The organism is Pseudomonas sp. FW300-N2A2 (genome assembly GCF_017351735.1).
Lineage (GTDB): Bacteria > Pseudomonadota > Gammaproteobacteria > Pseudomonadales > Pseudomonadaceae > Aquipseudomonas > Aquipseudomonas migulae.
Map to the genome: position 1 here is coordinate 1 of NZ_JACNDU010000019.1, position 105,597 is coordinate 105,597.

Consider the following 105,597-nt stretch of genomic DNA (forward strand, 5'->3'; position numbering starts at 1 on the left):
AGCGCTTGGTTACTTGGCGCTTTTCCAAGTGACTCGCCGTAAGGGCGAAACCGCCAGCCGCCGTCACCGCAGCAACGGATCTGCCCCCCATCCACCCCCTATGAAGCCGAACGCACAGCACCTTGCGACACACCAGTCGGCTGCAACTTGAACACATAAAACAACACCGTCAGCAGCACCAGAAACGCCGGCCCCACATACAGCGCCACCCGAGTGTCCGGGAAGTACGCCATCAACCCAACCACCAACACCAAAAACGCCAGTGCCAGATACGAACTCACCGGGTACAACCACATCTTGTATTTCAACCCGGCCCGCTCGCTGGCGCTCAGACCTTTGCGAAACTTGAGCTGAGCCAGCAGGATCATCACCCAGGTCCAGATCGCGCCGAAAGTAGCAATGGCCGTCACCCAAACGAAGACTTTTTCCGGCACCAGGTAATTAAGCAGCACCCCCAGCAACAAGGCGAAAATCGACAGCAACAGCGCGCGACGCGGCACCCCGTTGTTCGACGTCTTGGCAAAACCGGCCGGGGCCTGACCATTCTGCGCCAGGCTATAGAGCATGCGCCCCGTACTGAAAATGCCGCCATTGCAGGACGACAGTGCAGCAGTGATCACCACGAAGTTGATGATGCCAGCGGCGGTCTTGATGCCCAGACGCTCAAAGGTCATCACAAACGGACTGCCCTGGGTGCCGATGTCATTCCACGGGTAGATCGACAGAATCACAAACAGCGCGCCGACGTAGAACAGCAGAATCCGCCAGAACACCGAGCCGATCGCGTTTGGAATGGTCTTCTGCGGGTTCTTCGCTTCACCGGCGGTCAGGCCGATCATCTCGACGCCGAGGTAGGCGAACATCACCATTTGCAGGGACATCAACACACCTTGCACGCCGTTCGGCATGAAGCCGCCGTGAGCCCAGAGATTGGAAATCCCCAACGCCACGCCGTCGTTGCCGAAACCGAATGCGATCACGCCGACGCCGCCGATCACCATCGCAATGATGGTGACGATCTTGATCAGGGCGAACCAGAATTCGAATTCACCGAAGGCTTTTACTGCGATCAGGTTGATCGAGCCCATGCTGACCAACGCGGCAAGTGCCCAGATCCAGCGCGGGACCTCGGGAAACCAGACGCCCATGTACACCGCCACTGCGGTGATTTCCGCGACACAAGTCACCAGCCACAGGAACCAATAGTTCCAGCCAGTCAGGAAGCCCGCCAACGGGCCAAGGTAGTCTTGGGCATAACGGCTGAAGGAGCCGGCGACCGGGTTGTGCACAGCCATTTCGCCGAGGGCGCGCATGATCACCAGGATCGCCAGACCGCCGATGATGTAGGACAGCATGATGGCTGGGCCAGCCATTTCGATGGCCTTGGCCGAACCGAGAAACAGACCGACACCGATACAGGCACCGAGTGCCATCAAGCGAATATGCCGTTCGCCGAGTTCGCGTTTAAGCGGGCCGCCCTGAGCGGTCTCGCCGTGGGGCAGGTGATTGCCGACTGGCATAGGGGTACAACCTCGTCTTGTTATTGGATATGACCACCGAGTGTCGAAGCGCTGACCGATAAGCCATTGCTTGCCTGAAACCGGACCTGCTTCGTGGGCAGAACCGTCCTGCAGGGCAAAACCCTCCAAGATCAGCGGGACGTGCAGTCTAAAAAGCTTCCAGCAGGATATTTCACTCTACAACCCACAATATTCAGCGAGAACTCTCGGCAAAAGCGCGGTTTTTGGAGGTGCATTACCTGACTTTTGTAGGAATTTTTACCGCTAAAGCGGCGCGGAGTATTGCACAGCATTGGTGCATCGTCATGCCCCTACCTAGGCAGCATTTACTCGGCGATGGCTCTAGTACGGCACTCCTGTAGGAGCTGGCTTGCTGGCGATGGCGTCCATGAAATCGCCATCGCCAGCAAGCCGGCTCCTACGGATCGGGGGCGCTGTCCAAAATGTCAGGGTCACCTCCCCCCCTGTAGGAGCTGGCTTACCGGCGATGGCGTCCATGAAATCGCCATCGCCAGCAAGCCGGCTCCTACGGATCGGGGCGCGATTCAAAATATCGGGCTCACCTCCCCCCTGTAGGAGCCGGCTTGCTGGCGATGGCGACCGTGAAACCGCCATCGCCAACAAGCCAGCCCCCTGCAAAAAGAACATTCGCTCATCCCTCGTCATGGTGAATATTCGATATCCGGGTGTTCACAATTTTTTCACCGGCAGCATCCACCGTCTAAGCTTCAAACAAGTCCGATCAATCTGCGTGAATGGATCAGTCGACTATGGGCGCGTTATGGCAAACCGATACGAGTAAAACTGTGGTCCCGACTGAACGTGTGGATGAAGCGCCTATCCCCGAAAAACCCCGTCGTAGTCGTACCAAACACGGGTGGAAGGCGTTTTGGTTGCTGGTGTTGATTATCCTGATTGCTCTGGGGTTGGCCGCTGCCAGGGAAATGCGTACCTCGAAGTTCCAATCCCGGGAAGCCAGCAAATATGCCGCTACCCTGAGTTACGAACTGAAGCCAGGCCCAAGCGACTCCATTCGCTATCCAGGGGCCGGTCCTTTTGACTTGCGTCTGGGCTACAGCTCTCTGGGTGAATTCCTGCCGCGTCTGATCAAGCGCGACTACGTCGTTGCGGCACAGACCCGCTTTTCCCAACCGTTGATGGACTACACCGACAAAGGCTTTTTCGTGCCCTATGCGGAAAAGATCCAGGCAGGATTGTCGATCACCGATTGCCATGCGGCGCCGCTGTATCAGTACAAATACCCGCAGCAGCTCTATTCAAGCTTTGACGCGATTCCGCCGGTGGTGGTCAGCAGTTTGCTGTTCATCGAAAACCGCTTCCTGCTCGATCCTCGTCAGCCCCGGGCCAACCCCGCCGTGGATTGGCCACGCTTCGGCATGGCGGCGTGGTCGCAGGTCGCCAAAATGCTGCACATGCCTGGCCAATCGGCGGGCGGCAGTACCCTCGCGACGCAACTCGAGAAGTATCGACACTCGCCCGACGGCTTGACCGTGTCCGGCGGGGAAAAAATCCGCCAGATGATTTCCGCCAGCGTTCGTGCCTATCAAGCGGGGCCGGAAACGCTTGCGGCGCGCCAGAACGTGGTGCGTGATTACCTCAACAGCGTGCCCCTGTCCGCCGTGCCCGGCCACGGGGAAGTGCACGGCATGGCCGAAGGTTTGCGTGTCTGGTACGGCGCCGATTTCAACAAGGCCAACGAACGGCTGGCCAGTACCGACACGGATCCAAAGGCCATGGCGGAAAAAGGCCTGGCCCTGCGTGAAATGCTGTCGTTGATGATTGCCCAGCGCCGCCCTTCCCACTACCTGACCAAGGGCCGCGATGAGCTGGCCGACCTCACCGACAGCCACATTCGCCTGTTGGCGCAAAACTTTGTGATCGACACACCGTTCGCCGCCGCCGCATTGGCCAGCAAAGTGACCTATCGCGACTGGCAGACCCAGCCGACCATTCAACCGATCGAAACCAACAAAGGCATCAGCGTGGCGCGCAGTCGCCTGGGCGGGTTGCTCAATCGTCCGCTGTACGACCTCGATCGCCTGGATCTCTCGGCCACCAGTACCCTGCAAGGCGAACTGCAAACCCAGGTCACCGAGTACCTCAAGCACTTGGCCGACCCGGCGTTTGCAACGCAGATCGGTTTGATGGGCGAACGCCTGCTCACCCCCACCAGCACCACGCAAGTGCGCTACAGCTTCACGCTGTTCGAACTGACCCCGGACGGTTCGCGGGTGCGCGTGCAAACCGACAGCACCGATCAGCCATTCGATATCAACGAAGGCAGCAAACTGGAATTGGGCTCCACCGCGAAAATGCGGGTACTGACGACTTATCTGCAAATCATTGCCGAGCTGCACGACAAGTACGCCGAAATGACCATCCCGGAACTGAAGAAAGTCGACGTCCCGGATCAGGATCGCCTGAGCCGCTGGGCTGTCGATTACCTGATCGAGAACAAGGACCACAACCTGTCGGCCATGCTCAGCGCCGCGCTGGACCGCAAATACTCGGCCAGCCCCGGCGAAGCCTTTTTTACCGGCGGCGGGCTGCATACCTTCGTCAACTTCCGCAAGGAAGACAACGGTCGCATACCGACCTTGCGCGATGCCCTGCGCGAATCGATCAACCTGCCGTTCATTCGGCTGATGCGCGATCTGGTGCGCTACACCACCTATTCCGGCCCGAACAACAGCGCTGCACTGCTCGGGGACGACCGCGATCCCCGGCGTCAGGAATACCTGGCCGAGTTCGCCGACCGCGAGGGCACTTCGTTCCTGCTGAAGTTCTGGAAGCGCTACAAAAACAAGGACACCCAGGCACGGCTCGAAACCTTCCTCGACAGCATGCGCCCGACCCCGATTCGCATGGCTGCGGTGCATCGCTACCTGTTGCCGCAAGCCAGTCAGGAGAGCTTCAACACCTTCGTGCGCTCGCACCTCTCAGGCGCCAAGCTCACCGAGAAACTCACCGACGAACGCCTGCAACGGCTTTACGAAAATTACAGCCCAGGCATCTACGATTTGCCGGACCAGGGCTTCATCGCCAAGGTTCACCCGCTGGAATTGTGGCTGATCGGTTATTTGTTGAATCATCCTGACGCCAAGTGGAGCGAAATCGTCAAGGCCAGCCAGTTTGAACGCCAGGAAGTCTATAGCTGGCTATTCAAAAGCAAGCATAAGGGTGCCCGTGATGGCCGCATCCGCACCATGCTGGAGATCGAGGCCTTCCTCGACATTCACGCGCGCTGGCAGAAAGTCGGCTATCCGTTCGATCACCTGGTGCCCTCGCTGGCCACCGCCATCGGCAGTTCCGGCGACCGACCTGCCGCGTTGGCGGAGTTGATCGGCACCATCCTCAACGACGGCGTGCGCATGCCGACGCTGCGTATCGACAGCCTGCATTTCGCGGCGAATACGCCCTATGAAACCAAGCTGATCAACGACCCGGATGTGGGTAAACGGGTGATGCCGTCCGAAGTGGCCACGGCCATGCGCGAGGCCTTGTCGCACGTGGTGGACGCGGGTACGGCCAAACGTGTTTCCGGCAGTTTCATCACCCCCGATGGCAAGCCGCTGGCCATGGGCGGCAAGACCGGGACCGGTGACAACCGCATCGAAGCCATTGGTTCCGGTGGGCGAATCTTGAGTTCGAAGTCGATCAACCGCACGGCCACCTTTGTGTTTTATATCGGTGATAGCCACTTCGGTACGTTGACCGCATTCGTACCCGGTCGCACGGCCGAAGCCTTCAAGTTCACCTCGGCCCTGCCGGTGCAAGTGCTCAAGGGCATGGCACCGATTCTCACGCCGTATCTGCAACCGGGCACGCATACGCAATGCCTGCCCGTGGAGGTCGCACGACGCTGAAAAACGATGGTGGTAATTAATTATTTTCGGCATTGAAAATTCCAATGCTTTGCCGGGAAGAACGCTATTCAAGCAGCGGGAATTCAGACTTTTACTTTGAACCTCGGGCGTTAGGCTGGTCACTCCACTTAATGCTCAAGGTTTATTGAAAGCATGACTGACTTACACGGACGTATATCAGCGCTACCGTCACCCGTGGCCGACGACAATAAAGGTCACCATTACGCGTTCATCAAGAACCGTATCCACCCCGTTTTCAAAGGCGCTTCAGTGCGACGGGCTCATGAACTGAGCCGCACACAAACGGCTTCAGGACATTGGGTCCGAAGCGTCACAGACTTCGACCATGCGCCGTTACAAAAAGCCAATCTTGACCTCTGGTCCGCGCAGAATGCAGTCGACCGGTTCATGGATGAAGTGCAGGACGTTTACGCGTTCGCCAAACCGTTACTCACCGACGCACTGCAAAAAAAATTCAACGTCGATGTCGATGTCACCCGCACGTTCCTGCATCTGTACTTACCCAAAGCACGCCCGTGGTATGTCTTCGACGTCTCCGGCGGTGTTGTTACCCGGACCGTCTCATTGCTGGACGCCGCCCTGCACAACTTCGCACGTCACGAAACCTGCGAACCGGACTCGGTCTTCATCAGCCAGCCCGACGCACGCGGGCACTTCGACGTCCTGCCGATCAAACGCAAAATGTCCATTGCCCAGTTCCAGAACCTCTGCCGCGAACTGGACATCGGCGCGCGCTACACGAAATACCTCGAAGAACAGTTGCTGCCCAGTGACGGCCTCGCCCGAGGTTTATTGAAGTTAAAAATCGTCGAGAGCGAGAAAGCCGCGTTCAAAGCCGCCGCCCAATTGGCTGTTCTGAAGGGCGACATCGACGCCGAGGCCAGTGACCTGATCCTGAAAATGCTTGATGGCCAGCGCAACCTCACCCGTAAAGGCCGGGTGATGCAATTTGCCGAACTGTCGATTCTCGACAGCCCGCTGAGCGCAATCGTGTTGATCACACCCAGGCCGGAACAACACATCCGTGAGGTGACGCCGGTGATTGTTTACGTCCCCCAGGACCCTGAGCACCCACTGAAAGAGTACCCCTCGACCGTCGCGTTCATGAATGAACTGACGCGCCAGCTGCGCGACAACAACGTCGTTTCATCCACCGGCATGACCTACCAGCAGTACTTCAGTCGGTTCGTCGATCAATCGGAGCGCGGGCATTTTTTCGGCGGGCTGCAGCAACGTCTGTTCGAGGTGAAATGGCATCAGAAAGCGCCGCTGGAGCAGGGCCCGAGCTGGCGGGAAGTGCCCGTCGACAAACCCAATCTGCATTTCAAGGCGGCACCGATACCAGGCGAACTCTGGGAATACCTCTTCCAGCAGAAGCTCAATAAAGTGCTGAATGACGCCCGACACATTGCCGTGTCCACCGCCGATAGCGATAGCAATGCCCGATGGGCCTGGTGGGAAAACTTCAAGAAAATAGTCTCGGACATCTTCAACGTCGCGCTGATGGTCGTCACGCCGTTCGTTCCGGGGCTGGGTGAATTGATGATGGTCTACACGGCGTATCAGATGGCCAGTGACGTCATCGAAGGCATCCTGGATATGACCATGGGGCTGTGGACTGAAGCTGCCGAACACATCATCGGCGTAGTGACTGACGTCATTCAGTTGGTAGCGTTCGCCGCCGGGGTGAAGATCGGCAACGTTGCGCGCCTGAAGCTTTCGCCGCTGATCGAAGGCATGAAACCGGTGGCTCTGCCCAATGGCGAACCACGGCTTTGGCATCCCGATCTCAAGCCTTATGAGAGGCCGGATGTAAAACTGCCCGCTAAAGCGAAACCTGACGCATTGGGTCTCCATGCCCACGAAGGCCAGGACATTTTGCCGCTGGATGACAAACACTATGCCGTGCAAAAAGATCCGCAAACCGGCAACTACCGCGTCAAGCACCCGCATCGCGACAACGCCTATTTACCCGGGTTGAAACATAACGGCCAGGGCGCCTGGACCCACGAAGCCGAGAACCCGCGAGCGTGGCAGCGCCCGACATTGATGCGTCGCCTCGGCCATTCCGTGGACGGCTTCAGCGACGCAGAACTGGACCATGTGCGCATCGCCAGCGGCACCGACGACGCTGCGCTGCGCCGGATGTACGTCGACAACACGACCCCGCCACCGCTACTGGACGACAGCCTCACACGCTTGAAAATCCAGCACCGGACACGTGAGACCATTGAACGGATTCGAACCGGTCAACCTCTGGACCCTGCCTCCTGGTGGTTTGAATCCCTGGCGACTTACCTGGACGGCTGGCCTGTGGATAAAGCCCTGAAGGTTTACGAAGACGCCGACATGACCGGGCGCTTTCGCCAGTACGGCAATGCCGAGGCGAGCGAGGCGCAGACACTGTCCACCAGCCAGTCGCAGCTCATGAGCGAACAGTTTGCGCCGAGGCTTGTCGAGTTTCTCAGTGAAGAAGAGCTGCAAGCGATGCTCGGTCGGTCAACCGCCAAAAGTGAACAGGTGCAAGCCCTGCGCAATCGACTGGCGGACGAAGCCAATCGATTGAACGCAGACATCGTCAATCAGCTTTACCAAGGTGCAGAAGCGTCCGACGACCCGCAGGTCCGACTCATTCGCCAGACATTCCCCGAGCTGCCGACCCGCGCGGCACAGACGCTGCTGAACAGTTCCGACGCGGCCGACCTCACGCGCATGACCCAGGAACGACGCCTGCCGTTGAGCCTAAAGAGCCGCGCCCGTGAAGCCGCCTTCGAAGCCCGGACCAACCATGCGTACGAGGGCTTTCATGACGGCGCGCAGTGGGTGGCGCAAACCGAAAGCCTGGTGCTGAATGCGCTCAGGATTCATACCGACACCTTCGCGCAATTGCGTATCGAGGTGCGTGAAGGCAACGATGCCGGACCACTGCGCGGCAGCGTGGGGGCACATGATGCGACGACGGTGCGGGTGCTGGTCAAGGACGACGCCAACCGGTTCGAAGTCTGGGACGCCGACAACCACAAACTGCACGACGCCGCTGATTTTTTCGAAGCCGTGCTCACGGCGTTGCCGAATAACAAACAGGCGCAGTTGGGTTATCGACCAGGCCAGGGGGCGTTTTTCAGGCAATGGGTCATGGCCAGGACCGATACTCCGGCCGAACGCCGCACCGCACTCGCCGCCCCGCCGATCCGCCCGATGGCGAACCACGAAGACATGATGCTGTTGCGCGGTCCCGGCTTCTCCATCACTGCCGCCACGCTCACCGAACGGGTGCAGGATGTGTACCCGCACTTCAACGAACGAGAGGTCGCTACCTTCGTTCGATCCCTGGGTTCGCCAGAGCAAGGACGTCAGACGCTGACGAGGCTGGATCGAGAGCTCGATGACCTGCGCGTGATACTCAATCGGTGGCAATACCAGCGGCCGGAGACATGGGGGCCTGATCGACAAGGGTTCGTACGCGGTGGCGGACAGCACATTGCCGAACGGCTCATCGATTGTTTCAAAAGAAAATCCACCGTTTTCGGTGAGCGCAGTACCACGGTCGACGGCGGTTATGCGCTGGACCTGTCCGTAGAGTTCGATGTACCCGACCTCGAACGCTGGTGGAAGGAACTGCCGCCGGATATCAAACATTACGTCGATCAGATCAGCACCTTGAATCTGGATCGCACCCACTTTTCCGAAACCTCTTCCGGCCTGTTGGGCGAATTCCCACACCTTCGTCAACTGAGCGCCCGCAACTGCGGGTTGACGCGACTTCCCGAGACCATCGGCAAGATGCACCACCTGCGGACGTTGCGGCTGATGAACAATGACATCACGTTGACGCCGTCGGCCGTCGAGCAACTGCGAAACCTGACTCACCTGGAAACCATCAGGCTCGATGACAACACGCGGCTGGGCAATCTTCCGAACGTCGGACGCATGCCCAAACTGAGAATCCTGAGTTTGAGCAACACAGGGGCAACCACCTGGCCCGATGGCCTGTTCGGGCCCTTCAGCAAACGTCGACCACGGGGCTTCTATCTGGATTTGCAGGAGAACCCGATCAGCGTCATTCCAACGGTCGTGCCAGGCTCGGAGGAGGCCTTCCTCGTGGCGCGGACCCGCTTGTTTCCAAAGAGTCTTTCGCAGGAAAACCAGATCACGTTCAAAGCCTATCGGCGTTCGGTCGGCATTGCTCCCGACCAGCCCTATGTCGATGCGGCCGCCAACACCATGCACCAATGGCCGACGAAGGACGACTCTGTCTGGTGGAGTCCCGAGGTCGGAGGGCTGGGTACTTTCCGCGAGGACGCCTGGCACGATCTGATGACCGAGCCTGGCTCCGAAGATTTCTTTGCCTTGATCCAGAAACAGACACTCTCCGCCGATTACCGCGCCGGCGGTGAATTGCGCCAACAACTCAGCAGCCGTGTCTGGCGCATGGTCGAGGCCATCGACCTGGACACTCCGTTACGCAACGAACTGTTCGAAATGGCCAAGGCGCCCACCACCTGCGCCGATGCCGGGGCCCAAGTGTTCAACCACATGGGCATCAAGGTGCTCGCCTCCGAAGCCTACGCCTTGTCGACGTCCAACGCCGTCCTCGAAAACAAACTGGTGAACCTGGCAAAAGGTGCCGCTCGCCTCGCCCGCGTGGATGACATCGCCCGTGCGGATTTCGGCGGCCGTGAAGGCAATCCCGATGAGGTGGAGGTTTACCTCGCCTACGAAACCGGCCTGGCTCAACGCCTCGGCTTGCCGTGGCAATCGGAGTCGATGCTGCATCGCCCCTTGGCCCGCGTGAGCGCCAAAACCCTCGACACCGCCTTCGATACGGTGATGTCGATGGAGGCCGGCGACGGTTTGATCAACGACATGCTCGAACAGCCGTTCTGGGAGAAATACTTGCGTGACACCTACCCGAACGAGTTCAGGCGCAATACCCGGCTGTACGAAACCAAGAGTGACTTGCTGGATGAGTTGCGCGAAGCTCAGTACGCCTGGGCCCGCTCCAAAAACCAACAGATTGCACAACGACGTGTGCTCAAGCAGCGCCTGCAAGACCTCGCCCGCCGCCTGGATGTCGATGACAGTGTGGTGCTCACCGATGAAGACATGAGTGATGAGGTCTACTTCCGACTGCTACAAGACATGGGCTACGAAGAAAAAGAGCTGAGCAGAAAGCTGACCCGCGCAGCATTGCAAAAAGCCGCAGGGCAATAATCGGGAAACCCTGATGCATCGGGTGATGCATCAGGGTTCAAGCCTTAACCCACTTCGGAATCCCAGATCACCGTGACAAGGCCGGAGTAGGATCGGCCGACACCGGGTTTGAGCATTTCGCCGACTTCGTCTTGGGCAATCTCGAAGTGCAACGCTCCCGGCTTGCGATCGACATAAAAGCGTGGCTGGAACAACTCGGTGCCACTGCCGTCGCGCCGCAACGGCCGGCGATTGACCGGTTGCGCGGCGGCATCCACCAGGCCACTGGGCAGGGTCACGCTGACGTCGAGCGGCACGGTATGTCCTGAAACCGGGTCGCGCACCGAACAACGGTTGCCATCCAGGCTGTACTGGCAATCGAGGTTCATCTTGAAACGGCTCGACGATGACACATTGAATGTCTGATCCCGGAACAGCCGTGTCGGCTTGCGCCCCTGTGTCAGCCAGGCTTGCCAGCCACCCTGCGGGACCAATTCGACGCGATTGCCGCCCGGTGGAATCTCCACTTTGAGCGCATGTTCGACACTTAGAGTGAAATTAAGGCTTATCAAATCGTCATCAGGCAACATGATATCGCCCATATCAAAATCGCCAAGAGGACCCACGACATAATTCAAAACACCCCTGTAAGTTCCCGTCGACATCTGCAAGGGATTGGGCGTTGCCAGCTCGTATGAAAAGCTCATATTTTCATAGGCAAAACCATAGTCTTGCGTTATCGGCAACTGAGCTTGCTTCGAACAAACACCTCCATCCGCCGGGATCCTCCAGAAAAAAGCGAAATAATAGGAGTTGCCGTAGCTCGTTCCGCCCTTGACACAGGGTGGCGACGGCCATCCCCAGTGGTCGATCCAGGTGCTAGAGTCAAGAGGTGTCTTGATTGTATAGGCCGCCCCGATTCCGCTGAAACGCATTCTGACCGTCGCAGACTCACCCGTTTCATCATGAATGACCGTCGTGTCCTTCCATGAGGACGGAAGCCGAAACATAGGCCCCTGGCGTTCTTCGTGCAAAGCCTGAATGGGCGCTACAGCCCTGAACCGGATCGGCACCCCAATACTGAAGACACCAGGCCCACAGTACGTTGGGTGCTCCTTGCAATGACCGCCTTGCGGTGTGGTGTTCTCGAAGGCGTTGCGCATGGGGTTTGCCGGATCAGGTCGAAACACGGCACTCATTTCCAGGGTGACTGCGAAAGCCGAACCCGTAGCTCCAACAATCAAGCTCACCAGGGCAAACAAGATTAACGATCGCAATCGTTTGGATGATTTCATCAATACGAACTCCACCGTCCCATTAGAACCATGCCAGCACTTTCCCGGCATAAACATACGAAAACATCTGCTGCGACAAAACCAAACATCTATGCCCCCGGCAACACTGCGTTGAAAAGCAAGTTGACGCTGCCGAAATAACTGCCCGGCTTATAAACCCCATCGACAGGCGGCACCGGCGCGATCTCCAGCAACACACGTTTACCCGGCGCGGCCTCGCTCATCGACACCACCTCGCTACTCTCCAGTTCGCTCAGCAACTTGCCGTTGAACAGCACGCGCAATCCAATGTCGTCGGCCGCGGTCCCGTTGGACAGGTAAGGCCGGCCCTCAAGCCGGGCTTCGATGGCGCCGGCTTCATTCTTCACATCGAAATACTTGCGCAAGCCGCCCAAGGTCGAGGTCGCCAGATTCCAAGGCAACTGCTGTTCGCGGTGAATCCAGCCGGGGTCTGCGGGAATGACGTAGAACGCCTGGTTCGGAATCGTCACGAACACGTCGAAGTGGTGCACTTCGCGGGCAGCAAACGCTGAATGGCAGGCCATTGCCGACACCATCAGAACCATCAGTTTTCTGAACATGGTCATCAGCCCTTCACATCGAGTTTCTTGCTGCTCTCGCCTTCAACCAGTGTGAAGCGATACTCGCGACCGGCCTGTTTTTCGAACTGAAAACTGCGGCCCGCGAGGATGTGATGCTTGGTGGTCGGCATACACTCCTGCTCGTTCTTGACCGCGCAATCCTTGAATTCATCGATCACCACCACGGTGTTGCCGTCGTTGCGGATGCGGTAATCCTTCGCGCCGTTCTCGATCATGCTGGCGTAACGCGTGTCCTTGGGCCGGACGAAAAACACCGCGCCATACCCGGCCAGCACCGTGACCCCGGCGGACAGGGTTTTCTTGTATTCCTCACGCTCTTCACCGGAGACCGCGAACTCGTCTTCTTTCTCCGGCACCACCGGCACGAAACGCACGCGGAAATAACGCTCGCGGTCGCGCTCGCCCATGTACAACAACCGGGTGCCTTGCATGCCACTGGCAGGCACAATCAGCCGCGCCGGGCTGGCCATCAAGCCGTCCCGGGCGCTGCCGTCGGCACTGGATTTGAGCGGTACTTCCTGCGACTTTCCGTCAGCGTCGTAAAGGATTTCCAGGATGTTGACCTTGACGAAAGCGGTGCTGTCGCCGCCATTGAAGACACGTTTCAAATAGGTACTTTTATCACCGTCCAGGTAGTCGTAAACCGTGCCGATATTGATGCTCGGCCCGGCGTGTGCCGTCTGCGTGAACAAACAAAAACCAATCAGTGCCAACCGACGTTTCATCGTCATTTACCTCGTAGATAAAGTGCGTATTGCCGGGCATCAGCCTGCCGTCGGCGTCCCTGTCGCTGCGTCAGCCAACGTATCCGGGGTGCAACGCAGGTCGCCGATCATCAGCACATTGTTTTCCGTGCGGCCGCGGCTCGGGTCGAGTCGGAACTGGCACAGCAACTGGTTGCCGTGGCGCACTTCCAGGGTCGGTGAACCGGCGTTCATTTCCATGGAGAAGAAGCCGTCCACTTCACTCACTCCGCGACTGGCGTGGTTGATGATGTGATGGCCCTTGAGCGGGCTGCCCTGGTAGTCCACCAGGCGACCGAGCACGGTGAGGGTTTTCATCACGCGAACCTGGCGATACTCGACGCCGCCCTTGTTCAGGTGATAGCTGGAACGGGCCGGCTGGATGGTCGCGGCCGGCACGTGATTGCCCTCGAAATCGAAACTGACCGAGCTGCTTTTGTAGGCGGTGATCGGCACGAAATTGCGCCCCGGCCTGAGCACCGCGCTGCCACCGCTCAAATCGTCGGCGCGCAGGGCGATGTCATCGATGTCCGATTCGACATCGATGATCATGCCGGCACCGTTGCGGTGGTATTGGCTGGTCACGACCATTTTTTGCCCGCCGACGGCGACAGTGCTGTCGAGGTTCAGACCACCGGTAAAGTCGTTGTTGAATGAGGAGCGCTGGATAAAACCGTCAGCGTTGACCCGCTCCGATTGCATCGTCGCCATCGCGTTCATACCGATGCCATAGGTGTCGGTAATGGCTGTGGCGGAAACGCTTTGCAGCAGGTGATCCTGCAAGTCTTTGCGGTAGGTGACCGAGGCATTGTTATCGCGCCCGCCGTCGCGATCGGTGCGGGTGCCGATGCTGCCGGAGATCTGTTCGCCCGGCCCGCCCAGGGCGATGTTGACGCTCAGGTCGACGCCACGATTGCGGTCATTGCCCGAGCTGAAACTGCCAGGCCTGTCGAACAGCGACAAGCGCCAGTTGGCGTCGCTGCCGAACAATTGGCTGCGCTGGCTCCAGCCCAGATCCACGCCGACGCCTTCGGTGTTGCCCTCGCTGTGGGACACCCTGGCATTGACCGAACTTTTGCTGGTGAGCCGATGGTTCAGCGACAACGACGAGTTGCTGGTCTGGCCGATAAACACGTTGCGCTGTCGTACTCGCGTGCCGTCCGGCAGCGTGTCGTAGAGCCGGGTCGTGTCGAGCCAACTGCGGTTGTGGCTGGCGACGATGCTGCCGCTGCCGTAGGAATAAAGCCCCTGCACGTCGAAACCGGTGCCGTGGTCCTCGGTCTTGTAGACGTTGGCATAGACGCTGGCATTGTTGACGACGGCCCAATCGACCGAGGTGCCATATTGCAGGCTGTCACGCACCTGTCGACCTGACAGGCCGAGGATGACTCGCGGGTGCAGCAGAAAGTTGAAGGCGGCACCGGCCGTCATGTCGCCGTCGTTCTGATCGTCCCAGTTGCTGAGAAATTTGGATTCACGCCCGGCGAACAGGTTGTAGCGCCATTGCTCGTCGTGGTTGCGCCAATTGTTCGGTTTGTAGACCAGTTCCTGGGTGCTGGAGGTGATCTGGCCGTCTTCGATCAGGCGCACTTCCACTTCATAGATGCCGCCGGGCAACGGCCGCGTGTCGAGAGTTTGCAGGCCGGCGGGCATCGCCTGCGTATTGATCAGCAAACCGTCGCGGTAGATCTCCACCGAGCCCTGGCGATTGGCGGTGACGTAGATCGGGTAGACCGCCGGTGTCGGCTGGTTGATGGCCAGGCTGTCGGAGCTGCCGTACATCACGCCCAGCGCCGTGTCGGGACTCGCGCCGAAGGAACGCGGCTGGCGAGTCAGCCCTTCGGAGGTGGGGGTGAAATAGCCCAGGCGCACAAAGCTGCCTTCCAGTTCACGCTGGGTATAGAGCTCATGCACGGCGTGATAGGTCTGGTTATCCACACCGCCCAGTCGCGACAGTTGCAGGTTCACCGCTTGAGTCCAGTTGCCGAGGCTGCTGCTGGCTTCAAGACCATAGCGCCCGCCGAGGTCCTGGTTTTGCCCGCCGTTGAGGTTCAACTGGTTGCGCACGATCAAGCCGGTGCTGCCGCCTTCGGGCTGGTTGTAATAACGCTGGACCTGATCGTCGCGCTCGGCGTTTTCCGTGAGGATCGACACCAGCGAGTTTTCCAGGCTGTAGTGCACGGCCAATAGCCGCTCGGGACATTTCGCCTCGCAGTTGCCCAGCACCACGCCTTGCTTCAAATAGCTAGACCAGGTGTCGCGTTCACTGGCTTTGATCGTGCTATCGCTGACATCGGTAAAGTCAACGAGGGTGATGCGGTCGTCGCGGGTCAACACGACCATCGCCTCCCCCAGAAATTGTTGATCAAGTTCCACGCGCACCGCCAACGGTACATCGAAGAAGTGTTCTTCGAATTCGCTCGGCAAACCCTTTGCCTGCGCCAGCAAACTTCGAGGTGTGTGACCGTTATCCGCTGGCGCGGCCAGGGCAGTTGCGCAAAAACACAAGGCAAGCGCCGTCGCGATGGGAGTCATCGGGAACATGAAAGAAATACTCTGTGGATAAAGACGGTGAAACCCGATCGACAGGGACTACGGCCCTATCGATCGGTGAGCGTTATCAAGCAAGAACTTGCTGACAGAACGCTGTCATTCAGATGCGCGGAATGGCATCAAACATGACGACGGGGTTGGCGGTGTAAATACCCACCTGATTGTTGCCCGGCTTTTCTGCAGTAATAACCAGGTCGGCGCGCATGCCACCGTTGGACTCGACGTCGCCGACCACTTCCTTCGAATCGGCAGTCAGTACGGTGCCGTTGAAGGTGTAGGTCAGCGGAATGTTCAAGCTCGCATTACCGTTGAACAGCGGCGTCGGGCCGCCGACGACGTATGCGCCCACCGAGCCGTTGGTGTGCTGGATATCGTAGGTGCCACGGACCTCCGACAGGGTGCCGGCGCCAATTTGGTACTGCATTCTTTCGTCTTTACCGAAGTTCAGGTCCACGGGTTGAGCGTGAAACACTTTGCTCGGGATTTCCGCAGTGATGTTGATGGAGGTGCGCGATTCATCCGCAGCGAACGCCATCGAAGCACTCAGGGCCAGGAGGGTCATCGGAACGGCGATTGCAAACTTCTTGAACATTGTTTAGTACCTGTCTTTTTCAAAGGATTGGTCCGTGGAAAGCGTGAATCGTCCCTATTGCCGGTTTAAATAGTGGCAATTTGGCTCAACTTTCGACGAGGAGAATGATCGGCCAATTACTTGAGAAAGTAAGTACGCAACTTCCGAAGAACATGTAGTAACAACCGCCCACGACCCAGTAGAAAAAACCCGAAAAATCAATAATTAAACCGTTCACCCGACAGAAACATACTACAAACAGTTTTAACAAAAAAAGCACACAGTCAAACTAAATACAGTCTCTGTAAGACAAAGACTACTTAGGTCTAATTATTAATAACCACTCTCTGTTAGTTACGCATAATTAGATCAAACACTCTAAAACAGCAAGCTGCAAAACGCCTTTTTCCCGCCCCGCACTGAAATCCGCCACGACGCCCTTCGGCGACGACCGTTGGTCCCTTTCGCTTGCCCTCTCGATAAGATATATCTTAAGTTGTATCTAAACACGACAGAGAGAAGGAAAAATGAGAGACCATCATTCCCCCCACCGCGAACACGGTGACGGCCGCGACGGCTTCGAGAAACGCCCCGGCCGCGAACGCGGCGGTCGCGGCCCACGGGTGTTTGCCCCCGGCGATCTGAAATTGCTGCTGCTCGCGCTCATTGCCGAACAGCCCTGCCACGGCTACGACTTGATCCGCCAGATCGAAGGCATGTTCGACGGCGCCTACAGCCCCAGCCCCGGCGTGATCTACCCGACCCTGACCTTTCTGGAAGAAAGCGAAATGATCCAGGGCGATGCCGAAGGCGGAAAAAAACGCTACAGCGTGACCGACGCCGGTCGTCTGTCTTTAAGTGAGCAAGCGGTTGCACTGGACGGTGTGCGGATGCGCATCGATGTCAGCAAGCGCTCATTGCGCGGCCATGACCGTCCGCCCGAGATCCACGAAGCGGTGCATAACCTGCGTCACGCGTTGCAACTGCACCACGGTCGCTGGAGCGCAGAAGAAATCATTCGGGTCGCCGCCCTGCTCAACAACACAGCCAAAGCCATCGTCGACGGCCCCTTGGTTCAACCCGCTCAGGAGAAAGCTGAATGACTGAAGTGATCGAGCACACCATTCACCGCGTGATGCATGAAATCAAACGCCGTCGCCTGCAAGTGTTGCGCGTGGTTGACCTGACCCCGCGCATGCGCCGGATTACCCTGGGTGGGCCTGAGCTGGCAGGTTTCATCAGCCTCGGCACAGACGACCACGTCAAACTGCTGTTCCCGCAGAACGCGGCAGAACAAGCGGCGCTGGAGACCCTGGTGCTCGGTGCCGGCAAGGACAACGGCCCGATGCCGGCGATGCGCGACTACACGCCGCGTCGCTACGACCTCGACACGCTGGAACTGGACATCGACTTTGTGTTGCACGGCGACGGCCCTGCTTCGACCTGGGCGGAACAGGCCAAACCGGGACAGTTCCTGCACATTGGCGGGCCACGGGGATCGATGATCGTGCCGGACATGTTCGACAGCTATTTGCTGATTGGTGACGAGACGGCAATCCCCGCGATTGCGCGACGGCTGGAGGGTTTGGCGGCCAATCGCCAGGCACTGGTGATCATTGAAGTGGAGAACGGCGCGGAACAGCAAAAGCTCGAAAGCCCGGCGCACGTCAATGTGATCTGGGTGTTGCGCGAAGGTGGCAAGAACAACTTGCTGACCACCGTGAAACAGCTGCAAGTGCCCAGCGGCAATCTATACGCGTGGGTGGCGACCGAGACCAAAGTGTCGCGGCAGATTCGTCGGGTGCTGCTGGACGAGCACGGGCTGAACGAGCAGTTCGTCAAAGCCGTCGGCTACTGGCGCCTGGACGACAGCGACGAGGAATAAACACAGACCTTGTAGGAGCCGGCTTGCCGGCGATGGGGCCCTTGAATCTTGTATCAATCTCGAGGCCGCCATCGCCGGCAAACGGAACGCCGCCCGGCCGCTCCTACAGGTCCGTGTGACTCAGCCGCCACCGATCCAGCGCGATCACCAACAACGCAATCACCACAAACCCCGCCAACAATCCGCCTGCATTCACAAACACCTGTGGATAACCCAGCTTGTCGACATCAATGAACGGATAGGGATAAACCGCCAGCAGATGCCCGCGCAGCAGCGCATACGCGAAGTACAGCAACGGGTAAATCACCCACAACGCAATGTGCCGCAGACGCAGGGTGCCTTTGGGCACACACAACCACCACCAGGCCAGAAACAGCAACGGCATGACGTCGTGCATCAGCTCATCGGCCAGCCATTGCCAGCCGTCGGGATGCCACAGATGACGCAACAGAATGTTGTAGGCGAGGCCGACCACGGCGATGCTCACGGCAATCCCGCCACTCACCCACGGCAGCAAAAACCAGCGTCGCGCAGCCGACTCGCGGGACGTCAGCGCGCAGGTCAGCACTGTCGCCACCAGCGTGTTGCTGAGCACGGTGAAGTAGCTGAAAAAACTCACCAGCCCGCCCAGCAGACTGGCGCCCAGCGTCCAGCGCGAATAGAAAATCAGGTACAGCTGAATGCTCAATCCCGCCCAGCCGAGGACAGCAGCCACGGCCACAAAACGACGGCGCACGGCAGGTTGCATGATCATGTTCAGAGCGGTCGCTTGGTACGCATCAACTTGACGTACAAGCGTTCGACCTTCTCCCGCGCCCACGGGGTCTTGCGCAGGAAGGTCAGGCTCGACTTGATGCTCGGATCACTCTTGAAGCAGCGGATATCGATGCGCTCGGCCAGCCCCGACCATTCGTAATGTTCAACCAGCGCGTTGAGGATCTGCTCCAGTGTCACGCCATGCAGCGGGTTGTTGTTCTGTTCGGTCATGCCGGGCCTTCGAGCGATAGATGAATTGGAAGCCGCGCACCTTAGCCGAGGGCCGCCTTGGGGGAAAGGCGTCTGTGCGCTATCTGTTGAATGTAGGCGAAACGGAACAAAACATTTGAATGGGATCACGCAATCCCTTGTAGGAGCGGCCGGGCGGCGTTCCGTTTGCCAGCGATGGGGCCATTGAATCTCGCATAGAACGTGAGACCGCCATCGCCGGCAAGCCGGCTCCTACAGGGTGTTGTGGTGTGCTGACTGTTACCGAATCAACAAAAATTCATCTCGGCAAAAGGCCTTTCTCTATTTGTAACAGAACATTATCCTTACGCCCGAACCTGCTGAAACGCTTCCGCTAACCGCTTCGCCCCTCACTCCCCAGAAAAAGATCAAGAATTCCCTCTCTATGCCTTATGTTCAATTTTTGCGAGACAGCGCTGTCTGCACGCCTGTTTCCCAGCGAAAAGCCCTTAACCTGATCAGCGGATTCACCGCGCTGGGCCTCGCCACCTGCGTTCAGGCCGCCCCGGCCTTCGATAGCGAATCGCCGTGGATGCTCGGCGACTGGAACGGCACGCGCACCGAACTTTCGGAAAAAGGCTACGACTTCAAAGTCGATTACACCGGTGAAATGGGCAGCAATCTGCACGGCGGCTACGACCACGATCGCACCGCGCGCTACAGCGATCAGTTCGGCCTCGGCACGCATCTCGATCTGCAGAAGATCCTCGGTTGGGACGACGCTGAATTTCAGCTGACCATCACCGAGCGTAACGGCAACAACATCAGCAACGACCGGATCAACGATCCGCGGGTCGGCGGTTTCACTTCAGCGCAGGAAGTCTGGGGTCGCGGGCAAACCTGGCGCCTGACGCAGATGTGGTATCAGCAGAAATTCTTCGATCAGAAGCTCGACATCAAGGTCGGCCGTTTCGGCGAAGGCGAAGATTTCAACAGTTTCCCCTGCGACTTCCAGAACCTGGCGTTCTGCGGCTCCCAGGTCGGTAACTGGGTCGGGGGCATCTGGTACAACTGGCCGGTCAGCCAGTGGGCGATGCGGGTCAAGTATCACCTGACGCCAGAGCTGTACGCGCAGGTCGGCGCGTATGAGCAGAACCCGTCGAACCTCGATCGCGGCAACGGTTTCAAGCTCAGCGGCAGCGGCACCCAAGGCGCAATTTTGCCGGTGGAGCTGGTGTGGACGCCGAAGCTCAACGGCCTGCCGGGCGAATACCGCGCCGGTTACTACTACAGCAACGCCAACGCTACCGATGCCTACAAGGACAGCAATGGCCAGCCCGCCGCCCTGAGTGGTGAGGCCTACCGCAGCGCGTCGAGCAAACACGGCGTCTGGCTGGGTGTGCAGCAGCAGATCACCAGCCGCGCCAGCGACAACTCCCGTGGCCTGAGCGTGTTCGCCAACGGCACGATGCACGACAAGAAGACCAACGCCATCGACAACTATGTCCAGGCGGGCGTCGTCTACAAAGGCTTGTTCGATGCGCGCGCCAAGGACGACATCGGTTTCGCCCTCGCCCGTGTTCACGTCAACCCGGCCTATCGCAAAAACGCCGAGGCAAGCAATCAGGCCCACGCGGTCTCCGACTTCGACGATCCGTCCTTCCTGCCGCCGCAGGACACCGAATACAGCGCCGAACTCTATTACGGCGTGCACGTCACCAACTGGCTGACCGTGCGCCCGAATCTGCAATACATCCGCCACCCCGGTGGCGTGGACAAGGTCGATGACGCGCTGATTGGCGGGATCAAGATCCAGTCGCAGTTCTAACAAACACCGCAAAACCCTTGTAGGAGCCGGCTTGCCGGCGATGGCGGTGTATCAGCCAAACAGATGTCGACTGACACACCGCTATCGCCGGCAAGCCGGCTCCTACAGGGACCGCATTAACAGTTCCAGTTTTTATATGAACCATGCCCGCGCCAGATCGTCATCTACAGTGAACTTGCGCGGGACTACTTGAAACGTCACGGAGAACCACACTATGAGCACTGATGGTGCTTTGAGTCGAAGCCGTCTATTGCCGACCCTGCTCGGCATTCTGCTTCTGCTAATGGGCCTGGCCATGCTGGCCGGGGGGATCAAGCTGAGCATGCTCGGCGGCTCGCTGTATTACCTGCTGGCCGGTATCGGCCTGGCGCTGACCGGCGTGCTGCTGATTCTCGCTCGCCGCGCAGCCTTGGGCCTGTACGCGCTGGTGCTGTTCGCCAGTACCGTTTGGGCCTTGTGGGAAGTCGGCCTCGACTGGTGGCAACTGGTGCCGCGTCTGGCAATGTTGTTCGCGCTGGGCATCGTCATGTTGCTGCCGTGGTTCCGTCGTCCGCTGCTGCGCGAAGGCGCTGCACCGAAAGGCACCGGCGCACTGAGCGTGGCCGTGGTGCTCGCGGGCGTGACCGCACTGGCCAGCCAATTCACCAACCCCGGTGAAATCAAAGGCCAACTGGACCGCGACAGCGTACCGGGCATGACCAACACCGCCCCGGCCATGCCCGACGGTGACTGGAACTCCTACGGCCGCAGCGCTCACGGTGACCGTTACTCGCCGCTGGCGCAGATCACCCCGCAGAACGTCAACAAGCTCGTTCCGGCCTGGACCTACCGCACCGGCGACCTGCCGGGGCCGAACGATCCGGGTGAAACCACCGCTGAAAACACTCCGCTGAAAGCCAACGGCATGCTCTATGTGTGTACGCCGCACAGCCAAGTGATCGCACTGGACCCGGACACCGGCAAGGAAATCTGGCGTTTCGATCCGAAGCTCTCCACGCAAAACGCGGCGAACTTCAAGGGTTGGGCGCACATGACCTGCCGTGGCGTGACGTATCACGATGACGCGGCTTACGCCTCCGAGCAGAGCCCGACCGGCAGCGCCAGCGCGCCTGTCGCCAGCGTTTGCCCACGCCGTATCTTCCTGCCGACCGCCGACACCCGCCTGATCGCCCTGAACGCCGACACCGGCAAGATGTGCGAAGACTTCGGCGACAAAGGCCAGGTCGACCTGCGCGCCAACATCGGTGGTTTCACCGCCGGCGGTTACTACTCCACCTCGCCTCCAGCGGTCACCAAGGATCTGGTGGTGATTGGCGGCCACGTCACCGACAACGTCTCCACCGACGAGCCGAGCGGCGTGATCCGCGCGTTCGACGTGCACACCGGCAAACTGGTGTGGAACTGGGACAGCGGCAATCCGGACGACACCACGCCGATTGCCGAAGGCAAGGTCTACACCCGCAACTCGCCGAACATGTGGTCCATGTTCGCCGTCGATGAAAAACTCGGCATGCTGTACCTGCCGATGGGCAACCAGACGCCGGATCAGTTCGGTGGCGCTCGCACCCCGGAATCGGAACTGCACGCCGCCGGCCTGACCGCCCTCGACATCGGCACCGGCAAAGTGCGCTGGCACTTCCAGTTCACCCACCATGACCTGTGGGACATGGACGTCGGTGGCCAGCCAACCCTGATGGACCTGAAAACCGCAGACGGCGTGAAGCCGGCGGTACTCGCGTCCACCAAGCAAGGCAGCATCTACGTACTGGACCGCAGCACCGGCCAGGCGATTGTGCCGATCAACGAAGTGCCGGTTCCGCAAGGCGCTGTCGAAGGTGATCACACCTCGCCGACCCAACCGAAATCCGACCTCAACCTCATGCCGCCGCCGCTGCAAGAGCGCGACATGTGGGGCGTGACGCCGTTCGACCAACTGATCTGCCGGATCGACTTTAAATCCATGCGCTACGACGGCCCGTTCACCCCGCCGTCGCTGCAGGGTTCGATCGTGTATCCAGGCAACTTCGGCGTGTTCGACTGGGGCGGCATCTCGGTTGACCCGGTGCGTCAGATCGCTTTCGTGAACCCGAGCTACATGGCGTTCAAATCGAAACTGATCCCGGCCGCCGAAATCGCAGCCCAAGGCCCGCGTAAAAGCGAAACCGAAGGCGTGCAGCCCAACAAAGGCGCGCCGTACGGCGTAGTCCTCGAAGCATTGCTGTCGCCAATGGGCCTGCCGTGCCAGGCGCCGGCATGGGGTTATGTAGCGGCGATCGACCTGACCACCGCCAAAGTCCTGTGGAAACACAAGAACGGCACCGTGCGCGACAGCTCGCCGGTTCCGATCCCGCTGAGCATGGGCGTGCCTAGCCTGGGCGGCACCTTCACCACCGCCGGTGGCGTTGGCTTCCTGAGCGGCACCCTCGACCAGTACCTGCGTGCCTACGACGTGAAAAACGGCAAGCAACTGTGGGAAGGTCGCCTGCCTGCGGGCGCGCAAACCACCCCGATGACCTACACCGGCAAGGACGGCAAGCAATACGTGCTCGTCGTGGCGGGCGGTCATGGATCGCTGGGCACCAAGCAAGGTGACTATGTGATTGCGTACAAACTGTCCGAATAAGTTTTAGCGGCAGTTAAAGCAAAGGCGACTCCCGTGAGGGGGTCGCCTTTTTTTGTGATCCCTTGTAGGAGCCGGCTTGCCGGCGATGGCGGTTCAACATTCAACGTTGATGTCGGCTGACAGGACGCTATCGCTGGCAAGCCAGCTCCTACAGGGTTTGCATGTTGATCTATAAATTTGTGGGCAACAAAAAACCCGCCGTAGCGGGTTTTTCATTACAGCGGTCAGCGGATCAGAAATCCTCCAGCCGCCACACTTCATAAGCCGGTGTCTCGTAGGGATGGCTCTGTTTCAAAGCCGCCACCACCGAACGGATCAACTCATCCGCCACCACCAGCTCAACTTTCCATTCCTCAACCTGTTCGACCTGCCCTGCTTCGCCAATGAACGGCTGACTGCCCTCCATTGGACGAAACTGACCCAGGCCCAACACCTGCCATGCGCAGTGCTCGTAAGCACCGATTCGCCCGCCACCGGCAGCGAACACAGCGCTTTTGACCACTTCGACATGACTGGTCGGAACAAAGAAGCTGAGCTTGTACACGGCGCTTAGTTCACCCACACGCGAGCGTTACGGAACATGCGCATCCATGGCGCGTCTTCGTTCCAGTCTTCCGAACGCCACGAGTTCTGCACGGCGCGGAACACACGTTCCGGGTGCGGCATCATGATCGTCACGCGACCGTCGCGGCTGGTCAAACCGGTGATCCCGCGCGGCGAGCCGTTCGGGTTGGCCGGGTACTTCTCGGTGACCTTGCCATGGTTGTCGACGAAACGCATCGCCACGCAACCCGACAGATCGGCTTCCAGCAACGCTTCTTCACTGGAGAACTCGGCATGACCTTCACCGTGTGCGATGGCGATCGGCATGCGCGAACCGGCCATGCCTTGCAGGAAGATCGAGTTCGACTCCTGGACCTGAACCATCGCCACACGGGCTTCGAACTGCTCGGAACGGTTACGCACGAAGTGCGGCCAGAACTCGCTGCCCGGAATCAGCTCGTGCAGGTTGGACATCATCTGGCAACCGTTGCACACGCCAAGGGTGAAGCTGTCGCTACGTTCGAAGAAACCCTGGAACGCATCACGGGCGCGGCTGTTGAACAGCGCAGACTTGGCCCAGCCTTCACCGGCGCCCAGTACGTCGCCGTAGGAGAAGCCGCCGCAAGCGACCATGCCCTTGAAGTCGTTCAGGTCGACACGGCCGGCCAGAATGTCGCTCATGTGCACGTCGATCGCGTTGAAACCGGCGCGGTCAAACGCGGCCGCCATTTCCACCTGACCGTTGACGCCCTGCTCACGCAGCACGGCAACCTGTGGGCGGATGTTTTTCTTGATGTAAGGCGCGGCGACGTCCTGGTTGACGTCGTAGCTCAGCTTGACGCTCAGGCCCGGGTTGTCTTCTTCCAGCAGCACGTCGAACTCTTGCTCGGCGCAGTCGGCGTTATCACGCAGACGCTGGATCTGGTAGCTGGTTTCAGCCCATGTACGCTGCAGCAGACGACGCTGACCTTCGAACACGGTTTCGCCGTTGAAGGTGATGCTGATCTCGCCGTTGTTCATCGGCTGACCGATCACCGACACGCACTCGCCCAGACCGGCAGCGCTGAACTGCGCGAGGATGTCCGGAGTCGCGTCCTGGCGAACCTGGATCACGGCGCCCAGTTCTTCGTTGAACAGGATCGCGGCGATGTCGGCGGAGGTTTCCGCCAGACCGTCGAGGTTCAGGCTCAGGCCGCAGTGACCGGCGAAGGCCATTTCCACGGCGCTGGTCAGCAGACCACCGTCGGAACGGTCGTGGTAGGCCAGCAGGTGACCGTCGGCGTTCAGGCCCTGGATCACCGCGAAGAAGGCTTTCAGGTCTTCGGCATCATCGACGTCCGGCGCTTGCGAGCCGAGCTTGCCGTGAACCTGGGCCAGGATCGAGGCGCCCATGCGGTTCTGGCCACGGCCCAGATCGATCAGGATCAGGTCGGTGGTGCCCTTGTCCATGCGCAGTTCCGGGGTCAGGGTCTGACGGATGTCAGCCACTGGCGCGAAACCGGTCACGATCAGGGACATTGGCGAGGTGACGGTCTTGTCTTCGCCGTTGTCGCTCCAGCGCGTGGCCATGGACATGGAGTCCTTGCCCACCGGAATGGTGATGCCCAGCTCAGGGCACAGTTCCATGCCGACCGCTTTCACGGTGTCGTACAGACGCGCGTCTTCACCCGGGTGACCGGCAGCGGACATCCAGTTCGCCGACAGCTTGATGTCGGAGATCTTGTTGATGCGCGAAGCGGCGATGTTGGTCAGGGTTTCGCCGATGGCCATGCGGCCCGACGCCGGAGCGTCCAGCAGAGCCAGCGGAGTGCGCTCGCCCATGGCCATGGCTTCACCGGTGTAGACGTCGAAGCTGGTGGCGGTGACGGCAACGTCGGCCACCGGAACCTGCCACGGGCCGACCATTTGGTCACGGGCCACGAGGCCGGTGATGGTGCGGTCGCCGATGGTGATCAGGAAGCTTTTGCTCGCCACGGCCGGGTGGTGCAGAACGCGCTCGACGCAGTCTGCAATCTCCAGCGTCGACGGATCGAAATCGTCGCCCAGCTCGTTTTCACGAACGGCCGAACGGTGCATGCGCGGGGCTTTGCCCAGCAGCACTTCCAGTGGCATGTCCACCGGGCTGTTGCCGAAGTGGCTGTCGGTGACGGTCAGTTGCGGCTCGGCAGTGGCTTCGCCGACCACGGCGAACGGGCAACGCTCGCGCTCGCAGATCGCCTGGAAGCGTTCGAAGTCAGCCGGGCCGACGGCCAGAACGTAGCGTTCCTGGGATTCGTTACTCCAGATTTCGTGCGGGGCCATGCCCGGCTCGTCGTTTGGAATGTTGCGCAGTTCGAAGCGGCCACCACGGTTGCCGTCGTTGACCAGTTCCGGGAAGGCGTTGGACAGACCGCCCGCACCCACGTCGTGGATGAAGCTGATCGGGTTCTTGTCACCCAGTTGCCAGCAACGGTCGATGACTTCCTGGCAGCGGCGTTCCATCTCAGGGTTTTCGCGCTGAACCGAAGCGAAGTCCAGGTCAGCCGAGCTGGTGCCGGTGGCCATGGAGGAAGCAGCGCCGCCGCCCAGACCGATCAACATCGCCGGGCCGCCGAGCACGATCAGCTTGGAGCCGACGGTGATCTCGCCTTTCTGTACGTGTTCGGCACGGATGTTACCCATGCCGCCGGCCAGCATGATCGGCTTGTGGTAACCGCGAACTTCGTCGCCACGCGGGGTGGTGATCGATTGTTCGAAGGTACGGAAGTAACCGGTCAGGGCCGGACGACCAAATTCGTTGTTGAACGCGGCGCCACCCAGTGGGCCTTCGATCATGATGTCCAGCGCGGTGACGATGCGCTCAGGCTTGCCGTACGGCACTTCCCACGGCTGTTCGAAGCCAGGGATCTGCAGGTTCGACACGGTGAAACCGGTCAGGCCGGCCTTTGGCTTGGCGCCACGACCGGTAGCGCCTTCGTCGCGGATCTCGCCACCGGAACCGGTGGACGCACCCGGGAACGGGGCAATCGCGGTCGGGTGGTTGTGCGTTTCGACTTTCATCAAAATGTGCACCGGTTCCTGCACCGCGCCGTACTGGCGGGTTTCAGGGTCCGGGAAGAAACGGCCGGCGACATTACCGACGATCACCGAAGCGTTGTCCTTATAAGCGGACAGAACGCCTTCGCTGTGCATCTGGTAAGTGTTCTTGATCATGCCGAACAGGCTTTTTTCCTGGCTCTGACCGTCGATGTCCCAACTGGCGTTGAAGATCTTGTGACGGCAGTGCTCGGAGTTCGCCTGGGCGAACATCATCAGTTCGATGTCGTGCGGGTTGCGCTTCAAGCCGAGGAAGGCGTTGACCAGGTAGTCGATCTCGTCTTCGGCCAGGGCCAGGCCCAGCTCGGTGTTGGCTTTTTCCAGCGCGGCGCGGCCGCCACCCAACACGTCGATCGCGGTCAGCGGCTTCGGTTCGGCGTGGCTGAACAGGCCGGCGGCCTGTTCAAGGTTGGCGAGGACGATCTGGGTCATGCGGTCATGCAGCACATCGGAGATCAGCTGCGCTTCGGCGTCGCTGAACTGGCCGGCGACGTAGAACGCGATACCGCGCTCCAGGCGCTGGATCTTGCTCAGGCCGCAATTGCGAGCGATGTCGCTGGCCTTGCTGGACCACGGCGAGATGGTGCCGAAACGCGGCAACACCAGGAACAGGCGACCGGTCGGTTCTTGAACCGGTACGCTTGGACCGTACTTCAGAAGGCGCGCGAGCACCTGCTGTTCGTCGCCGGTCAGGACGCCGGTAACTTCGGCGAAGTGAGCGAATTCAGCATACAAGCCGCTGACAGCCGAAACCTTGTGGCTCAGTTGCTCAAGGAGTTTGCTGTGGCGAAAGGCAGAAAGGGCAGGAGCGCCGCGCAGGATCAACATCTTCGGGACAGCCTCGGGAAGGGGTGTGCTTTGAGGCCGTGCATTCTAGCCTAAACCGCCCGCGACATCACCCGAAACGGTACGGGCGGCGTCACCCGGACGTCGGGCCGGGTATCCGGGGCTGAAACAACGGCCGGCCAGGTGTTATTTTTTGTGTCACAAAAAGCCATTCGAGCCCATTCCTGCGGGCTCCAGAGCGGTTTTTCGCTCTCTAGCAGACAAGGCCTTCGCTGTCGAGATATGGCGCTCGTGGTCCTTTGCGTATACTGCGCAGATGTTTTCCCCAACGGCTTTGCGTCCGCGGTACGCCAAATGGCTGATCGCAACCGGACTCTTCCTGATGCTCAGTGGCTGTGTTGATAAACCCAACACGCTGGAGCGCGTAAAGGAGGATGGCGTGCTGCGGGTGGTTACCCGAAACAGCCCCGCTACCTACTTCCAGGATCGCAACGGTGAAACCGGCTTCGAATACGAGCTGGTGAAGCGCTTCGCCGACGATCTGGGGGTCGAACTCAAAATCGAAACCGCCGACAACCTTGACGACCTGTACAGCCAGGTGGGCAAGCCCAACGGTCCGGTGATCGCTGCGGCCGGCCTGGTCAGCAGCGAAGCGCGCAAACAGCAGGTGCGGTTTTCCCACTCTTATCTGGAAGTCACCCCGCAGATCATCTATCGCAACGGCCAGTCGCGGCCGACCGATGCAAAGGATCTGGTGGGCAAGAAGATCATGGTGCTCAAGGGCAGCACCCACGCCGGGCAACTGGCGGAGTTGAAACAGAAGTTTCCCGGCATTGAATACGAAGAGTCCGACGCGGTTGAAGTCGTCGACCTGCTGCGCATGGTCGACGAAGGCCAGATTGACCTGACCCTGGTCGACTCCAACGAAGTGGCGATGAACCAGGTCTACTTCACCAATATCCGGGTCGCCTTCGACCTTGGTGACGCCAGCGACCAGAGCTGGGCCGTGGCCGCCGGCGACGACAACAGCCTGCTCAACGAGATCAACGCCTACCTCGACAAGGTGAAGAAGAACGGCACGCTGCAACGCCTGAAGGACCGCTATTACGGGCACGTCGACGTACTCGGCTACATGGGAGCCACCACCTTCGCCCAGCATTTGCAGCAACGACTGCCCAAGTACGAGCAACACTTCAAGACCTACGCCAAGAAAGAGAAGGTCGACTGGCGCCTGCTGGCGGCGGTCGGTTACCAGGAATCCCTGTGGCAAGCGGCCGTCACGTCGAAGACCGGCGTGCGCGGCCTGATGATGCTGACCCAGAACACCGCGCAAGCCATGGGCGTGTCCAATCGCCTCGATCCGAAGCAAAGCATCATGGGCGGCGCCAAGTACCTGGCCTACATGAAGGAACAGCTGGATGAGTCGATCCAGGAACCGGACCGTACCTGGTTTGCGCTGGCGGCCTACAACGTCGGCAGCGGTCACCTGGATGACGCGCGCAAACTGGCGGCCAAGGAAGGGCTGAACCCGGACAAGTGGCTGGACGTGAAGAAAATCCTGCCGCGCCTGTCCGAGAAAAAGTGGTACAGCAAAACCCGTTACGGCTACGCCCGCGGCGGCGAGCCGGTGCATTTCGTGGCGAACATCCGTCGCTACTACGACATCCTGACCTGGGTGACGCAGCCTCAGCTGGAAGGCAATCAGGTGGCCGAAGGCAATCTGCATGTGCCGGGGGTCGACAAGTCCAAGCCGAGCCAGGAAACCCCGCAGCTTTAGATTTGTGTTGCTTTTGAGGACGCCTTCGCGGGCAAGCCTCGCTCCTACAGGTCCGTGTTGTGCCGCAATTTTGCGTATGGCACCGCCCCTGTAGGAGCGAGGCTTGCCCGCGAAGGCAGCACCTCCGTCTTAGCCCTTCAACGCTGCGGCCAGGATCAACGCCTTCATTTCAGACACCGCCGACTTGAACCCGACAAACAACGCATGCGCCACCAGCGCATGGCCGATGTTCAGTTCGTTGATGCCCTTGATCGCCGCGACCGCTTCGACGTTGTGATAGTGCAAACCGTGACCGGCGTTGACGATCAAACCCTGCGCCAGACCAAATGCCACGCCATCGGCCACGCGCTTGAGCTCTTCAGCCACGTCGGTTGGTGTCTCGGCATCGGCATAACGACCGGTGTGCAATTCAATCGCCGGAGCACCGACACGACGGGACGCTTCGATCTGCCGCTCGTCCGCATCGATGAACAGCGACACTTCGCAACCGATCTTCGCCAGGCGATCCACTGCTGCCTTGATCCGCGCTTCCTGCCCCGCTACGTCCAGACCGCCTTCGGTGGTCAGTTCCTGGCGGGTTTCCGGCACCAGGCAAATGTGCGCCGGGCGGATGCGCTCGGCGAACACCATCATTTCTTCGGTGACGCCCATTTCGAAGTTCATGCGGGTTTGCAGCACATCCTTGAGCACCAGCACGTCACGTTCCTGAATGTGCCGACGGTCTTCGCGAAGGTGCACGGTGATGCCGTCAGCGCCCGCCTCTTCGGCGTCCAGTGCGGCCTTGACCGGATCGGGATAGCGAGTGCCCCGGGCCTGGCGCAGGGTGGCAACGTGGTCGATGTTCACGCCAAGAAGAATGCGATTGCTGGTGGTCACGGAAGCGCTCCTGAATTTAAAGATTCGGCGCACAGCATACACGGGGCAACAAGGTCTGTTGATCCTTGGTGGGAGCGAAGATCAAGACCCTACGGCTTTCGAAACAACTCTCGGGAAACCAGGGGACGACCGCCCAGGTGAACGGCCAATGCCTGGCGCATCAAACGCTTGGCGGCGGACAACGCGCCGGGGGCCGACCAGTCGGCGTCGGCCATGGCCAGCAGTTCGGTGCCGTTGAACAGACCGGGTTGCAGCAGGTAGACCCGCTCCAGGCCGGCATCCACCTGTAGACGATACAGACCATCCGGCGCGACGGGTTCGCCGTGGATGTCGGTGTTCAGCGCGAAGCCGTAACCGAGATCGTCGAGCAAGCGCCATTCGAAGGAACGCAGCAGCGGCTCCAGCGGGCGGCCTTCGGCCAGCGCAAGCAAAGTCGCGGCGTAGTGATCGAAGACAGCGGGATGGGGATCTTCTGATGGCAACAGGCGAATCAGTAGCTCATTGAGGTAAAGCCCGCTGAACAGCGCCTCACCGATGAGCCATGTCGACGTACCGGCACTTTCCATGCGCCCGACATTCTTCAACTCGCCACGCCCCCGGAACTCGACTTCCAGCGGCACGAACGGCCGCGCCAACGTCCCGGCCTTGCCCCGCGCACTGCGCAACACCGCCCGCAGCCGACCTTGCGGCGTGAGGAAATCCACCAGTGCGCTGTTTTCGCGGTAGGCGCGGGAGTGGAGGACGTAGGCGGGTTGGCCGATGGGCTGGGACATGGTGCTCTCAATGACGGATCGCGATTTTACTAACACCCCAAAACCACTGTGGGAGCGAGCCTGCTCGCGATGAGGGACTGACATACAACAAAATTGTTGACTGACAGACCGCTATCGCGAGCAGGCTCGCTCCCACAGTTTTATCACCTGGGCTCAGGTTTACAGGTCGCCGTAACCCAGCGAACGCAATGCGCGCTCATCGTCGGACCAGCCGCCTTTCACTTTGACCCAAAGGTTGAGCATGATCTTGGAGTCGAACAGCAGCTCCATGTCCTTGCGCGCCTCGGTGCCGATGCGCTTGATGCGCTCGCCCTTGTCGCCAATGATGATTTTCTTCTGGCCGTCACGTTCGACGAGGATCAACGCATGAATGTGCAGGGTTTTCCCCTGCTGCTTGAACTCTTCGATTTCCACGGTGATCTGGTATGGCAGCTCGGCGCCCAGCTGACGCATGATTTTCTCACGCACCAGTTCAGCGGCGAGGAAGCGGCTGCTGCGGTCGGTGATCTGGTCTTCCGGGAAGAAGTGATCGTTTTCCGGCAGGTGCTCGGCGATCACTCGCTCCAGCGTGTCGAGGTTATGCCCGTGCTGGGCCGAGATCGGCATGATCTGCGCGTTCGGCAGCTGTTCCTGCAACCAGGTCAGGTGCGGCATCAGCTCGGCTTTGTCTTCGATGCGGTCGGTCTTGTTCAACGCCACGATCAGCGGGCCGGTCACGTACTGGACGCGCTCGAGCACCATCTGGTCTTCGTCGGTCCACTTGGTGCGATCCACCACGAAGATCACCACGTCGACGTCTTTCAACGCCGCCGAAGCGGTCTTGTTCATGTAGCGGTTCAAGGCCTTTTCGCCGCCCTTGTGCATGCCCGGGGTGTCGACGTAGATCGCCTGGACGGCGCCTTCGGTCTTGATGCCCAGCATGTTGTGGCGGGTGGTCTGAGGCTTGCGCGAAGTGATCGCCAGCTTCTGGCCGAGGATGTGGTTCAGCAGCGTGGACTTGCCCACGTTGGGACGGCCGACGATGGCAACATAGCCACAGCGTGTTGCGGTTGAATCAGTCATTGCCATTCTCCACACCCAGGGCTATCAGTGCTGCGGCGGCCGCTACCTGTTCGGCAATACGACGACTCACACCCTGACCTCGGCTTTTTTCATTCAGTAAGGTGATTTCGCATTCGACGAAGAACGTCCGGCAATGCGGCTCACCCTGGATATCCACCACTTCGTAACGCGGCAGCTCACAACCACGGGACTGCAGGAATTCCTGCAGGCGGGTTTTTGGATCTTTGTTGGTGTCGACCAGTGTCAGGCCTTCGAACTCGCCGGCCAGCCAGGCCAGCACGCGCTCGCGCGCCACGTCCATGCCGGCGTCCAAGTAGATCGCACCGATCAGCGCTTCCAGGGCATCGGCCAGAATCGACTCGCGACGGAAACCGCCGCTTTTCAACTCGCCGGAACCCAGACGCAAGTAATCGCCCAGATCGAAACCGCGGGCCAGTACAGCCAGAGTCTCACCTTTCACCAGACGTGCGCGCAAACGCGACAACTGGCCTTCGCGGGCCAGCGGGAAGCGATCGAACAGCGCCTCGCCAGCGACGAAGTTGAGGATGGCATCACCGAGGAATTCCAGGCGTTCGTTGTTGCGCCCGGCAAAGCTGCGGTGAGTCAGGGCCAGGACCATCAGTTCCTGATCCTTGAAGGTGTAGCCGAGCTGACGCTCTAGACGGCTTAAGGAGACGCTCACGGTTTACCCACGCTGAGTTCGTGGCTGGATTCCACCGCCATCGCCGTGGTGCGGCGCAGGCTTGGGACAATTAACGCTGTGTTCAAAAATTACGTCCTGAATATCATTGTTTTCATGCGTCTGGCGCCGATTGTGGCAGTTCCAGAAATGCATTCGGCGCTGTGTTCAACAGCGCCGTGTGTGATTACTTGATCAGGCCAACCCGCGAGAAATTCGGCAGGTGACTGAGTTTGGGTTCCGGCCAGCTCATCCAGACTGCGAAGGCCTTGCCGACGATATTCTTGTCGGGAACCATGCCCAGCAGATCCTTGGGAATAGTCGGATCATCCCAGTAACGACTGTCGTTCGAGTTGTCGCGGTTGTCGCCCATCATGAAGTAGTGCCCGGCAGGCACGGTCCACGTATGGTCAGGCGATGCGCGATAACGGCTCATTTCCTTGCGGATAAGGTGCTCGGCGGCGCCGAGTTTTTCCTTGTAGAGCTCGGCGCTGCCCAGCGTGCCCGGCTCGGAGCCGACCAGTTGCTCGGCAATCGACTCGCCGTTGACGAACAGGCGCTTGTCGGCGGTGTAGCGAACCTGGTCACCCGGCAGGCCGACCACACGCTTGATGTAGTTGACGTTCGGATCACTCGGGTAACGGAACACCATCACATCGCCGCGCTGCGGATCACCGACATCGATGACTTTCTTGTCGATCACCGGCAGGCGGATCCCGTAGGAAAACTTGCTCACCAGAATGAAGTCGCCGACATCCAGCGTCGGTTTCATCGAGCCGGAAGGAATCTGGAACGGCTCCACCAGGAACGAACGCAGGACCAGCACGATGAACAACACCGGGAAGAACGACTTGCCGTATTCGACCAGCAGCGGCTCTTTGTTCAGCTTCTCGACCACCACCACATCCGGCTGGCTGACGCTGCCCTGATAGGAGGCGATGGCGGCACGCCGACGCGGCGCCAGGAAAACCAGATCAAGCAACGCCAACAGGCCGCAGACGAACACGGCGATGACCAGCAACAGCGGGAAATTTAGTGACATAGGACCTAACTATCCAACCTGAGCACTGCAAGGAAGGCTTCTTGTGGAATTTCCACGTTGCCGACTTGCTTCATGCGTTTCTTACCGGCCTTTTGCTTTTCCAGCAGCTTTTTCTTACGGCTGACGTCACCACCGTAGCATTTGGCCAATACGTTCTTTCTGAGTGCCTTGACGGTTGTCCGCGCCACAATCTGACCGCCAATGGCGGCCTGGATTGCCACGTCGAACATCTGCCGTGGAATCAGTTCTTTCATCTTCTCGGTCAACTGGCGACCTTTGTAGTTCGCATTGTCACGGTGCACGATCAGCGCCAGGGCGTCGACTTTGTCACCGTTGATCAACACATCCAGTTTCACCAGATTAGCCGATTGATAACGATCGAAATGGTAATCCAGCGAAGCATAGCCACGGCTGGTGGATTTCAGACGGTCGAAGAAGTCCAGGACCACTTCGTTCATCGGCAAATCGTAGGTCACCTGAACCTGAGTACCGAGGAACAGCATGTCGTGCTGCACGCCACGCTTCTCGATGCACAGGGTAATAACGTTGCCCAGGTGTTCTTGCGGCACAAGAATGTTGGCCCGCACGATCGGCTCGCGCATGTCTTCGATCGTGGACAGGTCCGGAAGCTTCGACGGGTTATCGACGTAGATCGTTTCACCGGTTTTCAGCAACAGCTCGAAAATTACCGTCGGCGCCGTGGTGATCAGGTCCAGGTCGTACTCGCGCTCCAGGCGCTCCTGGATGATTTCCATGTGCAGCATGCCGAGGAACCCGCAACGGAAGCCGAAGCCCAGGGCGTCGGAGCTTTCCGGGGTGTACTGCAGCGACGAGTCGTTGAGCGTGAGCTTTTGCAGGGCTTCACGGAAATCTTCGAAGTCGTCGGAGCTGACCGGGAACAGACCGGCGTACACCTGCGGTTGAATGCGTTTGAAACCTGGCAGCACGTCAACGTCGGGGGTGGAGCTCAAGGTCAGGGTGTCGCCCACTGGCGCACCGTGAATGTCCTTGATGCTCGCGATAATGAAGCCCACTTCACCGGCCTTCAGGTCGGCAGTAGGGGTGTGTTTCGGGTTGAATACACCGACGCTGTCCACCAGGTGGATCTTGCCGGTGGACTTGACCAGGATCTTGTCGCCCTTCTTCACACGACCGTGGCGCACGCGCACCAGGGACACAACGCCCAGGTAGTTGTCGAACCAGGAGTCGATGATCAACGCTTGCAGCGGATCATCGTAGTTGCCGGTCGGCGCCGGAATGGTGGTGACCAGGCGCTCCAGCACTTCATCGACGCCCAGACCGGTCTTGGCACTGCAAGTGACCGCGTCGGTGGCATCGATGCCGATGATTTTTTCGATTTCTTCCTTGACGCGGTCCGGATCGGCCTGTGGCAGGTCGATCTTGTTCAGGACCGGCATGACTTCCAGGCCCTGCTCGATCGCCGTGTAGCAGTTGGCAACCGACTGCGCTTCCACGCCCTGACCGGCATCGACCACCAGCAAGGCACCTTCACAGGCCGCCAGCGACCGGCTGACTTCGTAGGTGAAGTCAACGTGGCCCGGGGTGTCAATGAAGTTCAGCTGGTACTTGATGCCATCGCGAGCGGTGTAATAGAGGGTGACGCTATGGGCCTTGATGGTGATCCCGCGTTCACGTTCCAGGTCCATGGAGTCCAGCACCTGGGCTTCCATTTCGCGCTCGGCAAGGCCGCCGCACATCTGGATGAAGCGATCGGCCAGCGTCGACTTGCCATGGTCAATGTGGGCGATGATGGAGAAATTGCGGATATGACTCAAATCACTCACGGATCAACACTCAAAAAGGCTGCAGGCATGGCCCGCCGAAAAATAGCCGGGAATTGTACCTGATCCACGGCGCAAGCGTCACGTTCGCAGGTCAGACGGCACCTACAAAAAACGCCCCGGTCTTGCGACAGGGGCGTTTTTGAAGGCTTTTGTAGGAACCGGCTTGCTGGCGATACGGGCGTCGCGGTAGGTCTGGATGACCGCGGTGATGCGCTATCGCCAGCAAGCCGGCTCCTACAGGTTCGTGTGTTTCAACCGGCTCGGCGCAGGAGGTAGACACCTGCCAGGGCACACACACCCGCCGGCACCAGCACCGCAAACAGCGGCGAGAACCCGAACACCAGGCTCGAAGGCCCCAGCAGGTCCTGGACGATGCGGAAGGTGAAGCCCACCAGCACGCCGGTGAATACCCGCTGACCGAGGGTAACCGAGCGCAGCGGACCGAAGATGAAGGAGATCGCCATCAGTACCAGGGCGGCAGTGACCAGAGGCTGCAACACCTTGACCCAAAATGCCAGCCAGTAACGGCCATTGTTCAACCCCTGATCCGCCAGGTAGTGGATGTAACTCCACAGGCCGGTGATCGACAGCGAATCCGGCGACATCACCACGGTGCTCAGCAGTTGCGGGCTCAGCGCCACGTTCCAGCGCTCGACCGGGGCCGTGACCACTTCGGTGCTCTTGTCATGGAACAGCGTGGTCGTGACATCGCTCAACTGCCAGTGATCCTGGTCGAATTTCGCGCGTTTGGCGAAGCTCGAGGACAGCATGTGCCGCTGATCGTCGAAGCGATAGCGGGTCACGCCGTACAGCACGCCGTTGGGTTGTACCGAGTTGACGTGGATGAACTCCTCGCCCTGACGGTGCCACAGGCCATGCTTGGCGCTTTGCGCATCACCACTGCCTTGAGCCAGCGAGCGGTTGGCCTGCGCGGTGCTTTCGGTCGCCGGCGCGATGTACTCGCCAATCAACACGCCCACCACCATCAGGATCAGCATCGGCTTCATGACGGCCCAGACGATCCGGCCGATCGACACGCCCGCAGCGCGCATGATGGTCAGCTCGCTGTGGCTGGCCAGACTGCCGAGGCCGATCAGGCAGCCGATCAGTGCTGCCATCGGCAACATGTCGTAAAGACGGCGCGGCGCGGTCAGCAGGACGTAACTCAAGACATCGACCAGGGTGTAGGTATCGCTGACTTCACCCATCTCGTCGATGAAAGCGAACAGCGTGGCCAGGCCGAGAATAATCCCCAGTACCGCCAGGATCGCGATAAAGACGCTGCTACCGATGTAGCGATCGAGCTTAACCACGGGCCACCTCCAGCGCGCTGCGGCGACTCGCCCGCTTCAACTGCCAGGGTTCCCAATAGAGCAAGCCAAGGCCGATGGCCAGGAAGATTGCGTGAACCCACCACAAGCCCAGCGCGGGCGGGATCTTGCCCTTTTCGAGGGCGCCGCGAGCGGCAATCAGGATGCTCAGGTAAGCCATATAAAGAAGAATCGCCGGCAGCAGCTTGAGGAAACGGCCCTGGCGCGGATTGACCCGCGACAGCGGCACCGCCATCAGGGTCACGATGAAGACCAGCAAGGGCAAGGACAGGCGCCATTGCAACTCGGTGCGCGAACGCAGGTCATCACTGCCGAGCAACGAACTGGTGGGCATTGCATCACGGTCGGTGACTTCGTCGCTGACGTCCGGTTTAGGCAGCAACACGCCGTACTCTTCGTACTTGATCGCACGATAGTCGGCCTGCCCCGGGTTACCGTCGTAGCGATAACCGTTGTCGAGAATCAGGTAGCGGTTGCCGTCGGGGCGGATTTCCTGACGGCCCTTCTCGGCCACCAGCACGGAAATCCCGCGATCCTTCTTGTCCGACGAGACGTTCTTTTGCGAAATGAACACGCCGCCGAGGTGGATGCGGTCATCCGACAGGGTTTCGGTGTAGGTCACCCGGGTGCCGTCACGCAGGGCCTGGAAGCGGCCCGGCTCGAGGGTATCGAACTCGGTCAGCGCATCTTGTTTGTTCAGCAGCAACTGAAACTGATTGGCCCCTTGTGGCGCCAGGCTCAGGCTCAACCATGCCACCACCAGTGCCACCAGGGTGGCCGGAAACAGGGTCATGGTGAACAGGCGCTGCTGGCTCATGCCCGTGGCGGAGAGCACGGTCATTTCACTTTCAAGGTACAGGCGACCGTAGGCCAGCAGGATCCCGAGGAACAGGCCCAGCGGCAGGATCAGTTGCAGAAAGCCTGGCAGGCGAAAGCCCATGATCAGGAACAGCGAGCCCGGATCCAGAAGGCCAGCCGCCGCCTGGGCGAGGTATTTGATGAAGCGTCCGCTCATGATGATGACCAGCAGCACGGCACTGACGGCGCTCAAGGTCAACAGGACTTCGCGGGATAGGTAACGGAAGACGATCAAACCAGACACTCCAGGGTTGTCAGGCTAAGGCGGCCAAACAAGCAAACGTATCAGGCAGCCCGCAAGACAGAGCTGCCGAAAAAAGTTGGCGCATTATCCTGTGATTGGACGCGCCTGTCACTGCGCATGGTTACGCAGGCGGCCAAAGCGCAGAAGATCGTACAACCGAGGGTTGTCAGGCGCCGGTAGCGAGGTTCAAACTGCGGCCTTTGTCGCAAGCCGTGACTTGCGTCTTTCACTCTATAAATAAGCAGGCTCGAACGTCTGTCGTCGAGCACTTGCGTGTTGACCCATCATTCAGGGACCCGGACATGGAACTGGTTGTAAAAAGCGTTAACCCAGAAACGTTGAAAACCGCCACCCTGGTAGTCGCCGTCGGCGAAGGCCGCAAGCTCGGCGCCGTTGCCAAACAACTCGACGAACTGAGCGGTGGCGCCATCAGCGCAGTGCTCAAGCGCGGCGACCTGGCCGGCAAGGTTGGCCAGAGCCTGTTGCTGCACAGCCTGCCGAACCTGAAAGCCGAGCGCGTGTTGCTGGTCGGCGTGGGCAAGGACGAAGAACTGGGTGACCGCCCGTTCCGTAAAATCATCGCCGGCATCCTCAACACCCTGAAAGGCCTGGGCGGCAGCGATGCTGTGCTGGCGCTGGACGAAGTGATCGTCAAGGGTCGCGACAGCTATGGCAAAACCCGCCTGCTGGCCGAAACCCTGGTGGACGGCGAATACACCTTCGATCAGTTCAAGAGCCAGAAAGCCGAACCTCGCGCCCTGAAGAAAGTCACCCTGGTGACCATCAAGGCGGCCCAGGCTGAAGTCGAGCGCGCCGTGGCCCACGCCACCGCGATCGCCAACGGCATGGCGTTCACCCGCAACCTGGGCAACCTGCCGCCGAACATCTGCCACCCGACGTTCCTCGGCGAGCAAGCGAAAAACCTCGGTAAAGAATTCAAAAGCCTGAAAGTCGAAGTCCTTGATGAGAAGAAAATCAAGGAACTGGGTATGGGCTCGTTCTACGCCGTCGGCCAGGGCAGCGCCCAGCCACCGCGCCTGATCGTCATGCAATACAACGGCGGCAAGAAATCCGAGAAGCCGTACGCCCTGGTCGGCAAAGGCATCACCTTCGACACCGGCGGCATCAGCCTGAAGCCGGGCGCCGGCATGGATGAAATGAAGTACGACATGGGCGGCGCCGCCAGCGTCTTCGGCACCCTGCGCGCCGTGCTCGAACTGAAGCTGCCGATCAATCTGGTGTGCATCCTCGCCTGCGCCGAGAACATGCCGAGCGGCAACGCTTCGCGTCCGGGCGACATCGTCACCACCATGAGCGGCCAGACCGTGGAAATCCTCAACACCGACGCCGAAGGCCGTCTGGTGCTGTGCGATGCCCTGACCTACTCCGAGCGCTTCAAGCCACAAGCCGTGATCGACATCGCAACCCTGACCGGCGCTTGCGTCGTTGCATTGGGTGCGCACACCTCCGGCCTGCTGGGCAACAACGACGAACTGATCGGCCAACTGCTGAGCGCCGGCCAATCGGCTGACGACCGCGCCTGGCAACTGCCGTTGTTCGACGAGTATCAAGAGCAGCTGGACAGCCCGTTCGCCGACATCGCCAACATTGGCGGCCCGAAAGCCGGCACCATCACCGCTGCCTGCTTCCTGTCGCGCTTCACCAAGAACCTGAACTGGGCGCACCTGGACATCGCCGGCACCGCCTGGACCAGCGGCGGCAAGGACAAGGGCGCCACTGGCCGTCCGGTTCCATTGCTGACCCAGTACCTGCTGGACCGCGCCAAAGCCTGAAACCGATGACCTCGGGCGGCGTTGCTTTCGGGCGACGTCGCCTGGGGCTCAGGAACCGCAATGACCAAAGTCGACTTTTATATCCTGCCCAGCGCCGACCCTTCGGCACGGCTGGATTTCGCCTGCAAGCTCACCGATAAAGCCTGGCGCATGGGCCATCGCATCTACCTGCATTGCAGCGATGCCGCCCAGCGTGACGATCTCGATGCGCGCCTGTGGGCCTTCAAGGGCGAAAGCTTCGTGCCCCACGGCCCCGCCGAAAGCGAGCCGGACGGTTTGATTGTGCTGGGTCTTGGCGATGACTGCGGTCAACATCAGGATTTGCTGGTCAACCTCGACCTGAAAGTCCCGGCCTTTGCCAACAAATTCGCCCGGGTGGCGGAAGTGGTGGTGGAGGATCCGGCGATACGCACGGCTGCGCGGGAGAGTTTCCGTTTCTACCGCGAACAGGGCTATCCTCTGCAAGATCACCGTTTACAGCGACTCTGAGCATTCCGATGGACACTCCAAAACCGCTGCAAAAGTCCGCGCACCTGCTGGACGACCTTGAGTCGATCCGCCAATTGCTCGGCGATGACAACCTGCAACCACCGCTGCTGACCGACACTGTCGACGATGGAGAGCAGGAACAGATTCCGATGTTGTTCGACACGGTCAGCGCCAGTCAGCCCACCGTCGCACCGACGCCAGTCGCCGCTGCCGCGCAACCGGCACCCGCTGCCAAAGGTCCAGACGACCTGCTGCACCTGGACAGCGAACTGCGCGCCGCCGCGCAACTGATCATGCAAGACGTGATCGACGACTTCGCCCCGCACATCGAAACCGAAATCAAACGCCGCCTCAGCGCGCGCCTTGAGCGGTTGCTAAGCCAGTACAACGACTGAACCCAACACAAATCCCCTGTGGGAGCGGGCTTGCTCGCGAAGGCGTCGTATCAGTCAGCACAAATGTTGAATGTCAGACCGCTTTCGCGAGCAAGCCCGCTCCCACATTGGTTTCGTGCCGTTTTTGATACTGCGCCCTGTCCGCCCCCGCTCGCCCTGCGCCCCATGCCCCGCTATACTCGTCGGCTTTTCCTGAATTAATGCCAATAGGGTCCCGCCGCGCATGGATAAGACCTACCAGCCGCACGCCATTGAAACTTCCTGGTACAACACCTGGGAGTCTGAGAATTACTTCGCCCCGCAAGGCGCGGGCGAGTCCTACACCATCATGATCCCGCCGCCGAACGTCACCGGCAGCCTGCACATGGGTCACGGCTTCAACAACGCGATCATGGACGCCCTGATCCGTTTCCGCCGCATGCAGGGTCGCAACACCCTGTGGCAGCCGGGCACCGACCACGCCGGTATCGCCACGCAAATGCTGGTGGAACGCCAACTCGAAGCCCAGGGCCAGAATCGCCACGACCTGGGCCGTGAAAAATTCCTCGAGAAAGTCTGGGAATGGAAGGATCAGTCCGGCGGCAACATCAGCCGTCAGATCCGCCGTCTCGGCTCGTCCGTGGACTGGGGCCGCGAGCGCTTCACCATGGACGACGGTCTCTCGGAAGCGGTGAAAGAAGCGTTCGTGCGCCTGCACGAAGACGGCCTGATCTATCGCGGCAAGCGTCTGGTCAACTGGGACACCAAGTTGCACACGGCGATTTCCGACCTCGAAGTGGAAAACCACGACGAGAAAGGTTTCCTGTGGAACCTGAAATACCCGCTGGCCGACGGCGCCAAGACCGCTGAAGGCAATGATTACCTGATCGTCGCGACCACTCGCCCGGAAACCATGCTCGGCGACGCCGCCGTCGCGGTTAACCCGAACGATGAACGCTACAAAGCCCTGATCGGCAAATTTGTCGAGCTGCCGCTGGTTGGCCGCCGCATCCCGATCATCGCCGACGATTACTGCGACCCTGAATTCGGCACCGGTTGCGTGAAAATCACCCCGGCCCACGATTTCAACGACTACGAAGTCGGCAAGCGCCACAACCTGCCGCTGCTGAACATCTTCGACAAGAACGCCGCCGTACTGCCGGCCTGCCAGGTGTTCAACCTCGACGGCACGCTGAACGAAAGCATCGACGGCAAGATCCCGGCTGAATACGTCGGCCTCGACCGCTTTGAAGCGCGCAAACAAATCGTTGCTGCGTTCGACGCCGCCGACCTGTTGGTCAGCGTCAACGATCACGCACTGAAAGTGCCGAAAGGCGACCGTTCCGGCACCATCATCGAGCCGTGGCTGACCGACCAGTGGTACGTGTCCACCAAACCTTTGGCTGAACCGGCGATTGCCGCTGTTGAAGACGGCCGTATCCAGTTCGTGCCTAAACAGTACGAAAACATGTACTTCTCGTGGATGCGCGACATCCAGGATTGGTGCATCAGCCGTCAACTGTGGTGGGGCCACCGGATTCCGGCCTGGTACGACGAGTCGGGCAAAGTCTACGTCGGTCGCGACGAAGCCGAAGTGCGTGCCAAGCACAACCTCGGTCCGGACGTTGCACTGCAACAGGACAACGACGTTCTCGACACCTGGTTCAGTTCGGGCCTGTGGACATTCTCGACGCTCGGCTGGCCTGAGCAGACCGAATTCCTGAAGAAATTCCACTCCACCGACGTGTTGGTGACTGGCTTCGACATCATTTTCTTCTGGGTTGCCCGGATGATCATGCTCACCATGCACCTGGTGAAAAACGAAGACGGCACGCCGCAGGTTCCGTTCAAGACCGTTTACGTTCACGGTCTGGTGCGAGACGGCCAGGGCCAGAAAATGTCCAAGTCCAAGGGCAACGTCCTGGACCCGCTGGACATCATCGACGGTATCGAGCTGGAAGACCTGGTGCAGAAACGCACCTCCGGCATGATGCAGCCGAAACTGGCGAAGAAGATCGAGAAGCAGACCCGCGATGAGTTCGCCGACGGCATCGCCAGCTACGGCACCGACGCCCTGCGCTTCACCTTCTGCTCGCTGGCGTCCACCGGTCGCGACATCAAGTTCGACATGGGCCGCGTCGAAGGCTATCGCAACTTCTGCAACAAGATCTGGAACGCCGCGCGCTACGTGCTGGACAAGGGCGAAGACTGCGGCCAGAACGGCGAAGCCTACGAACTGTCGCTGGCGGATCGCTGGATCATCTCGCAGCTGCAACGCACCGAAGCCGAAGTGACCCGTCAACTCGACCAGTTCCGCTTCGACCTCGCGGCACAAGCCTTGTACGAGTTCATCTGGAACCAGTATTGCGACTGGTACCTGGAACTGTCCAAGCCTGTGCTGTGGGACGAAAACGCACCGGTCGAGCGCCAGCGCGGCACCCGTCGCACGCTGGTGCGCGTACTGGAAGTCGCGTTGCGCCTGGCGCACCCGTTCATGCCGTTCATCACCGAAGAAATCTGGCAGCGCATCGCGCCGCTGGCCGGTATCGAAGGCAAGACGATCATGCTGCAACCTTGGCCAGTGGCCAATGAAGAGCGCATCGATCCGGCGGCCGAGAACGACATCGAGTGGCTCAAGGAACTGATGCTCGGCACGCGCAATATCCGTGGCGAGATGAACATCGGCCCGGGCAAGCCGCTGAACATTTTCCTGAAAAACGTCAGCGCCGAAGATCAGCGTCGTCTCACCGAGAACGAAGCCCTGTTGAAGAAACTGGCGCGTCTCGAATCGATCACCGTGTTGGCTGCCGGCGAAGAAGCACCGCTGTCCGCCACCGCGCTGGTGGGTGAGATGGAAGTGCTGGTGCCGATGGCCGGCCTGATCGACAAGGACGCCGAACTGGCCCGTCTGGACAAGGAAATCCTGCGTCTGCAGGGCGAAGTCCAGCGCGTGGGCGGCAAGCTGTCCAACGCAGGTTTCGTCGACAAGGCTCCGGCCGAAGTCATCGAGAAGGAACGCGCCAAGCTGGCTGAAGCCGAACAGGCTTTGGGCAAACTGGCCGAGCAGCATGCGCGGATTGCCAGCCTGTAACGGCAGATCGCAATGAAAAAGGGAGGCCCGCAACGGCCTCCCTTTTTTATGCCCGCCACTTTCTACTCATACATCCCCCCTGTGGGAGCGAGCCTGCTCGCGATGGCGGACTACCAGCCGGCAAATTTATTGGATTAAATGGCCTCATCGCGAGCAGGCTCGCTCCCACAGGAGATTTGTGTTGGTTTTGCAATTGGGTTCAAAACGGCTGGATGTGGGACAATACCCGCCAATTTCAGCCATACCCGAATCGACAACGCCCATGACCGCCCCCCGCACACCCCGCCCTGCGCGCAAGAAGCCTGACCCCGCCACCCCGGCCAAAGCCGTGGAACCGCGTGAAAAGGCCAGCTTGCACCCGCGCAACCGCCATCAGGGTCGTTACGACTTCCCGGCGCTGATCAAAACCACGCCGGAACTGGCGAAGTTCGTGATCATCAACCCGTACGGCAAGGAAAGCATCGACTTCGCCAGCCCGGACGCGGTGCGGGTGTTCAACCGGGCGCTGCTGAAATCGTTCTATGGCATCGCCCATTGGGACATTCCGGCCGATTACCTCTGCCCGCCGGTGCCGGGCCGTGCTGACTACGTGCACTTCCTGGCCGACCTGCTGGCCAGCGTCAATGACGGCGAAATCCCGCGTGGCGCGCCGGTCAAGGTGCTCGACATCGGCATGGGCGCCAACTGCGTCTACCCGCTGATCGGCTACAGCGACTACCGCTGGCACTTCCTCGGTTCGGAAATCGACCCGACGGCCGTGGCCGCCGCCAAAGCCATCGTCCAGTCCAACGGCCTGAACAAGGCCATCCAGCTGCGCCAGCAGACCAATCCCAAGCACATTCTGCTGGGCTTGCTCGAACCCGGCGAACGCTTCGACCTGACCATGTGCAACCCGCCGTTCCACGCTTCGATGGACGAAGCGACCAAAGGCAGCGAGCGCAAATGGCGCGCCCTGGGCCGCGCCGACCCGAAACGCAAACTGCCGGTGCTGAACTTCGGCGGTCAGTCGGCCGAATTGTGGTGCGAAGGTGGCGAAGCCCGTTTTGTGACGCAGCTGATTGCCGAAAGCGCGCACTTTCAGCACAAAGTGCTGTGGTTCAGCACCCTGGTCTCGAAAGCCTCGAACCTGCCGGCGATTGAGACGGCGCTGAAAAAGGCCGGGGTTCTGGAAAGCCAGGTCGTGGAAATGTCCCAGGGCCAGAAGCAAAGCCGCTTCGTTGCGTGGACTTTCCAGACCAAATCCGAGCAGCAGGTCTGGCGGCGCGAGCGTTGGGTTAAAAAAAGCTGAGTAACTGACCAACGGAGATCAACTATAGGAGCGAGCCTGCTCGCGATGGCGGTATGTCAGTGACAATAATATTGCCTGACGCACCGCAATCGCGAGCAGGCTCACTCCCACATTGGTTTTGCGGTGTTTGCGAGCCCAACGCCAAATCACAGGCACAAAAAAACCGTGCCCGGATCACTCCGGAGCACGGTTTTTTTTACTGCGTCTTACTTGTTAACAGCGTCGGTCAGGCCTTTGGCCACAACCAGCTTGATAACTTTCTTGGCAGCGATTTCGATGGCAGCGCCAGTCGAAGGGTTACGGCCGGTACGGGCAGGACGCTCAGTCACTTTCAGCTTGCCGATACCTGGCAGAGTGATTTCGCCGCCGTTTTCCAGCTGATCGGCAACGATTTGGCCCAGTTGGTCCAGAGCGTTACGCGCGGTGGTTTTTGGCGCGTCGATAGCTTCAGCGATGTCGGCGATCAGTTGGTCTTTAGTAAGAGCCATGTAGTGTTCCTTCCCTATCAAATTCATATGGATTGCAGAGTGCAGTGTCAGCCATCGAGCCCGATCTTCTGGATCTGGCACCCTCGGCCAATAACCACGGGATCGGGGTTATAGATACCGAAATCAGGGTTTGGTTCGACCTGACAAATGCTGAATGCACGCTTAACGCAGTGACTTCGCGTAAGACCGGGCAAAACTAGCACAGAGACGGGGAAATATCCGCCTCTAGCTACCCATTTGGTCAGCTTTATTGCTCTAAAACAGGAAAAAACTGCATAAGGGCCGTCGGTCGGCTACGAATTGCCCTTCGCACCACGCCAAAACCAGCGGTTGCGGTACACTTGGCACTTTTTTGGGAGCCTGCCCTGCTCTCTCCAACCAGCCGTATCAAACAGCCGAGAAGCCCATGCCGATCCGTCATTGCATCGTCCACCTGATCGACAAAAAACCCGACGGCACGCCCGCAGTTCTCCACGCTCGCGACTCTGAACTGGCCGAGTCGAGCGCCATCGAGAACATGCTTGCCGACCTCAACGAGAGCTACAACGCCAAACAAGGCAAGGCCTGGGGTTTCTTCCATGCCGAATCCGGGGCGCACCCGTTCAGCGGCTGGCTGAAGGAATACCTCGACGGCGGTAAGGACTTCACGGCGTTCAGCCGCGTGGCGGTGGAACACCTGCAGAAGCTGATGGAAGAGTCGAACCTCTCCGTGGGCGGCCACGTGCTGTTTGCGCATTACCAGCAGGGCATGACCGATTACCTGGCGATCGCGCTGCTGCACCACAGTGAAGGCGTTGCCGTGACCGATCAGCTGGACGTGACCCCGTCCCGCCACCTCGATCTGGGCCAGTTGCACCTGGCGGCGCGAATCAACGTCTCCGAGTGGCAGAACAACAAACAGTCCAAGCAGTACATTTCGTTCATCAAAGGCAAGAACGGCAAAAAGGTTTCGGAGTATTTCCGCGACTTCATCGGCTGCCAGGAAGGCGTCGACGGCCCGGGCGAAACACGCACGCTGCTCAAGGCGTTCAGCGACTTCGTGGAAAGCGAAGATTTGCCGGAAGAGTCCGCCCGCGAAAAAACCAAGACCCTGGTGGATTACGCCAGCAGCCAGGCAAAAATGGGCGAGCCCATGGGCCTGGAAGAACTCTCCGAACTGATCGACGAAGAGCGTCCGAAAGCCTTTTACGATCACATTCGCAACAAGGACTACGGGCTTTCGCCAGAGATCCCGGCGGACAAACGCACCCTGAACCAGTTCCGCCGCTTCACCGGTCGCGCCGAAGGTCTGTCGATCAGCTTCGAAGCGCACCTGCTGGGCTCGAAGATCGAGTACGACGAAGAAGCCGGCACGCTGATCATCAAAGGCCTGCCGACTCAGCTGACTGACCAGCTCAAGCGACGCAACTGATGCTGGGCAGCGTGCTGAAGAAATTCCTGCTGATCCTGCTGGTGGTCGTGGTTTATCAGAACTGGGGCAAGATCGAGCGGGTGTTCAACCCCTCGCAGGTGGTGTCGGAACAGACTCAGGCCAAGGCTAACGTCGTGCTCTACGCCACCGAGTGGTGTGGTTACTGCAAACTGACCCGGCGCTTTCTTGATCAGAAAGGCATTCCGTACAAGGAATTCGATATCGAGAAGGACGCCGAGGCGCGCAAGGCTTATGAAGCGTTGGGTGGCGGCGGGATTCCGATCATCGACGTCAACGGAACGCTGATTCGCGGGTATGACCCGGATACCATCCTCGCGGCCTTGAAGTAACTCTCCGGCCCCACACCCCCTTGTAGGAGCCGGCTTGCCGGCGATAGCGTCCGTTCAGTCGATGAATAGGTTGACAGAACCACCGCCATCGCCGGCAAGCCGGCTCCTACAGGGGATTGCGTAGTTGTCCGGAAACCAAGCAGGACCGGTCAGCGTTTTTCAATACGAAACCCGAACCGCGGAAAGTGCACATGCACCACCCCGCCACGCTCGTCTTCACGGCGCAGAATCAATTCCTCACGCCCGGCAAACAGCAACTCCCCGGCCACCGGATCAACACCGTAATCGGTCGCCGTGATAACCACCTGCTGACCCGCCTCAAACCCGTTCGGCTCTTCGAACTGCTCATCCGGCAACGCGGCAGGCGTGGCATTACGCGCCACCGCCAGCGCCTCCTCGGATGTCATCTCGCTGAACGCACCATGCCCAAAGCCCAAGACCCGTGCATGCCACGCGGCAACCGCCGGGTACGCATCGACCAGCGGTGCAGTCACCGGTGTCGCTTTCAGGAACCACAGCGAATGAGCCAGGGCGAAGTCGGCAATCGACGGTTCACCGAACAGGAAGTCGCCCTGCTCGCGCTGCAGCTGTTGCTCCAGGCGTGCCATGATCGTCGGCCATTGATGCCGCGCCTGTTCGGCCGACAACTTTGTCGCACTGCCACCGCTGAAAAAACTGGCGCGATCGGCGAGGAACGCCTTGATTGCTTCCGGCGGCAAATGGCCGAAACGCACCGCGACCGACGCAGGCTGAAACACCAGGCTTACGGCATGCTGGAACACCACCGAATCCGCCCATGCAGCGAACGTCGCGGCGATCATTTCCTGACCTTCCGGGAAGAACGCCGGCAAGGCTTTTTCCTGCTCCAGTCGACGGGCGATCAGCGACGTGTCGCAATAAATATCCGCACCAATCTGCAACACCGGCGTCTTGCGATAGCCACCGGTCAAAGCCGTCAGATCGGGTTTTGGCATCACCGGCGAGATCTTCACCGAGCGCCAGGACAGGCCCTTGAAGCCCAGCAGCAGGCGGGCTTTTTCGGCAAAAGGGGACGTCGGGTAATGATGAAGAATCAACTCGGACATGCTCGGCTCCGCCGCACGGATCAGGAATCTGCAGCTTAGCGCGCAATCCGCGAGCAGCCTACAGATCTGCCTGATGGGAACTGATCAATCAGATTGATAAGCCCGCAGCAAAGGTCGCCACCAGACATTCCTTGGCGCTTTTCTTGAGTTTTTTGATCAGCCGTTCCTGGCGCAGCGCTTCGCTTTTGTCGCGGCAGACTTCGGTGTAGACCAAGGCCACCGCCGGGCTGGAAAGGAAGAACCGCGCGCCTTTGCCGCTCTGGTGAGTGGCGAAGCGGCGGGCGGGATCGTCGCTGATCCCGCAGTAGAGCGAACCGTTGGCCGCGCGAACGAGGTAGACGAACCAGGGTTTGCTGACGGGCAGCGTCGGTTCGGCGGCAATGGCGGCGGGTTCGCTCGGCGTGTTCACGTGACGATCAGGGCTTGAAAGAAAACAAGCCGCGATCTTATCAGCGACTGGCCTGAAATGCCTTCAGCCCCTTCAAGGCCTGAGCACGAACGGCGTTTCTCACCAGTGGCGTCCAGCCCAGCAGCAGGCCCTTGAACCCCAGCGCCTGACGCGACCAGGTCCACAGATCAAAACGGTCGTGATGCTCGCAGATCTTGCCGTCGCGAAACACAAAACGCGCCTGAATGTCGTTGACCACGGTATTGCCGGTCTGGCTGAACAGGTACGTCGCCACCCAATGCGCGCCGCCGCTGCGATCATCACTGCGCACGTTATCGAAAGTCAGGGAAAAATCCTTGGCCCGGGTGGTGAGCATGCGCCACATGTCGCCCGCATCGCGCCCGCGCAATTCGCCAAATGCCGGATCACTGAACACCACGTCGTCGGTGTAGCAGGCGCTCATGGCCTCGGCATCCAGGCGCTGGAAGGCCTCATAGAATCGGGTGATCAAGGCGTTGTGGGCATCACTCATGGGCAAGCTCCCTGGTTTGAAAATGGGTTTCGCAGAATTGCCTGCACGATAGTCAACTAATGTTCGAAACACTACCGGCATTCGTGGCGGGAATACCCCCAGGTGTGCCGAAGCCTAATCCACCATGCCACTCTCACGGGCATACGCAAACAGGTCCACATCCGTGGAAATGCCCAGTCGCTGCATGGCCATGTTTTTCTGTTTGCTGATGGTCGAAACGCTGCGTTTGAAGTAGCCGGCGATTTCACTGACGGTCATTCCGCTGGCGAGCATTCCCACCACCTCGTGCTCTTTTGCCGACAGTGCAGCTCCGCAGACTCCCGGCACAGGCAGAATAAAATCAATGAAAAGAACTTTCACAAATGAATCATTACTTCGCTGTCCTTGCGACAACCTTGCTCATCAGCACCACCCAACACAGCTTCGCGGCGTCCACCGTTGACCTGACCGTCAAAGGCACCCTCACCCCGCTCGCCTGCACACCGATGCTGTCCAACAACGGCCTCGTCGACTACGGAAAAATCTCCCGGCAGGACCTCAGCGTCGACAAACGCACGCGACTGCGCGACCAGACCCTCGACCTCAACATTCAGTGCAATGCACCCGCGCGTTTTGCCCTGCTGATGCGCGACAACCGCGACGGCTCGGCAATCGTCAACAGTGAGATTTACTACGGCCTGAACCACGACCACAGCCACAATAAAATCAGCTTGTATTCACTGAACTTCGATCCGGCCAGCACCGTGGTGGACGACCTGATGCAGGTCTATCGAACCGATTCCACCACGGGCGGCAAGGCCTGGAGTTCGTCGAACAGCCAGGCCATTCCGATTGGCGCCCGAAGTTATCTCGGATTCACTGACATTGCCGGGAGCAGCGCCGGCCCGATTGCCATCCGCACACTGACAAGCCGGGTGACGGTAGAAACGGTCATCGCGCCCACCTCCGAGCTGGACCTCAGCGCTGAGGTGCAGCTCGACGGTTCGGCAACGCTGGACGTTGTTTACCTGTAGTCAGACCTTTTCGCTGACCACCTGCACGTACAGCGAACGCCCGGCACCGAGGCCGGCAAGGATGGCGCCGAGGCCGATCACAGCGAAGATCCAGCCCACGGCATTCCAGCCGCCGGTCCAGTCATGCACGATGCCGACCGCGAACGGCCCCATGGACGCCAGGGTGTAACCGAAGCCCTGGGCCATGCTCGACAGGTTGGCCGCCACGTGCGAATCCCGCGAGCGCAAGACGATCAGCGTCAACGCCAGGCTGAACGTTCCGCCCTGCCCCAGGCCGAGCAGGATCGCCCAGCCCCACAGGCCTTCGATGGGTGCATAAAGGCAACCGAACAGACCGCCGAGGGTCAGCGCCATGACGATGACGATCGCCAGGCGCTGATCCTTGCCGCGCGTCGCCAGCCACGGTGCGGCCAGCGAACTGGCGAGTTGAACGATCACCGAACCCGACAGCACCAGGCCGGCCTGGGTTGGCGTCAGGCCGCGACCGATCAGGATCGATGGCAACCAGCCGAACACGATGTACGCCAAGGACGATTGCAGGCCCATGTACAAGGTCACTTGCCAGGCCAACGGGTCACGCAACAGACCGCGTACCCGGTAAGCCACGTTGTGCGCGCCATGTTTCTGACCGACTTGCGGCAACCAGAACATCGCCGCCACCAGCGCAGGAATCACCCAGAAGCCAAGTCCCAACGCCCAGCTTTTGTCGAAGTGTTCGCTCAACGGCACGGTCGCGCCCGCCGCCATCGCCGCCCCCAGGCACAGGGCCATGGTGTAGACGCCGGTCATGGTCCCGGCGTGTTTGGCGAAGTCGCGTTTGACGATGCCTGGCAGCAAAACGCCGATCACGCCGATGCTCGCGCCGGCCAGCACGCTGCCGCCAAACAGGCCGATTTCACCGAACGAACTGCGCAGAATGATCCCGCCGGCCAATGTCAGAAGGATGCCCAACACCACGCGCTCAGCGCCGAAACGTCGCGCCAGAATCGGCGCCAACGGCGCAAAAAGACCGAGGCACAGCACTGGCAACGTCGTCAGCAAACCGGCCTGCGCCGCCGACAGGCCCAAGCTTTTCGAGACCTCGCTGAGCATCGGCGCCATGCTCGACAGCGCCGGACGCAAGTTCAGCGCGACCAGAATCAGCCCCAGCAACAACAGCCACGGGCGACGCAGGATTGGCTGACTTTGCTGGACCTGTTCGTCATCGGCCTCGGCGTCGATCAGCAGCTCTTCGAGCTCCGCCGTGCGTTTGGCTTCGGTGATCGTGCTGTGGCTGCTGGACATGGCGTTCTCGGTTTCAAGGTTCATTGATCAACTGCCTCGACAAGGCTTTCGCGCGTTCCGGGTCGCGTTGCTCGACGGCATCGAGCAGTTCGATATGCAGGTCGAACACTTCCTGGCGGCGTGGCGTGATGCTCAAGGTCTGGCGCAGTTGTGCACCGACGACGCTGGAGAAATAGCGATACAACTCGCTGAGGGTGGGGTTGTGCGCGGCGTCAACCAGACGACGGTGAAACACCAGGTCGCAGGCGATGTAGCTGTCGAGATCGCCGTGGTAGTGATCGCCGCTGACGTTGAGCGCTTCGCGCAAGGCCACGAGGTCTTCGTCGGTCCTGCGCAGCGCGGCAAGGCCGATGGCCTCGACTTCAAGGATGTGCCGGGTTTCCCTGGCCTGCTCAAGCGAGCAGCGCGACAACGCTTTCAGGGTGTCCAGCGGATCGATCACCGCCCGCAGATAGCTGCCGTCGCCCTGGCGGATTTCAATCAAACCGGAAAACGCCAACACGCGCATGGCTTCGCGGACAGTGTTGCGGCTGATGCCCAATTCGGCAGACAGCTCAGGCTCGGTGGGCAGGCGCTGACCGACAGACCAGACGCCTTCGGTGATACGCAGGCGCAACTGGTCCAGAGCCTGATCAACCAGGGAACGTTTAATGAGTGGAGACATGTCTGACATAAGATTCGCCCTTTCATCCAATCATAGGATGAATTTTCTGACATGTTAGTCAGCATCGCCCCACAGGGCAAACGGTTTACACAAACCCTGTAGGAGCCGGCTTGCCGGCGATACGGTCCGACATCCCACCTGGATGTCACCTGACCCACCGCTATCGCCGGCAAGCCGGCTCCTACAATTGCGCGCCCGGCTCGCCATCTCGTGCATCGCGCAAACCCTGTAGGAGCCGGCTTGCCGGCGATTCGGTCTGGCATCCCACATGGATGTCGCCTGACCCACCGCCATCGCCGGCAAGCCGGCTCCTACAATTCCGCGCCCGGCTCGCCATTTCGCACACGACACACCCCCTGTAGGAGCCGGCTTGCTGGCGATTCGGTCTGACATCCAACATGGACGTCGCCTGACCCACCGCTATCGCCGGCAAGCCGGCTCCTACAATTCCGCGTCCGGCTCGTTATTTCGCACGCGACACAAACCCTGTAGGAGCCGGCTTGCTGGCGATTCGGTCTGGCATCCCACATGGATGTCGCCCGAACCACCGCTATCGCCGGCAAGCCGGCTCCTACAATTCCGCGTTCGGCTCGCCATCTCGCACACGACACACCCCCTGTAGGAGCCGGCTTGCCGGCGATTCGGTCTGACATCCCACATGGATGTCGCCTGACCCACCGCTATCGCCGGCAAGCCGGCTCCTACAATTCCGCGTCCGGCTCGTTATTTCGCACGCGACACAAACCCTGTAGGAGCCGGCTTGCTGGCGATTTGGTCTGGCATCCCACATGGATGTTGCCCGAACCACCGCCATCGCCAGCAAGCCGGCTCCTACAATTCCGCGCCCGGCTCGCCATCTCGTGCATTGCGCAAACCCTGTAGGAGCCGGCTTGCTGGCGATTCGGTCTGACATCCAACATGGACGTCGCCTGACCCTCCGCCATCGCCGGCAAGCCGGCTCCTACAGGGATCGAGGTGTGTTTTTTCGGGCAAAAAAAACCCGGAACAGCGTCCGGGTTTTTTTCACTGCCTGGCTTCGATCAATGCAGGATCTGGCTCAGGAACAGTTTGGTGCGTTCGTTCTGCGGATTGTCGAAGAAGTCGTTTGGCGCGGCCTGTTCAACGATTTCGCCCTTGTCCATGAAGATCACGCGGTTGGCCACGGTGCGGGCGAAGCCCATTTCGTGGGTCACGCAGAGCATGGTCATGCCGTCTTCGGCCAGACCGATCATGGTGTCCAGCACCTCTTTCACCATTTCCGGGTCAAGGGCCGAAGTCGGTTCGTCGAACAGCATGATTTTCGGTTTCATGCACAGCGCGCGGGCAATCGCCACACGCTGCTGCTGACCGCCGGACAGTTGCCCCGGGAATTTATGCGCCTGCTCCGGAATGCGTACGCGTTCCAGGTAATGCATGGCGATTTCTTCGGCCTGGCGCTTGGGCATCTTGCGCACCCACATCGGCGCCAGGGTGCAGTTCTGCAGGATGGTCAGGTGCGGGAACAGGTTGAAGTGCTGGAACACCATGCCGACTTCACGGCGGACCGTTTCGATCTGCTTGAGGTCGTTGGTCAACTCCACGCCATCGACCACGATGCGGCCCTGCTGGTGTTCTTCCAGGCGGTTGAGGCAGCGAATGGTCGTCGACTTACCGGAACCCGACGGGCCGCACAGGACGATACGCTCGCCCTGTTTAACGTTCAGGTTGATGTCTTTCAATACGTGGAACTGGCCGTACCACTTGTTCACGCCCTGCATCTGAATAATGCCTTCAGGGCTCACAGGCTTTTTGATTGCTTCGCTCATTACAGAACTCCTAACGCTTGTGGCCAGTGTCGAGCTTGCGTTCCAGATGCATGGAATAGCGCGACATACCAAAACAGAAAATCCAGAACACCAGGGCCGCGAACACATAGCCTTCAGTGGCCATGCCCAACCATTTCGGGTCGGCGGCGGCTTGTTTGACGCTGTTGAGCAAGTCGAACAGGCCGATGATGATCACCAGGCTCGTGTCCTTGAACAGCGCAATGAAGGTGTTGACGATGCCAGGGATTACCAGCTTCAGGGCTTGCGGCAAAATCACCAGGCCCATGCTGCGCCAGTAACCGAGGCCCATCGCCGCAGCCGCTTCGTACTGACCTTTTGGAATCGCTTGCAGACCGCCGCGCACCACTTCAGCCACATAGGCCGACTGGAACAGGATCACGCCGATCAGCGCCCGCAGCAGTTTGTCGAAGTTCATGCCTTCAGGCAGGAACAACGGCAGCATCACCGAGGACATGAACAGCACCGTGATCAACGGCACGCCGCGCCAGAATTCGATGAAGGTCACGCAGACCACGCGAATCGCCGGCATGTTCGAACGACGGCCCAGCGCCAGCACAATGCCCAGCGGCAACGCACCGGCAATACCGACAGTGGCGATCACCAGGGTCAGCATCAGGCCGCCCCATTGGCTGGTCGCCACTTGGGTCAGACCGAAAACGCCACCATGCAACAGGCACCAGGCAATGATCGGGTACAGCACCAGGAAGCTCAGGCCATACACGGCTTTACGGTGAAAGCGCGAGATGAACAGTGGCGCCACGCCGATCACCGCCAGCCACACGGTCAGGTCCACGCGCCAGCGCAGGTCCATCGGGTAGTAGCCGTACATGAACTGGCCAAAACGCTGCTGAATGAACACCCAGCAGGCGCCTTCCTTGGTGCAGTCGGCACGGGTGGTGCCGACCCAGTTGGCGTCGATGATTGCCCATTCCAGGATCGGCGGGACAATCAGGTAAATCAGATAGAACGCAAACAGGGTCAGCAGGGTGTTGAGCCAGCTGGAGAACATGTTTGCGCGCATCCATGCGACCACACCGATGCTACTGCTCGGTGGAGGCATGTCAGGCTTGAAAGTATGAGTACTCATGCGCTTTTCCTTACCGCTCGATCAGCGCAATGCGCTTGTTGTACCAGTTCATCAGCAGGGAAATGCTGATACTGATCGCCAGGTACACGCTCATGGTGATGGCAATTACCTCGATCGCCTGCCCGGTCTGGTTCAGCACCGTACCGGCAAACAACGAGACCATCTCCGGATAACCGATACCGGCCGCCAGCGAAGAGTTTTTCGCCAGGTTCAGGTATTGGCTTGTCAGCGGCGGAATGATCACGCGCAGTGCTTGCGGGATGATCACTTTGCGCAGGGTCGGACCGTTACGCAGACCCAGCGAGTGCGCCGCTTCGGTCTGGCCGTGGCTGACCGACTTGATACCCGAACGCACGATCTCGGCGATGAACGCCGCGGTGTACACGGTCAGGGCCAGGGTCAGTGCCAGCAGTTCCGGGATCAGCACCCAGCCACCGACAAAGTTGAAGCCTTGCAGCTTGGGCATTTCCCAGTGCACGGGTGCACCGAAGATCAACGCGCACAGCGCCGGGATCGCAAAGAACAGCGCCAGGCCAACCCAGAACTTGTGGAACGGCACACCGGTCGCTTCGAAGCGTTTGGTGGCCCAGCGGCTCATCAGCACGATCGCGACAATGGCCACGACGATGCTGATCACAAACGGCCAGAAACCGTCCGCCATCAACGCGGCCGGCATGTTCAGGCCGCGGCTGCTGACGAAGAAGGTGTCGCCGAAGTTATGACTGTTGCGTGGCCCCGGCATGGTCAGGAACACCGCGAAGTACCAGAACAGGATTTGCAGCAGCGGCGGAATGTTGCGGAAGACTTCCACATAAACAGTCGCCAGCTTGCTGATGATCCAGTTCTTCGACAGCCGTGACACGCCGACGATGAACCCGAGGATCGTCGCCAGGATCACGCCGATGAAGGTCACCAGCAGCGTGTTGAGCAGGCCGATGACAAACACCCGGGCATAACTGTCCGATTCGGTGTAGTCGATCAAGTGTTGAGCGATGCCGAAACCGGCACTGCGCTCCAGAAAGTCGAAACCGGAGGTAATGCCCCGGTGTTGAAGGTTGGTCTGCGTGTTGTCGAACAGGTACCAGCCCATCGAGACCACCGCCACAATGGTGATGATCTGAAATAGCCACGCACGCACTTTGGGATCGCTGAGGCTGAGCCTCTGCTTTGGTGCGCCGATTGAATTTTGCATGAAGTGCCCCGGATGTAATGGAACAGAACATCACCCGGTGGTTGGCCCACCGGGTGATAGAACCATCAGCGCACTGGTGGTGCGTATTGAATGCCGCCGTTGTTCCACAGAGCGTTCAGCCCGCGGTCGATGGCCAGCGGAGTGTCCTTGCCGAGGTTTTTCTCGAACACTTCACCGTAGTTACCGACTTGCTTGACGATCTGCACGACCCAGTCTTTCTTCACTTTCAGGTCTTTGCCGTATTCACCGTCGGTACCCAGCAGACGAGCGACGTCCGGGTTCTTGGTGCCTTTGGCTTCAGCTTCGACGTTTTTCGAAGTGATGCCGGCTTCTTCAGCGTTGAGCATGGCGTAGCCAGTCCAGCGCACGATGGCCAGCCACTCGTCGTCGCCATTACGTACGACCGGGCCCAGAGGCTCCTTGGAGATGGTTTCCGGCAGAACGGTGTAGTCGTTCGGGGTCGCCAGCTTGCTGCGTTGTGCGTAGAGCTGGGATTTGTCGGAGGTCAGCACGTCGCAACGACCGGATTCCAGCGACTTGGCGCTTTCATCGGAGGTGTCGAAAGTGATTGGGGTGTATTTCAGACCGTTGCCGCGGAAGTAGTCGGAAACGTTCAGCTCGGTGGTGGTACCGGCTTGAATGCAGATGGTGGCGCCGTCGAGCTCTTTGGCGCTTTTCACGCCCAGAGTCTTGCTGTTTACCAGGAAACCGATGCCGTCGTAGTAAGTGATGAAACCAGGGAATTTCAGACCCATGCCCGAATCACGGGAGCTGGTCATGGTGGTGTTGCGCGACAGGATGTCGATTTCGCCAGACTGCAGCGCGGTGAAGCGCTCTTTGGCGTTCAACTGACTGAACTTGACCTTGGTCGCGTCGCCGAAGACGGCAGCGGCCACAGCGCGGCAGTAGTCAGCATCGATACCGACGATCTTGCCATTCGCGTCCGGAACCGAGAAACCAGGCAGGCCATCGCTGACGCCGCACTGTACGAAACCTTTCTTCTGCACTGCATCCAGGGTTGCACCCGCCTGAGCGAACCCGCTGACACCGAGTACTGCGGCTGCAGACACGATAGCCAGGGTGGATTTCAACATCTTCATTCAAACCTCCAGTTTTGCTCTTGTTGTGTCGGAGCTTGAGTCCAGTCGCACCCTTATGAGGCGTAGTCGACCCGTGTTGGTTTTTTTTGGGGTCAACCGACGTAGGACCTGCGCTATGAGTCTAGTAGGAGAAAATCCAAATCATGGACCACTCACTTCTCACCAATCGGCCGAACGGGCTGTAGCCCTTTCACGTTCGCGAAGCCCGTAGCGGCCACTGGCGAACATCCATCACCGGATTTTTTGCTATCCCACCACGAACAATGGCCTGATAGTGTTACCGACAGGCGTGGGATTTTTCGTACAGGCTTCCTATAGCAAAGCCCGTACCAGACCGCTCGCCAAAGCGTTTAAGGGACAGGTCAATAGCAAAACTTGTAGCCTTGCGACATCTTCTTAACGGATCAACCAGACGCGCACTCATCTCTCGCACTCAATGAGAGCGCACGCACACAATTGGAGCAGCCATGACCGAGCCCTTGATTCTTGAACCCGTCAAGCCCGCAGACGCCTGCGTTATCTGGCTGCACGGGCTGGGCGCCGACCGTTACGACTTCCTGCCGGTGGCCGAAGCGTTACAGGAAACCCTGCTGAGCACTCGCTTCGTTCTCCCTCAGGCACCGACCTGCGCCGTCACCATCAATGGTGGCTACGAGATGCCGAGCTGGTACGACATATTGGCCATGAGCCCTGCACGCGCGATCAACCGCGAGCAGCTGGAAGCGTCGTCGGACCGGATCATCAACTTGATCGAAGTACAGCGAGCCGGCGGAATAGACGCTTCGCGAATTTTCCTGGCAGGTTTTTCCCAAGGCGGCGCCGTGGTGTTCCACACCGCATTTCTGAAATGGCAGGGGCCGCTGGGTGGCGTACTTGCCCTCTCTACTTATGCACCGACCTTCAGCGAAGGACTGGAGCTTTCGGCCAGCCAACAGCGGATTCCGGTGTTGTCGTTGCACGGTCAGTACGATGACGTGGTGCAAAACTCGATGGGACGGACCGCCTACGAGTATTTAAAGCAGCATGGTGTCACCGTGACATGGCAGGAATACCCAATGGGTCACGAAGTGTTACCCGAGGAGATTCGCGACATCGGCACCTGGCTCGGCGAGCGCTTGCGTTAACGGCTCAGCTGAAAAACAGCCCATTGATCCATCCCCCTACGCCGCGCCCGATTCTTGCATTACACTGGCCGCCGTATATTCCTTAACCAATTGATGAGATGACCGTGCTCAAAGCACTCAAGAAAATGTTCGGTAAAAGCGAGACTGAGCAGCTCGCGCCAGTCTCCAGCGCTCCGTCTCACAGCCCCAGCCACCGCACCGACGGTAATCAGCCTGGCCGGACCGCCCCCGTAGCGGCACCGAAACAAGAGCCTGTGGCGACACCGGCCGTCCAGCCTGTTGAAGCGGCGGCTGCCGAGCAACCACGCAGCGAAGCGCCGAAGCCCGCCAAACCGCGTCGTGAACCCAAGCCAAAAGCGCCGGTCATCCCCTGGAAACTCGAAGACTTCGTCGTCGAACCCCAGGAAGGCAAAACCCGATTCCACGATTTCAAACTTGCCCCGGAACTGATGCACGCCATCCAGGACCTCGGCTTCCCGTATTGCACGCCGATCCAGGCTCAGGTGCTGGGCTTCACCCTCGCGGGCAAAGACGCCATCGGTCGCGCCCAGACCGGCACCGGCAAAACCGCCGCGTTCCTGATTTCGATCATCACCCAGTTGCTGCAAACCCCGCCGCCGAAAGAGCGCTACATGGGTGAGCCTCGGGCGCTGATCATCGCGCCGACCCGTGAACTGGTGGTGCAGATCGCCAAGGACGCCGCCGACCTGACCAAGTACACCGGCCTCAACGTCATGACGTTTGTCGGCGGCATGGACTTCGACAAGCAGCTCAAGCACCTCGAAGCGCGTCATTGCGACATCCTCGTCGCCACCCCGGGCCGCCTGCTCGACTTCAACCAGCGCGGCGACGTGCATCTGGACATGGTCGAAGTGATGGTCCTGGACGAAGCCGACCGCATGCTCGACATGGGTTTCATTCCGCAAGTGCGTCAGATCATTCGCCAGACGCCGCCGAAGAACGAGCGCCAGACGTTGCTGTTCTCCGCGACCTTCACCGATGACGTGATGAACCTCGCCAAGCAATGGACCACCGACCCGTCGATCGTCGAGATCGAAGCGCAGAACGTGGCCAGCGAAAACGTCGAGCAGCACATCTACGCGGTGGCCGGTGCCGACAAATACAAACTGCTCTACAACCTGGTCAACGACAACGGTTGGGAGCGGGTGATGGTCTTCGCCAACCGCAAGGATGAAGTGCGGCGCATCGAAGAACGCCTGGTGCGTGACGGCGTCAACGCCGCGCAATTGTCTGGCGATGTGCCGCAGCACAAGCGCATCAAGACCCTGGAAGGCTTCCGCGAAGGCAAGATCCGCGTGTTGGTAGCCACCGACGTGGCCGGGCGCGGCATTCACATCGACGGCATCAGCCACGTGATCAACTTCACCCTGCCGGAAGTCCCGGACGACTACGTGCACCGTATCGGTCGTACCGGCCGTGCCGGCGCTGATGGCGTGTCCATCAGTTTTGCCGGTGAAGACGACTCCTACCAGCTACCGTCCATCGAGGCGCTGCTGGGTCGCAAAATCAGCTGCGAAACGCCACCGACGCATCTATTGCGGGCGGTTGAGCGCAAGCGTCCGTAATAGCGGGTCGCAATAAAAGAAGCGCAGCCGGCAACGGACTGCGCTTTTTTTTCGCTCGTCGTTTTTTTTCAACAGGAGCTTGCCCATCAGAACTAAAAGTCCATAATGGACAAATTAGTTTACCTGCCATTCCCGGAGCCGACCATGCCCAGCACGCCCTATGTGATCACCCAACCCCAGGCCCGCGAACTGCTGGCACAGGTCGACGTTCCGCAGATCCTGCGCAAGCTGTTCCGCGATCTGGCCGCCGGGCAAGCGGTACAACCGGCGCAACAACTGGTGGAATTTCCCAAGGGCGCCGGCGATTTCATCAACTACCTGGGCGTGCTGGCCGAAGACGGGGTGTACGGAGTCAAGACCTCGCCTTACATCGTCCGCGAACAAGGCCCATTGGTGACCGCATGGACGTTGCTGATGTCGATGCAGACCGGCGAGCCGCTGCTGTTGTGCGACGCCGGCGAACTGACCACCGCGCGCACCGCCGCGACAACCGCGGTGGCGGTCGACGCCCTCGCCCCGCTGAATGCAAACCGCCTGGCGATCATCGGCAGTGGCAAGGTTGCGCTGGCGCATCTGCATTACGTCAAAGGCCTGCGCGACTGGCAGAGCATCAACCTCTACTCGCCGGGCTTGAGCGAACTGGGTGCTGAAGCGCTGGCGCAACTCAGAGCTCTCGACCCACGGCTGAACCTCGTCGATACACGCGAAGTCGCGGTTCAGGACGCCGACGTGATCATGCTGTGCACGTCGTCCGCCGGCCCGGTGATCGACCCTTCCAGCCTGACCAAACCGGCATTGATCACGTCCATCAGCACCAATGCCCCACGCGCCCATGAAGTGCCGCCGCAGAGCCTCAATGACATGCAGGTGTTCTGCGACTATCGTCTGACCACGCCGGGCTCGGCGGGTGAAATGCTGATTGCCGGCGAACAGCACGGCTGGGACGCAAGCGCCATCGTCGGCGACCTGCCGGGCTTGATCAGCGAAAAAGTCCAGCGCCCCGGGTATGACCGTCACGTGTTCTTCCGCTCCATCGGCCTGGGCCTGGAAGACATCGCACTGGCCAATGCCATCTACCGCCTGAAACCCTGACACCACCCCCTGTAGGAGCGAGGCTTGCCCGCGAAGGCGGTGTGTCATTAAACATATATTGAGAATGACACACCGCCTTTGCGGGCAAGCCTCGCTCCTACAGGGGGCACCGACACTATTGGCATTTGCGCTCGACAGGAGACATTCATGAGCCAGGCAGACTTCATCATCATCGGCGGCGGGATCGCCGGCGCTTCCACCGGTTTCTGGCTGTCGCAGCACGCCCGAGTGATCGTGCTCGAACGCGAATCCCATCCGGCCTACCACTCCACCGGACGCTCGGCGGCGCTATTCACCGCCGCTTACGGCACACCGCAGGTCCGGGCGCTGACCCAGGCCAGTCGCGATTTCTTCGACGCCCCGCCTGCCGGCTTCTGCGAACATCCGCTGCTGACCCCGCGCGGCGAAATGACCGTGGACTTCACCGGCGACCCGGCCGAACTGAACAACCAATACCTGAGCGCCAAAGCCACGGTGCCGGAGATGCAACTGCTCAGCGCCGACGAGGCCTGCGCGCGCCTGCCAATCCTGCGCCGGGAAAAAGTCCACGGTGCGATCTACGATCCGACCGCCAGCGACATCGACACCGACGCCTTGCACCAGGGTTACCTGCGTGGCATCCGACGCAATAAAAGTGAAGTGCATACCGACACTGAAGTCCTGAGCCTGACCCGCGACGGCGATGGTGTGTGGCAGGTTCAAACCAACGGCCAGACCTTCAGCGCCCCGGTCATCATCAACGCTGCCGGCGCCTGGGCCGACAAGATCGGCGAACTGGCCGGCGCGAAGCCGCTGGGCCTGCAACCGAAGCGCCGTGCAGCATTCATCTTCGCCGGGCCGGAAGGCGCGGACATCCACCATTGGCCGATGCTGGTCAGCCTCGACGAGTCGTTCTACATGAAGCCGGACGCCGGCATGTTCCTCGGCTCGCCAGCCAACGCCGACCCGGTTGAACCACACGACGTGCAGCCCGAAGAACTGGACATCGCCATGGGCATCTACCAGATCGAAGAAGCCACCACCCTGACCATCCGCCGCCCGACCCGCACCTGGGCCGGCCTGCGCAGCTTCGTCGCCGATGGCGATTTGCTGTCCGGTTTCGATCTGCAGGTGCCGGGGCTGTTCTGGGTTGCGGCGCAAGGCGGTTACGGCATCCAGACCTCGCCCGCCATGGGCCAGGCCAGCGCCGCGCTGGTACGCGGTGAAGCACTGCCCGAGCAACTCAAGCGTTTTGGCCTGGACGCCGGGATGCTGTCCCCTGCTCGCCTGGGCTGACCGGCGTCCTCAGGTGACGTGTCGACACGATTACGGCAAACTTCCAGCGCCCTTTTTGCAGGGCGCTGACGCTGCCTGGAGCTCCATTGTATGAACGCACCTGTAAAAGACCCGGCCCTGGACAACTTCCGCGCGATCGCCGATGCCATCGCCACGTTGTTCTTCCCCCACGCCGAGGTGGTGCTGCACGATCTGCGCACACAGAAAGTCGACTACATCGCCAACAACCTGTCGAAACGGGAAGTGGGTGACGACTCGGCGCTGGAAGACATGCTCAGCGATGACATCAGCGAACGAAACATCGGGCCGTACGAAAAGTTGAACTGGGATGGTCAGAAAATTCGCAGCTTGAGCAGCGTGCTGCGCGACAGCGACGGTCATCCGCTGGCGGTGCTGTGCATCAACCTGAATATTTCGCTGTTCGAAAACGCCAAGGCCGCGCTGGACCTGTTCCTGTCGCCGAGCAAGCTGATTCCGCAACCGGACTCACTGTTCCGCGATGATTGGCAGGAGCGCATCAATACCTTCCTTCACGGCTGGCTGCGCGAACGTCAACTGAGCCTGAACCTGCTGACCCGCGACCACAAACGCGAACTGGTACTGGCCCTGCACGCCGAAGGCGCCTTCAAAGGCAAAAGCGCCTCGAACTATGTGGCCAACGTGCTGAACATGGGACGGGCGACGGTGTACAAACACCTGAAGGAATTGAAAGGCTGAAACACCCCGGATTACCAGCGACACACGCCCTGTAGGAGCACGGCTTGCCTGCGATGGTGTCTTCAAAATCGCCATCGCCGGCAAGCCAGCTCCTACAAGGTTCTGCGCAAACCACACGATGTTGAGCCCCCCCCAAAAACCTGTAGGAGCCAGCTTGCTGGCGATGGCGATTTTGAAGACACCATCGCCGGCAAGCCGGCTCCTACAAGGTTCTGCGCAAACCACACGATGTTGAGCCCCCCCAAAAACCTGTAGGAGCCAGCTTGCTGGCGATAGCGATCTTGAAGACGCCATCGCCGGCAAGCCAGCTCCTACAAGGTTCTGCGCCAGTCACACAACTCTGATGCGTCCCCAAATCTGTAGGAGCCGGCTTGCTGGCGAAAGCGATCTTGAGGACGCCTTCGCAGGCAAGCCTTGCTCCTACGGGTTTTGTGTTTATTCCAACGCCGAAGCCGGGCCGAAGAACTCGTAGCGGCTTTGCTTCTCCGGTACACCCAAGGCTTTCAGGTGACGCTTCACCGCCGCCATGAAGCCTTTAGGCCCCAGGAAGTACGCATCCAGATCGCGTTGTTGCGGCAACCACTCACCCAGTTGCTCCTGACTCAACAACCCGACCTTGTGCGCCGCCGGGCTCACGCCGTCATCTTCGTCGTAGCAGTAGAAACGCTTGAGTTGCGGGTGACGCTCAGCCAATCCATCAATCCAGTCACGGAACGCGTGAACGCTGCCATTGCGTGCGCAGTGGATAAAATGCACCGGCCGCTTGGTTTCCAGTGCCGCTTCGAGCATGGCCAGGGTCGGGGTAATACCAACGCCGCCGCTGATCAGCACCAACGGTTTATCGCTGTCGCTCAGGGTGAATTCGCCCGATGGCGGGAACAGCTGAATGCTGGCGCCTACGTGCAGTTGATCATGCAAATGGTTCGAGGCACGGCCACCGTGTTCACGCTTGACGCTGATGCGGTACTGGCCTTTGTTCGCCAGGGCTGACAGCGAATAGTTACGACGAATCTCTTCGCCATCGAGGATCAGTTTCATGCCGATGTACTGGCCGGGTTCAGCCGCGAGGATCGGACCTTTGTCTGCCGGTTCGAAGTAGAACGAGATGATTTCCGCGCTTTCCTCGACCTTGGCCGCAACGATGAACTCCCGCGCACCGCGCCAGCCGCCCGGGGCCTGTTCTTTCTGGTCGTAGATGCTGGTTTCAGCGCCGATCAGGATTTCGGCCAGTTGACCGTACGCCGCGCCCCAGGCACTCATCACTTCCGGCGTGGCAATCTCTTCACCCAACACTTCGGAAATCGCACGCAACAGGCAGGTGCCGACAATCGGGTAGTGTTCCGGGAGAATTTGCAGCGCCACGTGCTTGTTGATGATTTTGGCCACCAGGTCGCCCAATTGGTCGAGCTGATCGATGTGGCGCGCATACATCAACACGCCGTTGGCCAGGGCGCGAGGTTGATCACCGGTGGCCTGGTGCGCCTGGTTGAACAGCGGGCGGACTTCCGGGTATTCGGAGAGCATCATGCGGTAAAAATGCGTGATCAATGCTTCGCCGCCGCTTTCCAGCAACGGTACAGTGGATTTGACGATTGCACGGTCTTGAACGCTAAGCATAAGGTGACTCCTGAACGACTTGGTTTTCTAACTGACTGCCCTATGCTTATCAGTTTCCGTGCCAGTTATTTAATCGTTATAAATCAATAAGTTAAAAACATTCTGGTCATAACGACACCCCCTGCCTTATAGTCATACCGACTACATGGAGTCACTATGACTGCAAAATCCTTGCTCACCACACTGCTTCCCCTGGTCTCGGACCTGTCCCGCGAACTCCCCGAGGGCGAGCGCTATCGGCGCCTGCTCGAAGCCATGCGCGCCTTGCTTCCCTGCGACGCCGCTGCGCTGCTGCGCCTTGATGGCGAGTGGCTGGTGCCGCTGGCCGTCGACGGCTTGAGCACCGACACCCTCGGCCGACGCTTCAAGGTCAGCGAACACCCGCGCTTCGAAGCCCTGCTCAGTAGCCCCGGCCCGACCCGTTTCGCCGCCGACAGCGACATGCCCGATCCTTATGACGGACTGGTCGATGGCCTCGACGATCACCTTGAAGTCCATGACTGCATGGGTTGCCCGCTGTTTATCGACGAACGTCCGTGGGGTTTGTTGACCCTCGACGCCCTCGACCCGGAACGCTTGGAACCGATCGAACTGGACGCCCTGCAAGCCTTCGCCAGCCTTGCCGCCGCCACGGTCAATGCCGCCGAGCGCATCGAACGGCTGGCCAATCGTGTCGAAGACGAGCATCAACGCGCCGAGGTGTACCGACAGGCCAGCGGCCAGCAGAACCGCGAAATGATCGGTCAGAGCAAGGCCCACAAACGCTTGGTCGAAGAGATCAGCCTGGTCGGCGGCAGTGACCTGACCGTGTTGATCACCGGCGAAACCGGGGTCGGCAAGGAACTGGTGGCACAGGCGATTCACGCCGCCTCGCCCCGGGCCGACAAGCCGATCATCAGCCTCAACTGCGCCGCGCTGCCGGATACGCTGGTGGAAAGCGAACTGTTCGGCCATGTGCGCGGCGCCTTCACCGGGGCAACCAGCGACCGTCGCGGCAAATTCGAACTGGCCAATGGCGGCACGCTGTTTCTCGATGAAGTCGGCGAACTGTCGCTGACGGTGCAGGCCAAATTGCTGCGCGTGCTGCAAAGCGGTCAATTGCAGCGACTGGGTTCGGACAAGGAACATCAAGTCGATGTGCGACTCATCGCCGCGACCAATCGCGACCTGGCCGAAGAAGTGCGCAGTGGCCGTTATCGTGCCGACTTCTACCACCGGTTGAGCGTTTACCCGCTATTGGTGCCGGCCCTGCGGGATCGCGGGCGGGATGTGTTGCTGCTCAGCGGCTTCTTCCTGGAGCAGAACCGTTCGCGCATGGGCCTCAACAGCTTGCGCCTGAACAGCGATGCCCAGGCGTCGCTGCTCGCGTATGACTGGCCAGGTAACGTGCGAGAGCTGGAGCACTTGATTGGGCGCAGCGCGTTGAAAGCGCTGGGTAACTGCAGGGAACGGCCGAAGATTCTCAGCTTGAGTGCGGCGGATCTGGATTTACCCAGCGGCAGCGTTGAGGTAACGCCCGAGTCGCCGACCGCGACTCCAGTGACGCTGGTGTCAGGGGATTTGCGCGAGGCGACTGAAAGTTATCAGCGGCAATTGATCAGCGCGTGCCTGGATCGGCACCACAATAACTGGGCGAGCGCGGCGCGTGAGCTAGGCTTGGATCGGGCGAATCTCGGAAGAATGGCCAAAAGACTGGGCATGAAGTGAGCGCTTTTGTAGGAGCCGGCTTGCTGGCGATGGCATCACCGCGGTTTGTCTGACGGACCGCAGCGATGCCATCGCCAGCAAGCCGGCTCCTACAGGTGGGGACAGCATTTTCCTGTACATCGGCATTTAGCCTAAAGCCTGCCCCCATCAAGTCGATAACCCGGCATCGATAGCTTTTGGCGACTTCCATTCGCCCATCACCTTTTTCCACAGAAGGTTTTTATGTCCTCCACCAAAGCCCGCGCAGATTCACTTTCGCTTCTGCTGTTTACCTTGCGCAGCGGCAAGTTGATGGCGATCAACCTGCTCAAGGTCAGTGAAATCATCCCCTGCCCGCCGCTGACCAAGCTGCCGGAGTCGCATCCTCACGTCAAAGGCATCGCCACCCTGCGCGGCGCGTCGTTGTCAGTGATCGACCTGAGCCGTGCGATCGGCGAGCGGCCGCTGGAAGACCCGAACGGCGGCTGCCTGATCGTCACCGACGTCAGCCGCTCCAAACAGGGCCTGCACGTTCAGGCGGTGAGCAAGATCGTCCACTGCCTGACCACCGACATCCGTCCTCCGCCCTTCGGCTCCGGCGGTGTGCGCTCGTACATCACTGGCGTGACCTCGGTCGACGGTACGCTGGTGCAGGTGCTGGACATCGAAAAGGTCATCCACGGCATCGCCCCGGCGCAGATCGAAACGGCCCCGACCGAACTGAGCATGGAAGACGCGGAAGTACTCGGCAACGCACGCATTCTGGTGGTCGACGACAGCCAGGTGGCCCTGCAGCAATCGGTGCACACCCTGCGCAACCTCGGCCTGCAATGCCATACCGCGCGCAGTGCCAAGGAAGCCATCGATTGCCTGCTGGACCTGCAAGGCACCGCCCAGCAGATCAACCTGATTGTTTCAGACATCGAAATGTCAGAGATGGACGGCTACGCCTTCACCCGCACCCTGCGCGAAACCCCGGATTTTGCGCACCTGTATGTACTGCTGCACACCTCGCTGGACAGCGCGATGAACAGCGAAAAAGCGCGTCTGGCCGGCGCCAACGCGGTGCTGACCAAGTTCTCTTCGCCGGACCTGACCAAGTGCCTGATCGAAGCGGCCAAGGCGGTCGCCGAACAAGGTCACTGAGTTGGCCGAGGCTTTTTGTTTTCTGATGCGGCGCAATCTGGCGGAGGTTGTGCCCGCAATCACCTGGCCCCAGGGCATTGTCCTGCACGAATATCGTCCAGAACTGGCAGAAGCCGTTCATCGTTTGATGGAGCTGGGTTATCTGGACGGTGGCGGTCGCGTGCCGGCATTGGATATCTGGCAACAGCGGTTTGAGACTGACCCTGAATACGATCCCTCCCTGTGCTTCATTGCGCAGGATGCCGACGGTATCGTGGGTGTATGCCAGTGCTGGACCAGCGCCTACATCAAGAATCTGGTTGTGCACCCGCGAGCCCAGGGTCGGGGTTTGGGCCGGGCGTTGTTGTTGAATGCATTCCACGTGTTTCAGCAGCGTCGCGAAGGTTTTGTGGATTTGAAGGTATTGGAAGACAACCTTCGGGCGCAGCGGTTGTATGAAAGTGCCGGGATGACTGTGGTCCGCCGGGAGCCGGTTCCGGCCTGATACATCGCCTTCGCGGGCAAGCCTCGCTCCTACATTGTGATCACCGTACCTGTAGGAGCGAGGCTTGCCCGCGAAAGGGCCGACACATTCAACCTCATCCCATCAGGCATACTCGCCCCACCCATGCCCAAGGATGCCTGACCCATGAAAGCCACCACCCTCACCTTCCTCTGCCTCACCGCCCTCGCCACCCAAACCCACGCCTCCAGCCCAGACGCCTGGGCCGCTTTCGACAAAGCCATGCTCGCCAGTTGCATCAAGGCCAGCGGCCTGACGGACGCTTCCCCCGTCGGCAAAGCCGCACAGTTCGATGACCGTGTCGACTACACCGCCGTGCTCCTGCAAGGCCGCTACCCGCAAAAACACATGAAAGGCCAGCAAGGCACCGAGCTGTGCCTCTACAACAAAAAAAGCAAAACCGCCTACGTGACCGAATGGGACTCCATCCGCCTACCCGCCAAATCCCGGTAAATGGCGCATAACTTGCTTCGTCGCTGACTTCTGCGGTGGCATTCTGTCGCCATTTCGGGCCCTGACAAGCGACTGATCCTTCGATGAATACAACGTTTTCCTGCGTAGGTTGCGGCAAATGCTGCAATGACCATCACGTCCCCCTGACCCTGGCCGAAGCCCGGATGTGGGCGGCCGACGGCGGTCAGGTGATCGTGCTGGTGGAAGGCTTCCTCGGTAATGGCCTCGGCCTGCCGATGCAGCAACGCGAACATGCCGAGCGCCGCTCGGTGGTGGTTCAAAGCGGCGACTGCGAGGCCTACGTGGCCATCACGTTTGCGGCGTACAACGTCGGTCCCTGCCGGAATCTTGACGAAGACAACCTCTGCCGCATCTACGAACGCCGGCCGCTGGTGTGCCGCATCTATCCGATGGAAATCAATCCGCACATCCCCCTCAACCCGGCGATCAAGGAATGCCCGCCGGAATCGTGGGAAAAAGGCCCGGATCTGATCATTGGCGGTGAATTGGTCGATCACGAGCTCGCAGGACTCATCCAGCGTTCCCGTCAGGCGGATCGCGACGATATCCGCACCAAAGATGCGATTTGCGCCTCACTGGGGATTCGGACCACGGCCCTCAAGGGCGATGGATTCACTGCGTATCTGCCGGACATGAGCGCGTTCGCCACGGTCATCGATCAGGTGGCGCAACAGCCGCTGACAGGATCGGACAGTGACTGGCAGTTCCACGTATCGGGTGACGACATCGCCGGGCAAGTGCTGGCGGCGGGTGCGCACGTGGCCACCGAGGCGCCGCTCAACTATGCCTTCATTTCGTTGCGCGCGGCTTAACGGCGGGCTCGCCAAAACTCTTGCGCCAACAACCGCAAGTCCCCCGCCAGCCCCGCCACATCGGTGGAATTCGCCTGGCTTTGCTGCCCCTCACTGACCGTGACCTCGCAGGCTGAGCGAATGCTGATGATGTTGCGGTTGATGTCTTCGCTGACGCTGCTCTGCTCTTCCACCGCCGAAGCGATCTGCAGGCTCATTTGCGTGATCTGATTGACCCGCCGACTGATCGCGTCCAGCGAATCGGCGGCGCGTCGGGCCTGTTCGACGCTGTTGTCCACCTGTTCACTGCTTTGTTGCATCACCACCACCGCGTCCCGCGTGCCGTTTTGCAGGGTGCTGATCATGCGCTGAATCTCGTTGGTCGATTGCTGGGTACGCTGGGCCAGGCCACGGACTTCATCGGCCACCACCGCGAAACCGCGCCCGGCATCCCCGGCACGCGCCGCTTCGATGGCCGCGTTGAGGGCCAGCAGATTGGTTTGCTCGGCGATGCTGCGAATCACATCCAGCACACCGGTAATCTCGCTGCTGTGCCCCTCCAGTTGATGAATCACCTCGGTGGCGCGCGCCAGCTCCTCGGCCAGACGCAGCACCGCATGGCGACTTTCACTCACCAATTGATGACCTTCACGGGTTTCGTTGCCGGCCAGGTCAGCCGCCTGGGACGCCTGCTGCGCATGACCGGCAACCTCGGCCACGCTGGCAGACATCTGGTGAATCGCCGCCGCCACCTGATCGGTTTCAGCCTGCTGGGCCAGCGTGCTGTTATGACTGCCTTGCAGGTGTTCAACCAGTTCAGCCGCGTGCCCGGCCAGGCGCTGCGACGCATCGCCGATGCGCCCTACCACCGCGCCGATCTGCGCTTCGAGCATCTGGAAGGCAAACTCGATCTGGCCGAACTGATCGCGGCGACCGGTGTAAACGGCCTGGCTCAACGGGTTGTCGGCAATCTGCCGGGCGCGTTCGGTCAACGCTTTCAGCGGACGCAACATGAATCCGGTTCCGACCGCTGCCAAACCACTGCCCACGACAAACGCCAGTACGCCGAAAACGGCTGACGAAGGGTTCAGCCACGCTTCGATGCCCACCACGCAGGCCAATGTCGCGCTGAACAGCGCCGTCACCTTGAGACCCGGACCGAGCACCGGCAGCCGCTGCCACAGTGATGTACGACCACTGCGAAGCTGTGCGTAGGCTTTTTCCGCGGCTTCGATCTGCCGCACCGAGGGTTTGGTCCGGACCGACTGATACTCCACGGCTTTACCGTTCTGCGTCACCGGCGTGGCATACGCGCTCACCCAATAGTGATCGCCATTCTTGCAGCGATTTTTCACCAGCCCCATCCATGAGCGGCCGCTTTTAAGGGTCTGCCACATATGCGCGAAAGCCGCCGCCGGCATGTCCGGGTGGCGCAGCAAGTTGTGCGTCGAGCCCAGCAACTCCTCACGGCTGTAACCGCAGATGTTGATGAAGTCGTCGTTGGCGTAGGTGATCGCGCTGGTCAGATCAGTGGTCGAGAGGATATTCGCATCAGCCGCAACGTCGACATTACGGCCGGTCACCGGGAGGTTGATCTTCATGGAAAGCGCGCTCGTTGGATGGAAAGAGTCGGCAGGGCTGCTGACTCTAAGCGCACTGATTCCACAAACGTTGATCTGGCTCAGGATATGAGCACTTAGCCATCACCGCGATTGAAAACCGCGGTCGATGGCCAATGGCGGGGGGGGCGTTAAAACTCAGCGTTTACCCATCGAACGACGGGTGCCGGGAGGCGCTGCGCCGGGGGTCTTGGTGTGGCCGTTCTTGGCGCCGTTCTTGTACCAGGGCTGGCTGGCGGTTTTCGCGGCGGCCAGTTCACCCGGTTTGAACGGGAACTTGAACGCCGGGATCGCGGCTTTGGTTTCGCTGTCTGCGCTGGAGTCGACGCTGTCTGGCAGGTCTGCCTGGTCGTCGCTCAAAGCGTCGGCAACCGGCGGTTGTGTCGGGGAAGTCATGAAAGCTCCGGGTGATGCAAAAGAGTCGGGCCCGGTCAGCGAGCCGCGAAAGGCGGCAGTATACCTTCACACGATCCCTGTAGGAGCGAGCCTGCTCGCGAAAAACTGCCAAGCGGCGCATTCATTCAGACAACCCGCGTTATCGTTGACGTCCATCGTCGGAACGCCGCCCGCAGCAAGCCGGCTCCTACAGGGGTTCACCGTGCCCATTGTAGGAGCCGGCTTGCTGGCGATGAGGCCAGAACAGACAACACAAACTCCAAACTGACAGCGCCGTCAGTTAGCAGTCACCTTCCTGACCGGCGAACAGGTTTATAAAGGAAGGTATAACCCTGACAAAATTCCGTCCTCCCAGCCCCGGCGCCCCACTCGCATGCGAATTCAGAAAAAACCCGCCCTGCTCGCCGCCCTCCTGATTGTCCTGGCAGCGCTGGGCGTGTGGTACGCCACCAAACCGGCCACGGCCAGACTCGCCGCGCCCACGGCGATCCCGGTTCGAGTGGTCAACGTCGCCGAAAAAGACGTTCCTCGTTACGTCAGCGGCATCGGCTCGGTGCTGTCCCTGCACAGCGTCGTGGTACGTCCGCAGATCGACGGCATCCTCACCAGAATCCTGGTCAAGGAAGGTCAATTGGTGAACAAGGGTGATTTGCTCGCCACCATCGATGATCGCTCGATCCGTGCCAGCCTGGATCAGGCCCGCGCACAGCTCGGCGAAAGCCAGGCGCAGCTGCAAGTGGCACTGGTCAACCTCAAGCGTTACAAACTGCTGAGCGTCGACGACGGCGTATCCAAACAGACTTACGACCAGCAACAAGCGCTGGTCAACCAGCTCAAAGCCACCGCCCAAGGCAATCAGGCGTCGATTGACGCCGCTCAGGTGCAGCTTTCCTACACACATATTCGCTCCCCGGTCAGCGGTCGCGTGGGGATTCGTACGGTGGACGAAGGCAACTTCCTGCGCATGACCGACACCCAAGGCTTGTTCACGGTGACGCAGATCGACCCGATTGCCGTGGAGTTTTCCCTGCCACAGCAAATGCTGCCAACCCTGCAAGGCCTGATCAACGATCCGGAACACGCCCAGGTGAAGGCCTACATCGGTGCCGACACCGACGGCGAAACCGGCAACCTGCTGGGCGAGGGCCACCTGACCCTGATCGACAACCAGATCAACGCCAACACCGGGACCATCCGCGCCAAGGCCGAATTCAACAACCCTGGGCAGAAGCTGTGGCCGGGCCTGCTGGTAACGGTAAAAATTCAGACAGCGCTGGAAAAGGATGCGCTGGTGGTGCCGCCCACCGTCGTACAACGTGGCCTCGATCAACACTTTGTGTACCGGGTCAAGGGTGACAAGGTTGAAACCGTCCAGGTGCAGATGGTCTATCAAGGCAGCGGCCAGGACATCATCAAAGGCGTGAAACCGGGCGACGTGCTGGTCAGCGACGGTCAGTCGCGCCTCAAGCCCGGTTCGACGGTCCAGGTGCTGACTGACCCCGCGCAAATGGTGCAAACGGAGTCGAAACCATGAAGGGCCACGGCTCGGTTTCTGCGTGGTGCATCGATCATCCGGTGGCGACGATCCTGCTGACGTTTGCCCTGGTATTGCTCGGCGTCATTGCGTTCCCACGGTTGCCCATCGCGCCGCTGCCGGAAGCCGAATTCCCGACCATCCAGGTGGCCGCGCAACTGCCCGGCGCCAGTCCGGAAACCATGGCTTCCTCGGTGGCCACGCCGCTTGAAGTGCAATTCAGCGCCATTCCCGGCGTGACCCAGATGACCTCGAGCAGCGCCCTCGGCTCGACCAACCTGACCCTGCAATTCACCCTCGACAAAAGCATCGACACCGCCGCGCAGGAAGTGCAGGCCGCGATCAACACCGCCGCCGGCAAACTGCCCAAGGACATGCCGAACCTTCCGACCTGGCGCAAGGTCAACCCGGCCGACAGCCCGGTGCTGATTCTCAGCATCAACTCGACCCTGATGCCCGGCCCCGAACTCAGCGATCTGGTGGAAACCCTGCTGTCGCGTCAGATCAGCCAGATCGACGGTGTAGGCCAGATCAACATCACCGGCCAGCAACGGCCGGCGATTCGCGTTCAAGCCTCGGCAGACAAACTGGCCGCCATCGGCCTGACGCTGGCGGACATTCGTCTGGCGATCCAAAACACCAGCCTCAACCTGGCCAAAGGTGCGTTGTACGGTGAATCGAGCATCTCGACGCTGTCGACCAACGATCAGTTGTTCCACCCCGAGGAATACAGCCAACTCATCGTTTCCTACAAGGACGGTGCACCGGTTCACTTGAAAGATGTCGCCAAAGTCGTCAACGGTTCGGAAGATGCCTACGTGCAAGCCTGGGCCGGGGACAAGCCCGGGGTGAACCTGGTGATTTCCCGGCAACCGGGCGCCAACATCGTCGAGACCGTGGACCGCATTCAGGCCGCCCTGCCCGCTCTCGAAGCGATGCTGCCGGCGTCGGTGCAGGTCAAAGTGCTGGTTGACCGGACCCAGACCATCCGCGCCTCGTTGCATGAGGTGGAAGTCACCCTGCTGATCGCGATCATGCTGGTGGTGGCGGTGATGGCGCTGTTCCTGCGTCAGTGGTCGGCGACGCTGATCGTGTCGGCGGTGCTGGGTGTTTCGCTGGTCGCCAGTTTTGCCCTGATGTACGTCATGGGCTTCAGCCTGAACAACCTGACGCTGGTGGCGATCGTGGTGGCCGTGGGGTTTGTGGTCGACGATGCGATTGTCGTGGTGGAGAACATTCACCGACACCTGGAGGCCGGCGACGGCATGCGCGAGGCGGCGATCAAAGGCGCCGGCGAGATTGGTTTTACCGTGGTCTCGATCAGTTTTTCGCTGGTGGCGGCGTTCATTCCGCTGCTGTTCATGGGCGGCGTGGTCGGGCGGCTGTTCAAGGAGTTCGCCCTGACGGCCACGTCTACGATCATGATTTCAGTGGTGGTGTCGCTGACGTTGGCGCCGACCCTCGCCGCGCTGTTCATGCGTGCGCCAGTGCATCACGCCCACAGCAAAAAAACCTTTGGCGAACGCTTGCTGGCCGGCTACGAAAAGCTCCTGCGCCGTGCCCTCGCCCATCAGAAATTGATGATCGGGGTGTTCGGCATGTCCCTGGCCCTGGCCATCGCCGGCTACATCTTCATTCCGAAGGGTTTCTTCCCGGTGCAGGACACCGGTTTTGTCCTCGGCACCACCGAAGCCGCCGCCGATATTTCCTACGGCGACATGGTGAAAAAACACCTGGCGATGGCGGAAATCGTCGCGGCAGATCCAGCAGTCGCGGCGTTTTCCCACTCCGTCGGTGTGTCGGGCAGTAACCAGACCATCGCCAACGGCCGCTTCTGGATTTCCCTGAAAAAACGCAGCGAGCGCGACGTCTCGGCCAGCCAGTTCATCGACCGCATCCGTCCGCAACTGATGAAAGTCCCGGGCATCGTGCTGTACCTGCGTGCCGGCCAGGACATCAACCTCAGCTCCGGCCCGAGCCGCGCGCAGTACCAATACGTGCTCAAGAGCAACGACGGCGCGACCCTCAGCACCTGGACCCAGCGCCTGACCGAAAAACTGCGCGCCAACCCGGCGTTCCGCGACATTTCCAATGACCTGCAACTGGGCGGCAGCATCACCCACATCAGCATCGACCGCAGCGCCGCCGCGCGTTTCGGCCTGACCGCCAGCGATGTCGACGAAGCGCTGTACGATGCGTTCGGTCAGCGGCAGATCAACGAGTTCCAGACCCAGATCAACCAGTACAACGTGATCCTGGAACTGGACACCAGGCAACGCGGCAAGTCCGAAAGCCTCAACTATTTCTACCTGCGCTCGCCGCTCAGTGGGGAAATGGTGCCGCTGTCGGCGCTGGCGAAATTCGATGCGCCGACGGTTGGCCCGTTGTCGATCGCCCATGACGGGATGTTCCCGGCCGCCAACCTGTCGTTCAACCTGGCGCCCGGCGTGGCGCTTGGCGATGCGGTGATCATGCTCAACCAGGCCAAGGCCGAGATCGGCATGCCGGCCGCCATGAGCGGCAACTTCCAGGGCGCGGCCCAGGCGTTCCAGAGTTCGCTGGCCAGCCAGCCGTGGCTGATTCTGGCGGCGCTGGTGGCGGTGTACATCATTCTCGGCGTGCTCTATGAGAGCTTCGTCCACCCGTTGACCATCATCTCGACGCTGCCATCGGCGGGGCTCGGGGCGGTGATCATGCTGTGGATTTGCGGCCAGGATTTTTCGATCATGGCGCTGATCGGGCTGGTGCTGCTGATCGGCATCGTGAAGAAGAACGGCATCCTGATGATCGACTTCGCCCTCGACGCCCAACGCAACCGTGGCCTGCCGCCGGAAGAGGCGATTTTCCAGGCCTGCATCACGCGGTTCCGGCCGATCATCATGACCACCCTCGCCGCCCTGCTCGGCGCGCTGCCGCTGATGCTCGGCTACGGCACCGGCGCCGAACTGCGCCAGCCGTTGGGGATCGCGGTCGTCGGCGGCTTGCTGGTGAGCCAGGCGCTGACGCTGTTCACCACTCCGGTCATATACTTGTGGCTTGAGCGGCTTTTCCATCGGCCCAAACCCGCACCGATGCCGGTGCTGGCGACCACAGACTGAGGCGGGGTCATGCGCGTTCTGATTATCGAAGACGAGGAAAAAACCGCGGACTATTTGCACCGCGGCCTGACGGAACAGGGTTACACCGTGGACCTGGCGCGGGACGGCGTTGAAGGCCTGCACCTGGCGCTGGAAAGCGACTACGCGGTGATCGTCCTCGACGTGATGTTGCCGGGCCTCGACGGCTTCGGCGTACTGCGTGCCTTACGTGCGCGCAAGCAAACCCCGGTGATCATGCTCACCGCCCGCGAGCGTGTCGAAGACCGCATCAAAGGCCTGCGCGACGGCGCCGACGATTACCTCGGCAAACCGTTTTCCTTCCTCGAACTGGTGGCGCGCCTGCAAGCACTGACCCGGCGCAGCGGCGGCCATGAACCGGTGCAAGTGAGCATCGCCGACCTGTGGATAGATTTGATCAGCCGCAAGGCCACCCGCGCCGGCACGCGTCTGGACCTGACCGCCAAGGAGTTCTCGCTGCTCAGCGTGCTGGCCCGCCGGCAAGGGGAAATTCTCTCGAAAACGGCGATTGCGGAAATGGTCTGGGACATCAATTTCGACAGCGACGCCAACGTCGTCGAAGTCGCGATCAAACGCCTGCGCGCCAAACTCGACGGGCCGTTCGACGAGAAACTGCTGCACACGATCCGTGGCATGGGTTATGTGCTGGAGAGCCGTGGTGTCCAGTAATTCGATTGCCCTGCGCCTCAGTGGAATGTTCACGCTGGTGGCGCTTTTGGTGTTTCTGCTGATCGGCTGGGCGCTCTATCAGCAGGTCGACAAAGGCCTGGGTTTGCTGCCCGAAGCCGAGCTGGACGCACGTTACAGCGTGCTCGAATCCACCGTCGGCCGTTACGGCACGCCCGAGCATTGGGTGAAGATCAACAACAAGCTCAAGCTGCTCGGCGAAGAAGACAAACGCATCAGTTTCTGGATCACCAGCGGCGATCCGCACTACGAATATGGCAACCCGACGCCGCAGATCCGCGCCTTCGCTGAAGGCCCGCTGGGCATGCGCGATTTGCAGCTGCCGGGCCAGCCTTATCCAATGAAAGTGCTGGTCAGCCAGTTCCCGGCCAAGGATCAACGCCCGCCGCTGCGCTTCATGATCGGCATCGACACCGAGACGTTTTTTCAAACCCAGCATCATCTGCTGATTGCGCTGATCAGCCTGGCGATTGTCGGCGTGCTGCTGGCTTCAGCACTCGGTTATTGGGTGGCGCGGATCGGACTCAAGCCGTTGATCAAGTTGTCTCAGGAAGCTCAGCGCCTGGCGCCGCCGTTGCGTTCCGGGCGTTTGCGCTTATCGTCGTTGCCGCCGGAGCTCAATCAGTTCGTCAACTCGTTCAACTCCACCCTGGAACGGGTCGAACAGGCTTACTCGCGGCTTGAGTCGTTCAATGCCGACGTCGCTCATGAGCTGCGCTCACCGCTGACCAATCTGATTGGTCAGACCCAGGTTGCGCTGACGCGCGGGCGTTCGGCGGAACACTATTTCGAAGTGCTGCAATCGAATCTTGAGGAGCTTGAGCGACTGCGTTCGATCATCAACGACATGCTGTTCCTCGCCAGTGCGGATCAGGGCAGCAAGGCGACCAAACTGACGTCTACCTCGCTGGCGGATGAAGTGGCGACGACGCTGGAGTATCTGGATTTCATTCTTGAAGACGCGCAGGTTCAAGTGCAGGTCAGTGGCGATGCGCAGGTACGGATCGAGATCGCGCATCTGCGTCGGGCGCTGATCAACTTGCTGAGCAACGCGGTGCAACACACCGAGCCTGGGCAGGTGATTCAGGTGCAGATCGACGTCGAGGACCATCAAGTCAGCATCGGCGTGGCAAACCCCGGTGCACCGATTGCCAACGAACATCTGCCGCGATTGTTCGAGCGCTTCTACCGGGTCGATGCGTCGCGCAGCAACAGTGGCAACAACCACGGCCTGGGGCTGGCGATCGTCAAGGCGATTGCGTTGATGCACGGCGGGGATGTGTTTGTGCGCAGTGACCACGGCATGAATACCTTCGGCATTCACCTTCCCGTCTGACAGACCTGAAAATCTCGCCCCACGCCCCCCCTGTAGGAGCTGGCTTGCCAGCGATGGCGTCTTCGAAAACAGCGAAAAACTGAAGACCTATCGCCAGCAAGCTGGCTCCTACAGACGGCGATCTTTGCTTATCCCGCAACAGTCCTTTATTGAATTGGCTCTGTTTCCCATCGGCCAGGATCCTTATCTTTGCGCCACCAAACAGCACTTGCCAAGCAAGAAGGTTTTAAAGATGTCCAACACTATGGGTATTGCCAGCGCTTTCGTTTTGTCCTCTTTGTTCCTCTCCCCATTCGCCATGGCTGAAGAGTCGCAGTCCTTCGTCGCACACAATGCAGCGCGCGCTGCAGCGTTTGAAGAACATCAGAGCGAAATGACGGCCAAGGCGCAGGGCGCTGCGCAAACCCCTCAAGCGTCGACCATTCAGGCCCAGCCACGGGTCGAGAAAGATAGCTGATCGCTCACATCGCTCTATTTCCCTCGACACTTTTCGTCGGCTCTTCCTGTTGAAAAGTTGTCTTCAAAGCCGCTGCTATCAGCGGCTTTTTTTTGTTGTGGTTCAAATGCTGTCCGGTTCGTCTTCCCTGACAAGAAACATCCCGCACTTCAAAACAATGAAGTGTTCAGTAGACCCAAGGAGCTGTACCGCTAGTGCGTTTTCCTCAAAGATTCAATCCGTTGTTCATTGCAATCGCCGTAACGATGCCGATCAACGCCAAGGCCGCCGACCAAGAAGGTTTTGTCGAAGGTTCGAGCCTCAACCTCAATGCCCGCAACTACTACATGAACCGCAACCGCCTGCAGCAGGCGGACGACAACGTTGAATGGGGCCAGGGTTTCCTGGGGGTCTTCGAATCGGGTTTTACCGAAGGCACCGTCGGTTTCGGTCTGGATGCCCACGCCATGCTCGGGCTCAAGCTCGACGGCGGTGGCGGCACCGATAATTCGAGCATCCTGCCGATCAGTGACGGCAACGGCAAAGCGCCGGGGTCGTTTTCGACGGCGGGTGGCACGCTGAAAATGCGCGCCTTCGATACCGAGCTGAAGGCCGGTGACCTGTTTCTCGCCAACCCGGTGATCGCCGGCGGCGAGACGCGCATGCTGCCGCAGACCTTTCGCGGCGTCAGCTTGACCAATCACAGCTTCGACGGCTTTCTGATCGAAGGTGGCCAGGCGAGTTTCACCAAGCCCTACAACCAAAGCGGTCATACGCGCATCGGCACGTCCTATGGCAGCCTCGCCGAGGGCGACGAAAGCCAGCACCTGAACTGGGCCGGCGTAGCCTGGAGCGGCCTGCCGGGGTTGACCAGCAGCCTTTACGCCGCCGAACTCAAGGACATCTGGAACCAGTATTACTACGACCTGGATTACACCTACGCGCTGAACGAACTGATCAGTCTCAATCCGGGCCTGCACGTTTATCACACGCAGGACACCGGCGATGCGCTGCTGGGCAACATCGACAACAACACTTACAGCCTGCATTTCACCGTCGGCGTGGGCAATCACAGCGTCACCGCCGCGTACCAGCGGGTCAACGGCAACACGCCGTTCGACTACATCAGCCAGGGCGACAGCATTTTTCTCGACAACTCCCAGCAGTATTCCGACTTCAATGGCCCGAATGAACGCTCGTGGAAACTCAAGTACGCCTACGACTTTATCGGACTCGGCCTACCCGGCCTGACCTCGGCGGTGTCTTACTCTCGGGGCGAGCTGGACCTGACCAAAGCCGATCCAGACAGCCGCGGCTACGCCTCGTGGTACAGCGCCGACGGCAAAAATGCCAAGCACTGGGAGCGTGACATTGATCTGAAGTACGTGGTCCAGGGCGGCAAGACCAAGGACCTGGCGGTGCGCCTGCAATGGGCCACCAACCGTGGGGGCAACGGTTATGGCGCGCTGGATCAGGACACTGATGAATACCGGCTGATCGTCGACTACCCGCTGAATGTCTTCTAAGCTTCGCTAAGCAAAAGGCCAGCATCTTTTGCTGGCCTTTTTTTTATCCGGCCTTTATACAAGCCCTCTGGACGCGACCGGTTTCTGGGACTCTGCCCGACTCTTGTAAAAAACTTTCATAACACCTTATTTGCAGAAGCCAGAACCATGAGTGTGAGCAGTGTGAAATCTCAAGATCCGATCGGGTCGACACGATCGGAGCGACTTCTGATTCTCGGCAGTGTGCTGTTGGTGATTGCGATACTCAGCATCGTGACGTTTCTGCTGATCCGTGAGCGCGCCAACGCCGAATTGTCCGCCGCTCGCGCCGCCAACAACATCGTGCAATTGATCGACGCCGACGTGCTGCGCAATGTCGAACTCTATGATATTTCCCTGCTGGGCTTGATCGCCGCCTCCCAGCGAGAGGATCTCAAGAGCGTATCTCCAGCCATTCGCCATATGGCCTATTTCGACCGCGCCACTGCCGCGCCGTACAAGGGCAATATTTTGTTGCTCGACAACAAGGGCGACGTGATCGCCGACTCGGCTTCGGTGGAGCCCAGGCAAGGCAACTACGCCGATCGCGAATACTTTCAATCTCACGTGAACAACCCGGACCCGGGCATGTTCATCAGCCCCCCCTTTAGAGCCAGGTCGCCCGAACAGGATTGGCGTATCAGTTTCAGTCGGCGGCTGAGCGGCTCCCAGGGTGAGTTTCTGGGAGTAGCCGAAGCCGCCATGCGCTTGAGTTACTTCGATCAGTTGTTCAACAGTTTGAGCATCGGCCGCGATAGCACGGTCAATCTGATCAGCAAGAATGGGATTCTCCTGGCCCAACAACCACGCCTGGCCGAAGAGCTGATTGGCAAGGATTTCAGTAATCGCCCCAATTTCCAGCGCATCGTCAAAGAAGGCAATGGCAGCTTCACCAGCATGTCCGATCGATACCGTGACAAGCGTCTGTACACCTTTTCCAAGGTCGGAAATTTGCCACTGATCGTCATCGTTGCGCTGTCCAGTGATGAAGTTTTTGCGGCCTGGAAGCGCACGGCAGTGGTGGTCAGCTCTGCAACCGTAGCCTTGTGCGTAAGCCTGCTGTGGCTGACGTGGTTGCTACGCCGTGAGTTGCGCCGGCGTCACAACGCCGAACACGAGCTGGCACAACTGGCCGCCACCGATGCCTTGACCGGCGTAGCCAACCGCCGAACGCTCGATCAAACCCTGCGCCATGAGTGGTTTCGCGCGCAACGCTCCGGCAAACCGCTGTCGGTGTTGATGATCGATGCCGACCACTTCAAAGCGTTCAACGATCAACATGGCCATCAGGCGGGTGACGATGCGCTGCGCGCACTGGCCAAGGTGATCGCCGAGAATGTGCGGCGACCGACGGACCTGGTCGCCCGCTACGGGGGGGAGGAGTTCTCGGTGGTGCTGGCGGAAACGGACAGCGCAGGCGCGCGGCAAATTGCTGAACACATTCGATCTGCGGTGGAACAACTGCCGTTTGTGGCGGGCGTGGAATCGCCGATTACTGTCAGTATCGGCATCAGTACCTGGACTTCGAGCACCGATACCAGCCTTGAACAGTTGCTGTTTGCGGCGGACAAAGCGCTGTATCAGGCCAAGGAAAGTGGGCGCAATCGGGTGGTGGCTACGGAGTGAGATTTGCGGTGTGATGGCTGGCCCCATCGCCGGCAAGCCGGCTCCTACAGGTTATGCGGCGGTCATTCCCTTTGTAGGAGCCGGCTTGCCGGCGATGGGGGCAGAACAAACACCACACGACTTTCTGGCAGGCATAAAAAAAGGCCACCCGAAGGCAGCCTTTAAAAACTAGAGAGGTTTTTACTTACACCGCCGCAACCGGACGCATGTAAGAGATCGGTGCAGTGCTGGCGTCTTCGAAAGTCACGACTTCCCAAGCATCTGGCTGCTCAATCAACTTGCGCAGCAGCTGGTTGTTCAATGCATGTCCGGACTTGAAGCCCTTGAACTCACCAATCAGGCTATTGCCCAGCAGGTAGAGGTCACCAATTGCATCGAGGATCTTGTGCTTCACGAATTCGTCTTCATAGCGAAGGCCGTCTTCGTTCAGTACACCATCCGCGTCGACCACAATAGCGTTTTCAACGCTGCCGCCGAGTGCGAGGTTGTGCTTGCGCAGGTACTCGATATCACTCATGAAACCAAAGGTACGGGCGCGGCTGACTTCTTTTACGAACGAAGTGCTGGAAAAATCCACGCTTGCACTTTGTGTGCGGTTACGGAAAACCGGGTGATCGAAATCGATCTCGAAACTCACCTTGAAGCCTTCGAAAGGGACGAAAGTGGCGCGCTTGTCGCCGTCTTCCACTGTCACTTCCCGCAGGATCCGGATGAACTTCTTGGCTGCGTCCTGTTCTTCCAGGCCGGCCGATTGAATCAGGAAAACGAAAGGTCCAGCGCTACCATCCATGATCGGGACTTCGGACGCGGAGAGCTCGACGTAGGCGTTATCGATGCCCAGGCCGGCCATGGCCGAGAGCAAGTGCTCAACCGTGTCCACTTTCACGTCACCGTTAACCAGCGTCGTCGACATAGTTGTCTCGCCGACGTTGGCAGCACGAGCCGGGATCTCGACCACTGGATCGAGGTCGGCACGGCGAAAGACGATTCCGGTGTCGATCGGTGCAGGCTTGAGGGTCAGGTATACCTTCTCCCCGGAGTGCAGACCTACACCGGTGGCACGGATAATATTTTTCAGTGTGCGTTGTTTAATCATGGCTTGGGCCGCTTCAGCGCAAATTGCGAACTGGTATCAACAAAGGCTGGCGATGATAGCAGACCAGACCTTTGCTGAACACCAATCACCTTCATAGCCCTGATACATTCCATTAATCGGCCTGACGACGCAGGAAAGCCGGGATGTCCAGGTAGTCCAGATCATCTTGCGGATTCATCTTCGCGGCAGTCGCAGCACCGGCCTGAGCCTGGTTGCGCATGACGGTCGGACGGTCCAGGTCACGGTAGTTCACCGCTGGAGCTTCCTGACGAGCGGGAGCCGATTGTTGCGGTTGCGGCGCCATGGAAGTGTGAACGGTATTGTCGATGACCTTCACAGGCTTCTCGATTTTCGCGCCCAGACCGGTGGCAACGACTGTTACGTGCAGCTCGTCGCGCATGTCCGGATCGATAACGGTACCGACCTTGACCATCGCGTGCTCGGAAGCGAAGGCTTCGATGATGCTACCCACGTCGGAGTACTCACCCAGGGACAGGTCAGGACCGGCGGTGATGTTCACCAGGATGCCGCGTGCACCTTGCAGGTTCACGTCTTCCAGCAGCGGGTTGCGAATGGCCGCTTCGGTAGCTTCGCGTGCACGGTTCGGACCGCTGGCGCAGCCAGTGCCCATCATCGCCATGCCCATTTCACTCATCACGGTACGAACGTCGGCAAAGTCGACGTTGATCATGCCCGGACGCTTGATGATGTCGGAGATACCGCGAACGGCACCGGCCAGTACATCGTCTGCCTTGGCGAAAGCCGACAGCAGGCTGGCGTCTTTACCGAGGATGGTCAGCAGCTTCTCGTTGGGAATGGTGATCAACGAGTCGACGCTTTCCGACAGCAGGCGGATGCCTTCGTCGGCCAGTTGCATACGCTTGCGGCCTTCGAACGGGAACGGACGGGTCACCACCGCAACGGTGAGGATCCCCATTTCCTTGGCCACTTCAGCAATGATCGGCGCAGCACCGGTACCGGTACCGCCGCCCATGCCGGTGGTGATGAACACCATGTTGGTGCCCTGCAGGACTTCGGCAATGCGCTCGCGATCTTCGAGAGCGGCCTGACGACCTACTTCAGGGTTGGCGCCGGCGCCGAGACCTTTGGTCACGCTGGTGCCCAGTTGCAGGATGGTCCGCGCACTGATGCTCTTCAGCGCCTGGGCATCAGTGTTGGCGCAGATGAATTCAACGCCTTCAATGTTGCTCTTGACCATGTGATTGACAGCGTTGCCGCCGCCTCCGCCAACACCGATAACCTTAATGACCGGGCTTGCGGGGATGTTGTCTACGAGTTCGAACATTTTCCCTCTCCTTTGATTCTCTAGTTTTTTCGCCTACTGCCTGTATCTACAACGGTGCTGCGGTAATTCTTCAGAAGTTGCCTTGTACCCAGCTCTTGATGCGATCGAGCAAGGCGGCTTTCGGTTCGTCATTGCTGTAGCTGTCGCGACTGCTGATGCCCGAGAACGAAATCCCGTCGGACTGCTTCTGCAGGCCGTACATCAACAGGCCGACGCCGGTGGAATAAATCGGGTTGCGCACCACGTCGTCGAGCCCCTTCACGCCATGCGGCACGCCCAGGCGGACCGGCATGTGGAAAATCTCTTCGGCCAGTTCGACCGCGCCTTCCATCTTCGACGTACCACCGGTCAGCACGATGCCGGCCGGGATCAGGTCTTCGTAGCCGCTGCGACGCAGTTCGGCCTGGATCAGCGTGAACAGCTCGTCGTAACGCGGCTCGACCACTTCGGCCAGGGCCTGGCGGGACAGCTCGCGCGGTGGACGGTCGCCAACGCTCGGGACCTTGATGGTTTCACCGGCACCGGCCAGCTTGGCCAGGGCGCAGGCGTAGCGAATCTTGATTTCTTCGGCGTACTGGGTCGGGGTGCGCAACGCCATGGCGATGTCGTTGGTCACCTGATCGCCCGCAATCGGGATCACAGCGGTGTGACGGATCGCGCCTTCGGTGAAGATCGCGATGTCGGTGGTGCCACCGCCGATGTCCACCAGGCACACGCCCAGCTCTTTCTCGTCGTCGGTCAGTACCGAGTACGCGGACGCCAGTTGCTCGAGAATGATGTCGTCGATTTCCAGGCCGCAGCGGCGCACGCATTTTTCAATGTTCTGTGCGGCGTTGACGGCGCAGGTGACCACGTGGACCTTGGCTTCCAGACGTACGCCGGACATGCCCAGAGGCTCACGTACGCCTTCCTGGTTATCGATCACGTAATCCTGCGGCAGGGTGTGCAGCACGCGCTGGTCAGCCGGGATCGCCACAGCCTGGGCAGCGTCGAGAACGCGCTCAAGGTCGGCGGAGCTGACTTCGCGATCACGAATCGCAACGATGCCGTGGGAGTTCAGGCTGCGGATGTGATTACCGGCCACACCGACGAACGCCGAGTGGATCCGGCAACCGGCCATCAGCTGCGCTTCTTCGATGGCGCGCTGGATCGATTGCACGGTGGACTCGATGTTCACCACCACGCCTTTCTTCAGGCCGCGGGACGGATGAGTGCCGATCCCGACGATTTCCAGCGTGCCGTCGTCCGAGACCTCGCCTACCAGCGCCACCACCTTGGAGGTGCCGATATCGAGACCGACGATCATTTTGCCGCTTTGCACGTTTGCCATGGGTCCTGCCTCTCTTAATTCTTCGCGACAGCGGGTTGGGCTGTCGTAGGCGCTACAGGTTCCCGCCAGCCAACAGCGAGGCCGTTGGCGTAGCGCAGATCGATGCGCGCAATGTTCGTAATCTGTTCTTTAAGCGTCTTGTCGTAGATGGCAATGAAGCGGCGCATCTTTTCCACCAGGTTGCCGCGGCCCAGCAGCAGCTCGATCCCCGGGCCCGAACTGCCGGCGCCGGTGGTCAGGAACCAGCTGCCTCGTTCACGCAACTCCAGGCGTGCAATCGAGAAGCCCAACGGCCTGAGCATCTGGCTCAGCACCTGGTATTGCTGCATCACTTGCTGCTGAGCCCGTTGTGGGCCGAACAGCTGTGGCAAGTGTTCGTAGTTCGCCAGCTCACGCGGGGTGAACGCCTGACCCTGGTTGTTCAACAGCGATTCGTCGCCCCAACGGGCCACCGGCAGTTGTTCTTCCAGGCGGATCACCACTTGATCCGGCCACACCCGACGCACTTCGGCGTGGGCAATCCATGGCATCTGTTCCAGCTCGGTGCGCATGCTCGCCAGGTCGATAGTGAAGAAGCTCGACGCCACGTACGGGGCGATTCGCTGCTGCACCGCTTGCTGGCTGATGTAACTCAGGTCGCCCTGCACCGCGATCTTGGTGATTGGCCGGTCGGCGTACGGCAGCAAACGCTGTGCGCCTTCGTAAGTGCCAAACCCCAGTGCGACCAGCAGCACAGGCCAGAACAGGCTTTTCAGAAAACCAAAATTGGCTTTCGGCAGGCGCGCAGACATCGGCTCTTTGGCCACCATTCGGCTGGCACCCCGCGGCACCGGCTTGCGGCCGGGTGCTGGAGGGGGCTGATGTCTTAGCTGTGCGCCTTGCATGGTCTTACCCTCGAACCTCAACACTGGCGGCCAGGATCGCCAGGACCAATTGCTGGAAATCCAGACCGGCGGCACGGGCCGCCATCGGGACCAGACTGTGATCGGTCATGCCCGGTGCGGTGTTGACTTCCAGGAACCAGAACTGCCCGTCGGCGTCCTGCATCACGTCAGCCCTGCCCCAACCGGCGATACCCAGCGCCTCACAGGCTTTCGCCGTGAGGTCCATCAGTTCTTTTTCCTTGTTGCTGTCGAGGCCGCACGGGATCCGGTACTGGGTATCGGAGGCCACGTACTTGGCGTCGTAGTCGTAGAAACTGTGCGTCGTGCCCAGGGCAATCGGTGGCAACACCTGGTCACGCAGGGTGGCGATGGTGAACTCCGGACCTTGAATCCATTGCTCGACCAACACTTGCGAATCGTAGGTACTGGCCGCTTTCCACGCGTCGATCAACTCCGGCGCGGAAGTCACTTTGGCCATCCCGATACTTGAACCTTCATGGGCCGGTTTGACGATCAAAGGGAAGCCCAGTTCCGTCGCCGCCGAAATACAATCGGCCTCGGAACTCAGTACCGCGTGGCGTGGCGTCGGAATGCCGAGGCTGTGCCACACCTGCTTGGTGCGCAGCTTGTCCATGGCCAGCGCCGACGCCAGAATGCCGCTGCCGGTGTACGGAATGCCCAGGCATTCCAGCAGGCCTTGCATGCTGCCGTCTTCACCGCCACGACCGTGGAGAATGATGAACGCACGGTCGATTTTCTCGTTGAGCAAACGCTGCAACAGGTCATCACCGACATCGAGACCGAACGCGTCCACACCGGCGCTTTGCAGCGCTGCGAGAACCGCGTTGCCCGACTTCAGGGAAACTTCACGCTCCGCACTCTTGCCGCCGAACAGCACGGCAACGCGGCCGAAATCTTTCGGCGCGACAGTGGAGACGAGGTTGGCGTAAGCAGCAGTCATTTCAACTTCCCCACGCTTGGCGCGGCAACGGCGCCAGCGAACAACGGACTCTTCAACAGTTTCGGTGCGAGACCGCCGATATCACCGGCGCCCTGGCACAACAGGATGTCGCCGGCACGCAGCAGCGGCTTGACGACAGGCGCGAGATCGACACCGCGCTCGATGTAGATCGGGTCGAGCTGACCGCGCTGACGGATGCTGTTGCACAGCTTGCGGCTGTCGGCACCCGGGATCGGCTCTTCGCCGGCCGGATAGACTTCCATCAGCAACAGCACGTTGGCGTCGGCCAGTACATTGACGAAATCGTCGTACAGGTCGCGGGTGCGGCTGTAACGGTGCGGCTGGTAGACCATCACCAGACGGCGCTCCGGCCAGCCACCACGCACGGCCTTGATCACGGCCGCGACTTCGGTCGGGTGGTGACCGTAGTCGTCGACCAGCATCACGCTGCCATCTTCGACCGGCAGTTCGCCATAGACCTGGAAGCGTCGGCCGACACCCTGGAACCCGGACAGGCCCTGGACGATGGCTTCATCGCTGACGCCTTCGTCAGTGGCGATGCAGATGGTGGCCAGCGCGTTCAGCACGTTGTGGTTGCCCGGCATGTTCACCGAGACATCCAGCGGCTCGCGGTCAGGACGCAGCACGGTGAAGAAAGTCTGCATGCCCTGCTGACGCACATTGATCGCACGCACATCGCAGTCATCGCCGAAACCGTACGTGACGACCGGACGTTTGACCTGCGGCAGAATTTCACGCACCACCGGATCGTCCAGGCACACCACCGCCAGACCGTAGAACGGCAGGTTGTGCAGGAACTCGACGAAGGTTTTCTTCAGTTTGTTGAAGTCACCGTCGTAGGTCGCCATGTGGTCGGCGTCGATGTTGGTGACCACGGCCACCAGCGGCTGCAAGTGCAGGAAGCTGGCGTCGCTTTCGTCGGCTTCGGCGATCAGGTAGCGGCTGGTGCCGAGCTGGGCATTGGTGCCCGCGGCATTCAGACGACCACCGATGACGAACGTCGGATCGAGGCCACCGGCCGCAAATACCGAAGCGATCAGGCTGGTGGTGGTGGTTTTGCCGTGGGTACCGGCGACGGCGATGCCGTGGCGATAGCGCATCAGCTCGGCCAGCATCTCGGCACGCGGCACCACCGGAATACGGCGTTCAAGCGCAGTGGCGACTTCCGGGTTGGAGGTGTTCACCGCGCTCGATACCACCAGCACGTCGGCGGCAGCGGCGTTCTCGGCACGGTGGCCGATAAAGATCTGGGCGCCAAATGATTCGAGACGCTCGGTGACCGGCGAAGCTTTCAGGTCGGAACCGGACACTTCATAGCCCAGGTTCAGCAACACTTCGGCGATCCCGCACATGCCCACGCCGCCGATACCGACGAAGTGGATGCGACGGATGCGGCGCATTTCCGGGTGCGGCATGGCTTTCTGATTCTCAACCATGGGCCACCTCCAGGCAGGTATCGACCACGTTACGGGTCGCATCGGGTTTGGCCAGGCGGCGTGCCGCGGTGGCCATGTCGGTGAGTCGTTGTGGTTGCATCAGGACCTCTGTCAGGCGTGCGGCTAGATCCGCTGCGCCAGTCGTTCTTTGCGGCATCAGGAAGGCAGCGCCTTCACGGGCCAAATAATCGGCGTTGCGGGTCTGGTGATCGTCGATCGCGTGGGGCAAAGGCACCAGCATCGAGGGCAGACCGGCGGCAGCCAGTTCACTGATGGTCAGCGCGCCTGCGCGGCACACCACCAGGTCGGCCCAGCCATAGGCGTGGGCCATGTCTTTGATGAAAGGCTGCACTTGCGCCTCGACGCCAGCCGCGCGATAGCGCTCTGCAGTCACTTCATCGTGGTTTTTCCCAGCCTGATGGAACACGTCCGGGCGCAGGTCGGGGGCGACGTGCGACAGGGCTTCAGGCAGTAATTTGTTCAACGGTTCTGCGCCCAGGCTTCCGCCGAGGATCAGCAAACGCGCCTTGCGACCAGCCAGGGCAGGTCGCGGTGTGTCGAGGAACAGCTCGGTGCGCACCGGGTTACCGGTGGTCCGTCGGCTGTCCGACAGGGTAAAGGTGTCGGGGAACGCTTCACAGACTCGGGCGGCCAACGGCACCAGCAACCGATTGGCGGTACCGGCCACGGCGTTCTGTTCGTGAACGATCACCGGCACGCCGGCCAGTTTGGCTGCAACGCCGCCAGGACCGGTCACATAACCACCAAAACCAACCACGCACACCGGCCGCAACTGGCGAATGATCGCCCGCGCCTGCCAGACGGATTTGAGCAACATCAACGGCGCCTTGAGCAGGGACAACTTGCCCTTGCCACGCAGACCGCTGGCGTTGATCCGGTGCAGCTCGATGCCGGCCATCGGCACCAGGTCATTTTCGATGCCACGCGGCGTGCCAAGCCAATGCACGGTGTAACCGCGGGCCTGGAACTCGCGAGCGCAGGCCAGCGCCGGGAATACGTGTCCGCCGGTGCCGCCCGCCATGATCAATACGTTAGCGCCCATGGGTCGGCTCCTCGGCGAAGTCGCTCTCATGGAACTCCATCTCCTCACTGCCCAGGTGGGTTCGACTCTCCCACTCAATGCGCAGCAACAAGCCGAGACAGGCACAGCAGATCACCAGCGAGCTGCCGCCATAACTGAGGAACGGCAAGGTCAGGCCTTTGGTTGGCAGCAGGCCGACGTTCACCCCGATATTGATCAGGAACTGACCAATCCACAGGAACGACAGACCGTACGCAATATAGGCAGCAAAGAACTGCTTGGCCTTCTCGGCCCAATAACCGATGTACATGCCGCGAATACAGACAAAGACGAACAGCGCCACGGTGCACAGGGAACCCACGGCACCCAGCTCTTCGGCCAGAACCGAGAACACGAAGTCGGTGTGGGCTTCCGGCAGGTAGAACTGTTTCTGCACGCTGTTGCCCAGGCCTACGCCCAGCCACTCACCGCGACCGAACGCGATCAATGCTTGCGACAACTGATAACCGGCGCCGAACTGGTCGGCCCACGGGTCGGCAAAGTTGGTCAGACGCGCCATCCGGTATGGCTGCACCTGAATCAACAACACCACCGCCGCAACCGCCAGGACCACCATCAACGAGAACCGGAACAGCCCGACCCCGCCAAGGAACAGCATCGCCGCAGCCGCACCCATCATCACGACGGTGGCACCGAAGTCCGGCTCCATCAGCAACAGACCCGCCATCGGCAGCAGCACGATGAACGGCTTGAAGAAACCCATCCAGCTTTCACGCACTTCTTTCTGGCGACGCACCAGATATCCGGCGAGGTAGATCACCACGAACACCTTGGCAATCTCGGAAGGCTGAACGTTGAAGAAACTGAAACCGATCCAGCGCATCGAACCGTTCACTTCACGGCCAATCCCCGGAATGATCACCATCACCAGCAAGCCGAACGCACCGATCAGCATCAGCCAGCCCAGGCGTTGCCAGGTAGCAATCGGAATCATCATGGTAACGATGCAGGCAGACAGGCCCAGCACCACGTAGATCAAGTGGCGAGTCATGTAGTACAGGGCACTGCCCGACTGCACGGCGCCCACTTCGGTCGAAGCCGAGGCGATCATGACCAGTCCGAGGCCGAGCAAGGCCAGGCAACCGGCAAGCATCGGAAAATCGAGGTCGATGCCGCGCCCGGTGATGAGCGGCGAAGGAAACGGCTTGATGATGTTGAGCAGGCTCATGCCAGTTCCTCCACTGCCTGGACGAACTGGTGACCGCGGTCTTCGTAATTCTTGAACATGTCGAAGCTGGCGCAGGCCGGCGACAACAGCACCACGTCGCCCGGTTGCGCAGCGGCGCGGCATTGCTGCACAGCTTCGACCAGCGAAGCAGCGCGGATCAGCGGCACGGCGTCGCCAATGGCCTCACCGATCTTGTCGGAGTCGCGGCCCATCAGGATCACGGCGCGGCAGTTGGCCGCCACCGGATCACGCAGATCATTGAACTCGGCACCCTTGCCGTCGCCACCGGCGATCAGCACGACCTTGCCGTCGATGTCCGCGCCCAGGCCTTCGATGGCGGCCAGTGCGGCGCCGACGTTGGTGGCTTTGGAATCGTTGTAGTAGCTCACGCCGTCCAGGTCACGAACCCACTGGCAGCGATGTTCGAGACCGGCGAACGTGCGCAGGCTCGACAGCATGGCGTCGAAAGGCAGGCCAACCGCATGGCCCAGGGCCAGCGCCGCCAGGGCATTCGACTGATTGTGGGCGCCGCGAATTTTCAGCTCGCGCACCGGCATCAGGTTCTGGAATTCGAAGGCGAGGTATTTCTCGCCGTCTTCTTCGCGGATACCAAACGCCTTGAAATCGGGTTTGCTCAAACCGAAGGTCCAGCAGGGCTGACCTTCGCCCATCAACGGACGGCTCAGGGCGTCCTGACGGTTGACCACGAACTGCCTGGCACCACGGAAAATCCGGTGCTTGGCCAGGTGATAGGCCGGCAGGCCGCTGTAGCGGTCCATGTGGTCTTCGCTGACGTTGAGCACGGTCGCCACTTCGGCGTTGAGCTGGTCGGTGGTTTCGAGCTGGAAGCTCGACAGTTCCATCACGTACAACTCGATGTCATCGCGAAGCAGGTCCAGCGCCGGCGTGCCGAGGTTGCCGCCGACAGCGACGCGCTTCCCGGCCGCAGCCGCCATCTCGCCCACCAGTGTGGTCACGGTGCTTTTCGCATTGGAGCCGCTGATGGCGACAATCGGCGCCTTCGCGTTACGCGCGAACAGCTCGATGTCGCCGGACAGCTTCACGCCACGAGCGGCGGCCGCCTGCAGGGCCGGGGTCGCCAGCGCCAGGCCGGGGCTCACGTAGAGCTCGTCGGCGCGGCACAGGAATTCGACGTCCAGCTCGCCACAACGCACTTCCACGTGCGGATAGTCACGCTTGAGCGTGGCCAGTTCCGGTGGATTTTCCCGCGTATCGGCCACGGCAAACGACGTGCCCCGGTTCGCCAGGAAGCGAACCAGGGACATGCCGCTCTTGCCGAGGCCGACAACGATGCGGAAGTGGTCAGAAGCGATCAGAGACACGAGTTTCTACCTCAGCTTCAGGGTGGCAAGGCCGACCAGCACGAGAATCACGGTGATGATCCAGAAACGGACGATCACGCGCGGCTCGGGCCAGCCCTTGAGTTCAAAGTGGTGGTGAATCGGTGCCATGCGGAACACACGGCGACCGGTCAGTTTGAAGGAGGCAACCTGAATGACGACTGACAGGGTCTCCATCACGAACACGCCGCCCATGATGAACAGGACGATTTCCTGACGGACGATCACCGCGATGGTGCCCAGGGCCGCGCCCAGCGCCAGCGCGCCGACGTCGCCCATGAAGACTTGTGCCGGGTAGGTGTTGAACCAGAGGAAGCCGAGGCCCGCACCGATCAACGCACCGCAGAACACGATCAGTTCACCGGCGCCGGGTACGTACGGGATCAGCAGGTATTCGGCGAATTTCACGTTACCCGACAGGTAGCAGAAGATCCCCAGGCCACCACCGACCATCACGGTCGGCATGATCGCCAGGCCGTCGAGGCCGTCGGTCAGGTTGACCGCGTTGCTCGAACCGACGATCACGAAGTAAGTCAGCACGATGAAACCTGCGCCCAGCGGAATGCTGTAGTCCTTGAGCATTGGCAGGATCAGGGTGGTTTCAACCGGCGTCGCGGCGGTCATATAGAGGAAGATCGCCGCGCCGAGGCCAAACACCGACTGCCAGAAATACTTCCAGCGGCTCGGCAGGCCTTTGGAGTTTTTCTCGATGACCTTGCGATAGTCATCGACCCAGCCGATGGCACCGAACAGCAACGTCACCAGCAACACGGTCCACACATAGCGGTTGCTCAGGTCAGCCCAGAGCAAGGTGCTGACGCCGATGGACGACAGGATCAGCGCGCCACCCATGGTCGGGGTGCCGGATTTGGACAGGTGCGATTGCGGGCCGTCGTTACGAACGGATTGACCGATCTGACGGTTCTGCAACGTGCGGATCATCCACGGGCCATAGCACAGCGACAAAACCAGCGCGGTCAGCACACCGAGAATCCCGCGCAGGGTCAGGTACTGAAAGACCGCGAAGCCTTTGTAGAACTGTTGCAGATACTCCGCTAGCAGCAGCAGCATTAATGTTTCTCCAGACTGGACCCGCACAAAGCGGCAACGATGTTTTCCATCGCAGCGCTGCGCGAGCCCTTGATCAAAATGGTGGTGTTTGTGTCTTGCTCGGCGCCGAGGGCCTTGATCAGTTCAGCCTGAGTGGTGAAGTGATAAGCCTGCTCGCCAAAAGCGTTTACGGCGTGAGTCATCAATGGCCCGACCGCGTAAAGCGCAGAAACCTTGCCACGGGCATACTCGCCCACGTCGCGGTGCCCCTGCTCCGCCCAGCCGCCCAACTCGCCGATATCCCCGAGCACCAGAACGGTGCGGCCGGAAAAGCCGGCGAGTATATCAACGGCCGCGCACATCGAGGTGGGGTTCGCGTTGTAAGTGTCATCGATCACGCGCATGCCATTGCTGGCCAGTTGCGCGACGGTACGGCCCTTGACCGGCTGCACCGCGCCGAGGCCGGTGGCGATGCCGGACAGCGACACGCCCAAGGCGTGAGCGGCAGCGGCGGCGGCCATGGCATTGGCGACGTTATGGGTGCCGAGCAGGTTCAGTTGAACGCGCTCCACACCGTCAGGGCTGTGCAGATTGAACGCCGGGCAACCGCGAGCATCGCGGTCCAGATCGCTGGCGTAGAAGTCGGCGCTGACGTTGCTCAGGGCGAAGGTCAGCACTTTGCGACCGGCGGCGCGGGTCTCCCAGATGTCGAAGGCCTTGTCGTCAAGATTGAGCACGGCGATGCCATCGGCCGCCAGCCCTTCAATTATCTCGCCCTTGGCTTCCACGATTTTTTCCGGCCCGCCGAACTCGCCGACGTGGGCGGTCCCGGCGTTGTTGAGCACGGCCACGTGGGGCTTGGTCATGCCAACGGTGTAGGCAATTTCGCCAAGCCGCGAAGCACCCAGCTCGATCACCGCGGCGGTATGTTCCGGCGCGAGTTCAAGCAAGGTCAGCGGCACGCCGAGGTCATTGTTCAGGTTGCCACGGGTCGCCAACACCGGACCGCGTGTGCGCAGGATGCTCGCAAGCATTTCCTTGACCGTGGTCTTGCCGCTGGAGCCGGTGATGGCGGCGACTGGGTGAGTAAATGCAGCACGGTTCATCGCACCCAGTTGCCCAAGGGCCTGACGGGCGTCCTTGACCAGCAATTGCGGCAGCCCACTGTCGGGCACTTCGCGCTCGACCAGGGCAGCCACCGCGCCTTTGTTCGCCACGTCGTTCAGATAGTCATGGCCGTCGAAACGCGGGCCGGTCAAGGCAATAAACAGTTGGCCCGGCTTGATCGCACGGCTGTCGATGCTGACGCCATCGAACGTGGCATCGGCGATGATCATGCGGCCATTCAGGGCGCCGGTCAGTTCGCTCAGTTTCAAGTGTTTAAGCATGAGCCACCTCCCACGCGGTCAGTGCGCGATCAGCCTCGACCAGATCAGAGAAGTCATGACGCTGGCCGTTGATTTCCTGATAGTCCTCGTGACCTTTACCGGCCAGGACAATCACATCATCCACCGAAGCACTGGCGATCAATTGCGCAATGGCCTGACCACGACCGGCGACGAACGTCACCTTATCCACGTTGGTGAAACCGGCGCGGATGTCATCGAAAATCACTGCAGGGTCTTCGGTGCGCGGATTGTCATCGGTGACCAGCACGCCGTCGGCAAGACGCTCGACCACTTCAGCCATCAGCGGGCGCTTGCCGCGATCGCGATCACCGCCGCAGCCGAACAGGCACAGCAAGCGACCTTTGGCGTGCGGACGCAGGGCCATCAATACTTTTTCCAGCGCATCCGGGGTGTGGGCGTAATCGACCACCACCAGCGGTTGAGTACCGCCGCCCAGGCGCTGCATGCGACCGGCCGGGCCTTCGAGTTTCGGCAGGACCTTGAGGATTTCGTCCAGCGCGTAGTCGAGACCGAGCAAGGCACCGACCGCTGCCAGGACGTTGCTCAGGTTGAAGCGACCGAGCAAGGTGCTGCGCAGATGATGCTCGCCTTGCGGCGTGACCAACGTGGCGCGCACGCCTTCGTCGTCGAACTGCGCTTCGCGGCAAAACAGGTAGGCGCTGCTGTCGAGCAGGCTATAGGTGATCAAGCGCGACTCGCGTTTTTCCGCCGCCAGTTGCCGGCCGAAATCGTCGTCGAGGTTCACCACCCGGCATTTCAGATCGTTCCAGTCGAACAGCTTGGCCTTGGCTTCGCCGTAGGCCTGCATGGTGCCGTGGTAATCCAGATGATCGCGGGACAGATTGGTCATCACCGCCACATCAAACGCCAATGCCGTTACACGGCCCTGATCCAGACCATGGGAAGACACTTCCATGGCCACGGCTTTGGCACCGGCCTTTTTCAGGTCGGCGAGGGTCGCTTGCACGGCGATCGGGTTCGGCGTGGTGTGCAGCCCACTTTCCAGCGCGCCGTAGAAACCAGTGCCCAGTGTGCCGACAATGCCGCAATGCTGGCCGAGCAAATCCAGTGCTTGCGCAACCAATTGGGTCACGCTGGTTTTGCCGTTGGTGCCGGTCACGCCGACCAGGTTCAGGTGGCGGCTCGGTTCGCCGTAGAAACGCCCGGCGATATCGGACAGCTGCGCCGCCAGGCCTTTGACCGGAATCAGCGGCACGTCGGTGATCGGCAGCACGGTTGCGCCTTCGACTTCATACGCCACGGCTGCAGCACCGCGCTGCAAGGCGTCGGCAATGTGAGCGCGACCGTCGAACTTGCCGCCAGGAACGGCAAGAAACAGATCACCAGCCCGCACATTGCGGCTGTCCAGTGTCAGCTCGCGGATCAACAGATCGCGGCCAGCGTGGGCGAAAATCTTGTTCAGGCTCAGAGACATCAGCCGCGCCCTCCATTGGCTTTCAGCGGAACAACCGGTGTTGCGTTGGCTTGTTGCACCGGCGGCAGGTTGTCCGGCGTGACGTTCATCAGGCGCAGGGTCCCGGACATCACTTTGCTGAACACCGGCGCCGATACCAGGCCACCGAAATAGCCGGCTTTGGTCGGTTCATCGATCACCACCACGATGGCGTATCGCGGATCGCTCATCGGGCCGAAGCCTGCGAACAGCGAGCGGTAGGAGTTCTCGGCATAGCCTTTGGTGCCGACCGACGTTTTACGCGCCGTACCGGACTTGCCGCCGACGTGATACGCCGGCACTTGCGCACGGAATACACCGCGCGGTGCTTCGATCACTTGTTGCAGCATGGTTTGCATGGTCTTGGCGACAGCTTCCGGCAGCACTTGCGTGGTTTGCGGCGCCTTGTCGGTCTTGATCAGGGTCAGTGGCGCGAGGCGACCGTTGTTGGCCAGGGCCGAGAAGGCGTGGACCAACTGGATCGCGGTCACGGAAATACCGTAGCCATAGGACAGCGTGGCGGTTTCAGCCTTGCGCCATTCGCGGTAGTTCGGCAGGTTGCCCACGCGTTCGCCCGGGAAACCCAGGCCGGTGTCTTGGCCGAGGCCGACTTTCTGCGCCAGGCGGAAAATGGTTTCGCCGCCGATATCGAACGCGACCTTGCTCATGCCGACGTTACTGGAGTTGATCAGAATGCCGGTCAGGTCGAGTACCGGACCTTCGGTCTTCGATACGTCCTTGATGGTGTACTTGCCAATCTGCAGGCTGCCCGGGTACACCTCGACGGTGTCGGTCGGTTTCCAGCGGCCGGTTTCGATCGCGGCACTCATGGAGATCGCTTTCATGGTCGAACCCGGTTCGAACACGTCGATCATTGCGCGGTTACGCATCATCGCCGGTTGCAGGTTGCGACGGTTGTTCGGGTTGTAGGTCGGCTGGTTGACCATGGCGAGGATCTCGCCGGTCTTCACGTCCATGATCACCAGGCTGCCGGCTTTCGCGCCGTTCTCGATGATCGCGTTGCGCAGCTCGCGGTTGGCCAGGTATTGCAAACGCAGGTCAATGGACAACGCCAAGGGCTTACCGGCCTTGGCGTTTTTGGTCACCTGAACATCTTTGATAAGTCGACCGCGCCGGTCCTTGATGACCTGCCGCTTGCCAGGGACACCGGCGAGCCATTCGTCATAGGCCAGCTCGACACCTTCACGACCGTGGTCATCAATGTCGGTAAAGCCGACCATATGAGCAGTCACTTCACCGGCAGGGTAGAAACGGCGGAACTCTTCGATGCCGTAGACGCCCGGCACTTTCAGGTCGAGCACGGACTGGCCTTGCTCAGGCGTCAACCCGCGCACCAGATAGATAAATTCTTTATTAGCCTGAGCTTCGAGACGTTCGGCGAGAGCTTTCGGATCCTGACCCAACGCGGCCGCCAATGCTGGCCACTTCTCTTTGGCCGTTTGCATTTCCTTGGCGTTGGCCCACAACGTGGTGACCGGAGTACTGACAGCCAAAGGCTCGCCGTTACGGTCGGTGATCAGACCACGGTGAGCCGGAATTGGAATATGACGAACGCTGCGCGCGTCGCCCTGGCCTTTCAGGAAGGCACGGTCGACCACTTGCAGGTCAATGATGCGCCAGCAAATTGCCGCGACCATGACGCCGAGCAAACCCACCACCAGGCGAAACCGCCATGGAAAGAGTGCGCCTTCGAGTTTCATCATGGCGCCACCATCTGCACGTCAGCGGCGCCAGGAATGTGCATCTTCAGTTGCTCGGTGGCCAGGACTTCGATGCGGCTGTGCGCCGTCCAGGTGCTCTGCTCGAGAATCAACCGGCCCCATTCCGCCTGCGCCTTGTCGCGCACGCTCAACTCGTTGTAAAGCGAGTTCAACAGCTGACGGTTCCAGTGGGCGCTGTACGACACGCCGATGGCCGACACGAGCACGCCAACAAACAGCAGGAGCATGAAAAAGCTTCCGCCGGGAAGTGGCTTGGCGAAAAGCTTGCTCACCGCAGCTTCTCCGCCACGCGCATGACGGCGCTACGGGAACGTGGGTTGGCTTTGAGTTCGGCCTCGGAGGCGGACTGTGCTTTGCCATGGATTTTGATTTTCGGTTCGAACGCGACGTGACGGACCGGCAGGTTGCGCGGCAGGTTGTCGGCTTCGCCTTTCACCAGCTTGCGCATGAACAGTTTGACGATGCGGTCTTCCAGCGAGTGAAAACTGATGACCACCAGGCGGCCACCGATTTCCAGGGATTCCAGCGCAGCTTCAAGGCCGGTTTCCAGATCGCCCAGTTCGTTGTTGACGTGAATACGCAGGCCCTGGAATGCACGGGTCGCAGGGTTCTTGCCCTTTTCCCATGCCGGGTTGGCGACTTTCAGGACTTCAGCCAGATCGCCGGTGCGTTCGAACGGCTTGATGTCGCGACGCTCGGCCACGGCACGGGCCATGCGGCCGGAGAAACGTTCTTCGCCGTATTCCTTGAACACCCGGGCGATTTCTTCCACCGGCGCGGTGTTGACGAACTCGGCAGCGCTGATCCCGCGGGACGGGTCCATGCGCATGTCCAGCGGGCCATCATTGAGGAAACTGAAACCGCGCTCAGGGTCGTCGAGCTGCGGCGAAGACACGCCCAGGTCAAGCAGGACGCCGCTGACCTTGCCGGCCAGACCGCGTTCGGCGACTTCCGAACCGAGCTCGGCAAAGCTGCGCTGCACAACGACAAAGCGGCCGTCTTCGGCCGCTAGCGTCTGCCCGGTGGCAATCGCTTGAGGATCCTTGTCGAATCCCAGCAACCGACCCTCGGGACCAAGCTGGCTGAGGATCAACCGGCTGTGTCCGCCGCGCCCGAACGTGCCGTCCAGATAGCAGCCATCAGGACGTACGGCGAGAGCCTCGACGGCTTCGTCAAGCAGTACGGTGATGTGGTTAAAGCCGCTATCAATAGTCACAGGATCAAATCACGCAGTTCATCAGGCATGGCGCCCGGTTGTTGAATAGCAGCCAGGTCAGCGGCAGAAACCGCATCCCAGGCATCCTCGTCCCACAATTGGAACTTGTTCAGTTGGCCTACCAGCATCGCGCGCTTATCCAGCCGGGCATATTCACGAAGACGCGGCGGAACCAGGAAACGACCACTGCCATCGAGCTCGAGGTCGACGGCATTACCAATCAGTAAACGTTGCAGGCGGCGGTTCTCTTCGCGAAGCGAAGGCAGTGCGCGCAGTTTGGTTTCAATAATTTCCCACTCATCGAGGGGGTAAACACACAAACACGGATCAACGGCATCAATTGTGACGATCAGCTGACCGGAACTACGCGAAACGAGCTCGTCACGGTACCGGCTCGGCATGGCGAGACGGCCCTTTGCGTCGAGACTGATAGCGTTAGCTCCGCGAAACACGTCAGCGTTTCTCCAAATATTAGCGTTTTGCGTTCAAAAAACCCACTTCATGCCACTTTCCACCACTTGCGCACACTATAGGAATGCGGCCACCGCACCGTCAAGGCGCGGATTAAAGGAAAACCCTTACAGAACTGAGATTTAGGAGCGTATTGGGAGGGGTAACGGCAATCTGGCGGATGAATTTGCTCGATAACTTGAATCAGCACAGAAGGCTGCGTTCAGAAGTTAAAGTAGTTTGTTAAGAGTAAGATTTTTTCGGTATTACAAAAGAGGTTATGCGATTGATTGTGCAGGAGGGAAATTGCCATTACGAGCGCCCTGCTCAACGATTCAAACAGGGAGGGAAAAAGGTGGAGAGTCGATCTGTAAGCCGGGTTCTGTCTTGAACAGTCATTCGTCTACGATGGCCATCACTGGACATCTTTAGCAACCTACCCGGTCCCAGCGCGGGCCACGCCTTGGGACCCTATTTGGTCTTGCTCCAAGTGGGGTTTACCTAGCCACGAACTGTTGCCAGACGTGCGGTGCGCTCTTACCGCACCTTTTCACCCTTACCGGCGCCGAAGCGCTTAGGCGGTTATTTTCTGTGGCACTTTCCGTAGGCTCACGCCTCCCAGGCATTACCTGGCACTTCGCCCTATGGAGCCCGGACTTTCCTCCCCCCCCTAATTTTCATAGAGGGCAGCGACTGTCCGATCGACTCTCCGCCGCGAAGGTTAACGGCAGAGCGGCCGAAGAACAAGCGTTAAACGCCATCAGCCACGCCTGCACGTCGGGATTTACTCGCCCTTCTGCTTATCCAGCGCGACCTGATACAGGACATTCTTGCGTTCGCCGGTAATTTGCGCGGCCAATGCTGCGGCCCGCTTGAGTGGCATTTCTTCGAGCAACAGATTGAGGATGCGCATGGCTTCACTGCTGACGGCATCCTCCGTCTCGGGGGCAGACCAGCCCGCCACCAACACCACGCACTCACCGCGCTGCTGATTGCTGTCCGACTCGACAAACTCGCGCAGCTCGGCCAATGGCAGGCCTTTCAGGGTTTCGAAGGTTTTGGTCAGTTCGCGCGCCAGCAACGCCAGACGCTCGCCACCGAAGACCAGCTCCATGTCTTGCAGGCATTCCAGGATCCGGTGCGGGGCCTCGTAGAAAATCAGCGTGCGCGGCTCTTCCTTTACCAGCTCCAGACGAGCCCGACGACCGACCGCCTTGGCCGGCAGGAAGCCCTCAAAGATAAAACGGTCCGACGGCAAACCCGCCGCCGACAGCGCCGCAATCAATGCACAAGCCCCCGGGACCGGCACGACGTTGATTCCGGCCGCACGGGCCTGACGCACCAGGTGATAACCCGGATCGGAGATCAGCGGCGTCCCGGCGTCGGAGATCAGCGCCACATCGTCACCGGCGAGCAGGCGGGTAATAAAGCGGCTACCTTCATCCCGCTCGTTGTGTTCGTGGCAAGCCGCCAGCGGCGTGGGGATGCCGAAATGCTGCATCAACCGCTGAGAATGACGGGTGTCTTCGGCAGCGATCAATGCCACTTCGCGCAGGATCTTCAGCGCGCGTGCACTGATGTCGTCCAGGTTGCCGATGGGCGTCGCCACCACATAAAGCGAGCCAGCAGCGGAATTCAAAGCACCTGGAGCAGTCAAAGCGCACACCTCATGATCGGTAAAAGCCGCCATTGTAGCGCGTAGCGACGATTGCGATACGCGCAAGCAACCCCGGGTTTTTCAGGCTACGGTGCAGTGCTGCAACATTTGTACGAGCTAAATTGATCGATTCACGCCAGTAGCATCGCGCCCCGGCCAGTGCTTGGGTACAATTCCACGCTTATTTGATCGAGTATCAGGAACACTACATGATCGCTTGCCTGCGGCTGTTCACTGCCCTCTGCCTCGCTGCCTTGCTGGCGGCTTGCGCCAGCTCGCCCTCTTCCAGCCTTGGCGAACTTCCACGGACCCCGGATGCCAGTATCGAGCAACTGCTCGATCAGGCCGCCAAAAGCAAAACGCCGGAACAAGCCGCGCTGTTTCGCCTGAGTGCGGCCGACCTCGCTTATCGTCAGGGTAATGCCGGCCAGTCCGCGCAAATCCTGCAACAAGTGCCGGTCGAGCAACTCAAGCCAGGCCAACAGGTCTTCGCCAACACGCTGGCGGCCGAACTGGCCATGACCCGCAATCAGCCGAAAGCGGCGCTGACCGCTTTGAGCCATCCAAGCCTGCAACGCCTGGGTGAATTGCCGGAGGAACAACAGATTCGCACCGGCACCGTGCATGCTCGCGCCCTTGAGGCCGATGGCCAGACCCTCGCCGCCGCACGGGAGCGTATTTTCATCGCGCCGATGTTGAGCGGTGAAGCGGCAGGCAAAAACCACGAAGCGATCTGGACCCTGATCGCTTCGCTGCCAACCGACCAATTGCAACCAACCACCAAGGACGACCTCGGTGGCTGGATGGGCCTGGCGCTGGCGGTTAAAACGGCCGGCACGCTTGAGCAACAACAAGCTGCGATCGACAACTGGCGCGCCCAGAACCCTAAACACCCGGCCGCCATTCAGTTGCCGCTGTCACTGACCAAACTCAAGGAACTGGCCAGCCAGCCTCTGAGCAAGATCGCCCTGCTGCTGCCGCAAGACGGCCCGCTGGCATCGGTCGGCAAAGCGCTTCGCGAAGGTTTCATGGCAGCGCACTACCAGGCTCAACAGGCCGGCCAGAAGCCGCCTGCCATCGAGTTCTATGACAGCTCGCGCCTGACTTCCCTTGACGAGTTCTATCGCAAGGCTCAGGCCGATGGCGTGCAACTGGTCGTCGGCCCGCTGGAAAAACCACTGGTCAAACAGCTCAGCACTCGCCCACAACTGCCGATCACAACCCTGGCGCTGAACTACAGCGAAGGCGAACAAGGCCCGGCCCAGCTGTTCCAGTTCGGTCTTGCCGCTGAAGACGAAGCCCGCGAAGTGTCCCGTCGCGCTCGCGCCGATGGCCTGCATCGCGCCGCGATCATGGTGCCGAAAGGCGAATGGGGCGACCGCGTACTCCGAGCGTTCAGCCAGGACTGGCAGGCAAACGGCGGCAGCATCGTTGCCACCGAGCGCGTTGATCAGCCAGTGCAACTGGCCCAGCAGATTGCCGACATGTTCCAGCTGCGCCAGAGCGAAGGTCGTGCCAAGAGCCTGCAAAGCACCGTCGGTTCGCAGGTCGCTGCCCAGCCTTCGCGTCGCCAGGACATCGAATTCATCTTCCTGGCCGCCACACCTCAGCAAGCCCAGCAGATCAAACCGACCCTGAACTTCCAATACGCAGGCGATGTGCCGGTTTACGCCACGTCCCACGTATTCAGTGCCAGCGGCGACGTGAACCAGTACAACGACATGAACGGCATTCGCTTCTGCGAAACCCCATGGTTGCTGGACGCCAATGATCCGCTGCGCAAGCAAGTGACCACACAATGGCCACAAGCCGCCGGCAGCCTGGGTCGTTTGTATGCGATGGGCGTCGACGCCTACCGCCTGGCTCCGCGCCTGGGGCAACTCAAGGCGCTGCCGGACAGCCGCATCGAAGGTCAATCGGGCAGCCTGGGCATGACTCAGAACCAGCGCGTCGTGCGCCAGTTGCCGTGGGCACAGTTCGCCAACGGCCAGGTTCAACGCCTGCCGGACACCCCGCGCTGATGCCTGACAGGTCACGCCAGCAAAGCGGTAAAGATGCCGAGCGCCATGCGCTCGAGCATCTGCAACAACAGGGTCTGCGCCTGCTGGCGCAGAACTGGTTGTGTAAACGCGGCGAGCTTGATCTGGTCATGCTTGATGGCGATACAGTAGTATTCGTTGAAGTTCGCTACAGAAAAAACACTCAATGGGGTGGCGCGCTCGATAGCATCGATGAGCGCAAACGGCAGAAACTGATTTTTGCCGCGCAGTATTTTCTTCAGCGCGAGTCGCGTTGGGCCAATTCCCCTTGCCGTTTCGACGTGGTTGCCATCGACAGCAGCCTCGATCAGTTGAACTGGCTGCAGAATGCCTTCGACAGCTGATCGCGTGCGTCCCGAACCGGACACTTTCACCCGACAATTTTGCTCTTTGCTTTGCGGGCTGCACATTCATGTGCCGAGTAGCCGCGCTAATTAAGGTCACACAGATGGACATGCAATCCCGAATTCGCCAGCTTTTTCAGGCCAGTATCGACACCAAGCAAATGGCGATGGACGTACTTGCACCGCACATCGAGCAAGCCAGCCAAGTGATGGTCAACGCCCTGCTCAACGAGGGCAAAATGCTCTCCTGCGGCAACGGCGGTTCCGCGGGCGATGCCCAGCATTTCTCGTCCGAGCTGCTCAACCGCTTTGAACGTGAGCGCCCGAGCCTGCCGGCCATCGCGTTGACCACCGACAGTTCGACGATCACCTCGATCGCCAACGACTACAGCTACAACGAAATCTTCTCCAAGCAGATCCGCGCGCTCGGCCAGCCAGGCGACGTACTGCTGGCGATTTCCACCAGCGGCAACTCGGCGAACATTATTCAAGCGATCCAGGCCGCACATGATCGCGAAATGATTGTCGTAGCATTGACGGGCCGCGATGGCGGCGGCATGGCGTCGCTGCTATTGCCCGAGGACGTCGAGATTCGCGTACCGGCCAACGTCACCGCACGTATTCAGGAAGTCCACCTGCTGGCGATCCATTGCCTTTGCGACTTGATCGACAGCCAACTGTTCGGGAGTGAAGAATGACCCCTAATCGCCTAGGCCTTCTGGCCTTGACCCTGTGCCTCGGCATCAGCGGCTGCACCTCGGTGGTGAATGCCAGCCGTGAAGCGCCGATCGATGATGACCGCGGCACACGCACCTTAGGCAGCAAGATCGACGACTCTCTGATCGACACCAAAGTCGGCGTGAACATCGCCAAGGCCGATCCGGCCCTGGACAACGATTCGCACATCGTCGTCACCAGCTTCAACGGCGTCGTACTGCTCGCCGGCCAAACGCCACGCGCCGACCTCAAGGCCAAGGCCGAACAGGCCGCTGCCGCCGTGCAGCGCGTGAAAACGGTGCACAACGAACTGCAGGTGCTGCCGCCCTCCGGTTTCCTCGCCCGCCAGAACGACACCTGGCTGACCTCCAAGATCAAGACCCAGATGCTCACCGATCCGAACATCCCGGGCTCGCGCATCAAGGTTGTCACTGAAAACGGCATCGTCTATTTGCTGGGTCTGCTGACCAAGCAGGAAGCCGCCCAGGCGACCAACCTGGTGCAGGGCGTTTCCGGCGTGCAGAAGATTGTGAAGTTGTTTGAGTACATCGACTGATACCTGTTGATTGGTGACGGCAT

The 105,597-nt window shown here is 60.2% G+C and carries 84 protein-coding genes, 1 other RNA gene and 2 pseudogenes; 36 read left to right on the plus strand and 51 right to left on the minus strand.

The annotated features are described in order from the left end of the window. Positions 1 to 98 precede the first annotated feature (98 nt). Complete coding sequence (locus tag J4E42_RS20550; protein ID WP_207286044.1) at positions 99 to 1,520, minus strand: amino acid permease; 1,422 nt, start codon at positions 1,518 to 1,520, stop codon at positions 99 to 101. 770 nt (positions 1,521 to 2,290) lie between these two features. Here J4E42_RS20550 and J4E42_RS20555 point away from each other — a divergent pair. Both J4E42_RS20555 and J4E42_RS20560 read left to right on the plus strand, forming a co-directional pair. Beyond that, a complete protein-coding gene (locus tag J4E42_RS20555; RefSeq protein ID WP_207286045.1) occupies positions 2,291 to 5,407 on the plus strand; it encodes a transglycosylase domain-containing protein in 3,117 nt (1,038 codons plus the stop codon). A 408-nt stretch (positions 5,408 to 5,815) separates the two neighbouring features. Continuing rightward, positions 5,816 to 10,642, plus strand: a complete 4,827-nt coding sequence (locus tag J4E42_RS20560; RefSeq protein WP_404943253.1) for an NEL-type E3 ubiquitin ligase domain-containing protein — start codon at positions 5,816 to 5,818, stop codon at positions 10,640 to 10,642. A gap of 44 nt (positions 10,643 to 10,686) precedes the next feature. Here J4E42_RS20560 and J4E42_RS20565 read toward each other — a convergent pair whose 3' ends face one another. The 5 genes from J4E42_RS20565 to J4E42_RS20585 all read right to left on the minus strand — a co-directional run bounded on the left by J4E42_RS20565 (position 10,687) and on the right by J4E42_RS20585 (position 16,406). Next, positions 10,687 to 11,916: a hypothetical protein gene (locus J4E42_RS20565; protein WP_207286047.1), complete on the minus strand. Its 1,230-nt coding sequence runs from the start codon at positions 11,914 to 11,916 to the stop codon at positions 10,687 to 10,689. Positions 11,917 to 12,005: 89 nt separating this feature from the next. Next, positions 12,006 to 12,497, minus strand: coding sequence for a CS1 type fimbrial major subunit (locus tag J4E42_RS20570; protein WP_207286048.1), 492 nt, complete (start codon positions 12,495 to 12,497; stop codon positions 12,006 to 12,008). Between the two features lie 5 nt (positions 12,498 to 12,502). After that, positions 12,503 to 13,243 carry a molecular chaperone gene (locus tag J4E42_RS20575; protein WP_207286049.1) on the minus strand — a complete coding sequence of 247 codons (741 nt, stop codon included), beginning with the start codon at positions 13,241 to 13,243 and terminating at the stop codon, positions 12,503 to 12,505. A 39-nt stretch (positions 13,244 to 13,282) separates the two neighbouring features. After that, the gene (locus tag J4E42_RS20580) at positions 13,283 to 15,805 is read right to left on the minus strand and encodes a CS1-pili formation C-terminal domain-containing protein (RefSeq protein ID WP_207286050.1); all 2,523 of its coding nucleotides are present in this window, start codon (positions 15,803 to 15,805) and stop codon (positions 13,283 to 13,285) included. A 109-nt stretch (positions 15,806 to 15,914) separates the two neighbouring features. Beyond that, positions 15,915 to 16,406: a CS1 type fimbrial major subunit gene (locus tag J4E42_RS20585; RefSeq protein WP_207286051.1), complete on the minus strand. Its 492-nt coding sequence runs from the start codon at positions 16,404 to 16,406 to the stop codon at positions 15,915 to 15,917. 506 nt (positions 16,407 to 16,912) lie between these two features. On the opposite strand from J4E42_RS20585, the gene J4E42_RS20590 reads away from it, so the two are divergent. Next, complete coding sequence (locus tag J4E42_RS20590; RefSeq protein ID WP_008026701.1) at positions 16,913 to 17,488, plus strand: PadR family transcriptional regulator; 576 nt, start codon at positions 16,913 to 16,915, stop codon at positions 17,486 to 17,488. After that, entirely contained in the window at positions 17,485 to 18,270 is a 786-nt protein-coding gene (locus tag J4E42_RS20595) for a siderophore-interacting protein (protein WP_207286052.1), read from the plus strand. The genes J4E42_RS20590 and J4E42_RS20595 overlap by 4 nt, the downstream gene beginning before the upstream one ends. Before the next feature lie 103 nt (positions 18,271 to 18,373). Here J4E42_RS20595 and J4E42_RS20600 read toward each other — a convergent pair whose 3' ends face one another. Further along, positions 18,374 to 19,024 (minus strand): Pr6Pr family membrane protein, encoded by a 651-nt coding sequence (locus J4E42_RS20600; RefSeq protein WP_207286053.1) that lies wholly within the window; start codon positions 19,022 to 19,024, stop codon positions 18,374 to 18,376. Between the two features lie 2 nt (positions 19,025 to 19,026). Then, positions 19,027 to 19,257, minus strand: a complete 231-nt coding sequence (locus J4E42_RS20605; protein WP_007903672.1) for a VF530 family DNA-binding protein — start codon at positions 19,255 to 19,257, stop codon at positions 19,027 to 19,029. A gap of 403 nt (positions 19,258 to 19,660) precedes the next feature. On the opposite strand from J4E42_RS20605, the gene J4E42_RS20610 reads away from it, so the two are divergent. Then, complete coding sequence (locus J4E42_RS20610; protein ID WP_207286054.1) at positions 19,661 to 21,043, plus strand: carbohydrate porin; 1,383 nt, start codon at positions 19,661 to 19,663, stop codon at positions 21,041 to 21,043. 214 nt (positions 21,044 to 21,257) lie between these two features. Beyond that, the gene (locus J4E42_RS20615) at positions 21,258 to 23,666 is read left to right on the plus strand and encodes a glucose/quinate/shikimate family membrane-bound PQQ-dependent dehydrogenase (RefSeq protein WP_207286055.1); all 2,409 of its coding nucleotides are present in this window, start codon (positions 21,258 to 21,260) and stop codon (positions 23,664 to 23,666) included. Positions 23,667 to 23,898: 232 nt separating this feature from the next. Here J4E42_RS20615 and J4E42_RS20620 read toward each other — a convergent pair whose 3' ends face one another. Together J4E42_RS20620 and purL are read right to left on the minus strand one after the other, a co-directional pair. Continuing rightward, positions 23,899 to 24,210 carry a YqfO family protein gene (locus J4E42_RS20620; RefSeq protein WP_032828634.1) on the minus strand — a complete coding sequence of 104 codons (312 nt, stop codon included), beginning with the start codon at positions 24,208 to 24,210 and terminating at the stop codon, positions 23,899 to 23,901. Positions 24,211 to 24,215: 5 nt separating this feature from the next. After that, the gene (gene purL, locus J4E42_RS20625) at positions 24,216 to 28,112 is read right to left on the minus strand and encodes a phosphoribosylformylglycinamidine synthase (RefSeq protein ID WP_207286056.1); all 3,897 of its coding nucleotides are present in this window, start codon (positions 28,110 to 28,112) and stop codon (positions 24,216 to 24,218) included. A 274-nt stretch (positions 28,113 to 28,386) separates the two neighbouring features. Here purL and mltF point away from each other — a divergent pair, with 274 nt between their 5' ends. After that, positions 28,387 to 29,847, plus strand: a complete 1,461-nt coding sequence (gene mltF / locus J4E42_RS20630) for a membrane-bound lytic murein transglycosylase MltF (protein WP_032832725.1) — start codon at positions 28,387 to 28,389, stop codon at positions 29,845 to 29,847. A gap of 129 nt (positions 29,848 to 29,976) precedes the next feature. Here mltF and pdxJ read toward each other — a convergent pair whose 3' ends face one another. The 8 genes from pdxJ to lptF form a co-directional block, all read right to left on the minus strand. After that, positions 29,977 to 30,723 (minus strand): pyridoxine 5'-phosphate synthase, encoded by a 747-nt coding sequence (pdxJ, locus tag J4E42_RS20635; RefSeq protein ID WP_008042485.1) that lies wholly within the window; start codon positions 30,721 to 30,723, stop codon positions 29,977 to 29,979. An 89-nt stretch (positions 30,724 to 30,812) separates the two neighbouring features. Continuing rightward, positions 30,813 to 31,496 carry a DNA repair protein RecO gene (recO, locus tag J4E42_RS20640; protein ID WP_008026692.1) on the minus strand — a complete coding sequence of 228 codons (684 nt, stop codon included), beginning with the start codon at positions 31,494 to 31,496 and terminating at the stop codon, positions 30,813 to 30,815. 159 nt (positions 31,497 to 31,655) lie between these two features. Beyond that, positions 31,656 to 32,558, minus strand: a complete 903-nt coding sequence (gene era, locus J4E42_RS20645; RefSeq protein ID WP_008026691.1) for a GTPase Era — start codon at positions 32,556 to 32,558, stop codon at positions 31,656 to 31,658. Beyond that, complete coding sequence (gene rnc / locus J4E42_RS20650; RefSeq protein ID WP_032828632.1) at positions 32,551 to 33,240, minus strand: ribonuclease III; 690 nt, start codon at positions 33,238 to 33,240, stop codon at positions 32,551 to 32,553. The genes era and rnc overlap by 8 nt, the downstream gene beginning before the upstream one ends. 184 nt (positions 33,241 to 33,424) lie before the next feature. Further along, positions 33,425 to 34,279, minus strand: coding sequence for a signal peptidase I (gene lepB / locus J4E42_RS20655; protein WP_008026689.1), 855 nt, complete (start codon positions 34,277 to 34,279; stop codon positions 33,425 to 33,427). A gap of 5 nt (positions 34,280 to 34,284) precedes the next feature. Further along, positions 34,285 to 36,084: a translation elongation factor 4 gene (lepA, locus tag J4E42_RS20660; RefSeq protein ID WP_008026688.1), complete on the minus strand. Its 1,800-nt coding sequence runs from the start codon at positions 36,082 to 36,084 to the stop codon at positions 34,285 to 34,287. 251 nt (positions 36,085 to 36,335) lie between these two features. Next, a complete protein-coding gene (gene lptG, locus J4E42_RS20665) occupies positions 36,336 to 37,397 on the minus strand; it encodes an LPS export ABC transporter permease LptG (RefSeq protein WP_008042483.1) in 1,062 nt (353 codons plus the stop codon). Continuing rightward, entirely contained in the window at positions 37,390 to 38,508 is a 1,119-nt protein-coding gene (gene lptF / locus J4E42_RS20670) for an LPS export ABC transporter permease LptF (protein ID WP_008042482.1), read from the minus strand. Before lptF ends, lptG begins: the two co-directional genes overlap by 8 nt. 311 nt (positions 38,509 to 38,819) lie before the next feature. On the opposite strand from lptF, the gene J4E42_RS20675 reads away from it, so the two are divergent. The 5 genes from J4E42_RS20675 to rlmF all read left to right on the plus strand — a co-directional run bounded on the left by J4E42_RS20675 (position 38,820) and on the right by rlmF (position 45,552). Then, a complete protein-coding gene (locus J4E42_RS20675; RefSeq protein ID WP_207286057.1) occupies positions 38,820 to 40,310 on the plus strand; it encodes a leucyl aminopeptidase in 1,491 nt (496 codons plus the stop codon). A 60-nt stretch (positions 40,311 to 40,370) separates the two neighbouring features. After that, positions 40,371 to 40,799, plus strand: coding sequence for a DNA polymerase III subunit chi (locus tag J4E42_RS20680; RefSeq protein ID WP_008026678.1), 429 nt, complete (start codon positions 40,371 to 40,373; stop codon positions 40,797 to 40,799). An 8-nt stretch (positions 40,800 to 40,807) separates the two neighbouring features. Continuing rightward, positions 40,808 to 41,194, plus strand: coding sequence for a hypothetical protein (locus J4E42_RS20685; RefSeq protein WP_008026675.1), 387 nt, complete (start codon positions 40,808 to 40,810; stop codon positions 41,192 to 41,194). Between the two features lie 223 nt (positions 41,195 to 41,417). After that, the gene (locus J4E42_RS20690) at positions 41,418 to 44,264 is read left to right on the plus strand and encodes a valine--tRNA ligase (RefSeq protein WP_008042478.1); all 2,847 of its coding nucleotides are present in this window, start codon (positions 41,418 to 41,420) and stop codon (positions 44,262 to 44,264) included. Between the two features lie 262 nt (positions 44,265 to 44,526). After that, positions 44,527 to 45,552, plus strand: a complete 1,026-nt coding sequence (gene rlmF / locus J4E42_RS20695) for a 23S rRNA (adenine(1618)-N(6))-methyltransferase RlmF (RefSeq protein WP_008042474.1) — start codon at positions 44,527 to 44,529, stop codon at positions 45,550 to 45,552. A gap of 206 nt (positions 45,553 to 45,758) precedes the next feature. On the opposite strand, the gene J4E42_RS20700 is transcribed toward rlmF, so the two are convergent. Continuing rightward, entirely contained in the window at positions 45,759 to 46,040 is a 282-nt protein-coding gene (locus tag J4E42_RS20700; protein ID WP_007905514.1) for an HU family DNA-binding protein, read from the minus strand. A gap of 406 nt (positions 46,041 to 46,446) precedes the next feature. Here J4E42_RS20700 and yejK point away from each other — a divergent pair, with 406 nt between their 5' ends. After that, the gene (gene yejK, locus J4E42_RS20705; RefSeq protein ID WP_008026670.1) at positions 46,447 to 47,451 is read left to right on the plus strand and encodes a nucleoid-associated protein YejK; all 1,005 of its coding nucleotides are present in this window, start codon (positions 46,447 to 46,449) and stop codon (positions 47,449 to 47,451) included. Beyond that, a complete protein-coding gene (locus J4E42_RS20710) occupies positions 47,451 to 47,801 on the plus strand; it encodes a glutaredoxin family protein (RefSeq protein WP_008042471.1) in 351 nt (116 codons plus the stop codon). Before yejK ends, J4E42_RS20710 begins: the two co-directional genes overlap by 1 nt. Positions 47,802 to 47,950: 149 nt before the next feature. Here J4E42_RS20710 and J4E42_RS20715 read toward each other — a convergent pair whose 3' ends face one another. The 4 genes and pseudogenes from J4E42_RS20715 to J4E42_RS20730 form a co-directional block, all read right to left on the minus strand. Then, positions 47,951 to 48,886, minus strand: a complete 936-nt coding sequence (locus J4E42_RS20715; RefSeq protein WP_207286058.1) for a glutathione S-transferase family protein — start codon at positions 48,884 to 48,886, stop codon at positions 47,951 to 47,953. Positions 48,887 to 48,974: 88 nt separating this feature from the next. Then, positions 48,975 to 49,295: a GIY-YIG nuclease family protein gene (locus J4E42_RS20720; RefSeq protein WP_207286059.1), complete on the minus strand. Its 321-nt coding sequence runs from the start codon at positions 49,293 to 49,295 to the stop codon at positions 48,975 to 48,977. 40 nt (positions 49,296 to 49,335) lie between these two features. Further along, a complete protein-coding gene (locus J4E42_RS20725) occupies positions 49,336 to 49,806 on the minus strand; it encodes a nuclear transport factor 2 family protein (RefSeq protein WP_008026662.1) in 471 nt (156 codons plus the stop codon). 114 nt (positions 49,807 to 49,920) lie between these two features. Continuing rightward, positions 49,921 to 50,109 (minus strand): annotated as a pseudogene (locus J4E42_RS20730) (helix-turn-helix domain-containing protein); the annotation flags it as partial. Positions 50,110 to 50,168: 59 nt separating this feature from the next. On the opposite strand from J4E42_RS20730, the gene J4E42_RS20735 reads away from it, so the two are divergent. Beyond that, a complete protein-coding gene (locus J4E42_RS20735; RefSeq protein WP_207286060.1) occupies positions 50,169 to 50,819 on the plus strand; it encodes a DUF1120 domain-containing protein in 651 nt (216 codons plus the stop codon). Here J4E42_RS20735 and J4E42_RS20740 read toward each other — a convergent pair whose 3' ends face one another. From J4E42_RS20740 to J4E42_RS20765, 6 genes are all read right to left on the minus strand, one after another. Next, on the minus strand, positions 50,820 to 52,127 hold the full coding sequence (locus J4E42_RS20740; protein WP_207286061.1) for a CynX/NimT family MFS transporter: 1,308 nt from the start codon (positions 52,125 to 52,127) through the stop codon (positions 50,820 to 50,822). It lies immediately after the preceding gene. Continuing rightward, on the minus strand, positions 52,117 to 52,776 hold the full coding sequence (locus J4E42_RS20745; RefSeq protein ID WP_008026635.1) for a FadR/GntR family transcriptional regulator: 660 nt from the start codon (positions 52,774 to 52,776) through the stop codon (positions 52,117 to 52,119). Before J4E42_RS20745 ends, J4E42_RS20740 begins: the two co-directional genes overlap by 11 nt. 1,031 nt (positions 52,777 to 53,807) lie before the next feature. Beyond that, the gene (locus J4E42_RS20750; RefSeq protein WP_008026633.1) at positions 53,808 to 54,572 is read right to left on the minus strand and encodes an amino acid ABC transporter ATP-binding protein; all 765 of its coding nucleotides are present in this window, start codon (positions 54,570 to 54,572) and stop codon (positions 53,808 to 53,810) included. A 10-nt stretch (positions 54,573 to 54,582) separates the two neighbouring features. Next, the gene (locus tag J4E42_RS20755) at positions 54,583 to 55,680 is read right to left on the minus strand and encodes an amino acid ABC transporter permease (RefSeq protein WP_008037316.1); all 1,098 of its coding nucleotides are present in this window, start codon (positions 55,678 to 55,680) and stop codon (positions 54,583 to 54,585) included. A 10-nt stretch (positions 55,681 to 55,690) separates the two neighbouring features. Further along, entirely contained in the window at positions 55,691 to 56,872 is a 1,182-nt protein-coding gene (locus tag J4E42_RS20760) for an amino acid ABC transporter permease (protein ID WP_008026631.1), read from the minus strand. A gap of 65 nt (positions 56,873 to 56,937) precedes the next feature. Further along, entirely contained in the window at positions 56,938 to 57,972 is a 1,035-nt protein-coding gene (locus J4E42_RS20765; protein ID WP_008026630.1) for an amino acid ABC transporter substrate-binding protein, read from the minus strand. A gap of 467 nt (positions 57,973 to 58,439) precedes the next feature. Between J4E42_RS20765 and J4E42_RS20770 the strand changes: the two genes are divergently transcribed. The 5 genes from J4E42_RS20770 to J4E42_RS20790 all read left to right on the plus strand — a co-directional run bounded on the left by J4E42_RS20770 (position 58,440) and on the right by J4E42_RS20790 (position 63,766). After that, on the plus strand, positions 58,440 to 59,096 hold the full coding sequence (locus J4E42_RS20770) for an alpha/beta hydrolase (RefSeq protein ID WP_207286062.1): 657 nt from the start codon (positions 58,440 to 58,442) through the stop codon (positions 59,094 to 59,096). 98 nt (positions 59,097 to 59,194) lie between these two features. Next, positions 59,195 to 60,682 (plus strand): ATP-dependent RNA helicase RhlB, encoded by a 1,488-nt coding sequence (gene rhlB / locus J4E42_RS20775; RefSeq protein WP_008026628.1) that lies wholly within the window; start codon positions 59,195 to 59,197, stop codon positions 60,680 to 60,682. A gap of 144 nt (positions 60,683 to 60,826) precedes the next feature. Further along, entirely contained in the window at positions 60,827 to 61,774 is a 948-nt protein-coding gene (locus tag J4E42_RS20780) for an ornithine cyclodeaminase family protein (protein ID WP_207286075.1), read from the plus strand. Positions 61,775 to 61,921: 147 nt separating this feature from the next. Beyond that, complete coding sequence (locus tag J4E42_RS20785; RefSeq protein WP_008037314.1) at positions 61,922 to 63,049, plus strand: FAD-binding oxidoreductase; 1,128 nt, start codon at positions 61,922 to 61,924, stop codon at positions 63,047 to 63,049. Positions 63,050 to 63,139: 90 nt separating this feature from the next. Next, entirely contained in the window at positions 63,140 to 63,766 is a 627-nt protein-coding gene (locus tag J4E42_RS20790) for a transcriptional regulator (protein ID WP_008026625.1), read from the plus strand. A 435-nt stretch (positions 63,767 to 64,201) separates the two neighbouring features. On the opposite strand, the gene hmpA is transcribed toward J4E42_RS20790, so the two are convergent. Continuing rightward, entirely contained in the window at positions 64,202 to 65,383 is a 1,182-nt protein-coding gene (gene hmpA, locus J4E42_RS20795; protein WP_207286063.1) for an NO-inducible flavohemoprotein, read from the minus strand. Positions 65,384 to 65,539: 156 nt separating this feature from the next. On the opposite strand from hmpA, the gene norR reads away from it, so the two are divergent. The 5 genes from norR (at position 65,540) to J4E42_RS20820 (ending at position 70,003) form a co-directional block, all read left to right on the plus strand. Continuing rightward, the gene (gene norR, locus J4E42_RS20800; protein WP_207286064.1) at positions 65,540 to 67,090 is read left to right on the plus strand and encodes a nitric oxide reductase transcriptional regulator NorR; all 1,551 of its coding nucleotides are present in this window, start codon (positions 65,540 to 65,542) and stop codon (positions 67,088 to 67,090) included. Positions 67,091 to 67,312: 222 nt separating this feature from the next. Next, positions 67,313 to 68,215 (plus strand): chemotaxis protein CheV, encoded by a 903-nt coding sequence (locus J4E42_RS20805; protein ID WP_008026621.1) that lies wholly within the window; start codon positions 67,313 to 67,315, stop codon positions 68,213 to 68,215. Positions 68,216 to 68,240: 25 nt separating this feature from the next. Then, positions 68,241 to 68,699, plus strand: coding sequence for an N-acetyltransferase (locus J4E42_RS20810; RefSeq protein ID WP_207286065.1), 459 nt, complete (start codon positions 68,241 to 68,243; stop codon positions 68,697 to 68,699). 144 nt (positions 68,700 to 68,843) lie between these two features. Beyond that, complete coding sequence (locus J4E42_RS20815; protein WP_008037309.1) at positions 68,844 to 69,170, plus strand: hypothetical protein; 327 nt, start codon at positions 68,844 to 68,846, stop codon at positions 69,168 to 69,170. An 83-nt stretch (positions 69,171 to 69,253) separates the two neighbouring features. After that, a complete protein-coding gene (locus J4E42_RS20820; protein WP_207286066.1) occupies positions 69,254 to 70,003 on the plus strand; it encodes a YkgJ family cysteine cluster protein in 750 nt (249 codons plus the stop codon). Here J4E42_RS20820 and J4E42_RS20825 read toward each other — a convergent pair. The 3 genes and pseudogenes from J4E42_RS20825 to J4E42_RS20830 form a co-directional block, all read right to left on the minus strand. After that, a complete protein-coding gene (locus J4E42_RS20825) occupies positions 70,000 to 71,043 on the minus strand; it encodes a methyl-accepting chemotaxis protein (RefSeq protein ID WP_404943255.1) in 1,044 nt (347 codons plus the stop codon). The two genes, J4E42_RS20820 and J4E42_RS20825, sit on opposite strands and share 4 nt — an antisense overlap. A gap of 258 nt (positions 71,044 to 71,301) precedes the next feature. Continuing rightward, positions 71,302 to 71,583, minus strand: a pseudogene (locus tag J4E42_RS29755) (PAS domain-containing protein); the annotation flags it as partial. A gap of 156 nt (positions 71,584 to 71,739) precedes the next feature. Continuing rightward, positions 71,740 to 71,997, minus strand: coding sequence for a hypothetical protein (locus tag J4E42_RS20830; protein WP_008026610.1), 258 nt, complete (start codon positions 71,995 to 71,997; stop codon positions 71,740 to 71,742). A 373-nt stretch (positions 71,998 to 72,370) separates the two neighbouring features. Between J4E42_RS20830 and J4E42_RS20835 the strand changes: the two genes are divergently transcribed. The 7 genes from J4E42_RS20835 (at position 72,371) to J4E42_RS20865 (ending at position 82,276) form a co-directional block, all read left to right on the plus strand. Further along, on the plus strand, positions 72,371 to 73,531 hold the full coding sequence (locus J4E42_RS20835; protein WP_207286068.1) for an efflux RND transporter periplasmic adaptor subunit: 1,161 nt from the start codon (positions 72,371 to 72,373) through the stop codon (positions 73,529 to 73,531). Next, on the plus strand, positions 73,528 to 76,629 hold the full coding sequence (locus J4E42_RS20840) for a multidrug efflux RND transporter permease subunit (RefSeq protein WP_207286069.1): 3,102 nt from the start codon (positions 73,528 to 73,530) through the stop codon (positions 76,627 to 76,629). Before J4E42_RS20835 ends, J4E42_RS20840 begins: the two co-directional genes overlap by 4 nt. 9 nt (positions 76,630 to 76,638) lie before the next feature. Beyond that, positions 76,639 to 77,316, plus strand: coding sequence for a heavy metal response regulator transcription factor (locus J4E42_RS20845; protein WP_007916978.1), 678 nt, complete (start codon positions 76,639 to 76,641; stop codon positions 77,314 to 77,316). Next, positions 77,306 to 78,670 (plus strand): heavy metal sensor histidine kinase, encoded by a 1,365-nt coding sequence (locus J4E42_RS20850; protein WP_207286070.1) that lies wholly within the window; start codon positions 77,306 to 77,308, stop codon positions 78,668 to 78,670. The genes J4E42_RS20845 and J4E42_RS20850 overlap by 11 nt, the downstream gene beginning before the upstream one ends. Before the next feature lie 232 nt (positions 78,671 to 78,902). Beyond that, positions 78,903 to 79,127 carry a hypothetical protein gene (locus tag J4E42_RS20855; RefSeq protein ID WP_032832350.1) on the plus strand — a complete coding sequence of 75 codons (225 nt, stop codon included), beginning with the start codon at positions 78,903 to 78,905 and terminating at the stop codon, positions 79,125 to 79,127. 194 nt (positions 79,128 to 79,321) lie between these two features. Beyond that, positions 79,322 to 80,632, plus strand: coding sequence for an OprD family outer membrane porin (locus tag J4E42_RS20860; RefSeq protein ID WP_207286071.1), 1,311 nt, complete (start codon positions 79,322 to 79,324; stop codon positions 80,630 to 80,632). A 147-nt stretch (positions 80,633 to 80,779) separates the two neighbouring features. Further along, entirely contained in the window at positions 80,780 to 82,276 is a 1,497-nt protein-coding gene (locus J4E42_RS20865; RefSeq protein ID WP_207286072.1) for a sensor domain-containing diguanylate cyclase, read from the plus strand. A gap of 184 nt (positions 82,277 to 82,460) precedes the next feature. Here J4E42_RS20865 and lpxC read toward each other — a convergent pair whose 3' ends face one another. The 18 genes from lpxC to rsmI form a co-directional block, all read right to left on the minus strand. Further along, a complete protein-coding gene (gene lpxC / locus J4E42_RS20870) occupies positions 82,461 to 83,372 on the minus strand; it encodes a UDP-3-O-acyl-N-acetylglucosamine deacetylase (protein WP_008025989.1) in 912 nt (303 codons plus the stop codon). Positions 83,373 to 83,484: 112 nt separating this feature from the next. Further along, the gene (gene ftsZ, locus J4E42_RS20875) at positions 83,485 to 84,678 is read right to left on the minus strand and encodes a cell division protein FtsZ (RefSeq protein ID WP_008025988.1); all 1,194 of its coding nucleotides are present in this window, start codon (positions 84,676 to 84,678) and stop codon (positions 83,485 to 83,487) included. A 70-nt stretch (positions 84,679 to 84,748) separates the two neighbouring features. Continuing rightward, on the minus strand, positions 84,749 to 86,008 hold the full coding sequence (ftsA, locus tag J4E42_RS20880; protein ID WP_008025987.1) for a cell division protein FtsA: 1,260 nt from the start codon (positions 86,006 to 86,008) through the stop codon (positions 84,749 to 84,751). 14 nt (positions 86,009 to 86,022) lie between these two features. Further along, positions 86,023 to 86,892, minus strand: coding sequence for a cell division protein FtsQ/DivIB (locus J4E42_RS20885; RefSeq protein ID WP_008025986.1), 870 nt, complete (start codon positions 86,890 to 86,892; stop codon positions 86,023 to 86,025). 4 nt (positions 86,893 to 86,896) lie between these two features. Continuing rightward, the gene (locus tag J4E42_RS20890) at positions 86,897 to 87,853 is read right to left on the minus strand and encodes a D-alanine--D-alanine ligase (protein ID WP_008025985.1); all 957 of its coding nucleotides are present in this window, start codon (positions 87,851 to 87,853) and stop codon (positions 86,897 to 86,899) included. Further along, complete coding sequence (murC, locus tag J4E42_RS20895) at positions 87,850 to 89,310, minus strand: UDP-N-acetylmuramate--L-alanine ligase (protein ID WP_008037298.1); 1,461 nt, start codon at positions 89,308 to 89,310, stop codon at positions 87,850 to 87,852. The genes J4E42_RS20890 and murC overlap by 4 nt, the downstream gene beginning before the upstream one ends. After that, a complete protein-coding gene (murG, locus tag J4E42_RS20900) occupies positions 89,303 to 90,373 on the minus strand; it encodes an undecaprenyldiphospho-muramoylpentapeptide beta-N-acetylglucosaminyltransferase (RefSeq protein ID WP_008037296.1) in 1,071 nt (356 codons plus the stop codon). The genes murC and murG overlap by 8 nt, the downstream gene beginning before the upstream one ends. Continuing rightward, entirely contained in the window at positions 90,363 to 91,580 is a 1,218-nt protein-coding gene (gene ftsW / locus J4E42_RS20905) for a putative lipid II flippase FtsW (RefSeq protein ID WP_008037295.1), read from the minus strand. Before ftsW ends, murG begins: the two co-directional genes overlap by 11 nt. Then, complete coding sequence (murD, locus tag J4E42_RS20910) at positions 91,577 to 92,923, minus strand: UDP-N-acetylmuramoyl-L-alanine--D-glutamate ligase (protein WP_207286073.1); 1,347 nt, start codon at positions 92,921 to 92,923, stop codon at positions 91,577 to 91,579. Before murD ends, ftsW begins: the two co-directional genes overlap by 4 nt. A 6-nt stretch (positions 92,924 to 92,929) precedes the next feature. Further along, the gene (gene mraY, locus J4E42_RS20915; protein ID WP_008037292.1) at positions 92,930 to 94,012 is read right to left on the minus strand and encodes a phospho-N-acetylmuramoyl-pentapeptide-transferase; all 1,083 of its coding nucleotides are present in this window, start codon (positions 94,010 to 94,012) and stop codon (positions 92,930 to 92,932) included. Continuing rightward, positions 94,012 to 95,379 carry a UDP-N-acetylmuramoyl-tripeptide--D-alanyl-D-alanine ligase gene (gene murF / locus J4E42_RS20920; protein WP_207286074.1) on the minus strand — a complete coding sequence of 456 codons (1,368 nt, stop codon included), beginning with the start codon at positions 95,377 to 95,379 and terminating at the stop codon, positions 94,012 to 94,014. Before murF ends, mraY begins: the two co-directional genes overlap by 1 nt. Then, positions 95,372 to 96,835, minus strand: a complete 1,464-nt coding sequence (locus J4E42_RS20925) for a UDP-N-acetylmuramoyl-L-alanyl-D-glutamate--2,6-diaminopimelate ligase (protein WP_008025973.1) — start codon at positions 96,833 to 96,835, stop codon at positions 95,372 to 95,374. Before J4E42_RS20925 ends, murF begins: the two co-directional genes overlap by 8 nt. After that, positions 96,835 to 98,574 carry a penicillin-binding protein 2 gene (locus J4E42_RS20930; protein WP_177318160.1) on the minus strand — a complete coding sequence of 580 codons (1,740 nt, stop codon included), beginning with the start codon at positions 98,572 to 98,574 and terminating at the stop codon, positions 96,835 to 96,837. Before J4E42_RS20930 ends, J4E42_RS20925 begins: the two co-directional genes overlap by 1 nt. Further along, on the minus strand, positions 98,574 to 98,867 hold the full coding sequence (gene ftsL / locus J4E42_RS20935; RefSeq protein ID WP_032828607.1) for a cell division protein FtsL: 294 nt from the start codon (positions 98,865 to 98,867) through the stop codon (positions 98,574 to 98,576). The genes J4E42_RS20930 and ftsL overlap by 1 nt, the downstream gene beginning before the upstream one ends. Continuing rightward, positions 98,864 to 99,811: a 16S rRNA (cytosine(1402)-N(4))-methyltransferase RsmH gene (gene rsmH, locus J4E42_RS20940; RefSeq protein WP_404943254.1), complete on the minus strand. Its 948-nt coding sequence runs from the start codon at positions 99,809 to 99,811 to the stop codon at positions 98,864 to 98,866. Before rsmH ends, ftsL begins: the two co-directional genes overlap by 4 nt. Further along, positions 99,808 to 100,263: a division/cell wall cluster transcriptional repressor MraZ gene (mraZ, locus tag J4E42_RS20945; RefSeq protein WP_008025967.1), complete on the minus strand. Its 456-nt coding sequence runs from the start codon at positions 100,261 to 100,263 to the stop codon at positions 99,808 to 99,810. The genes rsmH and mraZ overlap by 4 nt, the downstream gene beginning before the upstream one ends. A gap of 353 nt (positions 100,264 to 100,616) precedes the next feature. Further along, positions 100,617 to 100,970, minus strand: an RNA gene (gene rnpB / locus J4E42_RS20950) — RNase P RNA component class A. Between the two features lie 75 nt (positions 100,971 to 101,045). Further along, the gene (rsmI, locus tag J4E42_RS20955) at positions 101,046 to 101,951 is read right to left on the minus strand and encodes a 16S rRNA (cytidine(1402)-2'-O)-methyltransferase (protein ID WP_162130705.1); all 906 of its coding nucleotides are present in this window, start codon (positions 101,949 to 101,951) and stop codon (positions 101,046 to 101,048) included. 176 nt (positions 101,952 to 102,127) lie between these two features. Between rsmI and J4E42_RS20960 the strand changes: the two genes are divergently transcribed. The 4 genes from J4E42_RS20960 to J4E42_RS20975 all read left to right on the plus strand — a co-directional run bounded on the left by J4E42_RS20960 (position 102,128) and on the right by J4E42_RS20975 (position 105,574). Beyond that, positions 102,128 to 103,939 (plus strand): penicillin-binding protein activator, encoded by a 1,812-nt coding sequence (locus J4E42_RS20960; RefSeq protein WP_008037284.1) that lies wholly within the window; start codon positions 102,128 to 102,130, stop codon positions 103,937 to 103,939. Next, the gene (locus J4E42_RS20965; RefSeq protein ID WP_008025963.1) at positions 103,939 to 104,301 is read left to right on the plus strand and encodes a YraN family protein; all 363 of its coding nucleotides are present in this window, start codon (positions 103,939 to 103,941) and stop codon (positions 104,299 to 104,301) included. The genes J4E42_RS20960 and J4E42_RS20965 overlap by 1 nt, the downstream gene beginning before the upstream one ends. A gap of 104 nt (positions 104,302 to 104,405) precedes the next feature. After that, positions 104,406 to 104,999, plus strand: coding sequence for a phosphoheptose isomerase (locus J4E42_RS20970; RefSeq protein ID WP_008025961.1), 594 nt, complete (start codon positions 104,406 to 104,408; stop codon positions 104,997 to 104,999). Continuing rightward, positions 104,996 to 105,574: a BON domain-containing protein gene (locus J4E42_RS20975; RefSeq protein ID WP_008025960.1), complete on the plus strand. Its 579-nt coding sequence runs from the start codon at positions 104,996 to 104,998 to the stop codon at positions 105,572 to 105,574. Before J4E42_RS20970 ends, J4E42_RS20975 begins: the two co-directional genes overlap by 4 nt. Positions 105,575 to 105,597 lie beyond the last annotated feature (23 nt).

Coding starts and splice junctions, on each gene's coding strand:
- J4E42_RS20550 (WP_207286044.1), bottom strand. CDS start 1,520: ATGCCAGTCGGCAATCACCTGCCCCACGGCGAGACCGCTCAGGGCGGC.
- J4E42_RS20555 (WP_207286045.1), top strand. CDS start 2,291: ATGGGCGCGTTATGGCAAACCGATACGAGTAAAACTGTGGTCCCGACT.
- J4E42_RS20560 (WP_404943253.1), top strand. CDS start 5,816: ATGGATGAAGTGCAGGACGTTTACGCGTTCGCCAAACCGTTACTCACC.
- J4E42_RS20565 (WP_207286047.1), bottom strand. CDS start 11,916: ATGAAATCATCCAAACGATTGCGATCGTTAATCTTGTTTGCCCTGGTG.
- J4E42_RS20570 (WP_207286048.1), bottom strand. CDS start 12,497: ATGTTCAGAAAACTGATGGTTCTGATGGTGTCGGCAATGGCCTGCCAT.
- J4E42_RS20575 (WP_207286049.1), bottom strand. CDS start 13,243: ATGAAACGTCGGTTGGCACTGATTGGTTTTTGTTTGTTCACGCAGACG.
- J4E42_RS20580 (WP_207286050.1), bottom strand. CDS start 15,805: ATGTTCCCGATGACTCCCATCGCGACGGCGCTTGCCTTGTGTTTTTGC.
- J4E42_RS20585 (WP_207286051.1), bottom strand. CDS start 16,406: ATGTTCAAGAAGTTTGCAATCGCCGTTCCGATGACCCTCCTGGCCCTG.
- J4E42_RS20590 (WP_008026701.1), top strand. CDS start 16,913: ATGAGAGACCATCATTCCCCCCACCGCGAACACGGTGACGGCCGCGAC.
- J4E42_RS20595 (WP_207286052.1), top strand. CDS start 17,485: ATGACTGAAGTGATCGAGCACACCATTCACCGCGTGATGCATGAAATC.
- J4E42_RS20600 (WP_207286053.1), bottom strand. CDS start 19,024: ATGATCATGCAACCTGCCGTGCGCCGTCGTTTTGTGGCCGTGGCTGCT.
- J4E42_RS20605 (WP_007903672.1), bottom strand. CDS start 19,257: ATGACCGAACAGAACAACAACCCGCTGCATGGCGTGACACTGGAGCAG.
- J4E42_RS20610 (WP_207286054.1), top strand. CDS start 19,661: ATGCCTTATGTTCAATTTTTGCGAGACAGCGCTGTCTGCACGCCTGTT.
- J4E42_RS20615 (WP_207286055.1), top strand. CDS start 21,258: ATGAGCACTGATGGTGCTTTGAGTCGAAGCCGTCTATTGCCGACCCTG.
- purL (WP_207286056.1), bottom strand. CDS start 28,112: ATGTTGATCCTGCGCGGCGCTCCTGCCCTTTCTGCCTTTCGCCACAGC.
- mltF (WP_032832725.1), top strand. CDS start 28,387: ATGTTTTCCCCAACGGCTTTGCGTCCGCGGTACGCCAAATGGCTGATC.
- recO (WP_008026692.1), bottom strand. CDS start 31,496: ATGTCCCAGCCCATCGGCCAACCCGCCTACGTCCTCCACTCCCGCGCC.
- era (WP_008026691.1), bottom strand. CDS start 32,558: ATGACTGATTCAACCGCAACACGCTGTGGCTATGTTGCCATCGTCGGC.
- lepB (WP_008026689.1), bottom strand. CDS start 34,279: ATGTCACTAAATTTCCCGCTGTTGCTGGTCATCGCCGTGTTCGTCTGC.
- J4E42_RS20675 (WP_207286057.1), top strand. CDS start 38,820: ATGGAACTGGTTGTAAAAAGCGTTAACCCAGAAACGTTGAAAACCGCC.
- J4E42_RS20680 (WP_008026678.1), top strand. CDS start 40,371: ATGACCAAAGTCGACTTTTATATCCTGCCCAGCGCCGACCCTTCGGCA.
- J4E42_RS20685 (WP_008026675.1), top strand. CDS start 40,808: ATGGACACTCCAAAACCGCTGCAAAAGTCCGCGCACCTGCTGGACGAC.
- J4E42_RS20690 (WP_008042478.1), top strand. CDS start 41,418: ATGGATAAGACCTACCAGCCGCACGCCATTGAAACTTCCTGGTACAAC.
- rlmF (WP_008042474.1), top strand. CDS start 44,527: ATGACCGCCCCCCGCACACCCCGCCCTGCGCGCAAGAAGCCTGACCCC.
- J4E42_RS20700 (WP_007905514.1), bottom strand. CDS start 46,040: ATGGCTCTTACTAAAGACCAACTGATCGCCGACATCGCTGAAGCTATC.
- yejK (WP_008026670.1), top strand. CDS start 46,447: ATGCCGATCCGTCATTGCATCGTCCACCTGATCGACAAAAAACCCGAC.
- J4E42_RS20710 (WP_008042471.1), top strand. CDS start 47,451: ATGCTGGGCAGCGTGCTGAAGAAATTCCTGCTGATCCTGCTGGTGGTC.
- J4E42_RS20715 (WP_207286058.1), bottom strand. CDS start 48,886: ATGTCCGAGTTGATTCTTCATCATTACCCGACGTCCCCTTTTGCCGAA.
- J4E42_RS20725 (WP_008026662.1), bottom strand. CDS start 49,806: ATGAGTGATGCCCACAACGCCTTGATCACCCGATTCTATGAGGCCTTC.
- J4E42_RS20735 (WP_207286060.1), top strand. CDS start 50,169: ATGAATCATTACTTCGCTGTCCTTGCGACAACCTTGCTCATCAGCACC.
- J4E42_RS20740 (WP_207286061.1), bottom strand. CDS start 52,127: ATGAACCTTGAAACCGAGAACGCCATGTCCAGCAGCCACAGCACGATC.
- J4E42_RS20745 (WP_008026635.1), bottom strand. CDS start 52,776: ATGTCAGACATGTCTCCACTCATTAAACGTTCCCTGGTTGATCAGGCT.
- J4E42_RS20750 (WP_008026633.1), bottom strand. CDS start 54,572: ATGAGCGAAGCAATCAAAAAGCCTGTGAGCCCTGAAGGCATTATTCAG.
- J4E42_RS20755 (WP_008037316.1), bottom strand. CDS start 55,680: ATGAGTACTCATACTTTCAAGCCTGACATGCCTCCACCGAGCAGTAGC.
- J4E42_RS20760 (WP_008026631.1), bottom strand. CDS start 56,872: ATGCAAAATTCAATCGGCGCACCAAAGCAGAGGCTCAGCCTCAGCGAT.
- J4E42_RS20765 (WP_008026630.1), bottom strand. CDS start 57,972: ATGAAGATGTTGAAATCCACCCTGGCTATCGTGTCTGCAGCCGCAGTA.
- J4E42_RS20770 (WP_207286062.1), top strand. CDS start 58,440: ATGACCGAGCCCTTGATTCTTGAACCCGTCAAGCCCGCAGACGCCTGC.
- rhlB (WP_008026628.1), top strand. CDS start 59,195: ATGACCGTGCTCAAAGCACTCAAGAAAATGTTCGGTAAAAGCGAGACT.
- J4E42_RS20780 (WP_207286075.1), top strand. CDS start 60,827: ATGCCCAGCACGCCCTATGTGATCACCCAACCCCAGGCCCGCGAACTG.
- J4E42_RS20785 (WP_008037314.1), top strand. CDS start 61,922: ATGAGCCAGGCAGACTTCATCATCATCGGCGGCGGGATCGCCGGCGCT.
- J4E42_RS20790 (WP_008026625.1), top strand. CDS start 63,140: ATGAACGCACCTGTAAAAGACCCGGCCCTGGACAACTTCCGCGCGATC.
- hmpA (WP_207286063.1), bottom strand. CDS start 65,383: ATGCTTAGCGTTCAAGACCGTGCAATCGTCAAATCCACTGTACCGTTG.
- norR (WP_207286064.1), top strand. CDS start 65,540: ATGACTGCAAAATCCTTGCTCACCACACTGCTTCCCCTGGTCTCGGAC.
- J4E42_RS20805 (WP_008026621.1), top strand. CDS start 67,313: ATGTCCTCCACCAAAGCCCGCGCAGATTCACTTTCGCTTCTGCTGTTT.
- J4E42_RS20810 (WP_207286065.1), top strand. CDS start 68,241: ATGCGGCGCAATCTGGCGGAGGTTGTGCCCGCAATCACCTGGCCCCAG.
- J4E42_RS20815 (WP_008037309.1), top strand. CDS start 68,844: ATGAAAGCCACCACCCTCACCTTCCTCTGCCTCACCGCCCTCGCCACC.
- J4E42_RS20820 (WP_207286066.1), top strand. CDS start 69,254: ATGAATACAACGTTTTCCTGCGTAGGTTGCGGCAAATGCTGCAATGAC.
- J4E42_RS20830 (WP_008026610.1), bottom strand. CDS start 71,997: ATGACTTCCCCGACACAACCGCCGGTTGCCGACGCTTTGAGCGACGAC.
- J4E42_RS20835 (WP_207286068.1), top strand. CDS start 72,371: ATGCGAATTCAGAAAAAACCCGCCCTGCTCGCCGCCCTCCTGATTGTC.
- J4E42_RS20840 (WP_207286069.1), top strand. CDS start 73,528: ATGAAGGGCCACGGCTCGGTTTCTGCGTGGTGCATCGATCATCCGGTG.
- J4E42_RS20845 (WP_007916978.1), top strand. CDS start 76,639: ATGCGCGTTCTGATTATCGAAGACGAGGAAAAAACCGCGGACTATTTG.
- J4E42_RS20855 (WP_032832350.1), top strand. CDS start 78,903: ATGTCCAACACTATGGGTATTGCCAGCGCTTTCGTTTTGTCCTCTTTG.
- J4E42_RS20865 (WP_207286072.1), top strand. CDS start 80,780: ATGAGTGTGAGCAGTGTGAAATCTCAAGATCCGATCGGGTCGACACGA.
- lpxC (WP_008025989.1), bottom strand. CDS start 83,372: ATGATTAAACAACGCACACTGAAAAATATTATCCGTGCCACCGGTGTA.
- ftsZ (WP_008025988.1), bottom strand. CDS start 84,678: ATGTTCGAACTCGTAGACAACATCCCCGCAAGCCCGGTCATTAAGGTT.
- ftsA (WP_008025987.1), bottom strand. CDS start 86,008: ATGGCAAACGTGCAAAGCGGCAAAATGATCGTCGGTCTCGATATCGGC.
- J4E42_RS20885 (WP_008025986.1), bottom strand. CDS start 86,892: ATGCAAGGCGCACAGCTAAGACATCAGCCCCCTCCAGCACCCGGCCGC.
- J4E42_RS20890 (WP_008025985.1), bottom strand. CDS start 87,853: ATGACTGCTGCTTACGCCAACCTCGTCTCCACTGTCGCGCCGAAAGAT.
- murC (WP_008037298.1), bottom strand. CDS start 89,310: ATGGTTGAGAATCAGAAAGCCATGCCGCACCCGGAAATGCGCCGCATC.
- murG (WP_008037296.1), bottom strand. CDS start 90,373: ATGGGCGCTAACGTATTGATCATGGCGGGCGGCACCGGCGGACACGTA.
- ftsW (WP_008037295.1), bottom strand. CDS start 91,580: ATGAGCCTGCTCAACATCATCAAGCCGTTTCCTTCGCCGCTCATCACC.
- mraY (WP_008037292.1), bottom strand. CDS start 94,012: ATGCTGCTGCTGCTAGCGGAGTATCTGCAACAGTTCTACAAAGGCTTC.
- murF (WP_207286074.1), bottom strand. CDS start 95,379: ATGCTTAAACACTTGAAACTGAGCGAACTGACCGGCGCCCTGAATGGC.
- J4E42_RS20925 (WP_008025973.1), bottom strand. CDS start 96,835: ATGTCTCTGAGCCTGAACAAGATTTTCGCCCACGCTGGCCGCGATCTG.
- J4E42_RS20930 (WP_177318160.1), bottom strand. CDS start 98,574: ATGAAACTCGAAGGCGCACTCTTTCCATGGCGGTTTCGCCTGGTGGTG.
- rsmI (WP_162130705.1), bottom strand. CDS start 101,951: ATGGCGGCTTTTACCGATCATGAGGTGTGCGCTTTGACTGCTCCAGGT.
- J4E42_RS20960 (WP_008037284.1), top strand. CDS start 102,128: ATGATCGCTTGCCTGCGGCTGTTCACTGCCCTCTGCCTCGCTGCCTTG.
- J4E42_RS20965 (WP_008025963.1), top strand. CDS start 103,939: ATGCCTGACAGGTCACGCCAGCAAAGCGGTAAAGATGCCGAGCGCCAT.
- J4E42_RS20970 (WP_008025961.1), top strand. CDS start 104,406: ATGGACATGCAATCCCGAATTCGCCAGCTTTTTCAGGCCAGTATCGAC.
- J4E42_RS20975 (WP_008025960.1), top strand. CDS start 104,996: ATGACCCCTAATCGCCTAGGCCTTCTGGCCTTGACCCTGTGCCTCGGC.